Genomic DNA, 115,343 nt, shown 5'->3' with positions numbered 1-115,343 from the left:
ATTCGGCGTCTGCCGCGGGTTTCAGGAAATGAACGTCGCTTTTGGCGGCAGCCTGCACCAGAAGGTTCACGAGGCCGGGCCTTATGCTGATCACCGTGAGCGCGCCGAGGATCCAGTCGAGGTGCAGTACGGTCTAAGTCATCCGTTGCACGTCCAACCAGGTGGGTTGCTGCAGAGGCTCGGGTTACCCGCGCAGATTGAAGTCAATTCGGTGCACGGGCAGGGCGTCGAGCGGCTCGGCGAGGGCTTGCGCATCGAGGCGCTGGCACCCGATGGGCTGATCGAGGCGTTTTCCGTCGAGGGTGCGCGAAGCTTTGCCCTCGGCGTGCAGTGGCATCCGGAATGGAAGGTGCAAGAGCATCCTTATTACCTGGCGTTGTTCGAGGGCTTTGCCCGCGCCTGCCAGGAACGCGCAGGACGGCGCTGAGCGCGGGCCGGCCCGGCGCTCGTTTCATTTATTTCTGAGGTCGATATGTCCAGCAAGCTCGACCAGCTCACCGGCTGGCTGAAAGAACGCAAGATCACCGAGGTGGAGTGCCTGATCAGCGACCTAACGGGCATCGCCCGCGGCAAGATCTCACCCACCAACAAGTTCCTCGACGAAAAAGGCATGCGCCTGCCGGAAAGCGTATTGCTGCAGACCGTGACTGGCGATTATGTAGAGGACGATATCTATTACGAGCTGCTCGATCCCGCCGATATCGACATGTTCTGCCGGCCCGACCCGGACGCGGTGTTCCTGGTGCCCTGGGCCATCGAGCCCACCGCCCAGGTGATCCACGACACCTACGACAAGATGGGCAACCCCATCGAAATCTCGCCGCGCAATATCTTGAAGCGTGTGCTGAAGATGTACGCCGATAAAGGCTGGCAGCCCATCGTTGCACCGGAGATGGAGTTCTACCTGACCAAGCGCTGCGAAGACCCGGACCTGCCGTTCCAGCCGCCTATCGGCCGCTCGGGTCGGCAGGAGACGGGCCGGCAGTCGTTCTCCATCGACGCGGCCAACGAGTTCGACCCGCTGTTCGAGGACATGTACGACTGGTGCGAGGCCCAAGGGCTGGACCTGGATACCCTGATCCACGAGGAAGGCACCGCGCAGATGGAAATCAACTTCCGTCATGGCGAGGCGCTGCATCTGGCCGATCAGATTCTGGTGTTCAAACGCACCATGCGCGAGGCCGCGCTCAAGCACAACGTCGCCGCCACCTTCATGGCCAAGCCCATGACGGGCGAGCCGGGCAGTGCCATGCACCTGCACCAGAGCGTCGTGGACCTCGAAACCGGGCGCAACATCTTTTCTAACAGCGACGGCACCATGAGCCAGCTGTTCCTGTACCACGTCGGCGGCCTGCAGAAATACATTCCCGAACTGCTTCCGCTGTTCGCGCCGAACGTCAATTCGTTCCGCCGCTTCCTGCCCGACACCTCGGCACCGGTCAACGTCGAATGGGGCGAGGAGAACCGTACCGTCGGCCTGCGAGTGCCGGATTCCGATCCGCAGAACCGTCGCGTCGAGAACCGCCTGCCGGGCGCCGACGCCAACCCTTATCTGGCCATCGCCGCCAGCCTGCTGTGCGGCTACATCGGCATGGTCGAGGAGCTGCCGCCAAGCCAGCCCGTCAAGGGTCGCGGCTATGAGCGCCGCAATCTGCGCCTGCCGCTGACGCTGGAAGCGGCACTGGAACGAATGGAGAACTGCCGACCGCTGGAGAAGTACCTGAGCCCCAAGTTCATCACCGGCTACATCGCGGTCAAGCGCGCCGAGCAGGAAAACTACCACCGCGTCATCAGTTCCTGGGAGCGGGAATTCCTGATGCTCTCGGTGTAACGAACAGCCGTAGGGTGGATGACGCTCTGTTCATCCACCGGGCCAAGCAACCATTATCAAGAGGTGATTGATGAGCGATTCGCAAACCCTGCAATGGCAAGCCCTGAGCCGCGACCATCACCTTCCGCCGTTCACCGACTTCAAAGCGCTCAATGCCAAGGGCACGCGCATCATTACGCGGGGTGAGGGCGTCTACCTCTGGGACAGCGAAGGCCACAAGATCCTCGATGCCATGGCCGGGCTCTGGTGCGTCAACCTCGGCTACGGCCGCGAAGAATTGGTCGAAGCGGCCACTCGGCAGATGCGTGAGCTGCCGTACTACAACCTCTTTTTCCAGACTGCCCACCCGCCCGCGCTGGCCTTGGCCAAAGCCATCTCCGAGATCGCGCCGGAAGGCATGAACCATGTGTTCTTCACCGGCTCCGGCTCGGAAGCTAACGACACCGTGCTGCGCATGGTGCGCCACTATTGGGCGATCAAAGGGCAGCCGCAGAAGAAAGTGGTGATCGGCCGCTGGAACGGCTACCACGGATCAACCATTGCCGGCGCCAGCCTCGGCGGTATGAAGGCCATGCACGAGCAAGGCGATGGTCCGATCCCTGGTATCGAGCATATCGACCAACCCTACTGGTTTGGCGAAGGCGGCGACCTCGATCCGGAAGAGTTCGGCGTTCGCATGGCTGAGCAACTGGAACAGAAGATCCTCGAAGTTGGCGAAGACAAGGTGGCCGCCTTTATCGCCGAACCGATCCAGGGCGCCGGCGGGGTGATCATTCCGCCGGACAGCTACTGGCCGAAAATCCGCGAGATACTCGCCCGCTACGAGATCCTGTTTATTGCCGACGAAGTCATCTGCGGCTTCGGGCGAACCGGCGAGTGGTTCGGCAGCGACTACTACGGCAACGCGCCGGACCTGATGCCAATCGCCAAGGGCCTGACATCCGGCTATCTGCCCATGGGCGGCGTAGTGGTACGCGACGAAGTGGTGCACACCCTCAACGAAGGGGGCGAGTTCTATCACGGCTTCACCTATTCGGGACACCCGGTAGCGGCTGCGGTAGCGCTGGAGAACATCCGTATTCTGCGCGAGGAGAAGATCGTCGAGCGGGTCAAGAACAAGACGGCACCTTATTTGCAGTCTCGCTGGCATGAGTTGGTCGAGCACCCGCTGGTTGGTGAGGCCCGTGGTGTCGGCATGCTTGGCGCGCTGGAACTGGTGAAAAACAAGAAGACCCGTGAGCGCTTCGCTGACCCTGGCGTGGGCATGCTCTGTCGGGAGCATTGCTTCCGCAACGGTCTGGTGATGCGCGCAGTCGGTGACACCATGATCATTTCGCCACCGCTGGTGATCAACGAAGAGCAGATCGACGAGCTGATCGGCAAAGTTCGGCTGTGCCTGGACGCAACGCTGAAAGATGCGCGGGGTTGAGTGTACAGGGCGCCGGCGGGATGCTACCGGCACCAAGGATCGACTGGAAAAGTATGCAAGCGAAGCGCACGCAAGCGGTTGAAAAACAGCCATTGACCTTGCCAGACTGCGCGCGTGCTTTGGCCTGACTTACCGAGGGTGTGTCGATGCCGGCACAGCCATTAGCTGCACCAGGCACAACGGGGTAGGCGTCGCCGCCGCCCTGTGTGACCTGTCCACAGCCCAACATATGACTACAACAGGAGCTGCACGGATGAAACCCTTTGCCAAGACCCTACTTGCGATGACGTTGGCTGGCGCGGTCGCCGGCGCTGCGCAGGCCGAAGACAAGGTGCTGCACGTCTATAACTGGTCCGACTATATCGCCGAAGACACCTTGGAGAACTTCACTAAGGAAACCGGGATCAAGGTCGTCTACGACGTGTTCGACAGCAACGAAGTGCTGGAGGCCAAGCTGCTGGCGGGCAGCTCCGGCTATGACGTAGTCGTACCGTCCAACCCCTTCCTGGCCAAGCAGATCAAGGCGGGCGTGTTCCAGAAGCTCGACAAGAGCAAGCTGCCGAACTGGGAAAACCTCGACAAGGACCTGCTCAAGGCGTTGCAGCCGAGCGATCCGGGCAACCAGTACGCAGTGCCTTACATGTGGGGCACCATCGGCATCGGCTACAACCCGGAGAAGGTCAAGGCCGCGTTGGGCGAAGACGCACCGGTTGATTCCTGGGACCTGGTGTTCAAGCCGGAAAACATGGAAAAGCTGAAATCCTGCGGCGTTTCCTTCCTCGATTCTCCCACCGAAATCCTTCCCGCTGCGCTGCATTACCTGGGCTACAAGCCTGACACCACCAACAAGGACGAGCTGAAGAAGGCGGAAGAGCTGTTCATGCAGATCCGTCCGAACGTGGCCTATTTCCATTCCTCGAAGTACATCTCGGACTTGGCCAACGGCAACGTTTGCGTCGCCATCGGCTACTCCGGTGACATCTACCAGGCCAAGGCGCGTGCCGAAGAAGCCGGCAATACGGTCAAGGTCAACTACAACATTCCCAAGGAAGGCGCAGGCACTTTCTTCGACATGCTGGCGATTCCGGCTGATGCGAACAACGTCGACAACGCCCATGTCTTCCTCAATTACCTGATGAAGCCTGAGGTGATGGCCTCCATCACCAACTATGTGCAGTTCCCCAACGGCAACGCTGCTGCCACCCCGCTGGTGGATGAAGCAATTCGTACCGACCCGGGCGTCTACCCGAGCCAGGCCGTGCTGCAAAAGCTCTACACCTTCCCGGACCTTGATCCGAAGACCCAGCGCACCATGACCCGCAGCTGGACCAAGATCAAATCCGGTCGTTGATCCAGCCGCCTCGCCAGGTCTGCTTGCGGGCCTGCGCGAGGCACTCATCAGTGTCTCGAAAGGGCCAGTTCAGATTTGCAATTCTGGCTTGCGGTCTGGCTGTAGCGCACCCTTTGAGCCTGACCGTCTCGCCATTTACAACGCGCCAGTTGATTTTTAGAGGTTTTTCCAATAAATAGCCCGCCTTTCGCCACTGATCGCGCGGTCTGCACTAAGAGGACACTCTCATGCGCTCGACATTGAAGTCGCTTCTTATAGCCGCTGCGGTCAGCGGTGCTGCATCCGCTCAGGCTGCCACGGTGCATATCTACAACTGGTCCGATTACATCGGCGAAACAACGCTGGAAGAATTCGAAGAGAAGACCGGTATCAAGCCGGTCTATGACGTCTTCGATTCAAACGAAACCCTCGAAGGCAAACTGCTCGCTGGTCGTACCGGCTATGACGTGGTGGTGCCTTCCAACCATTTCCTCGGCAAACAGATTCGCGCTGGCGCTTTCCAGAAACTGGACAAGGGAAAGCTGCCCAACTGGGAACACCTGGATCCCGCACTGCTCAAGCAGCTCGAGAAGAACGATCCGGGCAATGCCTACGCCGCGCCCTATCTCTGGGGCACCAATGGCATCGGGTACAACGTTGAAAAGGTCACCGCTGCGCTGGGTATCGAGAAGGTAGATTCGTGGGCCGTTCTGTTCGAGCCGGAGAACGCCAAGAAGCTTGCCGGCTGCGGCATTGCCTTGCTCGACTCGCCTGATGAGATGATCCCGGCGATGCTCAACTACCTGGGCCTGGATCCCAACAGCACCGATCCGGACGACTACGCGAAAGCTGAGGCGAAGTTGCTCGAAATTCGCCCGTACGTCCGTTATTTCCATTCATCCAAATACATATCGGACTTGGCCAACGGCAACATCTGCATCGCCGCCGGGTTCTCAGGGGACATTTTCCAGGCGGCCGCGCGCGCCGACGAAGCCGGTAAAGGCATCGACATTGCCTACGCCATTCCCAAAGAAGGCGGCAATCTCTGGTTCGACATGCTGGCCATTCCGGCCGACGCACAGAATGTCGACGAAGCCCATGCCTTCATCAATTACCTGCTCGACCCCCAGGTGATCGCATCGGTCAGTGATTATGTTGGCTATGCCAATCCCAACATCAAGGCGGGTGAACTGATGGACCAGGAGGTGCGTAACGATCCGTCGGTCTATCCGCCGCAAGCTGTGCTGGATCGCCTGTACGTCTCCGCAGAGCTGCCGCAGAAGATCAACCGCCTGATGACCCGCACCTGGACCAAGGTGAAGTCCGGCCAATAGCAACACCGGGCAAGGCGGGAGCCATTGCTGGTCTTCCGTCTTGCATTACAGCGTGTCATTTCCCGGCGCCGTCCGGGTCCATTATTCCAATCGGGAGTTTGCGCATGGCCGTTGCCTCCAGCGCCTACAAAAAGGCCCTCACCGGTGAGAGCCAGAACAAGCAGGTGCTGCTGAAGATCGACCGCGTCACCAAGAAATTCGACGAAACGGTGGCGGTCGATGATGTCTCGTTGAGCATTCACCAAGGCGAAATCTTTGCCCTGCTTGGAGGATCGGGCTCGGGCAAGTCCACTTTGCTGCGCATGCTGGCAGGCTTCGAGCGGCCCACTGAAGGACGGATCTTTCTCGACGGCCAGGACATAACCGATATGCCGCCCTACGAGCGGCCCATCAACATGATGTTCCAGTCCTACGCATTGTTCCCGCACATGAGTGTCGAGCAGAACATCGCCTTCGGCCTGAAGCAGGATGGCCTGTCGAAAGATGAGGTAAAGACGCGCGTCGATGAAATGCTCAGTCTGGTGCAGATGAGCCAGTACGCCAAGCGCAAGCCGCATCAGCTCTCTGGCGGCCAGCGTCAGCGTGTTGCCTTGGCCCGATCCCTGGCCAAGCGACCCAAGCTGTTGCTGCTGGATGAACCGATGGGCGCGCTGGACAAGAAACTGCGCTCGCAGATGCAGCTGGAGCTGGTGCAGATCATCGAGCGCGTCGGCGTAACCTGCGTGATGGTCACCCACGACCAGGAAGAGGCCATGACCATGGCCGAGCGCATCGCCATCATGCACCTCGGCTGGATCGCTCAGGTCGGCAGCCCGATGGACATCTACGAGACCCCGGCGAGCCGCTTGGTCTGCGAGTTCATCGGCAACGTCAACCTCTTCGACGGCGAGTTGGTCGAGGACATGGAAGACCATGCCGTTATCGCCTGCCCTGGCCTGGAAAACCCGATCTACGTCGGTCACGGCATCAGCACTCGCGCCCAGGACAAGCAGATCACCTATGCAATTCGCCCCGAAAAGCTGCTGATCGGCACCGAACTGCCTGAGCTGCAACGGCCTGGCTATAACTGGTCCAAGGGTGTGGTCTATGACATCGCCTACCTGGGCGGTCATTCGGTCTATTACATCCAGATGCCATCCGGCGGCATCCTGCAGGCATTCATGGCCAACGCCGAGCGACACGTGAAGCTGCCGACCTGGGAGGAGGAAGTGTTTGTCTACTGGTGGGACGACAGCGGCGTGGTGTTGCAGGCATGAGCCGCTCCCGTCTGAACCCGGGGCGTCGACTGGTCATCGGCGTACCCTTCGTATGGCTGGCGCTGTTCTTCCTTCTGCCGTTCGTGATCGTACTGAAGATCAGCTTCGCCGAAGCCGATGTGGCGATTCCTCCCTATACCGAGGTTTTCGCCTACGCCGAACAGCAGCTGCAGGTCATCATCAACCTCGGCAACTACATCTTCCTCAGTGAAGACGACCTCTATTGGGCTGCTTACGCCGGCTCGTTGAAGATTGCCTTTTTCAGTACGCTGATCTGCCTGCTGGTCGGCTATCCCATGGCCTACGCCATCGCCCGGGCGCGCAAGGATCTACAGACCGTACTGCTGCTGTTGATCATGATGCCGACCTGGACTGCGATCCTGATCCGCGTCTACGCCTGGATGGGCATTCTCAGCAGCAACGGCATTCTGAACGGCCTTTTGCAGGGCCTGGGCCTGATCGACGAGCCGCTGCGTATCCTCAACACCGATCTCGCTGTCTACATCGGCGTGGTGTATTCCTACCTGCCGTTCATGATCCTGCCGCTCTACGCCAACCTGGTGAAGCATGACCTCAGCCTGCTGGAGGCTGCGTCCGACTTGGGCGCTCGCAATTTGACCAGTTTCTGGAAAATCACGGTGCCGCTGTCAAAGAACGGCATTATCGCCGGCTGCATGCTGGTATTCATTCCGGTGGTGGGCGAATTCGTGATTCCCGAACTGCTCGGCGGGCCAGAGACGCTGATGATTGGCAAGGTGCTGTGGCAGGAGTTCTTCAATAACCGCGACTGGCCGGTAGCGTCTGCACTGGCGGTGGTGATGTTGGCGATCCTGTTGGTACCGATCATTCTGTTCAACCGCAACCAAACCAAGGAACTGGAGGGCAAGCTATGAAGCGTTACAGCTTTTCCAACCTGATCCTGGTGCTCGGGCTGCTGTTCATCTACCTGCCGATGGTGCTGCTGGTCATCTACTCGTTCAACGCGTCCCGGCTGGTCACGGTGTGGGGCGGCTGGTCGCTGAAGTGGTACGCCGGGCTGCTGGACAATAGCCAGCTGATGGGCGCGGTCATGCGGTCGCTGGAAATTGCCTTTTACACTGCCATTGCTGCGGTTGCGCTGGGAACCATGGCCGCCTTCGTGCTGACGCGGATACCCAACTTTCGTGGGCGCGCCGTGTTTGGCGGTCTGGTCACGGCGCCGCTGGTGATGCCGGAAGTGATCACCGGCCTGTCGTTGCTGCTCTTGTTCGTGGCCATGGCGCAGCTGATCGGCTGGCCCGCCCAGCGCGGCATCGTCACCATCTGGATCGCCCATACCACCTTCTGCTCGGCCTATGTCGCCGTGGTCGTGATGGCGAGGTTGCGCGAACTTGACCAGTCCATCGAGGAAGCAGCGATGGACCTCGGGGCACGGCCCTGGAAGGTGTTTTTCCTGATCACCATGCCGATGATCGCGCCGTCACTGGCGGCCGGTGGCATGCTCTCGTTCGCCCTGTCGCTGGATGATCTGGTCCTGGCCAGCTTCGTCTCCGGTCCAGGCGCAACGACGCTGCCAATGGAGATTTTCTCGGCGGTGCGCCTCGGTGTGAAGCCTGAGATCAACGCAGTTGCCAGCTTGATCCTGCTGGTGGTGTCGCTGGCGACCTTCATTGCCTGGTACATCGGCCGTCGCGCCGAGAAGCGCCGTGTGCGGGCGATGCGCCAGGCGATGGATGACACCAATGCCAACCCGACCTGGCGTCAGGTGATCGACAGTCGCAAGGTAATGACGCCACCCTCGGCGCACAGCTGACCGGCGCTGCTGGCGGTCAGCGATTAGCCGCTGACCGCTGGTTCGCTGAGGACTCAGCGACCGGCGAAGGTGCCCAGTCACAGAAACAACCCACCGCGAGCGAGTGCGTCGCCTTGACCGGACGGCCAGCCAGCACCGCCTCGAGAATGGGCTCGATAAAGCTGTTGTCGGAGCTGCACACGGCCCCTTCGCTATAGGGGCCTATGTACACCAGTCGCCCATCCGGATCCCATATCCCAACCGCCGGGCTGGCAGGCAGGCTGCTTGCTCCCGGCAGATCAGCGAGCGGCTGCAGACCGGCCAGCTGTTCCGGCAAGCGGCCCTGGCTGCCCGGCTTTTGCAGCGCATAAAAGCTGACGCCCCGCCCACCGAAGCGTTGCATTAGTTCGGCCAGGTGCTGCTGGTTGCCTGCATTGCAGGGGCAGGCCGGATCCCAGAAGTGCACCACACGAACCGGCCCGGCGCCGCTCAGCGACTCGGGCAATGCCAGCTGATCGCCGGAGAACAGCTCGGCCCGCTCGTTCTCGAACGGTCGCAGGTAGCGCGCCTCGAACCACCAGAAGGCAGCCAGCATGGCGCCACCCCAGAGTAGGGCAACGAGCGCTGCGATCAGATACTTGTTGCGTACGGACATGATGGGACTCTTGGATGGGTGCGCCAGCTTGCCACGTCGCGCTGCAGAGCTGAATATCTCGCTTACTCCTAGCAAGAAAACCGCTCATGCCTTCGCGAATCGATCCCGACGCACTCCGCGCACAATTAAGCCCACTTCGCCACGCGGCCGAGCTTACCGCCGATGCACGCTTCTATCAGGCCTACTATGGGTTGGATCTGCCTCACCACGGCGGTATCCAGCGGCGCCTGGGGCGGTTTCAGGTACACGGTTATGAGGTGGTGGCACAAGTGTGGTGCCCGGAGCAGCCGGTCGCGACACTGCTGGTCCTGCACGGTTACTACGACCATATGGGCCTGTACCGGCACGTAGTGGATTGGGGGTTGCGCATGGGCTTCGCCGTGCTCGCCTGCGACCTGCCGGGGCATGGACTTTCCAGCGGGCCTCGCGCCAGCATCAATGAATTCGACGAATACCAGGCCGTGCTGCAGGGCCTGCTGCACGAAGCCGCTGCGATGAATCTGCCGCATCCTTGGCATTTGCTGGGGCAGAGCACTGGCGCCGCCATCGTGCTGGATTACCTGCTCTGTCAGCCGGTGCACCCAGCGCTGGGGCAGAGCATTCTGCTGGCGCCCTTGGTGCGGCCACGAGCCTGGGGATGGTCCCGCTTCAGTTATGAAGTGATGCGACGCTTCGTCCAGCAGATTCCCCGGCGCTTCAGTGAAAACTCAGGCGATCCGGCGTTTCTCCAGTTCATCCAATCCCACGATCCGCTGCAGCCCGATATCCTGCCGACCGCCTGGGTGGGCGCGCTGTCGCGCTGGATCCAGCGTATCGAAGGCGCGCCTGCCAGCCTGTACAGCCCGCTGATTGTTCAGGGAGAGGCCGACATGACGGTCGACTGGCAACACAACCTGCCGGTCTTGCAAGACAAGTTCGCTGCCCCTGAGATTCTTCGGCTACCCGCAGCGAGGCATCATCTGGTCAATGAGCAAGAAGCCCTACGCCGTGAATATTTCGAGTTTCTCAGCGAACGCTTGAAGTAGCTCGGCGCGTTGGCTGAGAGACCGCTTACGCCTGAGTCTCGTTGCCGCTCAATCCGACCGCAAGCCCGGCACGCAGGGCTTGCAGCGCTGCGCTGTAATAGCGCTGACCGGCCTCCGACTGGGCGAACTGGACAAACTCCTCCAGTTCGGCATCGGAGAGATCGCGATAGATATACAGCAGCGTGTTGTCCAGGTCGCTCTCGACCTGTTGCTGCAAACGCTCGCGTTGGCTGTCTAACAGGCCCTGCGCCTGGCCGCCGCCGAGCAAGCCCGGGATCATCTGGCTGAGGCTATCGGCTGCGACACCGGCCAACGCCAGGCTGACCTCAGCACCGGCTTCGGCAGCCGGCAGCGCCTGGGCCAGATGACGGATCAACAGCTGCCGGTTGCTGCCGACCTCCATTCGCGGAATGCCGTTTTCGTATCTGGCCAGCTGCTCGCGGCGTCCGGCCAACGTCTCGGCCGCGACCACCTTGTGGCCGAGCGGAGATTGGAAAAACTCCAGCGCTGGTTGCGGATTGGCGAGGCTCTCGCGCAGCGCCTGCTTGGCCCGCTGATCGATGGCGTTAACCGCGAAACGGCGATTGCTGTTGGTAACCAGCGCCTGGTAAACGGCGGGTGGCAGGGTGTTCTTGTAGCGCTGTTGAGCGGCGGTCAGGGCATCGCTGAAATTGGCGCGTTGTTCGGTCCAGCCAGCGGTCTCGTACAGCTCGTCGTAGGTATCGGCGAGGGTGTTGAAGCTGAAGGCAAGTAATACACAAGCGATTAAAGCGCGCATGGAAGCTCCTGTCTGGCGGGCAGTTTATTTTCAGCGCCCTGACGGCTGCTGTCGAGGCGCGAAAGCGCTGCTGCTAGACTCCACGCAGTCCTTTCGGAGTCTCTTCCTTGCAGTTCGATCCCATCATTGACGACCTCGCCGAGCATGGCTGGTCGCTACGTCATTCGTTCCTGTCAGATGATCTGACCCTCGGTTTGGCAGCGGAGTGCCGCAAGCGCGAGGCACAAGGTGCGCTGGCCCCGGCGGGTATCGGCCGCGGCGATGCGCTGACAATCCGCGAAGGAATACGTGGCGATCAGATTCAATGGCTTGAACCGGGCCAGTCGCCGTTGTGTGACCGCTATCTGGAGCTGATGGATGGACTTCGATTACGCATGAACCAGACGCTGTTCCTCGGTCTGGAAGAGTTCGAATGCCATTTCGCCCTCTATCCGCCGGGCGCTTTCTATCAGACGCATCTGGATCGCTTCCGAGACGACGACAGCCGCTGCGTTACCGCGGTGGTCTACCTCAATCCGGACTGGCAACCCGCTGATGGGGGAGAGTTGCGCATGCATTTCGCTGACGGCTCGCAGCGCGACATTCCGCCGCTTGCGGGTGATCTGCTGGTTTTCCTGTCGGGCGAGTTCCCTCACGAAGTGCTGGTCACCCATACCGACCGCCTCTCCCTGACGGGCTGGTTTCGCCGGCGTCCTGCAGATGTGCTTGCGCTGTAGCGCGGGCAAAAAAAGCCCGGCATAAGCCGGGCCAATAGGGAAGCGGTGCTACAAACGGCGTTACATGCCTAACAGATTCGGCAGCGCCAGCGAGATCGACGGCACGTAGGTGATGAGGACGAGGAAGGCCAGCATCATCGCCAGCCACGGCATGACCGCACGGATTACCTGAGTGACCGGCATGCCGGTCACGGCCGAGGCGACGAACAGGTTCAGGCCCACCGGAGGCGTGATCAGGCCGATTTCCATGTTCACCACCATGATGATGCCCAGGTGGATCGGATCGATGCCCAGTTCCATGGCGATCGGGAACAGGATCGGCGCCAGGATCAGGATGATGGCCGACGGCTCCATGAATGCACCGGCGATCAGCAGGACGATGTTCACCACCAGCAGGAACATCCAGGGTTGCAGGCCGGCCTCGAGGACCATGGCAGTGATCTGCTGCGGGATCTGTTCAGTCGTCAGCACATGCGCGAAGAGCATGGCGTTGGCGATGATGAACATCAGCATGATCGACAGCTTGCCCGACTCCAGCAGTACCTTCGGGCAATCACGTATCGTGATGTCCTTGTAGACGAACAGCGCGATGAAAGCTGAGTACACAGCCGCCACTGCAGCCGCTTCCGTGGGGGTGAACATGCCGGAGTAGATACCGCCGAGGATGATCACCATCAGCAGCAGACCCCAGACCGCCTTGCGTGCGGCAGAGAGCCACTCGCGGAAGGTGGCTCGCGGCAGCGCCGGCAGGTTCTTTTTCACCGCGATGATGTAGATGGCGGCCATCAGCGCGATACCCAGCAGCAGGCCCGGCACGACGCCGGCCATGAACAGCTTACCGACCGAGGTTTCAGTCGCGGCGGCGTAGACCACCATGACGATCGACGGTGGGATCAGGATGCCCAGCGTGCCGGCGTTACAGACGATGCCGGCACCGAACGCCTGCGGGTAACCGGAGCGGACCATGCCAGCAATCGCGATCGAGCCGACCGCGGCGACCGTTGCCGGCGAAGAACCGGACAACGCGGCGAACAGCATGCAGGCCAGCACCGCCGCGATGGCCAGGCCACCACGGATGTGCCCGACGCTGGCGTTGGCGAAGTCGATGAGTCGCTTGGCGACGCCGCCAGTGGTCATGAACGCGCCGGCCAACAGGAAGAACGGAATGGCCAGCAGCGTGTAGTGTTCGGACGTCTCGAACAGCTTGATCGCCAGCGAAGTGACCGAATCCGGGCTGAACAGCAGGATGGTCAGCGAACCGGCCAGGCCGAGGGAAACGGCCACCGGCACGCCGATGAACATCAGCGCGAAGAGCGCGACAAAGAGGAACAGGATGGTCATTTACTTCGGCTCCTCTGCGCCCAGTTTCGCGGCTTCGGCGGCTTCGTCTGCCAGGCCTAGGCCGGTTTGCTCGTTACGCAGGATGCGTACGAAGATTTCGGCGAAACGGAGGAAGACCATGGCGAAGCCAATCGGCACGATCATGCCGATGTGCCACTGCTTGATCCCGAAATGACCGAGGTCTTCCGCGCCGATGTCGGCGGTGAACAGCGCCGAAATCCAATTGAAACTGGCGAAGGCCAGCATGCCTGCATAACCGAGGCAGAACAGGCAGGCAACGAAGCCGATGTAGCGCTGGATGTGGCGCGGCGCCAGTTTGACCAGCGCGTCGATGCCGATATGGCCGGCGGTGCGCACACCGTATGCCAGGCCGGAGAAGATCAGCCAGGCGAATAGTGCCTTGGTCAGTGCCGTGCTCCAGGTCATCTCTTGCGCCAGGCCGATGGTGAAGTCACCCATGGCGAAGAACAGATCGCTGGCACCCTCGTAGCGATCGCCGAGGCTGTAGAACACGGTGTAGAGGTTATTCAAGACCACGTAAACGAAGGTCACCAAGGTCATGGCGGCCAGAAGGAAGGCGATAAACGCTTCTTCGAAGTGGTCCCAGACGCGCCAGAGGGCGTTCATGGATGACATCTCCTGATGGATTGCATTGTTTCGGTGGGCGTACAGAACGTGCGCCATGGGCCGGTGGGGTAACCGGGTGACAGAGCAATGAAAAACTCTTGTTGTACAGGCAGCTGGCTCGGGATCACCGCGCCGTAGGTATTGCCTGGCTGGGTTGTCTTTTCACTGGTCTGTCGATGTGGCTGGTATTGCTCTATTCGGAACGCGGAGGGCAGCTTGTGGCTGCCCTCCGGCAAGGCCTTACTGGGCCTTGTTGGCTTCTTCGGCGGCCTTGATCAGGTCGGTACCGATGTCGTTCTCGAACTTGCTCCAAACGGGCTTCATGGCTTCGCGCCACTTGGCACGCTCTTCCGGAGTCAGGACGAGGATTTCGGTGGTGCCAGCAGCCAGGATGTCCTGCTTGGCTTTCTGGTTCAGGTCATCGGCCTGCTTGTTCACCTCAACGGTGACTTCGTCGATGATCTGGTCCAGCTCGGTGCGAACGTCTTCCGGCAGACCGTCCCAGAACTTGGTGTTGGTGATCAGCATGTAGTCGAGCAGACCGTGGTCGGACTCGGTGATGTGCTTCTGCACTTCATGCATCTTCTGGGAGTAGATGTTCGAGTAAGGGTTCTCGGCACCGTTGACCACGCCAGTCTGCAGGCCTTGGTAGACCTCGGCGAAGCTCATCTTGCGCGGATTGGCGCGCAGGGCCTTGAACTGCTCGTCCAGCACGGCGGAGGCCTGTACACGGAACTTCAGACCACGGGCGTCTTTCGGCTCACGCAGTTCCTTGTTGGCGGACAGCTGCTTCATGCCGTTGTGCCAGTAGGCCAGGCCGGTGATGTTCTTGTCTTCCATCGAGCTCAGCAGCTTCTGGCCGGCATCGCTCTGCTGGAAGCGGTCAACCGCCTGGATGTTGTCGAACAGGAACGGCAGGTCGAACACCTGAACGCCCTTGGAGTAATGCTCGAACTTGGCCAGCGACGGAGCGATCAGCTGTACGTCGCCCAGCAGCAGCGCTTCCATTTCCTTGCCGTCGCCGAACAGGGAAGAGTTCGGGTAAACCTGGACTTCCACCTTGCCGGGCAGACGCTCTTCAACGAGCTTCTTGAACATGACGGCACCCTGACCTTTCGGGGTGTTTTCGGCAACTACGTGGGAGAACTTGATCAGGATCGGGTCGGCGGCCTGGGCCAGGCTTGCGATACCGAGGGACAGAGCACAGGCGAGCGCTGTGGCAGTCAGCTTGAACATTGTTGTGTTTCCTCTTGTTGTGGATGAGCCGCTGCAATCAGGCAGGAGCTCGGCTGTAACCAGCAAGACAAGTCTAGGCGCCATTGAATAAATCGCCGCGCCGGATTGCGGCTGGACTTGCCGGTTCATTGAGTTTGCGGGAGCAAGTGCTGTGCCAGATGCATGCAACTGGCGCCCGTGAGGCGGAAGTTTACTCGCATGATGGCTAAATACTGACGAATGTTTCTCAGCCTAATGCGTCTAGCTCGCAGGTTTCGTCAGGTTGCAATACCAGGGCAAGACGCCGCCATTCAGCCAGATAAAAATGTCCAAACCATGTCGGCTTGGCCATGGACACTATGATTTGATTGCAGTGTAGGAAGGCTTGGCGGAAATCCGCCAGCTATTCGTTATCCTCGGGCGGGGTTCCGCCAGCATCATTGAACACCAGGCCGTGCTTGCGCAGTTTGTCGTGCAGCGTCTTGCGCGGCAGACCCAGGGCCTCAGCAACGCTGCGCAGCGAGCTATGGGGCCGCGCGAGTTCGGCTGCGATCAGGGCGCGCTCGAACGCGTCTACTTGCTCGCCAAGCCCGTGGGCTGATTCGGTACCGCTGGCTTCAGCAGCATGAGTGGGATCATCGAGACCCAGTTCAAGCCCCAACGCGAAGCGTTCTGCGGTGTTCTGCAATTCACGCACATTGCCCGGCCAGGCATGCCGAAGCAGCTGTGCACGCTGCTCCGGACGCAGCTCACGGATCGGCAGGGCGTGGCGGCTCGCGGCGGTCTCGGCAAAATGCTGGAACAGGAACAGCAGGTCCTCGCTGCGTTCGCGCAGCGGCGGGATGCGCAGGGGGGCGACATTCAGGCGGTAATAGAGATCGGCGCGGAAGCGGCCTTGGTCTGCGGCCTGGCGCAGATCCTCCTTGGTCGCGGCGATCACCCGGATGTCCAGCGGGATCGACTGGTTGCCACCGAGTCGCTCGACGACCCGCTCCTGCAGCATGCGCAGCAGCTTTACCTGGACATCCAGGCTCATGCTCTCGATCTCGTCTAGGAACAGGGTGCCACCGTTGGCGAACTCGAACTTGCCGATACGGCGTTTTTGCGCGCCGGTAAAGGCTCCGGCTTCGTGCCCGAACAGCTCGCTCTCGACCACCGACTCGGCCAGCGCCCCGGCATTGATTGCCACGAACGGCCCGCTGCGACGGCTGGAAAGGTCGTGCAGCGCACGGGCTACGACCTCTTTGCCCGCGCCGGTTTCGCCAAGGATGAGTACGTCGGCCTGGGTCCCGGCAAGCGCGCCGATTTGCTCACGAAGGCGCTGCATGGCAGGTGATTGGCCGAGAAGCCGGGTCGACAACTGCTGACGGTCGGCCAGGGCCAGGCGTAGGCTGCGGTTGTCGAGCACCAGCTGGCGTAGGGCGAGGGCGCGCCGGACGCTGTCGAGCAGTGCCTCGCTGGGGAAGGGTTTCTCAAGAAAGTCATAGGCACCGGCGCGCATGGCTTGAACCGCCAGCTGGATATCACCATGGCCGGTAATCAGCAGAACCGGTAGCTCGCGGTCGATCGCATGTAGCTGTTGCTGCAGCTCCAGGCCGTCTATGCCGGGCATGCGGATGTCGCTGACCACTACTCCACCCCACTCCACTGGCAGCATGCCTGGAAGGCCGCGTGCATCGCTCAGGCTGAGCACCTTTAGCCCGGCGAGGTCGAGGGTCTGGCTCAGTGCCTTACGCAGATGGGGATCGTCATCGACCAGGATGACCTGAGTCTGCGGGTCGATCGGGTGGGTCATGCTAGTCCTCGCTTGGAAAGGCGACACCGGGGTCAGCGCAATGCAGGTAAAGACTGATCTGCGCGCCGCCCTCTGGATGGTTGGCCAGGATCAGTTCACCGTCCAGGGCTCGGGCCAGGGTATCGCAGATGGCCAGCCCCAGGCCCAACCCCTGAGCGCTGGTCTTGGTGGTGAAGAAGGGCTCGCGGGCCCGTTGCATCGCCTCGTCGGAAAAGCCCGGTCCGTTATCGCGCAAGGTCAGCAGCACACCCTCGCCCTGCCGCTCGGCGCGGAGCCAGATACGACGCACCGGCGGGCGCTCGACCAGCGCGTCCAAGGCGTTGCTCAACAGGTTGGAGATAATCTGCCGTAGTCGCGTCTCGCCGGCTTGAACCCAGAGTGTGGCGTCCGGTAGGTCACGAATCAGTTCTACGCCCATGGCCTGACGCCGCTTGGCCAGCAACGCCAGCGCGTCGTCCAGCGCCGGCTGCAGCGCAACTCGCTCCGGGGCATGGCGGTCGCGGCGGGCGAAGGCACGCAGATGAGCGATGATCGAAGCCATGCGCGCGGTCAGCTCGCTGATCAGCCGAAGGTTGTCGCGCGCCTCGTCGTTTCGCTGCTGGTCGAGCAGGACGCCGGCGTTGTCGGCATAGCTGCGAATCGCTCCAAGCGGCTGGTTGAGTTCATGGCTGATGCTCGCTGACATGGTGCCGAGCGCCGACAGCTTGCCGGCCTGCAGCAACTCGTCCTGGGCGCGGACCAGCTCCTGCTGAGCTTGCTCGCGTTCCAGCACCTCTTCCTTGAGTCGGCTGTTCAGGGCTTCCAGGTCGTAGGTCCGTTCCTGCACGCGGCGCTCGAGTTGTTGCCGCGCTTTGGCATCGAGGGCGATACGCTCGAGGTAATGGCGACGCCGCTGCATCAGCAGGCCAAGCAACAGCAAGAGCGCTGCGAGGGTCGCCGCACCGATCGCGACGACCGTCTGCACGGGTCGTTCGACCAGGCTGATCGGCGCCAGGATGCGCACCGTCCAACCGGTTTCCTTGAGTTCGCGGCTCTGAATCAGCCAGGTGTCGATATCGAGCGTCAGGTCACGGGGTTCTAGCGTTGGGTAGGGGCGTTCAGAGGCGATCTGCTCGCGCTCCTCAATATCCAGTGCACGGCTGGCGCGGAACCGCCATTCTGGTTTCGAGGTGAGGATCACCACGCCGAAACTGTCGGTCACCATCAGTTGCTCGGGCGTGCTGCCCCATAGCGTCTCGGTATGGTCCAGGTCCACCTTGACCACCAGCACGCCAAGGATCTCGTCGCCATCGCGGACAGCGGCCCCGAAGTAGTAGCCGCGCTTGCCCGAGGTGGTGCCGAGGCCGAAGAAGCGGCCAAGCTGGCCGGCCATGGCTTCTCGGAAATAGGGCCTGAAGGCGAAATTCCGACTGATGAAGCTGTCTTCCTCGTTCCAGTTCGACGCGGCCAGCGTGTCGCCGTCCGGCGCCATCAGATAGATCACATCGGCGCCGGTTTCCTTGCGCAGCTGATCCAACAGGCGGTTGGCCTGGTCCTTGGCGGCTGGGTTGTCGGGCTGACGCAGCGCCGTGCGCAGGGTCGGCAGGTCACCGAGGATGCGCGGCAGCACTTCGTAGCGGCGCAGCGAGCCGAGCAGGTTGGCGACGTAAAGATCGAGCGTCTGGCGGTTCTGCTCGATCAGCTCGTTGCTGTAATAACGGTTGGCCAGTTGCTGCAGCGGCCACAGCAGCGGCGCCAGTAACAATGCAACCACGGCCAGGTTGCGCCAGCGAGGGCGGCGGGGGGAATCGGGTGAAGTCATGCAGATGCGCCTGTGGTTCGGGCGCCATTATGCACGTCCGACCCGCTTTGGTGCTTGCGGCGGGGTGAGCGGCACAGTCGCCCGGGGCGGCGTCGGTACTATCAGACGCTTTGCGCAGCCGGTGCGCTGTGATCCGCTTGAGCATGGGGCATAGTGCCAAGGCACTGCTGCAGGGCGGTTTCCCAGTCTGGCAAGGTGATCTGCCAATCGCGCTGCAGGCGCGCGCAGCTGAGGCGGGAATTGAGCGGCCGCTGAGCAGCTGTGGGGTAATTGGCAGACAGGATCGGCTCGATCCTTGCGCGCAGCAGGCCCTGGCTCTGAAGATGTTGAGCGATGTGGCAGGCGAAGCCGTACCAAGACGTCTCCCCTCTGGCGGTCAGATGATAGAGCCCGCTGGGCCCACCTGCACCGCTGCGCCGTTTGCGTACCATCTCGGCGGTGACCGCTGCGATGGTGCCGGCCCAGGTTGGCGCGCCGATCTCATCGTCGACCACCGACAGCGAGTCGCGTTCCTGGAGCAGGCGTCGCATGGTTAGCAGAAAGTTGCGCCCGTGCAACGAGTAGACCCAGCTGGTGCGCAGGATCAGATGGTCGCCGCCGACGGCCTGAATTGCTTGTTCACCGGCCAGTTTGCTCGCTCCGTATACGCTCAGCGGGGCCGGCACATCTTCTTCACTGTAGGGCCCGTTCTTGCGGCCGTCGAAGACGTAGTCGGTGGAATAGTGGATCAGCGGTACACCCAGGGCTGCCGCTTCCTCTGCGAGCACGCCAGGGCCGATAGCGTTCACTGCAAAGGCTCGCTCACGGTCGTCTTGCGCGGGGTCAACCGCGGTGTAGGCGGCCGCGTTGATGATCAGGTCGGGACGCAAAAGGCGAACCTGTCGACGAATCTGTGCCGGCTCGGCCAGGTCCAGCAGCTTGTGACCCAGCGCGAGCACTTTTCCTTCACCGGCAAGCGCCAGTTGCAGCTCCCGAGACAGTTGCCCCGAACTACCGGTGACGAGGATTTTCATGCAAACAGCTCCGCTTCGCTGAGTACTTTGCCGTCGATGTCTTTCTTCGAAAGCTGGGGCGGCTCGGTGAATGGCCAGTCGATGCCGATCTGCGGATCATTCCAGAGCAACGAGCGCTCATGGGCTGGCGCGTAGTAGTCGGTGGTCTTGTAGAGGAATTCGGCGCTCTCGCTGAGCACCACAAAACCATGAGCAAAGCCTTCCGGGACCCACAGCTGGCGCTGGTTATCGGCACTCAGGCGGGTGCCGACCCAGCGACCGAACGTCGGCGAGCTGCGGCGCAGATCCACCGCGACATCGAATACTTCGCCGGCCACGACCCGCACCAACTTCCCCTGGGGCTGCTGAATTTGATAGTGCAGGCCGCGCAGCACGCCGCGCTGGGACTTGGAATGATTGTCCTGAACGAACTGGCGCTTGAGCCCCGTGGCCGCTTCGAAAGCGGCCGCGTTGAAGCTCTCGTAGAAGAAACCGCGTTCGTCGCCGAAGACCTTGGGCTCGATAATCAGCACATCGGGAATGTCGGTTTCGATGACCTTCATGCGTCTTCACCCGCCAGCTTGAACAGGTACTGGCCGTAGCCGGTCTTGCCCAGGGCATCGGCGCGCTGCAAGAGCTGTTCGCGGTCGATCCACTTGTGCTGATAGGCGATCTCTTCCAGACACGCGACCTTCAGACCCTGACGGTGCTCGATGGTCTGCACGTACTGCGAGGCTTCCAGCAGGCTGTCGTGGGTGCCGGTGTCGAGCCAGGCGAAGCCGCGGCCGAAGCGCTCGACATTCAGGTCGCCGCGCTTGAGATAGGCATTGTTGACGTCAGTGATTTCGAGCTCTCCGCGCGGCGAGGGCTTGATCGACTTGGCGATCTCAATGACGTCGTTGTCGTAGAAATACAGACCGGTCACGGCATAGCTGGACTTCGGCTTCGCCGGCTTTTCTTCGATGGACAGGGCTTTGCCGGTCTCGTCGAAATCGATCACGCCGAAGCGCTCCGGATCCTTGACCCAGTAGCCGAATACCGTGGCGCCTTTCTTCTGTGCCGAAGCACGCTGCAGCTTCTCGGTGAAGTGCTGACCATGGAAGATATTGTCGCCGAGGATCAGGCACACCGAGTCGTCGCCAATGAACTCTTCACCGATCAGGAAGGCCTGGGCCAGACCGTCCGGCGACGGCTGCTCGGCGTAGCTGATGTGCACGCCGAACTGGCTGCCATCACTCAGCAGGTTCTTGTACTGCGGCAGGTCCTGCGGCGTTGAAATCAGCAAGATGTCGCGAATCCCGGCGAGCATCAGCACCGATATTGGGTAATAGGCCATCGGCTTGTCGTAGATCGGCAGTAGCTGCTTGGATACGCCCAGGGTGATGGGGTGCAGACGGGTGCCGGAGCCTCCGGCTAGGATGATTCCTTTCATGCGCTTTGCTCCAAGGCGCCGAGGCGCTCACGTTGATAGCTGCCGTCCTGGACGCGACGGCACCATTCGAGGTTGTTCAAATACCACTGCACGGTCTTGCGCAGGCCGGTCTCGAAAGTCTCTTGCGGGACCCAACCGAGCTCGCGCTCGATCTTGCTGGCGTCAATGGCGTAGCGCAGGTCGTGACCGGGGCGGTCCTTGACGAAGGTGATCAGATCCTCGAAACGCTCAAGGCCTTCGGGCTTCTGCGGCGCCAGCTCTTCGAGCAAGGCGCAGATGCCGCGCACCACGTCGATGTTCTTTTGCTCGTTGTGACCGCCGATGTTGTAGGTCTCGCCGACCTGGCCTTCGCTGACCACCTTGAACAGGGCGCGCGCATGGTCCTCGACGAACAGCCAGTCACGTACCTGCGTACCGTTGCCATAGACCGGCAGCGGCTTGCCATCCAGCGCGTTGAGAATCACCAGCGGAATCAGCTTCTCGGGGAAGTGATACGGCCCGTAGTTGTTCGAGCAATTGGTGATCAGTACTGGCAGGCCATAGGTGCGCTGCCAGGCGCGAACCAGATGGTCCGACGAGGCCTTGCTGGCCGAATAGGGCGAGCTGGGCGCGTAGGGTGTGGTTTCGGTGAACAGATCGTCGACACCGTGCAGGTCGCCGTACACCTCGTCGGTGGAGATGTGGTGGAAGCGGAAGGCTTCGCGGCGCTCGGCTGGCAGCGACTGCCAATAGGCACGTGTTGCCTCGAGCAGCTGATACGTGCCGACGATGTTGGTCTGGATGAACTCGGCCGGGCCGTCAATCGAGCGATCGACATGGGATTCGGCGGCCAGGTGCATGATGGCGTCCGGCTGGAATTCCAGCAGCGCTTCACTGACGCGTTCGCGATCGGCGATATCGGCTTGAAGGAATTGGTAGCGGTCGCTGCTGTGGACTTCAGCCAGCGACTCGAGATTGCCGGCGTAGGTCAGCTTGTCTAGGTTAAGGACGCTGTGCCCGGTGTCTTTGATCAGATGGCGGATCAGAGCAGAGCCGATGAATCCGGCTCCGCCGGTTACGAGAATGCGCATGATTGAGTGGCTTCCTTGGCGCGCTACAGAGCTACAGGCTCTTGGCATGTCGGCAGGATAGACCCGCCGAAAATACAAAAATTCCCGCCCATGGCGCTGAGCTTCGAACGGGTATGAAGGTGAATGACTGCGTTGTTCCGGCAAACCGCTGGCCAGAGCCCTGGCAAGCCTGGCAAGCCTGGCAAGCCTGGCAGGTCGATTCGCCTGTTTTGTTCATGAGTTGCCGTGCATGACGCAAACGCGTCTGGACTCAACCCTGCCGTTAGGGTTATTCGACCAAAGAGGCGATGCAGTCAGGTGGCGAAAATGCAGTAACATCATGCTGATATCAACTGTTAGGTGGCAATGGAATGCACACTTGTAACGAGCAACTCGCCGAGTTTCTAAGCACGACAGCGCGCAGCCTGTCGCAACTGAGCGAGGCCGTGACCACCTTCTCGTTCGAGATGATGGCCAGCGAAGACCCTGCCGTGCGCATTGCTAGCCGCCGCATGGTGTCGCGGGTCTCGCAGATCCAGTCGACCTTTGAGCACCAGCTACGACTGTTCGGTGCGCTGACCGGCGTCGAACACGCTGCGTGCGGTTCAGTGTTCGAGGTCGAATTGCAGCCGTCGCCCGAGGTTGACCCGTCTACCGGCTACGACCGCTAACGCAACGACTGCCGCAGCCGCGACAGCGCGCCAAGGAAGAAAACCGCGCCGATCGCCAGCAGCGCCAGCAGTTGTGGCCAGATCACCGAGACGCCGGCGCCGCGGAAGAGAATGGCCTGCGCCAGTTCGACGAAATGGGTGGTCGGTGCCGCCAGCATGATGTGCTGGATCAGCGCAGGCATGCTCTCGCGCGGGGTCACGCCACCGGAGAGGATCTGCAGTGGGATCAACGTGAGGATTACCAGCAGACCCAGTTGCGGCATGGAGCGCGCCACCGTGCCGAAGAAGATGCCCATGGACGTCGCGGCAAACAGGTGCAGCGCGGCGCCACTGGCAAACAGCAGCAGCGAGCCCTGAATCGGAATGTCGAGCCAACCCTCGACCACGAAGCGCAGCGCGAACGCCGCGGCGGCCAACACCACCAATCCCATCGCCCAGACCTTACCGACCATGATCTCGAACGGCGTCACCGGCATCACCAGCAGATGCTCGATGGTGCCGTGTTCGCGCTCGCGGATCAGTGCGGCGCCAGTGAGGATGATCGCCAGCATGGTGATCTGGTTGATCACCTCGTTCACGGCACCGAACCAGGCCCGATTCAGGTTGGGGTTGAAGGCCGTGCGCACGACGGCCTCGACCGGCAGGGCATCAACGCTGCGGTAGCGGCGGACGAAGTCAGCGGTCTCGCTGGCGATGATCTGCTGGATCTGGCCGGCCCCGGTGAACGCCTGGCTGACCTGGGTGGCGTCGACATTGAGCTGGATTGTCGGCTGGCGACCGGCCAGTAAATCTGCCTGGAAGTTCGGCGGAATGTTCAGGGTGAAGGTGTAGAGGCCGGCATCCATGCCGCTGTCCATCTGCTGCAGGGTGATGGCCTTGGGCTCAATGAAGTACGGCAGCTGGAAGGCGTTGACGATGCGCAGCGAGGCCTGCGAGCGATCCTCGTCGACCACGGCGATGCTGGCGCGGTGCGGCGCCTCGGGCACGGCGGTGGCGCCTTCGTAGATGGCCAGGGTGAACGAATAGATGATCAGCACCAACATTGCCGGATCGCGGTAGAGGCTGCGCAGCTCTTTGAGGCCGAGCTGGATGATGTTGCTGAGCTTGCGCCGGACGTTGGCCATGCTATTTCTCCTGCTTGCGCAGGCCGGCGACGCTGAGCAGGGTCAGCAGCGGAATCGCCAGGAGCATCGGGATGAAATACGGGTACAGGTCGGCCAGGCCCAGCGCCTTGGAAAACACTCCGCGGCTGATGATCAGAAAATGGCTGGTGGGGTAGAGTTTGCCGATAAAGGCGCCGAACCCTTCCATTGCCGAGGTCGGGTGGATCAGCCCGGAAAATTGGATCGCCGGCAGCAGGGTGACGATGGTGGTGCCGAAAATGGCCGCGATCTGGCTGTTGAGGATCGACGACATCAACAGGCCCAGCCCGGTGGCGCAGGTCACGTAGAGCAGGGCGCCAAGGCAGAGGGTCAGGATGCTGCCCTTGATCGGAATGCCAAAGACAAACACCGCCAGCAACGCCAGGGTGGCGAAGTTGAACATGCCCAGGGCGATGTAGGGCAGCTGCTTGCCGAGCAGGAACTCCAGGCGGGTGGTCGGGGTGACGTAGAAGTTGGTGATCGAGCCCAACTCCTTCTCGCGCACGACACCCAAGGCGGTGAGCATCGCCGGAATCATCATCAAGAGCAGCGGAATCATCGCAGGCGCCATGGCTGGAAGGCTCTGTACATCGGGGTTGTAGCGGTAGCGGATGGCGACGTCGGCCGGCGCCAGCTGCCCGTCCACGCCGGCTTCGCGGGCCAGCTGCTGCAGGTAGGTCAGATGGATGCCCTGCACGTAGCCTTTGATGGTGTCGGCCCGCATAGGCATGGCGCCATCGATCCAGAACGCGACCTGAGGCACGGCCCCGCGTTTGAGATTGCGGCCGAAGTTGGGTGGGATTTCCACCGCCAGGCTGATGTCGCCGCTGCGCAGGCGTGCGTCCAGTTCGGCATGGCTGGCCAGCGCCGGCTTTTCCAAGAAGTAGCGCGAGCCGGCGATGTTCTGCAGGTAATGCTGGCTGGTGGTGGTCTGGTCACCGTCGAGCACGGCATAGGTCAGGTTTTCCACATCGAAACTGACCCCGTAACCCATGATGAACATCAGCAGCACGCTGCCGAGCATCGCCAGCGTTGCGCGGATCGGGTCGCGGCGCAGTTCCATGGCCTCGCGGCGGGTGTAGCTGAGCAGCCGCCGCAGGCTGAAACGAGCCTGGCGGGCGCTGTTGCTGGTCGCTTCGATCGGGCCGCGCGTAGCGGTTGGGGTGGCTGCCGGCTGTTCGCCGGCATGCGCCGCCGCGGCTTCCTCCAAGTAGGCGATGAAGGTCGCTTCGAGCGTCGGCAGCCCGCGCTTGGTCATCAGCGCCTGCGGCGTGTCGCTGTCGAGTACCCGGCCGGCATGCATCAACGAAATGCGGTCGCAGCGCAGTGCCTCGTTCATGAAATGGGTCGAGATGAAAATGGTCACGCCGTCTTCACGTGACAGCTGAACCAGCAGTTCCCAGAAGCCGTCGCGGGCAACCGGATCAACGCCGGAAGTGGGCTCATCGAGAATCAGGATTTCCGGATTGTGGATCACTGCCACCGCCAGCGACAGGCGCTGACGCACGCCTAGCGGCAAGCGGCTGGGCAGGCTGTCGGCATCGCCGGTGAGATCGAAGCGCGTGAGCATCTCCTGCACGCGCGGCCCGCGCCGTTCGGCCGGCAGGTGGAACAGCCGGGCGTGCAGGTCGAGGTTCTGCCGCACGGTCAGCTCGCTGTACAGCGAGAACGCCTGGGACATGTAGCCGACGCGTTGGCGGGTCTGCATGTCGTGCGGGTCCACCGGCTTGCCGAACAGCAGCGCCTCGCCCTCGCTGGCCGGCAGCAGGCCGGTGAGCATTTTCATGGTGGTGGTCTTGCCGCAGCCGTTGGAGCCGAGGAAACCGAAGATTTCGCCACGGGCGATGCGGAAATTGACCTGATCCACCGCGACGAAATCGCCGAAGCGCATGGTCAGACCGTGGGCCTCGATCGCAATGCTGTCGCTATGCGGCTGCGGCGGGATGACCAGTTCCCGATGCTGATTGCGTTTGGCGTCCGGCAGCAGGCGGATGAAGGCCTGCTCCAGCGAGTCGCTGGCGGTGCGCGCCAGCAACTCGGCTGGCGTGCCGGTGGCCAGCACGCGACCGGCGTCCATCGCCACCAGATGGTCGAAGCGCTGCGCCTCATCCATATAGGCGGTGGCCACCAGTACGCTCATCTGTGGGCGCTCGCGGCGGATGCGCTCGATCAGCTCCCAGAACTGTGCACGTGACAGCGGATCGACGCCGGTAGTGGGCTCGTCGAGGATCAACAGATCGGGGTCGTGGATCAGCGCGCAGCAGAGGCCGAGCTTCTGTTTCATGCCGCCGGAGAGTTTGCCCGCCGGCCGCTCGAGAAAGGACGCGAGGCCCGTGCTGCGGGTCAGTTCAGCAATGCGCCAGTGGCGCTCCTCGCCCGCCTGGCCGAACAAGCGGCCGAAGAATTCGAGATTCTCGAAAACGGTGAGTGTTGGATACAGATTCTTGCCTAGCCCCTGAGGCATGTAGGCGATGCGCGGACAGACCCTGCGCCGGTGGCCGGGATCGGCGATGTCGCCGCCGAGTACGCCTATCGTGCCCTGCTGCAGCTTTCGCGCCCCGGAGATCAACGCCAGCAGGCTGGACTTGCCCACCCCATCGGGGCCGATCAGGCCGACCATGCATCGCGCGGGCAAGGTCAGCGTCAGCTCATCCAGAGCACGCGTCTTGCCGTATTGCAGGCTGACCCCGGCAACCTGCACCACCGAATCGAGCGACTCGCTCATGGCGTTACATTGATCTGCAGATCGGCGGGCCACTCGCTTTCAGCATCGAGCTTCAGATAGGCCATGCCCGGCAGGCCGGTCTTGACCTGCTCCATGTGACGCTTGAGCAGTTCCGGATCGATGCGTGCCTTGACCCGGAACATCAGCTTTTCGCGCTCGCTTTCGGTTTCCACGGTCTTGGGTGTGAATTGCGCCACGCTGGCCACATAACTGACCTTGGCCGGAATCACGTACTGCGGGGCGGCGTCGATCACCAGCCGTACCTCGGCGCCGATCGCCACGCGTCCGGCCTGACGTTCGGGCAGGAAGAAGGTCATGTAGACGTCGGCCAGATCGACCAGATTGAGCAGCTTGCCCCCCGCGCCGAGGACTTCGCCGGGCTGCGCCACGCGGTATTGCACGCGAGCCACCCGGTCGCTCTTCAGTTCGCTGTCGCGAATGTCTGCCTGCAGTCGTTCAACGCCGGCTTGTGCCGCCTCGACAGCCGAGCGCGCCTCGATCACCTGGGATTTCGCTGCGGCAATGCCGGCGTCGGCAGACACCACTTGTGAGCGTGCGGCGGCGAGCGCCGCCTGGGCGCTTTGCATCGCGGCCAAGTCATCGTCGAGCTGCTGTCGCGCCATGGCGTTGCGCGCGACCAGGGTTTCGGTCCGTTGATGGCGCTTCTGGGCGGCGGTCAGTTCGGCTCGGCGCTGGGTGACGACGGCTTCGGCGGTGGCGCGCTCGCTTTCCCGCTGAGCGACCATGGCCTCTGCGGTGAGGATGGCATTCTCGCCCTGGCGGACCTGCGCACGCGCCTGGTTCAGTTGCGCCTGGAGCACATCGGTATCCATACGCGCCAGTACCTGGCCCGGCTGGACGAAATCACCCTCGTCCACGAGGATTTCAATCACCCGGCCCGGGCTCTTGGTGGCGACATCAATCTCGGTCGCTTCGATGCGACCATTACCGCTGGCGAACCCTTCGCCGAGACCGCTGGGGCGCAATTCGCTCCACAGCAGCGCCCCGATGACGGCAATCACGGCGGCGGCTGCGAGAACCTTGAGTGCGGCTCGGGTGCGTGACTGACTCATGACTCTGCTCCGGCTATTAAACGTCCGGAGTCATCTTAGGCGCTCTAATACGCTACTTGTGTGTATCTGGATCAATTCCGAGGCGATTAACGCCTACCGTACGGCAGTTGCTCAGGGCAGTTGCCGGGCATGGCTCAGCGTCCATTCGAGAATATCGGCACTGAGCCGGTCGCTGGCCTGGCCGAAGGCCTCGACCACACGTTCCACGCTGGGGTCGGCGCTCGGCTGACGGACCTCGAAGCGGCGGTTGGCCATGGTGCGCTGGTCGTTGCGATTGACCAGCCGCGCATCGAGGGTAATCACCACCACCGGCTTGCCGTCGATGTAAACGGTCTGGAAGGCGCGCAGATCGCTGTGCAGGCTGAGGTCTGCATAGAGATTGACGTCTTCATTGCTTACTGAAGGCATGCGTCCGTCGCGCTGGAAGGCTTCGATCAAGCGGTCGCGCAGCAGCACCGGCGCAGCGTCGCTCCAGCGTGCGCCGCCGTAGGCACTGATTTCGTTGCCCTGCGGCACGACGGCGATGCGCTGGCCGGAGAGAATGCGGCTGGCCTGCGGTGTGTTGATGCGCAGCGCCTGCTGGATGGTCGGCTCGCTGGCTTGCTGCGGCGTCGGTGTGGTCGGCAGCAAAAAGATCCGCAGGGTCTCGGACTCCGGCAGCACCGAACAGGCGGCGAGGGCCGAGAGCAGCCCGAGCAGCGCAAAGCGGGACAGGGATTGGCGAAGGCTCATGGGTTGAACTCCTGCAGTTTGTCGCGGCCGAGGAGGAAACCACTCGGGTTGTCTTCCAGGCGCTGGGTGACCCGGCGCAGCGCACCGAGGGTGCTGCGCAGTTCGTTGATCGCCGGGCCGAGTTCGTTAAAGCCCTGCATGCCATTGTTCAGCGCGCCCTGGTTTTCTTCGAGCAAGGTATCCAGGCGCGAGGTGGTGCGGTCCAGCGCGCTCATTGACTGCGCTGCGCTGTCCAGCACGCTGCGGCCCTGATCATCGAGCAGGTCGTTGGCGTTGCGTGTCAGGCTCGACAGCTCACCCATCACGGTATTGGCCTGTTGGCTCAGTTGGTTGAATTGCTGGAGCGTCTGGGACAGATCGCTGCGTTGCTCCGAGAGCACGCTGGTGGCCTGTTCCAGGTGCTCCAGCGTGCGGCTCAGGCGCGTGGTGTTCTCCTCGGAGAAGATCTGGTTGGCGCTGAGCAGCAGGTTGTTGATGTTGCTCATCAGGTCTTCGCCGTTTTCCAGCAGTGCGCTGAGTGAGGACGGGTCGGCAATGATCAGCGGTGGGTCTTCGCGGTCGCCTTCGAGCCGCGGGGCATCCGGGGTGCCGCCGTGCAGCTGGATGACCATGCTGCCTGTGATATTGGCCAGCGCCAGGCGCGCCTGGGTATCGGTTTTGATGGGCGTGCCGGCGTAGACGCGGATCCGCGCTCGAACCTTGCGCGGGTCGTCTGGCTGCAGCCACAGCTCGGTGACATCGCCGACCTTGATGCCGCTGTATTCCACCGAGCTGCCACTCGACAGTCCGCTGACGGCCTGGCTGAAGCCGATAACGTAATAGCTGTATTCCCGGTCCATGCTGGATTTGCCCAGCCACAGGGCGAAAAGCAGGGCGCAGCCGACGGCTGCCACGGTAAACAGTCCGATCAATACATGATGGGCGCGAGTTTCCATTATGGTTTCTCCAACCGTTGCGCGGCTTCGTGCGCGGCGCGGCCACGAGGGCCGTGAAAATATTCGCGAATCCATTCGTCGTCAGTGGCGGCGACCTTTTCCAGCGTGTCGACCACCAGTACGCGTTTTTGCGCCAGCACGGCAATGCGGTCGCATATGGTGTACAGCGTGTCTAAGTCGTGGGTGACCAGAAATACGCTGAAGCCCAGCGCATCGCGCAGGGTCAGGATCAACTGGTCGAAGGCCGCTGCGCCGATCGGGTCGAGGCCCGCAGTGGGTTCATCGAGAAACAGCACCTCCGGATCCAGCGCCAGCGCGCGAGCCAGGGCGGCGCGCTTGACCATACCGCCGGACAACTCGTCGGGATACTTGCAGGCGGCTTCCGGCGGCAGACCAGCCAGCGCCAGCTTCTGCCGTGCCAGATGTTCGGCATCGGCGCGTTTGAGGCCGATGTGCTCGATCAGCGGCAAGGCAACGTTTTCCTGGAGGTTGAGCGAGGTGAACAGGGCGCCGCGCTGGAACAGCACGCCGAAGCGCCGCTCGACTTCCGAGCGGCGCTGGGTTGAGAGCTTCAGCAGGTTCTCACCGAACACCTTCACGCTGCCGGCATTGGGCCGGCGCAGGCCGACGATGCTCCGCAGCAGCACCGACTTGCCAGTGCCGGAACCGCCGACCACGCCAAGAATCTCGCCGCGACGGATATCCAGGTCGAGATTGACGTGCACCGCCTGTTTGCCAAAGCGGTTGACCAGGCCCTGCACCTGAATCACGGGTTCGTCTGTTCTCACCAGCCCATCTCCATGAAGAACAGGGCGGCGACCGCATCCAGCAGGATCACCATGAAGATCGATTGCACCACGCTGGAGGTGGTGTGTTCGCCCACCGACTGCGCGCTGCCGCTGGCCTTGAAGCCCTCGAGACAGCCGATCACTGCGATCAGGAAGGCGAACACTGGCGCCTTGGCCATGCCGACCAGAAAGTGATTGAGCGGGATGTCGCGCTGCAAGATGGTGAAGAACATGGCGGGCGAGATGTCCAGTGCCAAGGAGCAGACCACCAGCCCGCCGACGATGCCGCTGAGAATGCCGATAAAGGTCAGGATCGGCAGCGTGATCAGCATCGCCAGCACCCGTGGCAGTACCAGCAGCTCGATGGGGCTCAAGCCAAGGGTGCGGATGGCGTCGATTTCCTCGTTGGATTTCATCGCCCCGATCTGTGCGGCAAAGGCGCTCGCGGTGCGCCCGGCTAGCAGGATCGCCGCCAGCAGCACGCCAAATTCCCGTAGAAACGAGAAGGCAACAAGGTTGACCGTATAAATGGTCGCGCCGAAGTCGGCCAGCACCGTGGCGCCTAGAAAGGCCACCACCGCACCGACCAGAAAGGTCAGCAGGGCGACGATGGGGATCGCGTCCAGCCCGGTTTGCTCGATGTGCGCTACCAGCGCGGTGACCCGCCAGCGCCGCGGGTTGGGGAGCACGGTGAACAGGGTCTGTAGGGTCAGGCCAATGAAGCCGAGCAGGGTGCGCTGTTGATTCCAGACCCCCGACACGGTACGTCCAACATGGGCCAGCACATCGGCAAAGCCATTGGTGGCCGGCGCCTGCTCGGCTTCTGGCTGGTCCAGCGCGGCGGCGACGGTTTTCAACAGGGCTTGGCGTTCCGCCGGCAGCTGCGGCGCCCAGTCGCTCAGGCGGGCCACCCGTGCGGGGCCGATCAGTTCGATCAGTAGCCCGGCGCCCGCGGTATCCAGCTCGCCAAGCGAATCGAGTTCGACCCGATCGGTGTCTGTGACCTGGCGGCGCGTGCGCTCTATCTCCCGCCGCAGCGTCGCGTAATGCTGCAGGGTCCAGTCGCCGCCAATGGTGAGTGTGGCGTGGGCGTCCTGTGTCGGCTGCCGCTGCAGACTGCCTGGCAGCGAAGTGGGGTGCGTCAAAGTGGTATCCCGTAGTGCTGGTAGCGGGGCGGCATACGCCGTTCCCCGTAGCATTGCCCAGATCCTAACAGTTCGGACCTCGATCACGAGGTTACGTTTAGGTCTCTGAGGCGTCGAATATGGGCAGTTGGTCGACAGCGGCGCAATTTGTTACAGGCCGGCACGAACTATCGACCGCTTCCGACCTCCATAGCGTGCACGCCGACGACCATGCTCGGTACGCGCTGCGTCGAGGGGCTGCTATCTTACGCCGCCTTTGTTGACGTCTTCATCACGCCCGCGATTCGGGCCCTGCCAACTTCACCTTTCCGTTCTCAGCAAGAGCTACCGATTGCCTATGAATTACTTGCGCGTCCTGCCGTTCCTCGCGGTGCTAGCGGTCATCCTCTTCAGCGGGTTGCGGCCGGAACCGGTTCCTCAGGTGTTCGACCAGCAGGACAAGCTGCACCACATGCTTGGCTTCGCCGCGCTGATGTTCTCGCTGCGCCTGGCCTTTCCGCAGTGGAGCGTGTTCTGGGCCGTGGCGGCAAGCCTGGCGGCGGCCACGCTGATCGAAGTCGGGCAGAGCCTGCTGCCCAATCGACAGGCGTCGCTGGGCGACATGCTCGCTAATACCCTTGGCGTTCTGCTTGGCTGGGGTTGCGCATACGTGGCTCACCAGTGGTACCTGCGCCGGATCGGCGTGACCACAGATCCCGAGCCATCCGAGTCGCCCGAGCGGCTGGGAGACACCGCCCGTCCGTGAGACCGGCGACAGTCGTCATTCGGCCGAGTCGCCATGCCGGCGCCGTGTTCGGCTGACGATTCCGGTAATGATCATGGCGATCAGCGCGCCGCCGGCCGCCAGGGCGATGTCCTTCTGTGGGTCCCAGCGATCATTCTGAGTGGCGAGAAAGGTGCGCCCCAGGCCGCCGTCTAAGACTTCCGCGCCTGCCCACTCGATCAGCTCGTAGATCGCCGAGGTCGACAGCACGATGTCTATCGGCAATACCAGGCTCCAGAATCCAGGGCGCAGGCCCGTGCGGACCAGCAGTTCACGCATTGGGTAGGCCAGCAGCAGCCCATAGCTGAAGTGCGCCAAACGGTCGAACTGATTGCGCTCCCAACCCAGCTGTTCATTCAAGCCTTCGCCGGTCAGCGCCTGCCACCAATCGTTGTAGGGCACGTTGGCGTAGGTGTAATGAGCGCCAAGTTGATGGATGCAGAGATAAAGGAAGATCAGCGTCGCGGCGCTGCGGGAGGGCAGGTAGTGCTTGTGCCCCAGCAACAAGGCCGCTGCCAACCCCACAACTAAGAGGTTCTCCAGCAGCCAGTCATGGCGGTTGAACGGATCGATCGCCAGCGCGCCCCAGATCAACAGGAACAGGCCGACCAAGGTCAAAAGGTAGCGTCGGTGCCGTCTGTCTGTGGCCATGCGTTCTCCAAAGTCGATTTCCTTGTTTTTTAGGACAAGCGCAACGACTTAAGGGTCCACCGCTTACAAATTCGACCGGTTATCCAACTTTTCCCGCCTGAGGAGTGTCACAAAACGTGACCCACAGCGAGGCGGACCATGCGGCTGACCCTAACAAACGACCTCACCACAGCCTGCTTGCAGCCGCGTGGCGTCTGCCTGTTGCTGTTGAGTGCGGTGCTGGTGGGGTGCGACGGACAGCAATCGGCGCTGAACCCCGCTGGTGCCGGCGCACAGAGCATCGCCACATTGTTCTGGTGGATGGCGGGCGGTGCGCTGGCCATCTGGCTGGTGGTGATGGGGATCGCCCTGTATGCCACCCAGGCACACCCGGAAGCTCACGGTATTCGCAGTGCCCGTTGGCTGATCATCGGTGGCGGGATCATTTTCCCCGTCGTGGTTCTGACCGGCCTGCTGATCTACGGGCTGATGCTGATGCCGCAGCTGCGCTCCTCCGAAAATGTCGCCCTGCGGGTGGATGTGTCGGGTGAGCAGTGGTGGTGGCGGGTGCGCTACCGGACCGATGCGGGGGAGCCCGTTGAACTGGCGAATGAAATAAGACTGCCGGTGGGTGAGCGGGTGGCCTTCAGCCTGACCAGCCCGGACGTGATCCACTCGTTCTGGATCCCATCGCTGGGCGGCAAGGTCGACATGATTCCCGGTCGGGTCAACGAGCTAGTGCTGGAGCCGACCGAAACCGGCACCTTCCGTGGCGCCTGCGCCGAATACTGCGGCACCTCCCATGCGCTGATGAATTTCGCCGTAGTAGTGATGACCCGTGAGGCCTTCGATCAATGGCTAGCCGAACAGGCCAAGCCCGCGCAGCAACCGGAAACGGAACTGCAGCAGGCGGGTCAGCAGGCCTTTCTCGCCAATGGCTGCGGTGCCTGTCATCAGGTGCGCGGCACTGCCGCCGACGGCACGGTCGGGCCCGACCTGACCCACGTCGGCAGCCGCCTGACCCTGGCAGCCGGCACGCTGCCGGCCGATGTCGACGCCTTCCGGCGCTGGATCGGCCACAGCAGCGCGATCAAGCCAGACGTGAAAATGCCCGCCTTCGGCATGCTGCCTGAGGCACAGCTGAGCGGCATGGCGCATTACCTGAAGGGCCTTGAATGAGCGAGCCGATTGCATACCGCGACCCGCAGGACGAAGCCCGCGCCAAAGGGCAGGCCGAACGCCTGGCGGCTGCCTGGAAGACACCCACCGGCTGGCGTTACTGGTCCGCGGTAAACAACACCGAGGTGGGGCTCTGGTACACCGGCGTGTCGTTCCTGTTCTTCCTCTTTGCCGGCGTGCTGGCGATGCTGATCCGAGCTCAGCTGGCGGTGCCGAACAACGATCTGCTGTCTGCCGAAACCTACAACCAGGTCTTCACCCTGCACGGCTCGGTGATGATGTTCCTGTTCGGCGTGCCGATTTTCGAAGCCTTTTCCATCCTCATCCTGCCGCAGATGCTGGGTGCGCGGGATCTGCCCTTTCCCCGGCTGTCCGCCTACGGCTTCTGGTGTTTCATCATTGGTGGCGTGTTCGTCTGCGGCTCGATCTTTTTCGGCGTGGCGCCCCAGGGCGGCTGGTTTATGTACCCGCCGCTCACCACCACCTATCAGGACGGCCTCGGTGCGGATATCTGGCTGCTCGGGCTGTCGTTCATCGAGGTGTCATCGATTGCGGCGGCGGTGGAGCTGATTGTCGGCGTGCTGAAAACACGGCCGCCGGGTATGCGCATCAACCTGATTCCGCTGTATTCCTGGTACATCCTGGTGGTCGCGGGAATGATCCTGTTCGCGTTTCCACCGCTGATCGCGGGCGACCTCTTGTTCGAGCTGGAGCGCGCTTTCGACTGGCCGTTCTTCGATGCCAGCCGTGGCGGTGATCCGCTGCTCTGGCAGCACCTGTTCTGGATCTTCGGCCACCCCGAGGTCTACATCATCTTCCTGCCCGCCGTGGCGCTGGTGGCGACCATCGTGCCCACCGCAGCCGGGCGGCCCATCGTTGGTTACAGCTTCATCGTGCTGGCAGCGGTCGGCACCGGGTTCATCAGTTTCGGGCTGTGGGTCCACCACATGTTCACCACCGGGATGCCGGGCATCTCGCTGGCCTTCTTCTCGGCGGCATCCGAAGCGGTGGCGATCCCCACCGGTGTGCAGATCTTCTGTTTCCTCGCGACAGCATTGGCGGGACGCTTCGTCAAATCGGTGCCGATGCTGTTCGTCGCCGGTGCGCTGGCGATCTTCGTGCTGGGCGGGCTGACCGGCGTGATGGTGGCGCTGGCGCCGTTCGACTTCCAGGCGCACGACACCTATTTCATCGTTGCGCACCTGCATTACGTGCTGATCGGCGGCATGCTGTTCCCGGTCATCGCTGGCCTCTACTACTTCTTCCCGCTGGCGCGCAGCAAGACGCTGTCGGACCGGCTCGGGCGGATCGCCTTCTGGCTGATGTTCATCGGCTTCAACATCGCCTTCCTGCCCATGCACTTCACCGGTCTGCTCGGGATGCCGCGGCGCGTCTACACCTACGCGCCGGGTATGGGCTTCGACGTGCTCAACATGGTGTCCACGGTGGGCGCCTTCATCCTCGCCGCCGGCGTCGCGGTGCTGGTCTGGGACGTCATGCGGCCCAAGGGCAAACAGCCCTACAGCAAGCGCAATCCGTGGAACGCCGGGACCCTCGAATGGCTGGCCGAAATGCCCGGCAGGGCCTGGGGCGCGCGTTCGATCCCGATCATCAAGAGCCGCTATCCGCTGTGGGACCAGCCAGACCTGATGCGGGACGTCGATGCTGGGCGCTTTTACCTGCCCGACGCCGAGGAGGGCAAACGCGAGACCCTGATCAGCAGCATCATCGATGCCGAGCCGATCCAGTGCCTGCGCGTGCCGGGCCCGACTTTCCTGAGCATGTGGGCGGCGATCTTCACTGGCGGCCTGTTCATCTTCGCCACCTACAGCTGGTACGTCGCGGCGCTGGTCAGCGGTGGCCTTGCGCTGATCACCATCCTCATCTGGCTGTGGACCGGCACGGCGGTGATCCCGGAGAAACCGAAAAAGGATATCGGCCTGGACGTGACGGTGCCGCTCTATGCCTCCGGCGCTAAGTCGGTGGGCTGGTGGGCCACCTTTATCACCATGATCGGCGACATGAGCGCCTTCGGCAGTCTGGTGTTTGGGTACTTCTTCTTCTGGACCGTGCACGAGAATTTTCCGCCCGCCGATGCCGCCGGCCCCGGCGTGTTCTGGCCGTTATTGGGGTTGGGGTTGATTGCCGCCTCCTGGGCGCTGACGCTGCTGGCGCGCCGCTGCAACTTTCGCGATCAGGCGGCGGGCTTCTACGGCTCGCTGGGGCTGGCGGCGATCTGCACCCTGGCGGGGGCATACTCCATGTGGGCCGGGCCGCATTTCAGTGGCCTCGATCCCACCAGCAATGTCTATCCCGCCACGGTGTGGGTGCTGGTGCTCTGGTGCCTGATACACCTGACCATCGGCCTGATCATGCAACTCTATTGCTTGGCGCGACGTGCGGCCGGCCGGATGACGGCGGTGCATGACATTGATATCCGCAATATCGCGTTGTACTGGCATTTCATGCTCATCACCGTCGGCGTGACCGTCGCGGTCATCGCCGGCGTTCCGGAGGTGCTATGAGTGAAAACCTGAGCGAACAGCAACGGAATGGCGATCAGCAAGCCCCTGAAGCACCTCCGCAAGAGCGCGACACCCTATGGCTGATCACCTTCAGCCCGACCATCTGGGCGGCGCATTTTCTACTGTCCTACCTGGCTGTGTCTGTGTGGTGCGCGAAAGTGGCGGGCCGCAGCGGCGAGCTGGGCGACATTCGCCTCGCCATCGGCGTGCTGACATTGATCGCGCTGGTCGGCATTGGATTGACCGGCTGGAAAGGCTGGCGTCACCACTCCTTTGGGCATGCAACGGCGCCGCATGATTTCGACACGCCGGGCGATCGTCATCGCTTCCTTGGCTTCTCGACGCTGCTGCTGAGTGGCCTGAGCTTCGTGGCGACGATTTTCGTCGCCTTGAGCGTGGTGTTCATCAGGAGCTGCGCATGATCTGGCGGCGTCTGTCGATCATGCTCGGCCTGACCACGCTGGGGGCAGTCTGGCTCGGCCCGCTGCCAGACATGGCCGATCGGCTGTTCGTCGGCCATATGCTGATGCACGTGATGGTGGTGGCGGTGGCGGCGCCGTTACTGGCGATCGGCCTTGCTGGCGGCCGGTTTGATTTCTCCAATCGCATCCCGTTTCTGTTCTCGCCGATCCTGGCTTCGGTGATCGAGTTGTTCGTGGTTTGGGCCTGGCACATGCCGGCGCTGCACCATGCGGCGCGCACCTCGCAATCGGCGGAGTTGTTGGAACAGGGCAGCTACCTGTTCGTTGGGCTGTTGGTCTGGCTCGCGGCATTTGGCGGCGTGCGTCATCAGCGCGCGCTGGCCGGCATTGCCGGCCTGCTGCTGACCTCGATGCACATGACGCTGCTCGGCGTGCTGCTGGCGATGTCGAGCCGACCGCTGTTCGAGCACACCGGCTCGGCACTCTCAGGCATGAGCCCGCTGGAAGATCAACAGATGGGCGGCGTAATCATGTTGGCTTTTGGCGGCAGCGCCTATCTCATCGGCGGGTTGTATCTGCTTTTCGGGCTTTTACAGGACAAGCGCAATGCCTTTTCAGTCAGCTAAACGCATGGTCCGGCGATGCTCGGCGCCCCTGCGGCGCTGGCTGTGCTGGCTGACCGGTGGCTCGTGGAAGCGCGTTGTGGCAGCCATCGCGCTGATGGCAGCGCTGGCGGGGACGGGTGCGTTCATGCTGGTTTCGCTGGGACTGGTCTCGATCAGTGCCAGCTCGGGTCACTGGAAGGCGACCGGCTGGATGCTGCACTACGCCATGCGTCGTGCGGTGAGCACGCAGTCGATGGGCATCAAGGTGCCGCCGCTGGACGATCCGGCGTTGGTGCTCAAGGGGGCTGGGCACTATCACACGGGCTGCCTGGCCTGCCATGGCGGCCCAGGCCAGGAACGTTCGCTGATCGTCCAGCAGATGACGCCCGAGCCGCCTTACTTGCCGCCGCGGATCGAGCACTGGGAGCCGCAGGAGCTGTTCTGGATTGTGAAGAATGGCGTGAAATTCACCGCCATGCCTGCCTGGCCCGCGCAGAAAAGGGACGATGAGGTCTGGGCCGTGGTGGCATTCCTCCAGGCGATGCCGAGCATGTCGCCCGAGCGCTATAAGCAGCTTGCGCTGGGCGGGCGCAGCGAAGAGACCGCCAAACCCGTCACGCCCGATCATCTGCGGCCGCTGAGGGATCCGCTAGGTCCGGTGTTGGCCAACTGCAACCGCTGTCATGCCGAAGACGGCGGCGGCCGGGGCGAGGGCGCGTTCCCCCGATTGGCCGGGCAGAGCGAGGCATATTTGCTTGGTGCGCTGCAGGCCTACGCAAGGGGCGAGCGGCATAGCGGCATCATGCAGCCGATCGCCGCAGGGCTGAAGCCGGCGGTGCTCAAAGCACTGGCGCAGCATTACGCCGAACTGCCGCCAGTCAGTCGCACAGACGCTCCAGAGCCGACACCGGACATCCTGGCCCAGGGCCTGTCGCTGGCGGAGCGCGGTGTGCGTGAACGCGGCATCCCGTCCTGCGTCCACTGCCACGGGCCCAAGGACGGTCCTCGCAATCCGATGTATCCAAACATCGCAGGGCAGTACGCTCGCTACCTGAAATTGCAGCTGGAGCTGTTCACGGCGGGTAAGCGTGGCGGTACGGAGTACGCCCATATCATGCACAGCGCCGCGCAGCGGCTCACGCCGGAGCAGGTTCAGGCACTGGCCGATTACTACGCGTCGTTGCCGGCGAAGGTGGCCGGGGCGCTCGATAAGGCCGCCCCAACCCTCACCGAGCCGGCCGCGCAGACCCCTTTACCGCAAAAGCAGAGGTAACCGATGTTCGACAAAATCGTGGAAATCGTTTCGGCATTGGGCTACGTCGGGGTTTTCCTGCTGATGTTGCTGGAGAACATCTTCCCGCCCATCCCGTCGGAGCTGATCATGCCACTGGCGGGCTTCGTCGCGGCACGGGGTGATCTCAACTTCATCGCGGTGATTCTGGTCGGCACTGCTGGCTCAGTGGTCGGTGCGCTGCCCTGGTACTACGCCGGCGCCAAACTCGGCCAGAAGCGGATGAAGCATTTTGCCGAACGCTGGGGGCACTGGTTGACCCTGTCGCCGGAGGACGTCGATAAGGCCAGCGACTGGTTCGATCGCCACGGCAAGGGCGCGGTGTTCTTTGGCCGCCTGATTCCGGCGGTGCGCACCCTGATTTCGGTGCCAGCGGGTATTGCCGGCATGTCGATGACCAAATTCCTGATCTATTCGACGCTGGGCTCGCTGATCTGGACGGCGCTGCTGGCCCTGGCCGGTTACCTGCTTGAGTCGCAGTACCAGAAGGTCTCGGAGTACCTCAATCCGGTCTCCACCGCGATTGTGGTGTTGATGGTGCTCTACTACCTGTACCGGCTGATTCGTCAGCGCTTCGCCAGCAAAAAACAGTAGACCGTGACGCCAGTTCGCGGCGCCACGGTGGTCACTCAGGCCGCGCCAGCGGTGTGGTGCTGCGTCTGGTGTGTACGCTGACACTGATCGATCACGGCGAAGACCTGCTGCCACATCTGCTCGGATTGTTGCTTGAGCTGAGCGGTACGGGTCTGGATCAACGCCTGGATCCTCGCGGCATCATCCGTCACCAGGTCGATCTTGCGCTTGATTTCCGCCTCGTCAGTGGTGACCTGTACCAGGCCTTCGGGGAAGCCGTAGTCTTCGAACAGCATCTGGTACTTGTGGCTCCAGCCCGTGGCCAAGGCTGGCACGCCTTGGGATAGCGCGCTGACCAGCCCGTGGAAACGACTGCCCAGGGTGCCGCTGCAGGCGCCGAGGATGCCTTTGATTTCCAGCGCGCCGCTTTCCTTGACGATCGGGATGCCGCCCACCGCCGCCGACAGTTCGTCAGCCAGGCGCTGATCGTCCTTGCCTTCATGCACCAGCACGAAAGGCTTGGCGCCCTTTTCCAGCAGGTAGCGCGTGCAGCTGATCAGGAACGGCAGGTAGGCATCGCGCGTCTTCTGGTCGGTCTTGTCCAGCATTCGGCAGTTGGGGACGATGCAGAAACGGTTCTGCTCGGTATCGAAGCCCTGCGGCAGCACACCGGTGATGAGGTTGGTGAAGTCCGGTGATTGCTTGATCTTCGCCTGCTCACCCACCAGCCCGGTGAGATGCTCGTAGGACACGCGCTCGCGCGGGAAAATCAGGTCGACGTTATCGACCACCGTTTTCATTGCTGCCCGGTTTTTCTCCGATTTGAACGGCCCAAGCGCTTGCGGCATCAGGATCACCCGGGTGCCGTTCTTGTGCCAGCGCCTGGTCGACTGCGCCAGCTCCGCACAGGGATCCTCGCCCCATTGATCGCTATAGGCGAAGCCCGCCGCATCGATGACCACGTCGACTTCCTTATCCAGCACCACGCCGTACATCTCGCGCAGCGGACGCGGGGCGAAGTTGGCCAGCGTGCCCCACTGAATGCCGTAGCGCCACAGCCAGGCCTTGGGATAGAACCCCAGCTGGACCAGCTTGCGGAACGGCTGCTCGGCTTTTTTCGGGGTCGGGGCCATGACGAAGGTAGCGTCCGGATACCGGGTCCTCAGTTTCTGCAACGCCGCGTGCAACATCAGCTCAGCGCCTTTATTGACGAAGCCTGCCTTTCTGATCTCGATAATCATCGCGTACCTCAGTTGAATACAATCAAGTCGTCTGCGGTCTTCTTGTCCGAATACGGAATCCCTCCCGTTGGATCGGCATAGCCCACCGCGAGGAGCATCACGGTACGCTCCTGGTAGGCCAAGCCCAGTATTTTCGCCAGTTGACGTTCTCTTTCTTCGACGTCAGGCCAGTTGATCGAGCAGCTCGACAAGCCCAGGCTTTCCAGTGCCAGCATCAGCTGCATGGCGGCCAGCGAGCCGTCGATATAGACCACGTGGCGGTCACGTGCCTCTGGATAGCAGCCCAGGTCGCCGACTACTGCGATCACGCAGGGCAAATTGTCGTGGAAACCTGCCGTGCCGCCGGCGCACTTGGCGACCTCGGCGGCCTTTTCCTTGCCGTTGCTGACATAGAAGCGAAACGGCTGGCGGTTGCAGGCCGACGGCGCTAGAGCCGCGGCGCTTACCGCCTGTTCGATCAGCTCATTGCTGACTGGCTTGTCCTGATACCAGCGAACCGAGCGGCGACGGCGGAACAGCACCATCAGCTCGTCATAGCTGACCGGGCAGTCCGGCAGTTGGCTGTGGGGGTAGGGCACGCAGCGGTTGGTTTCGTTGGGGTTCTCGGTGCTGGTGAAGGCGCGCTTGGCCGAGTCGATGCGCGGCGTGCTGCCAACGGCTGAGAAATAGTCAGTAAGTACATCGTTGGCCCAGCGCTGTTGGCCGTTGACGACGCCGGCCCGGGTCGCATCGGCATAGCAGCGAACCGTCGGGCCGATGTAATCCTCGGCAAAGGTGCTGCGTCGCGGACGCATGATCAGGCCCTTCTCCAGGCGATGCACGTTGCGCCGCAGGAAGGCATCGTTCTCGCCCTTGCCGCGCATCCGCTGAGCGAAATGCAGTCGGCCCAGCAGCACCGCACGGTGTTCCCGGTCGAACTCACGGCTGATCAGGCAGTAATAGACAGAAGACAGGAAGCCGCTGGAGGAAAACAGGCGGACCAGGGCCAGGCCAGTGTTATCCCGGGTTGCCTTGATGGCGTTCTTGACGGGATCAGGCAAGGCTCTGGCGAGCGACATGAGGCTCATCGGGTGGCTCCTACGGCGTTGAATGCGTAACGGACCGGGCTGAACATCGACTTGGTCATCATGTAGAACACCGGGCGGGTCTTCTTGTGCACCAGCAGTGCAGCGTACGAAGCAACCGCATAAGAAATGAGCGTGGCCATGGCGGCGCCTTCACCGCCGTACCGAGGGATCAGCAGCAGGTTGAGGCCGATATTGGCCAGCGCCCCGAGGCCCTGAGTGATCAGTGAAAACATCAGTGCGCCCTCAATCAGGATCCAGCGGCTGAACGCCGCGCGCATGAAGATGAACACGCCGGCCCAGATATGGATGGTGAGGATCGAGGCGGAGTTCTGGTACTCGTCGCCGAACAGCAGGGCGATCACAGGTTCGGCGACGAGCGACACCAGCACCGCCACGGCTATGGCGAGAATGAACAGGACGTCGAAGAGCTGCTGGAAGCGCTTGTTGAACAGCGCCAGGTCGGCCGCATGCAGCTTGATCAGCTTGGGGAAGAACGACGCGACGATGGCGATCGGCAGGAAGTACCAGGCCTCGGAGAGCTGTGCGGCCACGGCATAAACGCCCACCTCCTCGGCACCCACCATCCACTTGAGCATGACCTGATCGATCTTCATGTAGATCACTGCGAAGATCGATCCGAGGTAGAGAATCCAGCCCTGGCTGAGCAGCTCCTTGGCCTTGGCGAAGCTGGCCTTCCAGCTCATCAGCGAGACCGTGGTGGTGCTTTTGTAGAGCAGTGCGAGGATCACCGCGGCGATGATGAACTGCGCGGTATGCGCGAAGGCGAAGGCTACGACGCCGGCGCCGCTGACGACCATCAACAGCTTGAGGCCGGCCGAGAGCAGGATCGCACTGGACTTGGCGATGGCCGGGTAGCGGGCCTGCACCTGAGACTGGAACCAGTATTCCACCACGTCGAAGGTCTGGAAGAAGATCGCCGAGGCGACGATCAGCAGCATCCAGAACTCGGTGCCGCCAACTTCTTCGAACATCCACGCGTAAACGAATACCAGAATGAAACCGAGGGTCATGCCGGTCAGCTTAAGCATGAAGGTGGTGCCCAGCGTCTCCGGAACCTTGTCCGGCTGCTTTACCACCTCGCGCACCACCAGGCCTGCCAGTCCCATGTGACCGGCCGAGGCGAAGATCGCGGTCATGGAAATGGCGTAAGCGAGAATCCCGAACTGTTCCGGTCCCAGATAGCGGGCCAGCACAATCGCCATGAGGAAGCCCACGCCGATGTTCAGCAGCCGCTCCGCCATCATCCATGAAGCATTGAACAGGTACAGCTTGAGTTTGTGGAAGAGGGTGGTGATAGCGCTCATCGAGTGGCTCGGCTCCTCAAGGCTGGCTCCGTGGTGGCAAGCATTGCCTTCAGTTGCGCTGGAGTGGCGACGCACAGCAGACCGCGTTTTGTCTGGCATGTTCCGGACGCAGACATTTGGAAATGGATCGCGGTGCAATCCGCTGAAAGGCTGGCCAAGGGCCCCTAGAGCGAATCGGCTGCCGGAAAATGTCGGGCTGATTACAGGTGAGATGACTAGGCGGAAACCTGCCTCGCTGAATACAGCAGTCGGGGCTGATGGCCAATCGAAGGCATCGATTCGCCTCACTGTGATTAATCTGATGGCCTTTTCATTCTAAAAGTGGAACTTTTGCCATCACTGCCCCTCTTAACCCTGCTGCCGCTGCTAGCCGCTCCCTGACCCATTTCGGTGTGCCATGGAACGCCTAGCTCGGCGACCAGCGAAGTGACTTTTAGCTGGTGCATGGCTGCCGCGAAGGATCTCGCGAAGCGTCAGGACTGACGCAAGGAATCGCTGCTCGGAGCGGCCGAAGGGACAGGACTCAGCCCAAACAGAAGAGCCCCGCATCGTTTGATGCGGGGCTTTTTTGTTTCTGGCTTACCGGTGCGGGAGATACGTGCGGCTAAATTGCATGGCCGGTTGCTGTGTGCAGGCCGCTAGCGCTGGGCATCCGAACTCAGCTCGCTCCTGTGGTTACGCAGCCCTAGTACGCCCGGCTAGGCCGGGCATCGACAGAATGGGTCTAACGAGCCGACTCAGGCTGCTTTCGCTTGGCGCGTCGGGACAGTATGTTCAGCACCTCTATACCGGCCGAGAATGCCATTGCTGCATACACGTAGCCCTTCGGTACATGCGCGCCGAAGCCTTCGGCAATGAGCGTCATGCCGATCATGATCAGAAAGCCTAGGGCGAGCATCACAACCGTAGGGTTGTCGTTAATGAACTTGGCTAACGGATTGGCGGCAACGAGCATCACGGTCACTGCGACGACGACAGCGATCACCATGATCGAGACATGTTCGGTCATACCAACCGCAGTAATGATGCTGTCGATGGAAAACACGAGATCAAGTAGCAGTATCTGCGCGATGGCTGCACTGAAACCCATCGTGACCGCGTTCTCGAGCGGCTTGCCCTCAAACATGTCGCCGCCAGGGGTTGGGTCCATGGTGTGGTGAATTTCTTTCGTGGCCTTCCACAACAGAAACAAACCACCCGCAATCAGAATCATGTCCTTCCAGGACAAGGCGTTTCCGAACAGTTCGATTACCGGCTCGGTCAACTGAACAATCCAGGCTACGGTACCTAGCAGGCCCAGCCGCAGCACCAACGCCAAGCCGATACCGATGCGTCTGGCACGCTCGCGCTGATGCTCGGGAAGCTTGTTGGTCAGGATGGAGATGAAGATTAGGTTATCGATACCAAGTACCACCTCCATGGCAATCAACGTGGCCAGGGCCACCCAGGTGGTAGGTTCGGAAAAAAGCTGAATAAGCGATTCCATCAAGACTCTCAAGAAGGTTTGCGATCAGAACCCACGCCGGAATCGGATGGGAGCAAAATCATAGCCACAAACCATCCTGGCGAGGCCCGGGCACTCGGCCAGATTTGTATCAAGTCATTTGGTCGGCTGTTGTGTCGATACGTGTTCGCGCCGACGCAAGAAGCGGCAGTGACGTTAAGTCCTCAAAACCATACACACTTCAATCGCTACTCGACCTAGATCTAATGGATTGGCGGACGGAGCAGGTATTGCATAGAGGGGCGGCAGGTATTGGCGCACCTTCTCCACCATTCCTCGAGTTTTCGAAATGAACGCCTTTCAGATAGCGTTGTGTGCACTCCTCAGCCTCGGTGTACTGGGTACGGGCGCCTTGCTCGATTACCGGAACGCTGATCGAGACAGGGCGGCCAGGACCACCGATTACTCAAGCCCCAGTACTCTCCTAACAGGACGCACAAAGCAGAAAGAAGATGAGGCGAAGGACAAGCCCACCGCCTGAACTTTTGTTTAGCTTCTGGACCGATCTACCGGCTCGGCCTCGACAGAGGTCGAGCGCGGGAAATTGAATATCGATCGGCGTTACCGGGCTGGTTCTTACCAACTAACGGTCCCTGCTTTCCCCGTCGACCCTGCCAAGCGGCTGAACATGGCAGCTGCCCTCACGCCTAGGTTTATCAGAATGCCTGCGGCGCCGGCGCCTTAGCCTCACCCTTGTTGGCAACGCTAAAGCTCGCTCGTCCCTTACCGGCGCCTTTGGCGCGGTATAGCGCTTCGTCAGCCGACCGAAGTGCGTCGGCAAAGTCACCGCCTGACCAGAGCGCGCCGCCGACACTGCAACCGATGTTGATAGATTCGCCCGCCAGCGATACCGGCTCGGCAAGCCTGGCGATCATGCGATCGGCCGCGCGCTGCACATTGCGCACGGATTCGCCTTTGCGCAGGCGCAGAAGCAGGACGAACTCATCTCCACCGTGCCGCACCGCGATGTCTCCGTCGCGGATCGAAGCCGAAAGCCGCAACCCGACCTCATGCAGGAGCGCATCACCTACGGCATGGCCAAAGAGGTCATTGACCGGCTTGAAGCCATCGAGGTCCAGGCACAGAACGCCGAAGCTCGATTGCCGTTCTTCTTCGGTCCGTACAGCTTCTACGTATTTCTGCAGCGCTGCCCGGTTCGGCAGTCCGGTCACGGTATCGCGATAGGCAATCCCCTCGACCAACGCCAGCTGACTTCTTTTTCGGGTCAGGCTGTCCACCAGATGCCGTATCGCAACGCTGAGGGCTTCGACTTCCTGCGTGCTTTTCAGTAGCGGAATCCGGACTGCGGCCCCTTCCGAAATGCGGGCCGCTGCGTCAACGATCTCTCGTAGCGGCTGGGTAATCATTCCCGCGACAAACCAGCCGATGACGGCGAAGGCCAAGGACAGCATGGCGCCCCAGATGAAAATCTCATCGCGTAGCTGGCGTGCTTCGGCAAACGCGATCTTTGCGGGCTGGCGAGCAATGACGGTCCAACCCAATCCGGGGTAGTCCTCGAAGCCGACGCTTTCGGCAAATCCCGTCAGATATTCTGTGCCGTCTGGCCAATGCATAACGGACCAATTCTGCACGGGACGGTCCCCGAGCTTGATTCCGATAGGCTTACCGATCATTTCTCTCGGGCCGAGCAGCACCGTCCTGTCTTTGCTAACGACAAGAAACTCCAACCCAGGCAAACGCTTTTGCAGTGGTTCAAACAATGACCTGCCAACCTCATCTGCCCACTCCCAGGAGAGATGGGTGGCCAGCACCCCTGCCAGTGCCCCCGAGTCATCGCGTACGGGCATGCTGATGTCGACAAATTTCATCGCCTCGCCCGACGGGTTCGGCAGCAGTTTGGCCAGTAACACCGCCTCGTGTACGTCACCGATAAAGGTGTTTTCCACCCCGTTAAGGAATACGGGTCTGGCCGAGATGTCCACGCCCTCCAACAGGCTATCGGTGGAGGCAACCACCTTGCCGCTGGCGTTTGTGAGGCCGATCCAGGAGTAGCTGGGAAAGTGATCGCTCAGATGATTGAGAAGCGTGCGGGCTTCACCAACATTTTCTGGGTTGCGAAGCGCTTGGAGCTCACTGAGTACGGTCAGCTCTTTGGAGCGACCATTCATGTCGCGGTCAAGTCGATCAACCATCGAGAAAGCCGCTTCTCCGAGCTGTTGCCCCGTCCATTCCTTCAATCGCGAAATGGAAGACTCACCGATGGCGGTGCCGAAAATGCAGCTGAGCACGAATACGACCAGGGCGACGACGATGGCGAAACGCGCTCGCAAGCTGCGTAAAGGTGTGAGAAACATCAAGCGAAACCATAAGGGAGATATCAAAGCGCCAGACAAGCTGGCGTCATACGCCGCTATGTCGGCCGCAGGGCTGGATTCTCCAGCCCGATTCATCGCAACGAGGTATCTGGCCCTCTCACAAGGCGGCGCTGCGTCAGCGACGTGTGTCCGGCACCGGGAGCGCTGAACAGAAACAGAAAAGGCCCACCATGCGGTGAGCCTTTTCTGTTGTTTCGTATGGTGCCGGCACCAAGAGTCGAACTCGGGACCTACTGATTACAAGTCAGTTGCTCTACCAGCTGAGCTATACCGGCTAAAAGATGGGCGCCATTATAGCCATTGCTCGCGGCGAGTAAACTGTTTGTTGCCAGTTGTTTGCATGAGTTTATTCAAGTGCTTGCGAATCGCGCCTCAAGCTCGGCAATCAGCATCAGATTGCGAGGTGTCAGCTCGGCAGGGCAGAACGTTCCCAGGCGTACCGCATAGCCGTTTTCGGCCAGTAGCAGCGCGCGGTCGAGCAGCAGCCAGAGTTCCAGCGGCCGTCGGAACAGACCGCGCAGCAATTCCAGATTGCGTACTTCGGCCAGGCGTTGCCAGCCGCGCCGTTCGAGCGCGTCCCAGTTGTGCTCCGGCGGTTCGGGTAGTTGCTTTAGCGCCGCCAGGTCACGGCAGTACTGTGCGAAGCGCTTTTTCAGCCAGCTACTGGGAAGCGAGGGTGTGGGCAAATAATCGTTTTTGCCGCGCAGCTCACGTTGGAGCAGATCGAAACCCAGGCGCCAGGCCATCGACTGGTCGCGCTGACGGCGTTCGCGCGCGCCGGCAGTGACGGTTTCGCTGAGTGGCAGGCCGAGGTCGTCACGGGAGAGCTCAAGGCTTGATTGCCGCCCAAGCGTCGACAAGGGCCGGTAACGATCTGTCTGGATCCGGTTGTAGCAACAGGGGGCGATGGCCAGTTGCTGGCAGCGTTGCGCGATGCTCAGGTTGATCATACGAACGTGCAGATCGCCACAGGCATGCAGCGCTATCGGCGTTGTGGTGGGGCGGAGCTGTGCAGCCACGTCGTCGGCCATCACGTCCTGCTGTCGGTGGTTTGCGTCGATGCCCAGCTTCTGACTGAGGTGGGCGCCGGCTGTAACCAAAGCCTGATCCCACTCAAGGCACGTCAGCCCGCCCCCGCGCCTGACCAGCTGGCGCCCCAGATGACCTTTGCCCGCGCACCAGTCGACCCAGTGGTGCGGGACTTCACTGAACGTCAGGGCCGCGTCGAATGCCCGGATCTGCAGCCACTTGCGTCCGGGCACGTCGGCCAGCTGGCGCGCGTCAGTGTTTCGGATGGGTGAGGAGGGCAACTCGTCCATGCAGCTCAGGGCGATGGCCCGTGCAGCCAGCTGTGGAAACGGGGCGGGTGCGAGCAGCTGTGCGGGCTGGTTGTGCGCGGCTTCAGCGTCTTCGAGCGAGCGGCCGCGTAACCAAAGGGCCAGTTCAGCGTGTTCGGATTCCCAGCCGAGACGCATGTGCGTGAAGGGGCGCGGGCGCCACAACGGTTGGTGCTGCAACAGAAACTCGTCGAGCTGCTGAAAGCGTTCGGCCAGTTGTGCGTAGCTGAATGAGGCGGTGGGCATGGGGGCTCGGCGATGGCGGCTTCATGGTTATGATCGCGCCGAAAGCGGCTGCCGAAAAGCCAGACGCCCGTCGAAACGGGCGTCTGCGGGGACTATTTGCCGTAAATCTGCTCGGGTAGCCAGGTGACCAGCCCAGGGAACTGGTAGGCAATAACCAACAGCAGCAGCTGAATCAGGATGAACGGCACCACGCCTTTGTAGATCGTGCTGGTGGGCACTGATTTCGGTGTCACGCCGCGCAGGTAGAACAGCGCGAAGCCGAAAGGGGGCGTGAGGAACGAGGTCTGCAGGTTCAGCGCGATCATCACGCCAAGCCACACCGGGTCGAGCCCCATGGCCAGCAACACCGGGCCGACGATCGGGACGACCACAAAGGTGATCTCGATGAAGTCGAGGATGAAGCCCAGCAGGAAGATCACCAGCATGACCACGAAGAAGGCGCCGAGCACGCCGCCAGGTAGCTGAGCGAAGACATCCTCGATCAGCACTTCGCCACCGAAGCCGCGGAACACCAGCGAGAACAGCGAGGCGCCAATCAGGATCAGAAACACCATGGCGCTGATTTCGGTGGTGCCATAGGCCACTTCGCGCAGCTGGCCGAAGTTCAGTTTGCCCTTGTAGAGGGCCAGGACCATCGCACCGAGCGCACCCAGCGCCGCGGCCTCGGTTGGTGTTGCGTAGCCAGCGAGGATCGAGCCGAGCACCGCGCTGATCAGCAGCAGCGGCGGCACCAGCGCATTGATCAACTTGCCCCACTCAATCGGGCCGAGCTCTTCCTGCGGCAGGGCTGGCAGTTTCTTCGGCTGGAGGATGGCCACGCCGATGATGTAAAGGATATACATGCCGACCAGCAGCAGGCCGGGCAGTAAGGCCCCGACGAACAGGTCCCCGACCGAAACGGTCTTCGGTGAGAAGATACCCATCTTCAGCTGCGCCTGCTGGTAGGCGCTGGACATGACATCGCCCAGCAAGACCAGCACGATCGACGGCGGAATGATCTGGCCTAAGGTGCCCGTGGCGGCGAGGGTGCCGGTCGAAATCGCCGGATCATAGCCGCGGCGAAGCATGGTTGGCAGCGCCAGCAGGCCCATGGTCACCACGGTGGCGCCAACAATGCCGGTGCTGGCCGCGAGCAGCGCGCCCACCACACAGACGGAAATCGCCAGCCCGCCACGCAGGGTGCCGAACAGCCGCGACATGGATTCGAGCAGGTCTTCGGCAACCCGGCTCTTTTCCAGCATCACGCCCATGAACACGAATAGCGGCACCGCGAGCATCGTCTGGTTGTTCATGATGCCGAACAGACGATTCGGCAAGGCGCTCAGGTAACCGCCATCGAAGGTGCCGGTAACGATGCCGAGCCCGGCGAACAGGAGTGAAACACCGCCCAAGGTAAACGCGACCGGGTAGCCGGCCATCAAGGCCGCGCAGATGCTGATGAACAGCAGTATTGCCATCAACTCAGCCATGCTTCACCTCCTGCTCTGGCAGGCGGCCGGCCATGGTGTAGGCGGCTTTGATGATTTCGGAAACGCCCTGCAGGATGAGACAAACCACCAGGACGAGGATGATGCTTTTCTGCAGGTAAACGAACTTGAGACCGCCCGATTCGCTGGAGCCTTCCAGCGTCGCCCAGGAGTTGGCGACATAGTCCCAGCTTGCCCAGCCGAGAAACAGGCAGACAGGCAAGAGAAACAGCAGGGTGCCGAGCACTTCGACCAATGCCTGGTAGCGTGGGGCGAAACGCTGATAGAAGATGTCGACGCGGACATGGCCGTTGCGTTGCAGAACCCAGGCGGCGGCACCCATGAACACCAACGCGTGTGCGTAGAGGACGGCTTCCTGCAACGCAGTTGCGCCGATGCCGAACCCGTAGCGCAGCACCACGACGATGGCGGTTCCGATGACCAGAAACAGGGTCAGCCAGGCGCAGGCCTGTCCGAAGCGGGCGTTCACGGCGTCGATCACTCTGGCGAGACCGAGCAGTGGAGGGGCATGTTTCGACATGGCAGATCCTTTATTGTTATGGCCAGGCGGCCGGCGATTCTAGGCGGCTGTGCGAAGGTGTCGCAACCGGCAGTACTACGTACGTAGTGCTTGTACGTAGTCACGGCGCTTGAGTGAGAGATAGCCATATGATAGCTAGAACTACCTGATTTCGGGGTTCCGACATTCAGCATTACAACAACAAGGAGTGACTCATGAAACGTCGTCAAATTCTGGCCGCCGCTGGCGTTGGTCTGGCCGCAACCGCACTGGCCGGTTGCAATAAGGAAGCCGAAACCGCTGCCAAGCCCGAAGGCACCGCAAGCACCGAGAAATTCAACTGGAAGATGGTCACCTCCTGGCCGAAGAACTTCCCGGGTGTAGGCGTTGGCGCAGAAAACTTCGCCAAGCTGGTCAACGAAATGAGCGACGGCCGGCTCACGGTCAAGGTGTATGCCGCAGGAGAATTGGTCCCTGCACTGGAAGTGTTCGATGCGGTGTCCCGTGGTACGGCCGAGATGGGTCATGGTGCGCCCTATTATTGGAAAGGCAAGGTCCCGGCCGCTCAGTTCTTCTGCGCTTTGCCATTCGGCCCCAATGCTCAGGAAATGAACGCCTGGCTGCATCACGGCGGCGGCATGAAGCTATGGGAAGAGGTCTACAAACCATTCGGCGTACTGCCCATGGCCTGCGGTGCGACGGGCGTGCAGACCGCGGGCTGGTTCAACAAAGAAATCAACTCGGTTGATGACTTCCAAGGCCTGAAGATGCGTACCCCCGGCCTGGGTGGCGAAGTGCTGACCAAGATGGGCGGGACTGTGGTCAACATGCCGGCCGGTGAAATTTTCACGGCGCTGCAGACCGGTGCCATCGATGCCACCGAGTGGATTGGTCCGTACAACGATCTGGCGCTGGGGCTGCACAAGGCTGCCAAGTACTACTACACGCCAGGCTGGCAGGAGCCGAACGTCACCTTCGAACTGGACGTCAACCTGAAGGCTTGGGAAACCCTGCCAGACGATCTCAAGACCATCGTTCGTGCCGCGGCCCGTGCCGTCAACGGAGACATGCTCGACGACTACAACGCGAAGAACATGGAGGCTATGGAGCAGCTGCGCGCGCAGGGCGTTGAAGTTCGCCGCCTGCCGGACGAAGTATTGGCCCGTCTGCGGGAAGTGGCTGCCGAGGTGGTCGATGCTTCCGCCGCTGCCGATCCAGTCGCCAGCAAAGTCTGGGAACAGCAGAGTGCCTATCTCAATCGCTTGTACGATTACGCCGAGCTGAACGAGAAGGACATCTACAACATCCGCGGCTGATCCACCAACCGCATGAACGAAAACGCCGCCCGATGGGGCGGCGTTTTCGTTTGCGTGGACTTAGTTTTCCAAGGTCGCGTCCAGACTGATCTGTGCATTGAGCACGCGCGATACCGGGCAGCCTTCCTTCGCCTGGTTGGCGATCTGTTGGAACTGCTCGTTATCGGTGCCCGGCACCTTGGCTTTGAGCGTCAGGGCGATTGCGGTAATGGAGAAGCCTTTGTCATCCTTGTCCAGGGTGACTTCTGCGGTGGTGTTGATGCGCTCGGCAGTCAGTCCGGCTTGACCGAGCATCATCGACAGCGCCATAGAGAAACAGCCGGCGTGTGCTGCGCCAATCAATTCTTCCGGGTTGGTGCCAGGAGCGCCTTCGAAACGGGTATTGAAGCCGTATGGGTTGTCTTTCAGCGCGCCACTTTCGGTGCTGATGGTGCCTTTGCCGCTTTTCAAGTCACCTTGCCAGACGGCGGATGCGGTTTTCTTCATGGGATCTCCGAATGCTGCGGGTGGACGAATGGCGACGCGGTCTGCCGCTTGGCTGCATGCGGAGCGACATCACCGGCCGGCTGGCCGGCGTTGCGTCACCTAGTGTTGTTCGGCTGCGAGGATCGCACTCGCCAGCTGCATGTCGCTGGCCTGTAGTTGCGGTTGCTCGCTGCGCAGTTTCACCAGCATCGCTTCGAGATAGGGGCCTCGGATGGCGCCATCGCTGGCCACGAAGCTGCTGGCGTCTTCCCGTGCCGCGGCGACCAGCTTGTCGTCGCGGAACGTCATGTAAGTGGAAGCGGTGGTCGCGCCCGACGATAGAATCTGCCGGACAAACCCGTCGTCCGCCGTCGCCGCACCAAAAGGGATACAGCTCAGGGTCACGGCTGCCAGGAGTGTTTTGCGCATGATGGATGCCTCTGCTTGATCCTCCATTAGAGAGTGCGCAGCGATCAGCAGAGTTCCTTGGACGCTATCCGCTGCGTTCAATCAGTTGGCGAACCTTGGCGCCGAGCATGTCGATGCTGAAGGGTTTGGCCAGCATATCCATTCCGGGGCCGAGGAACTCGCCACGTACCTGTGCGTTCGGCGCATAACCGGTGATGAACAGCACGTGCAGGTCCGGTCGGTGCTGGCGCGCGATTTCTGCCAGCTGACGCCCGCTAATGCCGGGCAGTCCGATATCGCTGACCAGCAAGTCGATACGTTGTGTACCCGTCAGATGCGGCAGTGCGCTGTTACCGTCCACTGCTTCGAGGACCTGGTAGCCAAGCTCTTGCAGGACCTCGACCACCAGCATGCGCACCGCGGCTTCATCCTCGACCACCAGTACGGTTTCGTCGGCCTGCGCGCCGCTGACGGCCACCGGTTTGCTAGCTTGCTCTTCGATGTGCGCAGGCTGTGTCCGGTTGCGCGGCAGGAACAAGGTGATCAGCGTGCCTTGCCCGGGTGTACTGTCGATGCGTACATGGCCGCCAGTCTGCTTGACGAAGCCATAGACCATCGAAAGCCCGAGGCCGGTGCCCTGGCCGATCGGTTTGGTGGTGAAGAACGGGTCGAATGCCTTGGCAACCACTTCGGCTGGCATGCCCGAACCATTGTCGGCCACGCTGAGCGTGACGTATTCGCCGGGTTCGGGGCCGTCTGGCTGCGGTGTATTGATCTGTACCGAGCCGGTTTGAATGATCAGCCTGCCGCCTTCGCTCATGGCGTCGCGCGCGTTGATCACCAGGTTGAGCAGGGCGTTCTCGAGCTGGTGCGCATCGGTGTAGGCCAGCCAGGGGCTGTCCTGCAGGCGGGTATCGAACTCGATGTGCTCGGCCATGGTGCGGCGCAGCATGTCCTCCATCGACTCGACCAACAGGTTGACGTTCACCGGTTGCGGATCCAGCGACTGGCGCCGGGCGAAGGCCAGCAGGCGATGGGTCAATGCTGCAGCGCGGTTGGCCGAGCTGGCCGCCGCGTCCACATAGCGACCGAGATCGTTTACCTGACCGCTGGCGACCCGGCGCTGGATCAGGTCGAGGCCGCCCAGCACCCCGGTCAGCATGTTGTTGAAGTCGTGGGCGAGGCCGCCCGTCAGCTGGCCGATGGCTTCCATCTTCTGTGCATGGCGCAGGGTGTCCTCGGCGCGCTCGCGTTCACCCATTTCCAGATGCAGCAGATGGTTGATCTCGGCCAACTCGCGCGTGCGCTCGGCGACGCGCCGTTCCAGATTGTCATTCAGCTCGCGCAGCGCTTCTTCGGCGGTGACCTGTGCCGTGATGTCGGTGTTGGTGCCAAACCAGCGGGTCACCTGACCGAAGTCGTCGCGAATAGGTACAGCGCGCGCCAGGAACCAGCGGTACTGGCCGCTTTTGCCGCGTAGCGGGAAGGTTTCTTCCCAGATCGAGCCGATCGCCACGGCGCGTTTCATCGAAGCGCTGACCCGCTCGTGATGGTCGGGGTGATGGACCGAGCGCCAGCCCAGGGCTCGCATGGCCTCCAATGTGGTTCCGGTGTAGTCGTACCAGCGCTTGTTGTACCAGTAGATGTGGCCCGCCGGATCGGCCATCCAGGCGAACTGACTCATGTTGTCGGCGAGGGTGCGGAATTGCTCCTCGCTGGCGCGCAATGCAGTTTCGGCGCGCATGCGCTCGTCGGCCGTCCAGGCGCGGTCAGCGACTTCGCGAATAAAGGAAATGTCGTCCTCGGCCCATTGCCGCGGTCGGTCCTGCAGCAGGATCAAGGCGGCGCTGAGGGCGCCCTGCTCGTGCAGCGGCACGCAGACCAGGCTTTGAACGCGCCTCAGGCGCAGGCTTGCTGCCTGTGCGGCGGTGCGCGGGTCATGCAGCACGTCTTCGACCACCACCAGCTCGTCGTGCTGCAGGTCGTAGATGAAGTCACCGTAGTCTGCAAAGCACATGCGCTCGCTGTAGTCACCCAGAGCGCCGTCGCTCCAGTAGCGCTCGACGGTGGCGTATTGTCCGCCTGGGTCGATGGACAGAAAGGCCGCGCGGGTCACCTGCAGGGTGGTGCCCAGCGCACGCACGGCAGCCGTGACGATGGTGATGCTGTCCGGTTGTCCGCGCAGCAGATCGCCCAGCTCCATGAGCACCGATTGGCGCTGTTCGGCGATCTGGCGTTCCTGTATCTGCTCTTCGAGCAGCGCGTTCATGCGCAGCAGCTTCAACGCAGCGTTGCGCTCAGCGGTGATGTCCCGGGCGGTGCCCAGCAGGCGAACCTTTCCACCGCCGTCTACCAGTCGACGACCGCGATTGGTCTGCCAGCGGAACTGGTCGTTGCGCTCGTCATACACCCTGTACTCGAGATTCAGCTCGCCGCCACCGACGCCGTCGAGCGCGTTACGGAAGGCGTGCAGAAGTGCGTGGCGGTCGTCAGCGTGCACCCGCGCGAGGAATTGATCCACCGTCAGGGCCGGTTCGTTCGGTGCGATGCCCGCGAGTGCCTTGAGCTGGGCATCCCAGTGCAGGCAGTTGCCTTCAAAATCGTATTCCCAGACGCCAATCGCCGCGATCTCGTTGGCCAGGCTGACGCGCTGTTCGGCTTCCAACAAGGCCTCGCGAGCGCGCGCTCGGTCAGCGGCCGCGCGGATGCGTTCGGCCACTTCGCGCACCAGCGAAATATCCGCCTGGCTCCAGCGGCGTGGCTGTCGGCTGCCGAACAGCAGAAAGGCGCAGTCAGCGGATTGCTCCAGCAATGGCGCCAGCAACAGGCTGCGGTAACCAAGGTGTTCATGCAGGCCGCCGCAGTTGCCATGACAATCGGCTTCGTCGAGGAGGTCTTCGAACGGCACGATAAGGCCTTGCGATAAGCGCAGGCGTAACGTCCGTGCACAGCCTCCAAGCGTGTAGGAGGCGGACCGAGAGTTGCCGGGGCCCTGCGGCCAGTGCTGATCGATGATCAGGCCGTCGCGCTCATCCACATGTCCTTGATAGATGCAGTCCGTCCCCATCAGCTGGGCAAGTCGATCGGCCATCATGTCGGCCAGCTCGATACGACTGCCGCTGTCCTGCAGGCGGTCGCTCAACTCGAGCAGGTAGGATTGCTGGGCCTCGCCGCGGGTCCGCTCGCTGATGTCGGTGAAGGTGCAGATCGCGCCATGCAGCACCCTGTCCCGGTACAACGGGGCGACCCGGTATTCCACCGGCAGGCTGGTACCGTCCGCGCGATAGAACAGCTCGTACTCGACGTGTGCCGGTTCGCCGGTCGTGGCGGTGCGCAGAATCGGGCATTCCTCCAGCGGATAGGGTGAGCCGTCCGGATGGCTATGGTGAATAAGCGGATGCAGCTGCCGGCCAAGCACGTCTTCTTTGCTGGAAAATCCGAGTAGCTTGACGAATGCCTCGTTGCACAGGGTGACCAACCCCTTGGTGTCGATGGAATAGAAGCCTTCGCTTGCCGCGTCCAGCAAACTACGGGTGAATGCCTCGCTTTCCAGCCGTTTGATCTCGGCCAGGCGTCGCTCATGAATGTCCTGCGCGACCAATACCCAGTGCAGCAGCCGGCAGTCGCAGTCGTACACGGGCGCGCCGCTGCCCTGGAACCAGCGTTGGCTGCCGTCGGCTGCCAGCAGCGGGACTTCGAAGCTACCGGCCTGGCCGGATTTCAGGGCGCCTCGCCATTGCTTCAGTACGGCGTCGCGATGATCCGGCGCCACCGCTGAAAGCCAGCCCATGCCAGCCGAGGCTTCGGCGCTCAGGCCGGTAAAGTCACACCAGTAGCTGTTGCAAAAGATTAACTGCCCGTCAGCATCGCACTGCCAGATGACCTGAGGGCTCAGGTCGACCAGAGCCCGGTAGCGCTCTTCAGCTTGGCGAATGGCTGCCTGTTCATGCAGGCGTTCGGTCAGGTCGCGCAGGATATGGACGAAACCCAGGTGCTGACCGTGATCATCCTTGAGCGGCATTTGCACCCCGCTGGCCCAGAAGCGGCTGCCATCCTTGCGCACATGCCAGCGTTCGTTCATCGCCGAACCATCGCGTGCCGCGGTTGCCATTTCCTTGTCAAGCACGCCGCTGGCCGCGTCTTCTTCCACGTAGAATCGCGAGGCGTGGCTGCCGATCGCGGCGTGCGGTTGCCAGCCGAGGATGCGTTCGGCGCCCTGGTTCCAGCTGGTGATGAGGCCCTGGGCGTCGGTGGTGAGAATTGCGTAGTCGACTGCGCTGTCGATGATCTGCCGGTTGCGCTCGTTGGCTTCACGGCTGCGACGCAGCTCCAGCAGGGCCATGACTTGACGGCCCAATGCCTCCAGATGGGCGCGCTGGCGCTCCGACAGCTGCCGCGGCTGGCTGTCCAAAACACATAGTGTGCCGAGCGGCAGACCATCAGCGGTGCGCAGTACCGCTGCGGCATAGAAGCCCGTCATGCCGTTGGCCAGCGGCTCGTTGGTCAGGTCCTCGATCACCAGCGGTTCGCTGCAGCCGATGGCGCGGGCGCAGAGCGCCTCGTCTCGAGGGCGGTTGCCACCTTCGATGTTGACCGAGGCCTTTACCCATTGGCGGTCCTTGTCGACGAACACGATGGCGGCGCTGGGGGTGGTGCACAGCTCGGCGGCAAGCAGCACCAGATCATCGAATGCCGCCTCGGCGGGGGTGTCGAGAATGCGGTATCGGGCCAGGGCTGCCAGTCGGTCAGCTTCGTTCCATGTATTGCTTGTGTTTTTCTTCTTCAAAACGTTTGCTCGGCTATCCGTGGCGGCAACGATCTTGGTGTCCATGCGGCGGCGACCGAGCGCTTGCAATGGCTAGGCGGCGGCGCAGATGCAAGCGGTTGTGGCTATGCAAGATACCTGTACAGGTCCTAATGCCAAGTAGACCTCGGTCTACGGGCAATCTGCCAGAGCCGCCGGTCTGGTCTTGAGCGGTAGCTCCCAAGTCGTCGTGGCTGGGAGGCGTTAGTGCGGGTTGATCGCGGGCGGCACGAGGCCTCGGTCGGCCGCTTGCAATGCCGCCAGCAGCTTTTGGTCACGGCGGTAGACGTCGGGACGATAGCGCGGCAGCCCGTTGCTATCGGCTTCGGCTGTCCAGTAGGCCAGGAGTATCGGTGTGGGTTCTGTCGGGCGGTATTCGTAGGTCAGCCCAGTATCCAGCAATTGGGCAACGCGCTCGCGTTCGGCCTCGCTCAGCAACAAATCGACCAGTTGCATCACCGACTCTACCCTGACACAGCCCGAGCTGAACGCCCGCTGCGAACGTGCGAACAGGCCTTGGCTCGGCGTGTCGTGGAGGTAGATGGAATAGGGGTTGGCGAAACGGATGACCACCCGGCCGAGCGGGTTGTCGGGTCCGGCGGCCTGGCGCAGCAGGATCCGCCCTGGATTGCTCCAGTCGATCGTGGCCGGATCGAGTACACGGCCTTCGTAATCGAGCACCTGCATGTTGTGTTGCGCGAGGTAGCTCGGGTTTTGGCGGATCTGCGGTAGCTTGTCCTCACGCAGGATGGTCGGCGGTACGGTCCAGGTCGGGTTGAGCGTGATTCGCGTGACGATCGATTTGATCGACGGGGTCTGCCGAGTATCGCGGCCCACCTGGATACGTGCTTCCCATTGCGGGCTGCTGTCACGGAAGTAGATCACTCGCCCGCCAGCGATATCGACCAGCAGCGAGCGCGGCTCGATGTCAGCGGATAGCCAGCGGAACCGTTCCAGGTTTACCCGCAGCTGATTCAGCCGGTTGGCTGGCGTGGCGTTCAGTTCGGTCAGTGTGTCGGCGCCGAGGATGCCGTCGTCCTGCAGGGCATGGCGGCGCTGAAAGGCCTTGAGCGCGTCCACCAGCTGGTCGCTGTAGCGATCGTCGGCGCCCGGAGCACCGGCCGTTGCGAGCAGGTAGCCGTCTGCGCTTAAACGCTGCCGTAGCAGTGGCACACGTGGATCTGACATGCCTGGTCGCAAGGTCTGGCCGGCGGGAATCGGCTGCCATTCTGGCTCCGGTTGATCGCGCAGCCGCGCATAGGCCTTGCGCAAGTTGTTGTACTGCTCCAGCGACGGACGCGCCTTATTGAATGTGTGCTCCAAGTGCCCCAGTCCTTCGCTGGCGATGGACATCAGGTGCGCCTCGGCCTTCGGCGTCGCGGCTGCATCGGGGCTGTGCCAGACGGGCTCGATGCGGTCCTGGGGCAGGCGTCCCTGGGCAAGGTGACCTAGGGCCGACAGGTAGGCATGGCTGGCTAATACATCGCTGCACTCGCGGTGCAGCGGATCACGTGTGGCGGTTAGCATCGCCCGACGAATGGCTTCGGGATGGTAAGCCGCAGGTTCCAGTCCATCATCGACCAGCGCTTCGATCTGCACCAACAGCGCGTCAATCTGCGCATAGGAGGTCCACAACATATCGAATTGCTTGCGCCGATAGAGCTCAGAAAGCCGTTCCAGAGCGGTTGTATCGACATCTGCCAGGGGCTGCCCGCACGCACTTGGGAGGTTCTGCAGGACACCCTGAATTGAGCCGGCGGGCTCAGGTATCGGTTCCGCCGCCGCCAGCCATGGCGTCAGAAGCAATGTGAAAAGCAGACTTGATGTATGTTTTTTGTACAACGCTTCACTCCTGGCGGTCCCGCTGACTGCTAGACTCCGCCGCTGAACAAGCCACGGTGCCTGGAAAAACAAGGCCCGTTCAGGCTACTAGAACTTGTTGTATCAGACGACGTGGGAGCACTGCAGGTCCCGTCTGATTTAATTTCGCTACTTCAATTCGTGTTTGGGCCTGGTAGCGAGCAGTGAGGCGTCGGTCGGCAGGGAAGATCGGCATTGGCGCCCGACGAGGTTACTGTACAAATGATGGTTTCGCTTCGCCGCCTCTGTTTGGCCGTCGGCTTGCTCATGTCTATGCCGCTGCTGGCCGCCTCACCTGCTTATCAGCCGCTGGTGGACGATCTTGCCCGCGTGGCTCCGACCCTCGATCCGGTTGTGTTGACTCATGCTGTCGCGGCCATGCAGTGCGCCGTGAACCATGGCGCGACGCCGGCTAAACGGTTGGCCGTCATCGATTTTTCGCTGCCTTCTTCAGAGCGCCGGCTGTGGATTTTCGACCTGCAGCGCGGGCGGCTCTTGCTCAAGGATTTCGTCGCGCATGGCAACGGGTCGGGTGAAAATCTAGCCACGCGTTTCTCCAACGTCGAAGGTAGCCACCAGTCGAGCATCGGTCTGTTCCGCACGGCAGAAAGCTACAGCGGCAAGCACGGCTACTCGCTGCGTATGGACGGGCTCGAGCCCGGAGTGAACGACTTGGCGCGCGAGCGGGCGATCGTTATCCATCCGGCCGATTACGTGAATCCGGCCTGGATTGCGACGCAGGGGCGTATCGGTCGCAGCCAGGGCTGCCCAGCGGTACGCCCGGAAGTAGCGCGTATGGTGGTCGATAGCCTGAAGGGCGGGCAGTTCATGTTTTCCTGGTATCCGGATCAGGAATGGCTGCAGTCGTCTGCCTACCTCAATTGCGAGCCGAGTCAGGTGGCCACGCTGCTGGCATCCAAGTCTGGCGGCTAGAAGGATTTGTTTCCGGCCGGTTGAGGCGATGGGCCGCCGATGGTTCGGCACTGCACGGTTTGCGCGGATCCGATCCATCTTGTCTTTGCTGGCAGCGAGGTGGATTTAAAAAGCGACATCCACCCTACGCCAGGCTTTAGCTACTTCTGCTCGCTCTGCGGCGTGACCCGGAGCACTTCTTCCAATGTGGTCAAACCTGCCGCGATTTTCTGCGCGCCGGACAGGCGCAGGCTATGCATGCCGTCCTTGAAGGCTTGACGGCGCAGGGCGATGAGATCGGTGTCGGCGGTGATCAGTGGTTTGATCGCGTCGTTGAGCAGCATGATCTCGTAGACCCCGGCGCGGCCGCGATAGCCGGTGTCGCGGCATTCGATGCAGCCCACCGCCTGATGGGCGTTGCCCGGCAGTGGGGCATTCCAGGGTTTGGTCAGGGCCTGCCAGTCATCGGCGTCGAGCTTTATGGGCGTCTTGCAGTGTGGACAAAGTGTGCGCACGAGACGCTGGGCCATCACCCCGAGCAGTGTTGCGCGGAGCAGGTAATGCGGAACGCCAAGCTCCAACAAGCGTGTGATGGCGCTTGGCGCGTCGTTGGTATGCAGCGTCGAGAGCACCAAGTGGCCGGTGAGTGCCGCCTGGATCGCCATTTCCGCCGTTTCCAGGTCGCGAATCTCGCCGACCATGATGATATCCGGGTCCTGACGCATTAGCGCGCGCACGCCGCTGGCGAAGGTCAGGTCGATGTTGTGCTGCACCTGCATCTGGTTGAAGGCGCCCTCGATCATCTCGATTGGGTCTTCAATGGTGCAGACGTTGACCTCGGGCGTCGCCAGCTGCTTGAGGGTGGTGTACAGCGTGGTGGTCTTGCCCGAGCCGGTAGGGCCGGTGACGAGAATGATGCCGTTGGGTTGGCCGGTCATGCTCTGCCAGCGGCGCAGATCTTCGGCGGAAAAGCCCAGCTGATCAAAGCCCTTGAGCAGCACTTCCGGATCGAAGATCCGCATCACCATCTTTTCGCCAAACGCCGTCGGTAGGGTGGAGAGGCGCAACTCGACCTCACCGCCATCCGGCGTCTTGGTCTTGACTCGCCCGTCCTGCGGTTTGCGCTTCTCGGCGACATTCATTCGCCCTAGCGATTTGAGACGGCTGACCACTGCCATCGCTACCTGCGGCGGGAATTGGTAGACGTTATGCAGGACGCCGTCGATGCGAAAGCGCACTGTGCCCTGTTCGCGCCGCGGTTCGATGTGGATGTCGCTGGCACGCTGGTCGAAGGCGTACTGGAACAGCCAGTCGACAATGTTCACCACGTGCGCGTCGTTGGCATCCGGCTCCTGATCGCTGGCGCCGAGGTTGAGCAGCTGCTCGAAGTTGCCGGTGCCGCTGATCTTCTGGTCGGTCGCGGTGGCGCCGCTGACCGATTTGGCCAGCCGATAGAACTCGACGGTGAAGCGCTGCAGGTCGACGGGGTTGGCCACCACACGCTTGATGGGCCGCTGGAGCACATGGGTGAGGTTGGCTTCCCAACTCTTTACGAAGGGTTGGCTGCTGGCGATGGTCACCGCCGAGCTGTCGACCGCCACCGCGAGGATCTTGTGCCGCTGGGCGAAGGCATAGGACATCAGTGGGGTGACCGCCGCGACGTTGATCTTCAACGGGTCGATGCGCAGGTACGGCTGCCCGGCCTGTTCGGCGAGCCAGACGGTGAGGCTTTCCAGATCGAGTTTCTTGCCGGGACGCGCCAGGTCGTCCAACTGCTGCGCGCCGAGGAACTCCAGGGGGTGCTGCTGGCTGTTCGCCGAACTGCGCCGCAGGGTCATGCATTGCTCAGCAGTTTCCTGCAGTAACCGTCCTTGGGCGACCAGATCTCGTAGCAGATCATTGAGGTCGAGGAAGCGGTCCTGGGTGGGCGAATTCAACACGGACATGGGGCCCTTCGGTCATGGCGGAGACGAGGGCCAAGCTTGCCGATAAATCAGCGCGCTGTCTGCCTGAGCGGTTCAACTTTGCGGGACCGTCCGTAACTGTCGAAGGGTGGCGGCACGCCCGCCGTTACAGCCGCTTGATAGCCAGCTTCGGTAGCGTGGGCTTCAGCCCACAAGACTCGAGGGACGGGCACAGGTCAGGCGCTAGTAAGGGGCTTTGCGATAGCGGTGGGCTAAAGCGGAGCGCCGCCCGGCCCACCCTACGCTTAGTACGAGCCTCGAGCCTATTTTTTTGTCAGCAGCTTCCAGGGCTTGAGCGTCCAGACCGCGCGCGCCTGATCTATCCGTGCATCGAGCAGCTCGTCGTTTAACGGCTGTCCGGCCAGCTCGTAGAGTTTGGCCAGTTCGCCATAGAGACGGTCGGCTTCCGGCAGCTCCAGCGTGGCCCGAGCCAGGTGCAGCCAGACCAGCAGCCGCTCCATGCGCGGGCGCTGCTCCGCGAGGTCTTCAGGCTGTTGCTGATAGCGCAGCAACTGCAGTGCCTGGGCTTCCTCCCCGAGCAGGCGTGGCAGCCAGTTGCCCAGCTCGGCGGCGCCCTGACGGTTGCCACGATTGTTGCGCCCGGCGGTCCAGCCGCGCTGCAGCAGCCAGAGCGAGGCTTTCAGCGAGAACAATCCCCAGCGCGGCTGCGCCAGCTCGGCGGCAAAGGCCTCGGGTGCGCTTTTGCGTGCGCTTTCGTCGTCCTGTCCGGCTTCGACCCTGGGCCGCCATTCCTGGATCAGCGCGTCGAGTTGTTCACGCAGTTCGCGGCTGGTCGCACGCGGGGCTGCCTGGCCGAGACTGCCCAGCAGGGCGCGCAGCTCGACCAGTTGCTGCAGCCAGTCGCCGAGCAGTTTCCAGTGGCCGTTGAAGCGGTACTGTTCGGCCAACCGCTGGCTATTGCCCAGCAGCTGCCAGGCCAGCGCGGCAAAGGCCTCGTCCAGCGGCATGCTCGCCTCTAGCTGCGGTGCTGGCACGTTCAGCGAGTAGCTGTCGGCGTCATACAGACGATAGCCGCGCTCGGCTTTGCTGATGTCACACGGCATCAGCGCAAGGTCGGCGGCCAGTTCTGCGGCCAGCTCCAGCAGCGCTTCGGGCTCGCCTTGGCGCAGCTCAAGTTCCAGCTCGCAGATCTCTTCGCTCTGCTTGCCTACGACCACCTTGCCCAGGTCGAGAGCCGCTTCGATGACCACCTTGGCCTTGCCACGGCCCCAGGCAATCTCGGCCTTTTCGCGGACGAAGTCGGTGGTGAAGATCGGCTTCAGTGTCTTCTTGTCCAGCCCGGCCAGGCTCGCCGGCCAGCAATCATCCGCGAGCTTTTTTACGTCCAGTTTGGCCTTGTCCAGGTACCAGTCCCACTCGTTGCGCTCGGACAGCCCAGCCACGCTCTGGCCGCGGCTTTTCAGCGTCTGGATGAACTGCTCGCCGTCGCGACGCAGGCGCAGCGCGACCTTTGCCTGAGCCAGATCGCGCGCGGGCGTGTCGAAGTACTGGTTGAGCAATTCGTGCCGCTGCCAGCCGCTCTTGTTGCGTTTCTTCAGCAGCGGATGCTCACGCAGGGCCGCCAGGGTTTCGCGACTGACGCGCAGTTTGATTTCGGTTTCTTTCTGCATGGTGCCGAGATGATGCCTATGTTTGAGTGTGACCTACGTCACTTGGTAGCGGCCCTTTGAGGTCATCCGTATACTTGCCGCCTTCTGAAGCCGGGGTGCTCCCTATGCCAATCAATCCTTTCGTCAGCCTGTTCGGACGTTCGCCCATCGGGCCGATGCAGCAGCACATGGCTAAATCTCACGAATGTGCCGCCAACCTGGTACCGCTGTTCCAGGCGATCACAGCCGAAGATTGGGAACGGGTCGAACAGATCCAGAAAGAGATGGCCCGACTGGAAAACGAGGCCGACAAGCTCAAGAAGAGCGTCCGTCAACATCTGCCCAAGAGCCTGTTTCTGCCGGTTCCGCGCTCGGATCTGCTGGAGCTGCTGAGTGTACAGGACAAAATTGCCAACCGTGCCAAGGACATCGCCGGTCTGATGCTGGGCCGTTGCATGACCATTCCGCCGGCCCTGCAGCCGGAAATGATGGCCTTCGTGCAGCGCAGTGTAGACGCCAGCTGCCAGGCGCTGAAAGCGCTGAAGGAGCTGGACTCGTTGCTGGAAACCGGCTTTGCCGGCCGTGAGGCCACGCTGGTCGAGAAAATGGTCGAGGAGCTCGAGGAAATCGAGCGCGAAACCGACCGCATGCAGATCACGGTTCGCCGTGCCCTGTTCAAGCTGGAAAAGGAATTGCCTCCAGTCGACGTAATGTTCCTCTACAAAATCATCGAATGGATCGGTGACGTAGCTGACCGTGCCGAGCGAGTCGGCAACCGTCTGGAACAATTGCTGGCGCGCTGAGGCGCCAGCGTCTTTTCTGGTTCAACAGGTAATTCCTTATGTCCTTTATCGCGGAATACGGCTTCGTACTTCTCGTGCTCGCCTGTGCTTTCGGTTTCTTCATGGCCTGGGGCGTAGGCGCCAATGACGTGGCCAACGCCATGGGCACCTCGGTGGGTTCCCGGGCGCTGACGATCAAGCAAGCCATCATCGTCGCGATGATCTTCGAGTTCTGCGGTGCCTACCTGGCGGGCGGCGAGGTCACCGAGACCATCAAGAACGGCATCGTCGATGCGGAAGTCATATCGCCGGATCTGATGGTGCTGGGCATGATGTCGGCGCTATTGGCAGCCGGCACCTGGCTCTTGATCGCCACCATGAAAGGCTGGCCCGTTTCCACCACGCACTCGATTATCGGCGCGGTGATCGGCTTTGCCGCGGTGGGTGTGTCCACTGATGCCGTGCATTGGGACGCTATTGGCCCCATCGTGGCGAGCTGGGTGGTGACACCGTTGCTGTCCGGCATCGTCGCCTTTGGCCTGTTCATGAGCGTACAGAAACTGATCATCAATACCGATGATCCGTTTCTCAACGCCAAGCGCTTCGTGCCGCTGTACATGTTCCTGACCGGTTTCATGGTGGCGTTGATGACCGTTACCAAGGGCCTCAAGCATGTCGGCCTGACGCTGAGCGGCGGCCAGGGCATCCTTCTGGCGTTCGCTATCGGCGTGCTGGTGATGCTGGTGGGGATTGCGCTGCTGTCGCGGATCAAGCTTGATGTCGAAGCTGATCGGACCTTTCACTACGCCAGCGTGGAAAAGGTCTTCGCCGTTCTGATGATTTTTACCGCGTGCTCCATGGCTTTCGCCCATGGCGCCAACGACGTGGCCAACGCGGTAGGCCCGCTGGCGGCTGTGGTCGGCGTCATCCAATCGGGCGGTGCCGCGGAAATCGCTGCCAAGTCTGCGGTGCCGGGCTGGGTGCTGCTGCTGGGCGCCGTGGGCATCGTCATCGGTCTGGCCACCTACGGCTACAAGGTAATCGCCACGATCGGCAAGGAAATCACTGAGCTGACGCCAAGCCGCGGTTTCGCTGCCGAACTTGCGACCGCAACTACCGTTGTCGGTGCCTCCGCCATCGGCCTGCCGGTATCCACCACCCATACGCTGGTCGGCGCGGTCCTGGGCATCGGTATCGCACGGGGTATTGGAGCGCTGAACCTCGGTGTGGTCGGGTCGATCTTCATGTCCTGGTTGATCACGCTGCCGGCCGGGGCCTTCCTGTCGATCGTGTTCTTCACCATCCTCAAGGCGATCTTCGTCTGATCGGACGCGTTGCCGCTGCTTTTTCCCCTCGGGGGCGCGGCGGCAACGCGTTTCATGTTTCACTGGGCGCCTTCGTCTTTGTCTCCAAGGAGGTCGTCGGTGCCCATCCCCTCGCTCAAAGACCAGTTTGCCGCGCTGATTGCCGCGCCGTCGGTGAGCTGTACTCAAGCCCATTGGGACCAGACCAACCGCCCGGTCATTGACCTGCTTGCGGGCTGGCTGGGCGACCTTGGTTTCAGCTGTGAGGTGCAGGAAGTCACCCCTGGCAAGTTCAACCTGCTCGCCAGCTACGGCAGCGGGCCTGGCGGGCTGGTGTTGGCCGGGCACAGCGATACCGTGCCCTTCGATGCCGAATTGTGGACAGCCGAACCACTCCAACTGCGCGAAGCCGATGACCGCTGGTATGGCCTTGGCGTTTGCGACATGAAAGGCTTCTTCGCGCTGATCATCGAGGCGGTACTGCCACTGCTCGATCAGCCGTTCCGCCAGCCGCTGCTGATCCTGGCCACCTGCGATGAAGAAAGCTCAATGTCCGGCGCCCGCGCGCTGGCCGATGCCGGACGGCCGCTGGGGCGCGCCGCGGTGATTGGCGAGCCGACCGGGCTGCGGCCGGTGCGCCTGCACAAGGGCATCATGATGGAAGGCATCGAAATCCAAGGTCAGAGCGGGCATTCGTCCAATCCCGCTTATGGTCATAGCGCCCTGGAAGCCATGCATGACGTCATGAGCGAGCTGATGACGCTGCGCCGCGAATGGCAGGATCACTACAACAATCCGCTGTTCGACGTACCGCAGCCGACACTCAACCTCGGTTGCATCCACGGCGGTGACAACCCCAATCGCATCTGCGGCCAGTGCTCGCTGGAGTACGATCTGCGGCCGCTGCCGGGGATGGAGCCTGATCAGTTACGCGACGCAATTGCCGGGCGCCTGCGTCCAGTCGCTGACAAGCATCAGGTGAGGATCGACCTGGCGCCATTGTTCCCCAGCGTACCGGCCTTCGATCAGGGCGCTGATGGCGAGCTGGTTAAACTGGCCGAGCGGCTCACCGGACATGCCGCCCAGGCAGTGGCCTTCGCCACCGAAGCGCCTTATCTTCAGCAGCTTGGCTGCGAGACGCTGGTGCTAGGCCCGGGTGATATCGCCTGCGCCCATCAGCCGGATGAGTACCTGGATCTCGACAGGATCGAACCTACCGTGAAGTTGTTGCGTGGAATGATCGAACACTACTGCTTGCAACCAGGCCGAGGATAGGGGCAGGTCGGGCGATCTGATCGCGGCCTGCTCCCTGCATCCATACACGAACCGGCTTCCGGACTAGACAAGCTGTTATCTAAGGCTTCTGCAATGCACAACTACGTCACCTGGCTTCGCGATTCATCCCCTTACATCAACTCGCACCGTGACCGCACTTTCGTGGTCATGCTGCCCGGCGATGGCCTGGAACATCCCAACTTCGCCAACATTGTCCACGACCTGGTGCTGTTGCACAGCCTAGGCGTGCGCCTGGTGCTGGCGTTCGGCTCACGTCCGCAGATCGAGGCGCGACTGGCCGCTCGGGGCATTGAGCCGCGCTTTCACCGCGACTTGCGCATCACCGACTCGGCGACCCTTGAGTGCGTAATTGATGCCGTCGGGCATATGCGCATTGCGCTTGAAGCGCGTCTTTCAATGGATATGGCCGCCTCGCCGATGCAGGGCGCCCGGCTGCGCGTAGCCAGCGGCAATTTCATCACAGCGCGGCCGATCGGTGTTCACGATGGCGTCGATTACCAGCACACCGGCGAAGTGCGTCGCGTTGATCGCAAGGGCATCGGCCGGCTGCTGGATGAGCGCACCATCGTGCTGCTCTCGCCGCTGGGGTATTCCCCGACCGGTGAAATCTTCAACATCGCCTGCGAAGACATCGCTACCCGCGCCGCCATCGATTTGGAAGCCGACAAGCTGGTGCTGTACGGGTCCGAGCGCGGCCTGCGCGATGAAAGTGGCAAGCTGGTGCGCGAGCTGCGCCCGCCACAAATTCCGGCCTATGTCGAACGCCTCGTCGGCACCTATCAGGCCGAGCTGCTGGATGCCGCCGCGCAAGCCTGCAAGGGCGGTGTGCGCCGCAGCCACGTGATCAGCTATGCCGAGGACGGTTCGTTGCTCAATGAGCTGTTCACCCGCGACGGCGGCGATGGCACGCTGGTGACCCAGGAGCAGTTCGAGCAGCTGCGCGAGGCGACCATCGAGGACGTCGGCGGGTTGATTGATCTGATCACCCCGCTGGAAGAGCAGGGCATTCTGGTGCGGCGCTCGCGAGAGGTGCTCGAGCGCGAGGTGGAGCAGTTCAGCATCGTCGAGCGCGATGGGCTGATTATCGCCTGCGCGGCGCTCTACCCGATCGCCGATTCCAACTCGGGCGAGCTGGCTTGCCTGGCGGTCAATCCGGAATATCGCCATGGCGGACGCGGTGACGAGTTGCTCGAGCGTATCGAGGCGCGGGCGCGCAAGTTGGGCCTGAAAACCCTGTTCGTGCTCACCACACGCACGGCGCACTGGTTCCGCGAACGCGGTTTCGAGCCTAGCGGCGTCGAGCGTCTTCCGGCCGCACGGGCCTCGCTCTATAACTTCCAGCGCAATTCGAAGATCTTCGAAAAGGCGCTGTGATCGACGAGGCGGTCGTGCGCCGCCTCGATTTAGTCCGGCGTCGCGTAGGGGCTCGCTGAGCGAGCCTCGACCGCATCTGCGGAAAAGTGAATCGCGGGGTCTGGGATAAGTCCGTCGATCTGCAGAATCAGGCCGATCAGCAAGGCAATGGTGATTGCGGTGGTCAGGCTGCCCTTGCGAGCGGACACCAACAGGTCAAATAGCGACATGAATGTACCTCTCTTCTTCTTGTTCTTGAGGCTTCGGCGCGCTGCATCGGCGCGACGAAGACACACATTGGAACCCTGAGAAGAGGGGAAAAGTTCATATCTTCCAGCAGCGTCTCCCGCGGACCGCCGTAGCCTGCGGTCTAGAGCGGTCATGCTGCTTGATCAGTGGTGCTTATGGTGCGCTGAGGTTGGTCAGGCTGCGCTGATAGTCCTCGACGAAGCTGTCGAAGTCCTGAGTGTCCGCGGCTTCAACCTGCGCCTGCTGTGCCAGCGAGCTGCGTGCGGCTTCGTCGAACCAGGCCATGTCGGCATCTGACAGCGCTCGACTACGGAAATCGTCGGCGTGTTGACGGGTCTGCCGCAGCGCGAACTGGCTGAAGCTCTCGCCGTTGCGCTGCAGCTCGTCGAGCACGCGGGCCGAAGGTGTCAGGCTGCTGTCTGCAACCTTGGCCTGTTGCGCGGCGACGGCGCGAGCATGCTCATCACCACCGTGACTGCGGTCCAGCAGTTCGGCGACCTGGCCGATCTGCGCAATCAGCTCGTTCGCCCATGTCTGCAGGCTGACGCCTTCACCACAGCGACGCAGTTCAAGCCCGGGTTTGCGGCCTTCCTTGACCACGCTGAGGAAGTTATCGCTGCTGGCCCGGCATTCGCCTTCTACCAGGCAAGGGCTCTGCTGCAAGGTGCAGAACAGCAGGAAGGCATCAAGAAAACGCGCTTCGGTGACGTCGATGCCCAGCGGCAGGAAAGGATTGATGTCTAGGCAGCGCACCTCGATGTACTGGATGCCGCGCGCTCGCAGCGCATGCAGTGGGCGCTCGCCAGTATCGGTGACGCGCTTGGGGCGGATGTTCGAGTAGTACTCGTTCTCGATCTGCAAGACGTTAGTGTTGAGTTGTTGCCAGTTGCCCTCTGCGTCCTTGGTGCCCAGCGCCGCGTAGTCGGGGTAAGGCGTGGACACCGCCTTGTGCAGGCTGCTGGTATAACTCGGCAGATCGTCATAGCAGGGCGTCAAGCCGGCCTGGGCATTGCTCTGATAACCCAGATCGCTCATGCGCAGGCTGGTGGCGTAGGGCAGATACAGCGTGTCTTCGTCGAGCTGCTGGAGCTGGTGCGGGCGGCCACGCATGAAGCTGACGTCCAGCGCGGGCGAGGCGCCGAACAGGTACATCAGCAGCCAGCTGTAGCGGCGGAAGTTACGGATCAGTGCGATATAGCGCCAGGACTGGTAGTCCTGCTGCGAGCGGTCATCGCCCTCATCTGCTTGCAAAGCAGCCCACAGCGCCTCGGGCAGGGAGAAGTTGTAATGGATACCGGCGATGCACTGCATAGTCTTGCCGTAACGCAGCGCCAGGCCTTGGCGATAGACGTATTTCAGTCGCCCGATGTTCGAACTGCCGTACTCGGCGATGGGAATCTGCGGCTCGTCCGGCAGGTGACCGGGCATCGAGGGACTCCAGAGCAGCTCGTCGCCGAGCTTGCTGTAGGTGTAGCGATGGATCGCGTCCAGCTCGGTCAGCGTCTTTTGCGGATCGGTTTCGGTGCCGGTGATGAACTCCAGCAGCGCTTCTGAATAGTCCGTGGTGATCTTCGGATGAGTCAACGCCGAGCCCAGTGCTCGCGGATGCGGCGTCAGTGCCAGCTGGCCATCGGTGTCGACACGCAGGCATTCACGCTCGATCCCATGCAGGCATTGCGAGAGCAGCGACAGGTTGTGGTGCTCGGCCAGCAGCGCCAGGCGGTGGGAGAGAAGATCGCTCAATTGGGAATTCCTTCACGCGTCAGTCGGCACAATATGGGGGTGGATTGCACGCTCTACAAGAGGCCTTCAGCGTTGGACCATGCACCGCTCCAGGGCGTTTCCAGCGAACCGTGGGCGGCGGGTCCGATGACTCAGGTAACCGAGAAGGTCGCCTGCGCCTTGGCCACCAGCTTTTCACCCTGATGGACTTCGGCTTCGAGTACCTGAGTGCGCCGCCCGCCGTGCACCACCCAGGCGCGGCAGGTCAGTTCACCTTCGCTCACCGGGCGGATGTAATTGACCTTGCATTCCAGGGTGACGCTGTTAGGTTCGCCTCCGTTGAGGCTGTGGCTGGCCTGGCCCATGGCGGTGTCGATCAGCGAGAACAGCGCGCCGCCGTGCAGCTTGCCGTGCAGGTTGCGCAAGCCGTCGTGCATTGCCAGACGCAGCAGTGCCTCGCCATTGTCGGCCTTGATGATTTCCAGGCCCAACAGGCGCCCGAAGGCGCTGCTGCTGCCCACTGCCTCGACTTCGCGCACCTTATTTCCTCAGATTCTTCGCATTGGCGAACAACGCGGCCATGGCGTTATTGGCCGGTGCCGGCTTGGTTTCCGGCTTGGTCTCCGGCTTAGCCGTCTTGCGCTCGCCACGCGCCTGGCCGCCACGGTTGTTACCCCCGCCGCGCATGTTGTCCGCCTTTTCGCCAGGGGTATCGCTCATCCGCATGGACAGCCCGACGCGTTGGCGCGGGATGTCCACTTCCATGACCTTGACCTTGACGATGTCGCCGGCTTTGACCACTTCGTAGGGATCCTTGACGAACTTCTCCGACAGCGCGGAAATGTGCACCAGACCATCCTGATGCACGCCGATGTCGACGAAGGCACCGAAGTTGGTCACGTTGGTCACCACGCCTTCGAGCACCATGCCCGCGGTCAGGTCGCTGAGCTTCTCCACGCCGTCCTGGAACTCGGCAGTCTTGAACTCGGGGCGTGGGTCGCGGCCGGGTTTTTCCAGTTCCTGAAGGATGTCGCTGACGGTGACCAGGCCAAAGCTTTCGTCGGTGAACTGCTTCGGGTCGAGGCGCTTGAGAAAACTGGAGTCACCGATCAGCGAGCGGATGTCGCGGCCGGTATCGGTGGCGATGCGTTTGACCAACGGATAGGTTTCCGGATGCACGGCCGAAGCGTCCAGCGGGTTGCTGCCATTCATCACGCGGAGGAAGCCGGCGGCCTGCTCGAAGGTCTTGTCGCCCAGACGCGGCACCTTTTTCAGCTCGCTGCGGGCTTTGAACGCACCGTTGCTATCGCGGTAGGCGACGATATTCTGTGCCAGCGTGGTGTTCAGGCCGGAGATACGCGCGAGCAACGCCACCGAGGCGGTGTTGACGTCGACGCCGACGGCGTTCACGCAGTCTTCCACCACCGCATCCAGCGAGCGCGCCAGCTTGAGCTGGGAGACGTCGTGCTGGTACTGGCCCACGCCGATGGCTTTGGGCTCGATTTTCACCAGTTCGGCCAGTGGATCCTGCAGGCGGCGCGCGATGGATACGGCGCCGCGGATCGAGACGTCCAGATCGGGGAATTCCTTGGCCGCCAGTTCGGAGGCGGAATACACCGAGGCACCGGCTTCGGACACCATCACTTTGGTCAGCTTGAGGCCGGGCACCTGCTTGATCAGATCGGCGGCGAGCCGGTCGCTTTCACGACTGGCGGTGCCATTGCCAATGGCTATGAGGTCGACGCTGTGCTTGGCGCAGAGTTTGGCCAACACGGCCAGGGTGCCGTCCCAATCGTTGCGCGGGGCGTGCGGGTAGACGGTGGCGGTATCGAGCAATTTGCCGGTGGCATCGACCACCGCCACCTTGCAGCCGGTGCGCAAGCCCGGATCGAGGCCCAGCGTGGCGCGCGGGCCGGCCGGTGCGGCCAGCAGCAGGTCATGCATGTTGCGCGCAAAGACGCCGATGGCGTCGTCCTCGGCCTTGTCGCGCAATTCGCCGAGCAGGTCGGTTTCCAGATGGGTGTAGAGCTTGACCTTCCAAGTCCAGCGCACCACTTCGCCGAGCCACTTGTCTGCGGCCCGCCCACGGTTCGAGATGCCGAAGCGCTCGCCGATCATCACTTCGCCCGGATGCATGGTGCCGGGCGCTTCGTCGCCGACCTTCAGGCTGACGCTGAGCGCGCCTTCGTTGCGCCCGCGGAAGATCGCCAGTGCGCGGTGTGACGGTGTGCTCTTGAGCGGCTCGTCATGCTCGAAATAGTCGCTGAACTTGGCGCCTTCGTTCTCTTTACCCGGTACCAGCCGCGCACTCAGGGTGGCGTTGTGGGTGAGGAAGTCGCGCAGCTTGGCCAGCAGGTTGGCATCTTCGGCGAAGCGCTCCATGAGGATGTACTTGGCGCCTTCGAGCACCGCTTTAGTATCGGCGAAGCCCTTGTCGGCATCGACGAAGCGTGCCGCCTCGGCTTCTGGATTGAGCTCAGGGTCGGCGAAGATCGCGTCGGCCAGCTCGCCAAGGCCGGCTTCCAAGGCAATCTGGCCTTTGGTGCGGCGCTTCTGCTTATAGGGCAGATAGAGGTCTTCGAGTCGCGTCTTGGTATCGGCAAGGTCGATCTCGCGCTTCAGCTCAGGCGTGAGCTTGCCCTGTTCCTCGATGCTGGAAAGGATCGACGCGCGGCGGTCATCCAGTTCGCGCATGTAGCGCAAACGTTCTTCCAGCAGGCGCAGCTGGGTATCGTCCAGGCTGCCGGTGACTTCCTTGCGGTAACGGGCAATGAAGGGAACGGTGGAGCCTTCATCGAGCAGCGCCACGGTGGCGGCAACCTGTTGCGGGCGCACGCCCAGTTCGGCGGCAATGCGGGAGTTGATGCTGTCCATGAACCTACCTGGGTCAGTCAAACCATGCAGGCCGTGCCTGCGCGAAAGGGCGCGATTATAAGGGCAGCAGAGCATTTGGGGCCGCAAGCCGGACGAAAAACCCGAGCCAGGCGCACCGACTCATTCTTTCGGCCCTCGGCCAGGCACCGCAAAATCTGCTAACAATGGCTGTCAGTTGCGTTTACTTCACTGCGCGCATAATGCGCCGTCGATCATTCCGGGAGTTCTCATGAGCAGCACCGCACCTGCCAACGAAGGCGAAAAGATCCTGATTGTTGACGATGACGCCCGTCTGCGGCGCTTGCTCGAGCGCTTTCTCGATGAGCAGGGTTACCGAGTCCGGACGGTGGAAAGTGCCGAGCAGATGGACCGTCTGCTCAGCCGCGAGCTGTTTCATCTCGTAGTGCTGGACCTGATGATGCCGGGCGAAGACGGCCTGTCGGCCTGTAACCGGCTGCGTACCGGTGGCAACCAGATCCCGATCATCATGCTGACGGCCAAGGGTGACGAGGCCAGTCGCATTCAGGGGTTGGAGCAGGGCGCGGACGATTATCTGGCCAAGCCGTTCAATCCCCGTGAGCTGTTGGCGCGGATCCGCGCGGTGCTCCGCCGCCAGGCACCGCAGGTGCCAGGTGCGCCGGGCAGCGAAGATGAAACGGTGACCTTCGGTGATTACGAGCTGTTCCTCGGCACCCGTGAGCTGAAGAAGGGCGATCAGGTGCATATGCTCACCACCGGTGAATTCGCCGTGCTCAAGGCGCTGGTACAGCACGCTCGCGAGCCGCTAACCCGAGACAAGCTGATGAACCTGGCCCGCGGTCGCGAGTGGGATGCGCTCGAACGTTCCATCGATGTGCAGATTTCCCGCCTGCGCCGGCTGATCGAGCCGGACCCATCCAAGCCGCGTTATATCCAGACCGTCTGGGGCGTCGGCTATGTGTTCGTGCCTGATGGCAACAAATAGCAGCCGCCTGCTGCTCGCGGCGCTGAGCCAAATTGGGGTGCAGTGCTTTTCTCAGGCTGCATCATTGGATGGCTTACGGATCACGAAGTGAGCCATCAGCCTCGTAGGGTGGGCTTTAGCCCACCACCCTTGTTCGACTCGGTTGGCTAAAGCGGAGCAGCTTACGACCCAGTCTTCACTGTGAAATCCCACATCGCTGGCCTCTTGGTTCAGCCTCCCGCGGTCAAAATCGGCTTGTCTATGAAAACCCCGCTCTGGTTCCCGCAAAGCTTCTTCGCCCGCACCCTGTGGATGGTGCTGATCGTGGTCCTGTTCTCCAAGGTATTGATGCTGGTGTACCTGATGATGAACGAGGACGTCATGGTCGATCGTCAATACAGCCATGGTGCGGCGCTGACCTTGCGTGCCTACTGGGCAGCTGACGAGGAAAACCGCGAACGCATCGCAGAGGCGGCCGGCTTGCAGCGGGTTACGATGGACGATGTGCCGCCCAGTGAATATCACTGGCCTTACACGGAAATCTTCCAGCGGCAGATGCAGGCCGAACTCGGTGTCGAAACCGATGTGCGGGTGCGTATTCAGCCTGACACAGCCATCTGGGTCCGCGCGCCTAGCCTAGGGCCGGACTGGTTGCGGGTGCCGTTGTACGCATACCCGTTGCGCGGTCAGCGGATCTGGAGCGTGCTCGGCTGGTTTCTCGGTATTGGGCTGCTGTCCACGGCCGCCGCGTGGATCTTTGTCAGCCAGCTCAACCTGCCGCTCAAACGCTTGGTTTATGCGGCCCGGCAAATCGGTAAGGGGCGTAGCGTGCGGTTGCCCATCAGCGACACGCCGAGCGAGATGACTGAGGTTTATCGCGCGTTCAACCAGATGGCAGAGGATGTCGAACAGGCTGGCCGCGAGCGGGAGCTGATGCTCGCTGGCGTATCGCATGACTTGCGCACGCCGCTGACGCGCTTGCGGTTGTCCCTCGAACTGATGTCCAGTGACGCCGAGCTGACCGAAGACATGGTTCGCGATATCGAGGACATGAACGCGATTCTCGACCAGTTCCTCGCCTTCGTTCGCGATGGCAGCGACGAGCCGGTGGAAAGCGTCGACCTGGGCGAGCTGGTGCGTGAAGTAGTGGCGCCCTACAACCAGTACGGAGAAACCGTTCGCCTCTGTGTCGAGCCGATGCCGCAATTGGCGTTACGACGAGTTTCGATCAAACGACTGCTGGTGAACCTGATCGAAAATGCGCTGCGTTATGGCGGCCATGGCGTCGAAGTGGCCGCCCATGTTTCGGGCGACAGCAATGCACCCTATGTCGTCCTCAGCGTGCTTGACCGGGGCACGGGCATCGATCCCCGGGAGCTCGGCGAAATATTCAACCCGTTCATCCGCGGCGACAAGGCACGTGGCGGGCAGGGTGCCGGGCTGGGGCTGGCGATCGTCAAGCGGATCGCATCGCAACATGGTGGTGTGATTGAGTTACGCAACCGCGAAGGCGGCGGGCTCGAGGCGCGGGTGAGCCTGCCGTTGGGGTTGTTGCTGCCGAGGGATGCGGTGAAGCAGTAGGTAGCCGTAGGCTTCGGTTCCCTACTGTCGAGCCGGCTCTTGCTGGCCGCGTAAGTCTCTCGATTACGGAATCCGTGGAAGCTGCGATTCCCGGTTTCCAGCGCTCGCTTAGCCCTTTCCCTTCGTCCTCGTCAGATGCGGGCCGGCGTTCTTTTCCAGGTACTGGATGATCAGCCCGGCGACATCCTTGCCAGTGGTTTCCTCGATCCCTGCCAGGCCTGGGGAGGAGTTCACTTCCATCACCAGAGGGCCATGGTTGGAGCGCAGGATATCGACGCCCGCCACGCTGAGGCCCATGACCTTGGCCGCGCGGATCGCGGTCATCCGCTCTTCCGGCGTGATCTTGATCAGGCTGGCGGTGCCGCCACGGTGCAGATTGGAGCGGAATTCGCCAGGCTTGGCCTGACGCTTCATCGCGGCGATGACCTTGTCGCCAACCACGAAGCAGCGGATATCCGCGCCGCCGGCCTCCTTGATGTATTCCTGCACCATGATGTCCTGCTTGAGGCCCATGAAGGCCTCGATCACGGACTCGGCGGCGGTGGCGGTTTCGCACATGACCACGCCGATACCCTGGGTGCCTTCGAGCACCTTGATCACCAGCGGCGCGCCGTTGACCATTTGAATAAGGTCGGCAATATCGTCTGGCGAGTGGGCAAAGCCGGTCACTGGCAGGCCGATACCCCGGCGCGACAGCAACTGCAGCGAGCGCAGCTTGTCCCTCGAGCGGGCAATGGCTACCGATTCATTCAGCGGAAACACGCCCTGCATTTCGAACTGGCGCAGCACCGCGCAGCCATAAAAGGTAACCGAGGCGCCGATCCGCGGGATCACCGCATCGAAGCCTTCCAGTGGGCGGCCGCGATAATGAATCTGTGGTTTGTGGCTGGCGATGTTCATGTACGCGCGCAGGGTGTCGATGACGACCACCTCATGGCCACGTTGCTGGCCGGCCTCCACCAGACGGCGGGTCGAATACAGGCGTGGGTTGCGCGACAGCACGGCGATTTTCATGGGGCACCGGAAAGAGTGAGAGTCTGGGGTTTTTCCTGCACGTAGGTGCGGGCAGGGTCGACCAGCCATTTGCCGTCCATCAGGGCTTTTGACCCCAGCAGTAAGCGATAGCGCATGGTCTTGCGACAGGTAAGGGTGAATTCGACGGGCCACAGGTGGTCGCCCAGCGCCAATAGCGTACGCACCACGTAGCGGGTCTGTACGTGTCCGTTGGAGCTTTTGATGATCTTGCGCGCCACCAGCGGCGCTTCGCAGCGGTGGCGACTCTGCACCAGCGTCCCCAGGTGCGCCGTAAAACGGACCCAGCGTTCACCATTGCGCTTGAATTCGCTGATGTCGGTCGCATGTAAGGCGGAGGTGCTAGCGCCGGTATCGATCTTCGCGCGCAGGCCGACCACACCGAGTTCGGGCAAGGCGATCCATTCGCGCAAACCGATGATTGTCTGGAGGTCGGGACTGTTCAAAAGCGTATCCAGTAAATTTCCGCGCATTCTAGACAGGCTGCATGACAACCGCATCTCCCTGTTCCAACCTATGACAACGAGACGCTAGGCAGAGTTGAGCGATGAGTGAGAAAGACGACGGCAAAGTCCGTCTGGATAAATGGCTGTGGGCGGCACGGTTCTTCAAGACGCGGGCCTTGGCGAAAGCGGCCATCGAGGGCGGCAAGGTGCATTGTCGCGGCGAGCGGTGCAAGCCGAGCAAGGAACCTAAACTCGGCGAGGAGCTGGTGATTCGGGCCGGCTATGATGAGCGCACCGTGGTGATCAGGGCGTTGGCGGCCGTGCGCAAGGGCGCCCCGGAGGCTCAGCTACTGTATGAGGAGACCGCCGAAAGCCTAGTTCGCCGGGAGAACGCTGCGGCCATGCGCAAGGCGGGCAGCCTAGGGGTGGAAACCGATGGCAAGCCAAGCAAAAAACAACGTCGCGCGTTGCAGCGGTTTCATTCGGACGCGGGTTGAGTGCCGCTGGTTGGATGGTCGCCACTTTCGACCTAGAATGCGGTCCCTTCTTCTTAGGTGCCGCACCATCGCCGAGACGTGCCACGTCCCGCCATTTATGACGGCCCCGAACGCCCACCTGCTCTGGTCATGCCCATGCTCGATTCCGATTACACCCAACGCTTTCTTTTCGATGACACCGACGTACGCGGCGAATGGGTCGGGCTCGAGCGCAGCTATGCGGAGGTCCTGGCCAAGCATGCTTATCCTGAACAGGTTGCGCAGTTGCTCGGCGAACTGCTCGCGGCGGCGGCGCTGTTGGTCGGCACGCTGAAATTCGATGGGTTGATGGTGTTGCAGGCACGCTCGTCCGGTGCGGTGCCGTTGTTGATGGTCGAGTGCTCCAGCGATCGAGAAGTGCGCGGCATTGCTCGCTATGACGAGGCGCTGCTGACCCCCGGCGCGACCCTGTCGGAACTGATGCCCGATGGCGTTATGGCGATGACCATCGACCCTGCCAACGGGCAGCGTTATCAGGGCATTGTTGCGCTGGACGGCGTGACCTTGGCGGACAGCCTGTCGAACTATTTCGCCTCCTCCGAGCAACTGCCGACGCGCTTCTGGCTAGCCGCTGATGGCCGCCGTGCTTGCGGGATGTTGTTGCAGCAGCTGCCAGCTGCTCGCATCCGTGACGGCGAAGAGCGCGAAGCCAGCTGGCAGCACCTTCGCACCCTGGCCGATACCCTGTCGACCGAAGAGTTGCTGGGGCTCGATACCCAGACCATCCTGCATCGTCTTTATCATGAAGAGCAGGTTCGGCTGTTCGACCCACGGCCGATCGTGTTCCGTTGCAGCTGCTCGCGTGAACGCTCGGCCAATGCAGTCGTCAGTCTCGGCCAGCACGACGCCGAACTGCTGCTGACGGAGCAGGGCGGGGCCATCACCATCGATTGCCAATTCTGCAATCATAGCTACCGCTTCGACGCGGCCGACATCGCCCAGCTTTTTGCCGGTGCGGGAACGGAAGGTCCATCCGGCACGCGGCATTAGAGGCTTTCCGGGCCTAGGAACCTTTTCGCCATCACGCCCTCATACCCAGCGCAGCGTCATTTCTGTCATAATCGCTCGCACTTTTTTCGGTGTAGTCCACTACTCTGTGGGCTACAAAGCATGGAGGAATCGGCCCAGGGCCGACGGGAAACTCATGACGCAAGCCACTAACGCCGTATACATCGACATCAGCACCGCTCAACTGGTCGAAGAAGCCATCAAGCGCGGTGAAGGTGAATTGGCCGCCACTGGCGCGCTCGTCGTGAAAACCGGCCACCGGACCGGTCGTTCGCCAGCTGACCGCTATATAGTCGAGGAGCCCAGCACCCGGGCCTCCATTGCCTGGGGGCCGATCAACCGTCCGTTCCCGGCCGACAAGTTCGACGCGCTGTGGGATCGCGTCGAGGCGTTCAACCGCGACCAGGATTTCTTCGTTTCTCACGTGCATGTTGGCTCCGCCGAGGATCACTACCTGCCGGTCAAGATGACCACCGCCACCGCTTGGCAGAACCTGTTCGGTCGCCAACTGTTCATCAACCCGGAAACCTACAACCCGGCCGGCAAGGAGGAGTGGAAGGTACTCAACGTGGCGAACTTCGAGTGCGTGCCCGAACGTGACGGCACCAATTCCGATGGCTGCGTAATCATCAACTTCGCTGCCAAGAAAGTGCTGATCGCCGGCATGCGCTACGCCGGTGAGATGAAGAAGGCCATGTTCTCGGTGCAGAACTTCCTGCTGCCGGAAAAAGACGTACTGCCGATGCACTGCGCCGCCAACATTGGCGACGATGGCGACGTGACGCTGTTCTTCGGTCTCTCCGGCACTGGCAAGACCACCTTGTCGGCAGACGAATCGCGTCATCTGATCGGCGACGACGAGCACGGCTGGGGCACCGGCGTCGTGTTCAACATCGAAGGCGGCTGCTACGCCAAATGCATCGACCTCTCCGAGAAGAACGAGCCGGTGATCTGGAAAGCCATCCAGTTCGGCACCGTGCTGGAAAACGTTGTACTGAACGGCGAGCGCGCCGCCGACTACACCGATGACAGCCTGACCCAGAACAGCCGCGCCGCCTACCCGCTGGAATACGTCGAGAAGCGTTCCGAGAAGAACCTGGGCGGCGAGCCGAACGCAGTAATCTTCCTGACTTGCGACCTGACCGGTGTTCTGCCTCCGGTTTCGATCCTCAATGAAGAGCAGGCGGCTTACCACTTCCTGTCCGGCTACACCGCCCTGGTGGGCTCCACCGAAATGGGTTCGGGCAGCGGCATCAAGTCGACCTTCTCCACCTGCTTCGGCGCGCCGTTCTTCCCGCGTCCGGCCGGCGTGTATGCCGAGCTGCTGATCAAGCGCATCCAGGCGTTCGGCTCCAAGGTCTATCTGGTCAACACCGGCTGGACTGGTGGTGGCTACGGCGTCGGCAAGCGTTTCAACATTCCGACCACTCGTGCTGTGATCGCTGCGATCCAGAGCGGTGCGTTGGTCGGTGCCGAAACCGAGCATCTGCCGATCATCAACCTCGACGTGCCGAAGGCCGTCACTGGCGTCGACACCCAGCTGCTTAACCCACGCAACACCTGGTCCGATGTCAATGCCTACGACGAGGCCGCGAAGGAGCTGGCGAACAAGTTCGTCGAGAACTTCAAGAAGTTCGACGTCTCCGACGCCATCAAGGCCGCTGGCCCGCAGCTCTAAGCTGTAGCGCCGAGCCATGGAAAAAGCCGCCTTCGGGCGGCTTTTTCGTGGGCGTCTTTCTGCCAGTTCGGTATGGCCGATGGGCGTCAGTGCCCTTGGCGGGTTGGCTGCGAACGCGGCGGTCCCTAGCCGCGAGGCATTACCCGAACCCTTCATCGGTTCGGTTGATAACTTCCATCAACCAACATGGATGGATTCGATGCATGTTGGCGCATAGCATTACGGCCACGTTTAAACCCTGTTGGAGCCACATCATGCAGATCGAAGAAGCCATCCAGACCCGCCGCGCCGTCAAGGCCTATGACGCCAGCTTTGAGCTCAGCCATGAAGAAAAGGACGAGCTCCTGCAACTGGCACTCCTAGCCCCGTCCGCCTTCAACCTGCAGCACGTGCGCTTCGTTGAGGTGAGTGACCCGCAACTGCGCGCGCAGATTCGCGAGGTGGGCTGGAACCAGGCGCAGATGACCGATGCCTCGATGCTGGTGGTGGTCTGCGCTCAGGTCGATAGCTGGGAAAAAAATGTCCGTCGCGTCTGGGACGGTGCTCCGGCCGAAGTGCAGGACTACATGGCAGGCGCCATCGACAACTACTACCGCGACAGGCCCCAAGTACAGCGTGACGAAGCCATGCGCAGCTGCGGCCTGATGGCCCAAACGCTGATGCTTGCTGCACGTGGAAAAGGCCTGGATTCCTGTCCGATGGATGGCTTCGACTTCGACGCCGTGGCTAAGCTGATCAACCTGCCGGACAACCATGTGATCGCGATGATGGTCGCGGTGGGCAAGCGGACTGCCGATCCTAAGCCACGTATTGGCAAGCTGCCGCTTGAAGAAGTGGTCATCCGCGATCGTTTCTGATCGTCTCGGATAAGCTTGCGCCGGTTGCGAAGCGCGCCGATCGGCCTGAAGGCGGATCGGCGTCTGCCAGTTCGGAACTGTAGCTGGTCAGTTCTGGTTCTTGCAGCTGTCGGCAAGCGTTCGGTAGGCGAGCCTACGGACTTCTCCGGCAGAATCCCGATAAGTCATGACGGCATCTGTCACCTCGCAATAGGGTGTCGGCTCGATCTTGATGGAAAGCACCGAGGCAATATCGAGCCGGGAGCCGTAGGTGTAAGGTTCGGAATCGGCGCTGTCGGCATGGACAAACGAGGCGGCTGAGAGGAGTAGGGCAGCAGTAGCAAGGGTAACGCGCATGGCAGGAAATCCTGTATCTGGTTCGTAGGTCCGTTCCTGTTCGCGGGCGGGATCACCTGATCCGGCGGCGCTTATGCTTGTTTTTCAGGAGCCCGGCTATCGTAAATTTGCTAGCTTGCTAACGATAATTGCCGATTCCAATCCAGGCGATTGACCGAATAACCTGGCCGTTTCGCTTGTTGTCTGTTCTGCCCTCCTCTTAGGGCCGGCTCGATGCGCTTTCCAGACGGCTGACCGTTACCCTCCCGTCGCTTTGCAGTACCGTCTCCCTCCTTTTGCTACCCTCCGGCCTCCAGTCAAAGGAGTGACTCAGCATGATCGAACAGACGCTTAAACAGACATTCGGCTATGACGGCTTCCGTCCCGGCCAGGAGCAGGCCATTCGCGCCGTGGTGGCCGGGCGCTCGGCGGCGGCGATCTTTCCCACCGGGTCGGGCAAGTCCTTGTGTTATCAGCTACCGGCGCTGCTGTTGCCGCATCTCACTTTGGTCGTCTCGCCGCTGCTGGCGTTGATGCAGGATCAACTGGCGTTTCTGCATCGGCACGGCATCGCTGCGGCCAGCATCGATTCGGCGCAAAGCCGCGAGCAGGCCAGCGAAACCATGACGCGGGCCAAGTCTGGCGAACTGAAGATCCTGATGATTTCGGTGGAGCGGTTGAAAAACGAGCGTTTCCGTAACTTCATCAGCCAGGTGCCGATCTCGCTGCTGGTCGTCGATGAAGCGCACTGCATTTCCGAGTGGGGGCACAACTTCCGTCCGGATTACCTCAAGCTTCCCGACTATCAGCGCCAGTTCAATATTCCCCAGGTGCTGCTGCTGACCGCGACGGCGACGCCGCCGGTGATCGCCGACATGCAGGCCAAATTCGCGATTGCCGCGGACGACGTGGTGACGACCGGTTTCTACCGGCCCAATCTCAATCTGCTGGTCGAACCGGTCAGCGGCTTCAACAAGCAGCGCCGGCTGGTGGAATGGCTAGAGGACAAGGCTGGGCAGCCCACCATCGTCTACGTTACCCAGCAGAAGACCGCCGAGCAGGTCGCCGAGCATCTGGCGCAGCGAGGCTTTCCGGCCAGCGCTTATCACGCCGGCATGGCGCACGACGCACGCGAGTCGATCCAGCGTCGCTTTATGGCTGGCGAGTTGAATTGCATCGTCGCCACCATTGCCTTCGGCATGGGCATCGACAAGGCGGACATCCGCAACGTGGTGCACTACGACCTGCCCAAGTCGGTGGAGAACTACAGCCAGGAGATCGGCCGTGCCGGCCGCGATGGCAAGCCATCGGACTGCCTGGTGCTGGCAAATCGCGACAGCCTCAGCGTGCTGCAGAACTTCGTCTATGGCGACACGCCGGAACGCGAGGGCATCCGCTGCGTACTCGACGAGCTGCTACAGGCGGCTGCTCCTGATCAAAAGGGCAGCGGACAGTGGGAGCTGATGCTCAACCAGCTATCGGACCAGAGCAACATCCGCCAGTTGCCGCTTAAAACCCTGTTGGTGCAGCTGGAGCTGCGCGGCATCATCGCGCCACGCTTCGCTTATTTCGCCGAGTACCGCTTCAAGTACCTGCTCGAACCTGAGGTGCTGGTGGCGAGATTCGAAGGCGAGCGGCGCCAGTTCGTCGAGGCCATCGTGCACACCTCGGCGCGGGCAAGGACCTGGTGCACGCTGGATTTCGACGCGCTCTATCAGCAACACGGCGCCGACCGTGGCCGGGTCGTCAAGGCGCTGGAGTACTTCCAGGAGAAGGGCTGGATCGAGCTGGAGAGCAAGCAGATGACCGACGTCTATGCGCTGCTCGATCCAGACTTCGACGCAGAGAGCTTGAGCATCGAACTGCATGAATACTTCAAGCAGCACGAAGCGAGCGAGATCACCCGCATCGACAACATGCTGGCACTGTTCGAATCCAGCGAATGCCTGAGTCAGCGGTTGGCGGCCTATTTCGGCGATCAGCAGGCGCCGCAAAAGTGTGACCATTGCTCGGTCTGTCGCGGGCAGGTTGCGCAACTACCGGAACCGCCGCCATTGGCGCCGCTGGGCGAGATGGATGTCGATGCCCGCTGCGCCGAATTCAGTCAGCGCTACACGCCGCTCAAGGGCCACGAGCCCAGCGCTGAATGCCTGACGCGCTTTCTCTGCGGCATCAGCGTGCCGGTGTTCACCAAGCTCAAGGCGCGGCAGATCCCCGGTTTCGCCTCGCTGGACGCCTATCCCTACGCCGAGGTGCGTGCGCGCCTGACGCGCTAGTCGTCGGCGAAGAGCCTCAGCGCGCGGTCAGGCCAATCAGCCGGTCGGCGACGCCCTTGGTCTGGCGTGAGGTGCCGGCGGTGAGGTTGCTCGAATTTTCCAGCGCATCGAGCAGCCCGGTGAGCGAGCCGACACCGGCCGACTGGGTCTCGATGTGCTGCGCCACCGCGCGAATCTCGCTGGCCAGGCGGTCGATGTCGGTGCCGATTTCCTCGGCGTTCTTGCCGGTGATCTCGGCCAGCTTGCGCACTTCGTCGGCCACCACCGCGAACCCGCGGCCTTGCTCGCCGGCGCGCGCTGCTTCGATCGCCGCGTTGAGCGCCAGCAGGTTGGTCTGCCCGGCGATTTGCTGAATGGTCTGCACCACCGACTGGATGCGCTGACTCGACTGCGCCAGATCGCGGGCGCTGCTGACTACCTCGTCGGCCTGGTGGACCATCTGCTTGACCGAGCTGCCAGCCTGTTCGATGACCGTGCCCTGCTGGTTGATGTTCAGCGTCAGGTCGTCCATCGAGCCGTGCAGCTCGTTGGCGCACTGGCTCAGCTGCTCGGACATGGACTGCCGCTCATGATCAGCCTGGGACAGCACCTGGCCAAGGTCGGCCAGGCCGCGGAACACCGGGCGGATGTGTTCGTCGAGGCCGTTGATGTCGACCGCGCTGCTGTAGTCCTGGCGCTTGAACTGTTCGATCTGCTTGACCACCACCTGGCTCAGGCCGGTCAGCTTCTTGATCTGCCGGCGCAGGAAGAACGCCTTGAACTCGCCGTGGTAGGCGATGAAGTTGTCGGTGTACTCGTCGTGGAACTCATCCTTGCCGTTGGTGCGGAAGAAGAACACCGCGGTCAGGGTCTGGTTGAGGTTGAGCCCGAGGATCTCGCCGAAGGTCGAGTAGCCGGCCACCGGCACGTCATCGAACACCGGGTCCATGCCGCCCAGTGCCTGCTCGTTGTTCAGCCGGCGCAGGATGCAGTCGTTGAGGATGCCCACCAACGGTTTGCCGGGTTTGTTCTGCATGAATCGTTGATAGTCACGGCGGGTGGTTTCGGCCAGCGGTGTGCGTTTGACCATGATCAGCTCCTCGCCCGGCGCGACGTCGCAGAACAGGTGCACCCGCTCGTTGGCGAAGTCGATCTGCGAGATCGAGCGGACGAACACTTCCTCGCCGACGCGGATGGCGAAGGAGTAGTCAGACAGTCGCTGCTCGAGCTCCTGCGGCGCACACTTGAGCGCCTCGCACAGCGCCTGGACCATGGTGCGGATGTTGCCGCGTGAGTCGACCACCTGGCTGATGTAGCGATCCTCCAGGGAGGCGCTGAGTACGCTCAGGCTGAGCGGCGTCGGCTCGAAATTCTGGCTCTTGAACACGCCGAAGCGCACGTCCGGCGCGCATTTGAGGAAGACGATCAGCGCATGGTTCTGGTAGCTGCGCTTGCCGTCATGCAGTTGAGTCTTCTGAAAATCCAGCTTGCCACCGGCCGAGCCGCCGACGAACAGGCAGGGAAAACGCCCGGACTCGTACAGCGCTTCCATGAAGAAGGATTCAGACGCGGAGAGACCATCGAAGAAAATGTTTGCCAAGGTGTCGCGGTAATCGATCTTCATCGACACCTGCACACGCTTGATCGACGCCGTGAGGCGCGCGATGCGTTCGCCCATCGACAGCCGCTGGCCCCCGCCGCGGATGTCCTCGCACTCCAGCGGCACGCGGACGATCTCGGCCGCGGCGATCACGCTGGCGTCGAACAGCTGCAGCACTACCCGATCCCACTGTGCGCCGGTCGCACAGTAGAGCCGCTGGCCCTCGCTGGACAGCTCGCCCGCCGTGGTACACAGGCTGATCGTTGCGTTCGGAAAGCGCTGCGATACCTGCCGAGCCACCTCATCGAGATTTACATGCGGCGAGACGAAGCCGGCAATGTAGGTCGGGTTGAAGCGCAGGGCGGCGAGCTGCTGTGAGAGCTGCTGAGCCGAGCAGAGCAAGCTTGCCGTGCCGTTGGTTTGCGTGTGGCCTGGCTTGAATCGGGAGAGCGTAAACATGGGCATTACTCGCGCTTGGTAGGACGAAGCGGAACATCGGCCCGCTCCCGCACCGGTCGAAACGCTGATCGGCTGTCTTGGTTATCGGCTTCGGCAGGGTCGCCTGCAGACGGCTAGGCGGTATCTCCGTCCGACACGTTATCGGTCGCCGGCGGAAAGATCGCCATGCAACCTTGGCATTCATCCGAAAGTACCGGTGGGTGCCAGTGGCACGCCTCCGGCAATGCCGGGCCGCCTGTCTCGCGGGTTGACCTGCCTCAACGGAACGTTGCGGTTGCTGTGCAATGGTCGACGGGTGACCTGTTGCCGCAGCCATTGCGGCCGATAGCCATGGATAAGCCTGCCAAGGAGCACTGTCATGCCCCGCCTTTTCGTCGATCTCGGATTCCGCTGGAAAATCACCCTGCCCATCGCGGCGCTCGCCATCCTGCTTGTGCTGATGGGAGTCTTTGGCATACGCGGCATCGAGCGCGTCGCCGATTCCAGCGAGCGGCTCGCGTCGCGGCATCTGCCTGCCATCAGCCTGCTGCTCAATGCCGACCGCGACCTCTATCAAGCCTTCGTCGCTGAGCGCAGCCTGCTCGACAGCGATGCGGGGGATCACCTCGATGCACTCAAGGCCAGCCACGCGGAAAATCTTCAGCAGGCCTACGACCGGGTGCAGAAATATGCGGCGATGCAGCCGGGGCCTGAGGCCATGGCGCTGGTCGAGCAATTCAACCGCGGGTTCGCCCAATGGTCGGCGGTGTCGCAGCGGGTCATCGAGCAGATCGACCTTGACCCGCAGGCGGCCAGCACGTTGAGCTTCGGCGACAGCGAGGCACGCTTCGACAGCATGCGTGACGCCATCGATCAGCTCGGCAATCTGGAGGATGAAGCTGCCCACGAGATCGGCGCGGCGGCGATCGCCGAGGGCGCGAGCACCGAGACGCAACAGGGCACGCTGCTGGTGATCGGCTTGCTGGGCTGCGTGCTGCTGGTGCTCGGCCTGCCGCTGGTGGTGCTCAAGCCGCTGCGCCGGCTGCTCGACCGTGTGCAGCAGATCGCTGAGGGCGACGGCGATCTGCGCGCCCGCCTGGACGTTCGCTCGGCTGACGAGCTGGGCCAGCTCGGCAATGCGTTCAATCGCTTTCTCGACAAGCTGCAACCACTGATCGCCGAAGTCGGTCGGGTGACGGCGGAAGTCGATACGGCTGCACGTGACATGGCGCGGATGGCGGCGACCAATGATCAATTGATCAACAGCGAGCACGCCGCAGTGGACCAGGTCAGCACGGCTGCCACGGAAATGAGCGCTGCGGTACACGAGGTCGCGCTGAATGCACAGAACGCCTCGGATGCGGCACGCGATGCGCAACAACAATCAAGCCAGGGCGCTGCCGTGGTCAGCAGTACCGTCCAGTCGATCCGTCAGCTGGCTCAGGAAGTGGAAAGCACCTCGAAAACTATTGAGGCACTGGCTGAGGAGACCGCCAGCATCGGTGCGGTGCTTGAAGTGATTCGCGGTATTGCCGAGCAGACCAACCTGCTGGCGCTGAATGCCGCCATCGAGGCCGCCCGTGCCGGCGAGCAGGGTCGTGGTTTCGCCGTGGTGGCGGACGAGGTGCGAGCGTTGGCGGGCCGTACTCAGGATTCGACTAAGGACATTCAGCTACGCATCGAGCGGTTGCAGGGGGGCGTCGCCAAGGCCGTGCAGGCGATGCATGCCGGCAGTAGCAAGGCGCGCGACAGCGTAGAACGGGCTGCTGGGGTCGATCAGGTGCTGGCGGATACGACGCAGTCGGTTCAGCGCATCAATGACATGGCGGCGCAGATTGCTACGGCCTGTGAGGAGCAGAGCAGCGTCACCGAGGAGATTGCCCGCAACATCAGCGATATCCGAGATCTCTCCGATGATGCGGCCGCCAATTCATCGAAAAGCATGCAGGCCAGTCAGCAATTGTCGGGGCTGTCCCAGAGTCTGGCTGCCCTGGTGGGACGTTTCCAGGTCTGACCGCTCCCGTGGTTCGTGGCGATCGGCTAGCCGGGGCCGCGTGCGCCCCAGAGTAGCTTGCCCAGCCCGGCGTCGTCCGGTAACAGCAACAGACTGAGCAGAAACACCAGCAGCAGCCCCAGGGCATAGGCCAGGCTGATCAGGCGCTGTCTCCTGCGGCGCTGTTTCAGTGGCGCTGCGTTGGTCGGTTGCCCGCTGGGGCGTGAAGGGGTTGGGTGCATCGGTCTCTCGATAGGAAGCAAGCCGCAGCTATGGGTCGAGCTGAGCCGGTGCTTGCCAGTTTGGCGCGGCGAAGTAGAACTTAAATGAAAGCATAATGCCACCACTGCGCGGCCGAGCCGATGGGCTGCCTGTTCTTGCAAGCTGCGCATCTTGGGCGGTCTGCTCTCACTGCGCTGTCACATACAGAAAAGCTCTGGTCATCGGATCTACCGGTGCGTCGTGCGGCGTCGACCATACTCAACGTCGCCGCCACCGCCCGACCCGGAGACCCGCTCATGCAGACTCGCCGTCAGCTGCTCTATCGTTCCGCCCTGTTAGCCACTGTTGCCACCCTCGGGCCGCTGTTGCCATTGCTGGGAAGAGCCGCCGAAGCGTTGCGAGTGCGACCGATCCCTGCCTCCGGCGAATTGCTTCCGGTGATCGGGCTGGGCACCTCGCGTACGCATGACATCCGTGTCGACGACCCTGACATGCAGGCCTTGCTGGATGTGCTGCGAGTCTTCGTCGAAGGCGGCGCAAAGGTGATCGATACCGCGCCGAGCTACGGCAATGCCGATCGCGTGGTGGGGGAGCTGATCCAGCGTCGTGACGTGCGTGATCAGGTTTTCCTCGCGACCAAGGTCTCCGCCACTGGCCGTGAGCGTGGTCTGGCACAGATCGAGAAGAGTTTCGAGACGCTGCAGACCGACATGATCGACCTGATTCAAGTGCACAACCTGCAGGACACGCGTACCCAACTGGGCCTGTTGCGCGAGCTCAAGGAACAGGGGCGCATCCGTTATATCGGCGTGACGCACTATGTCGAATCCGCCCATGATCGGTTGCTCGAGGTGCTCAAGCAGGAGCCGGTCGACTTCGTTCAGTTCAACTATTCGGTCAGCGAGCGCAACGCCGAAAAACGATTGCTGCCGTATTGCGCTGATAACGGCATTGCCACGCTAATCAACCGGCCTTTTACCCGCGGCAACCTGCTCTCGCGGGTCAAGGGCAAGCCACTGCCGACTTGGGCGTCGGATGTCGATGCCAGTTCCTGGGCACAGCTGTTGCTCAAGTTCATTCTCGCTGAGCCGGCGGTGACCACGGTGATTCCCGCCACCTCCAATCCGCGTTACATGGCCGACAACATCATGGCCGGGCAGGGCCGTTTGCCGGACGCGCGCCAGCGAGAAATGATCGTCGAAGCCTTTCAATGAAGCCGGTTGGAGAGGCTTCAGCGGAGGCTGATTAATGAAGCCGCTCGCTGCGCGCGCAGCAGTTACGATCAATGCCCGTCCCGGTGAGCTGAGTGCGGCACTGGCTGGGTTCGGCCTTTTCTTCTGCCTGTTCTCCGGCTACTTCATGCTGCGACCGATTCGTGAGTCCATGGGGATTCAGGGGGGCGTCGACAACCTGCAATGGCTGTTCACCGCGACTTTTTTTTCCATGCTGTTCGCCGTGCCGCTGTTCGCCTGGATCAACTCGCGGGTGGCGCGCATCCATTACATCGACTGGGTGTACGGCTTCTTCTGCAGCAACCTGTTGCTGTTCGCCACGCTGTTCTTCCTGCTCGACGACAGCGTCTGGCTGGCACGGGTGTTCTATGTGTGGATCTCGGTCTACAACCTGTTCGTGGTGTCGGTGGCGTGGAGTCTGATGGCCGATGTGTTCGACGCGCCTCAGGCGCGGCGCCTGTTTGCCTTCATCGCCGCTGGTGCCAGTGTCGGCGGGCTGGTCGGGCCTGCCATGAGCGCCTTGCTGGTGGGCGTGCTTGGCCAGTTTGGGCTGATGTTGTTGGCAGCGCTGCTGCTGGCGGCTGCGGTGGTGATCAAGCATTACCTGATGGATTGGCGCGAGGTGTTGGGCGCGGGCAGGCCCGGCGCGGAGCATGCCGAAAGTCCAAAACGGCCGGTGGCGGGCAATCCGTTCAGTGGCCTGACAAGGGTGCTCGGTTCGGGCTACCTGCTGGGCATTGCAGCTTTCGTGCTGCTGCTGACCACCGCCAGTACCTTCCTCTATTTCGAGCAGGCGCGGTTGGTAGCCGAGCTGTTTCCCGACCGCGCCGAGCAGGTGCGAGTCTTCGGGGCAATCGACTTCGTGGTCCAGGCTGGCGCGTTGCTGTCGCAGCTGTTCATTACCGGGCGCATCGCCCAGCGTCTAGGGGTCAGAGTGCTGCTCACTGCGGTACCGGCGCTGGTGTGCCTGGGTTTCATCGGACTGGCGCTGGCGCCGAGCTTTGCTGCGCTGGCGGCGGTGATGATCGTGCGCCGCGTCGGCGAGTATGCCTTTGTCCGCCCGGGTCGGGAGATGCTTTTCGCTCCCCTGGATGCCGAGAGCAAATACAAGGCGAAGAATTTCATCGATACGGTCGTTTATCGCGGTGGTGATGCTCTGAGCGGCTGGGCCAAAGCTCTTCTCGACAGCCTCGGCCACGGTGTCTGGCTGGTTGCCCTGGTCGGCGCGGTGAGTGCGGCGGTATGGGGTGCGGTGGGATGGCGGCTCGGTGCGCAGGCCGATCAGGCGAATAGGCGAACCGGGGACGAATAACATCGGTTAAAGAGGCGTAGCGGCTGATGATCAGGCACGCGAGACGACGCCTGTGCCCGGCGCGCCGCTTCACTGACCTGCGTCAGGCGAGGCCAATCAACGTCTGGCGACAATTCATACAGACGAAGCCGCTGAACCTCGGCGGTACAGACGCCTCGAACCCTAGTAGGTACGTCATCAATCAGGAGTAGTCGTATGCATGTCCAAGTCAACAGCCACCACATCCCCGGCAGCGTCGAGCTGCATGAATGGGTCGGTTCGACCGTAGAGGAGCGGCTGGAGCGCTTCGACGATTTCCTCACTCGCATCGAAGTGCATGTCAGCGACGAGAATGCACAAAAGGCTGGCGCTGATGACAAGCGCTGCCAGATAGAAGCGCGCCCTAAGGGGCATCAAGCCGTGTCGGTCACCCACAAAGCCGAGTCGTTGCAGCTTGCGGTCGATGGGGCTGTCGAGAAGATGCGTCATGCGCTTGAACACCTGATGGGCAAGCTGGATACCAAGGTGCTCTCAGGGGGTGAGATCAATGATCCGCTGCTTGATGAACAACCGCAGGCAGTCAAGGATGCGATGCTCGAAGAAGATTTCCTGGAAAAACAGGAAGCCCTCGATAAGTAAGCCGTCCGGCCCTGGTCTTGTACCAGGGCCTTCCCACCCGTATCCGCATCGGTCCCGTTATCTTTTGAACAGCCCGGAACCGGCTTTGCCGTTACGTTTCGAATAAGTATCGTCCCGTCTGGTAGCCCCGTCATGCAGATCATCCTGGTGCGTCATGGGCGGCCTGACCACAGTGCCGACCCGTGGAGCACGCCGGCCGGCATGAAGGATTGGGTCGAGCGTTACAACGCCGCCAGTGTCGTCGCTGGTGAGCGGCCCGAATCCCTGCGGCGACTCGCCGATGCAGCCGGCACCGTGGTTTGCAGCTCGCTGATGCGCTGCGTGGAGTCGCGCGAGCACCTGAACTGCCAATGCCTGCACCAGCCCGATCCGTTGTTCGCCGAGGCGCACCTGCCTTATCCCGACTGGACGTATCCGTTGATGCCTTCGCGTGTCTGGCGCATCACTTTCCGAACAGCCTGGTTTCTCGGTTTCGCGCGTCACACTGAACCAGTCAGCGAGTCAAAGCGACGGGCCAGTGCGGCTGCAGACAAGCTCGTCGAACTGGCAGAAACCCATGGCAGCGTGTTGTTGATGGGGCACAAGATCATGAATGCGCTAATCGCCACGCAGCTGCGACGCCGCGGTTGGCACGGACCGCCGCTACCACTGCTGTCGGGCTACTGGCATCCGAGTCGATACCGCAAGCAGGCCTTGAGCTGCGAAACCGAAAGCCGACAGGAGTAATTCTGACAAAACGTAGGGCTATAGGGCGGTTCTCGAAGCGACTCTTTGCTTACAGGTAGAACACAGCTAAATCAGCGTGTTGATCGATGCGTTAAGCTGAGAGATAGCTGCTATTCAGCGCTTTTTGCTGGTATTAGCCGCGACAATTAGCGCAGTTTTCGGAACTGGCCTGGCTGCTCCGCAATGGCTTCGGTGTCCGATCGTTTACGCACCAATAGCGAAAGGCTTACAACAACCTGCGCAGATCGCCGCTTCAGCTTCGGGGCTGAAGTAATTAATCTATGCCCACTCTGAAGCGCAGGATGCGCTCAGGATCAGGACGATCGACCATGGCCAGGAAGGCGCTCGAACGGATTCGGAAAGGTCAGAAAAAACCCGCTTCGGCGGGTTTTTGCTTTTCTGCACCCCGCCCAGGGGGCGCCGGCTCGCTTGATCAGGGGGCGGTTTCGATGGAGCAAGCGGCAAGCCCATCGCGTAACCCGTATCCGACCGATACGCCGCATGCAGCGAGGCCACGCTAGCTGGTTAAAGCTACGACCAATAGGCTGTGCCGAGGCATGCATTCGAGGCCTGCCTATCGGTCCGGTGCTCGATATTAGCGAGCACTGATGCCATGCATAGGCTCCGGCGCGACAATTCTTAGGCTGACCTGCGCGCCGTTCGGGCTAAACGACTCGCTTGGCGCGCGATCCGCCCGGTCGTCGAACGCGCCTACAGCGCAACGGTAGGGGTGGCGTGGATTTCGACGAATCTGAAGGCTCTTTTTAGCGCGCGGCTCTGGTCATGTCTCAAGCTGATCTAGGGTCACGGCTTACATCGGGCGCAGGGATATCGCTATTCAGGAACTGCTTCGTCCCCGGTTATTCTGGCCTCACTCTGAAGCGCAGGACGCGCTCAGGATCAGGATGATCGGCCCCCGCCCTGGATGGCGTTCGCAAGGATTCGGACAGGCCAGAAAAAACCCGCTTCGGCGGGTTTTTGATTTTTCAGCGCGGAGCTTTCACCGTCCCGGCCCGGCCCGATGACCGATTGCCTCATGGTTTGTCTGCCAGGAGATGCCAATGCGTGATCGAACGAATATCTGGTCGACTAGCTTCTATGCGTGAATTAAATAATTCGGACGAAAAAAAGCCCCGCCGAAGCGGGGCTTTTTTTAATCAGGCGTCTTAGGAGACTTGAACCTGATCAGCCTGCATTCCTTTCTGGCCTTTAGTAGCCATGAAAGAAACAGCTTGGCCTTCGCTCAGGCTTTTGAAACCTGCGCTTTCGATCGAACGATAATGAACGAACAGGTCTTCGCTGCCGTCGGTCGGCGTAATGAAGCCGAAACCTTTTTCATCGTTGAACCATTTAACTGTGCCATTTTGACGAGTAGACATGAGTATCTCCCAGGTGTTTTAAGGCTGCAGCGCTGAACCGTTCGGCGCCGAGACTGAGAAGCGAGAAGCAAAACGAACCGAGGAGATGAAACAGAGAAACATCATGCCGGGTGTCGAAGTGTTAATTGCGAAGCAGTGGTCACGAATATACGCAGATAAAAAAATAAGTACAGCTTTTGTTTATTTAGATTGATATTCAACTGATTAACTGAAGTGAATAGTCGGTGCAATTTACTCATTTCCAATTAAATTATTTGACCTAGCTGCTTGATAAATAAGCCTGACATTAATCACTCGATCTTTAGTTTTTCGGTGCACATATATGCACCGGGCTCCGTCTGGTTTTCGCATTATCGAGTGATCTACCAAGACCGCATCATGAGCAGCGATCAGTCCTGCCTCGGGCGTTCTGCCAGTGTTGTTAAGGAGGCTATAGAGAGGTCGCACCGTAGCGCGATCGTCCCCTTGCCCACCTAGCAGGCCTCTGCAAGCGTCCCCTGCGGTCTTCACAGACTCTATCTCTCGTATTAGACGATCTGCATCATTTCAAAGACTTTTTGAACCCATTCGGTTTCAGCAGATGGGCAACATAGCTTCATCGGCCGGCACACATCGCCGGACGGGCAAGCCTTTAACCTATCGAGGAAATGATCATGAGCACACTGAACCGCGCACTGACTCTCGCCGCCCTTACGCTGGCCACCGCTGTCACAGCACAAGCTGCTCAAGCTGGCGATACCCGCTCAGCTGCAACGCTGGGCAGCGAACGCTCCGAAAGCTATGTCACCACGAAAGACGGTGTAAGCCTCTACTACAAGGACTGGGGCCCGCGTGACGGGCAGGTCGTTACCTTCAGCCACGGCTGGCCGCTGAACTCGGACAGCTGGGAGTCGCAGATGATGTTCCTGGCGTCGAAGGGCTATCGCGTCGTCGCTCATGACCGCCGCGGACACGGCCGCTCCAGCCAGCCCTGGGACGGCAACGACATGGACCATTACGCGGATGATTTCGCGGCAGTTCTCGAAGCGCTGGATCTGAAGGACGCGACGCTGATCGGCTTTTCAACAGGAGGCGGTGAAGTGGCCCGCTACATTGGTCGCCACGGCACGGCTCGGGTAAAGAAAGCGGTGCTGGTCGCCTCGGTGCCGCCGTTGATGCTCAAGACCGAGAGCAACCCCGATGGGGTGCCGCTGGAGGTGTTCGACGGGCTTCGCCAGGCTTCGCTGGACAATCGCTCCCAGCTTTATCTGGATATCGCCTCCGGCCCGTTCTTTGGCTACAACCGGCCAGATGCGACGCCTTCTCAAGGTCTTATCCAGTCGTTCTGGGTGCAGGGCATGCAGGCCGGGCACAAGAACACTTACGATTCCATCGCAGCCTTCTCGGCCACCGATTTCCGCGAAGACTTGCGCAAATTTGACGTCCCTACGCTGGTGATTCACGGCGGCGATGATCAGATCGTGCCGATCGATACCTCAGCACGCGCCTCGGCGAGCATCGTCAAGGATGCCGAGCTGATCATCTATCCAGGCGCACCGCATGGCCTGACCGACACGCACAAGGAGCGACTGAATCAGGATCTGCTGGCCTTCCTACGGAAGTAATCGGCCCGCCGAGCACCCATGACACGGGGCCGCTCGGCGTCCCGGTCCGACAAAAGCCACTTTGCGTAATTGCGTTTGCATCCGCCAATGTGGCAGTCGAGGGAAAGGCGACAAACTCAAACAGGCGATACCTCGAAACGATGCGTTTGTTCCCGAATGGCGAAATGCTTACAAGGATCCCAGCCTTTGGCTCTTTAGCTGATTCAGTCGAATGACTAATCTATGCCCAGCTCTGAAGCGCAGGACGCGCTCAGGATCAAGGAAGATCGACCATCGCCAGGACGGCAACCGGAAGGATTCGGATGGTCAGGAAAAACCCGCTTCGGCGGGTTTTTTGTTGCCTATGAAAACTGCTGGGCATTTCTACGGAGACCCGTCGAGGCTGTCAGTGACCCCGGTTCCAATCAGCGCTGAACGGCCTTAGCGCTGCAGGCTGTGATTTTCACCGACCGCTACGATCTGCTCGATCAGCCATTGCAAAGCTGCATCCCGTTCACGCTGGGCGACGCTGACGATATCCAACCGAAAGCTGCCGAGATCGAAGGGAAGGTCGAGTAGCTGCAGCGGGAGCAGCTCCGCGAAATAGCGAGCCAGCTGTGTTGGCAGTACGGCGGCCAGATCACTGCTGGCGACAATATGCGCAGCTTGAAGGTAGTTCGGGGTGGTATACACAACGTCCCGGCTCAACCCTTGTTCTTCCAGCCATTGATCGACCATTCCGCGCGTTTGCCCGCCGTGCACCCAGAGGTGGCGAAGGCGCAGAAAACCATCGAGGTTGAGCGTCTCGCTAACCAGCGGATGGCCCTTGCGTATGGCGACCTGCAGGGTCTCGCTGGCCCAACGACGCGTGTGAAAGCGCGTCGGCACCTCAACGAAACGACCCAGTACCAGATCCAGTTCGCCATTATCCAACGCTTCGGCAGGCAGGCTCGGGGTCAGGTGTCGGATTGCGAGCTGCACGCCCGGTGCGACCCGGGTCAGGTGCGCCATCAGCGCGGGCATGCAGATCAGCTCGACGTAATCGGTCACGGCGATCACGAAGCGCTGGCGGCTTCTGGCAGGGTCGAAGCAGTCACCGGCATTGAGCGTGTGTTCGATCTGCTGCAACGCATCGCGAATCGGCGCTTCCAGGCTCAGCGCGCGCGGCGTGGGCTGCATGGCGCGGCCGACACGCACCAGCAGCGGGTCATCGAGCAATTCGCGAAGACGATTGAGCGCATTGCTGACGGCCGGTTGGCTGAGCGACAGCCGCTCGGCGGCACGCGAGACGTTGCGTTCGCGCAGCAAGGCGTCTAGCACGCGGAGTAGATTGAGGTCGAAGTTGTAGATATTCATCTGATGAATCTGAAACATCACAAGACTAAATTTCAAAAATAGTAGCGTCTTCGTCTATGGTTGGTCTCCAGTTTTTTCCGCCGTGCGACGAGGACAGCTGCAATGAGCCAAACCCGCTTCGATATCCAGACCGCCGCCGTAATCGGCGCGGGCACCATGGGCCGCGGTATTGTCATGAGCCTGGCCAACGCCGGCGTGCAGGTGCGCTGGCTGGACAACAACCCCGAGATGCTGGAGCAGGCGCTGGGCGTGGTGGCTGACACCTACGCGCACAACGTGCGGCAGGGTCGCATCGACGAGACTCAAGCGGCTGCGCGACGCGCCTGCATCAGCAAGGCGGCGGATTACCAGGCGCTGGCCGATGTCGATCTGGTGATCGAAGCGGTTTACGAAAACCTCGAACTCAAGCAGAACATTTTCCGCGAGCTAGACGGCATCGTGAAGCCGAGCGGCATCCTGGCCAGCAACACCTCGGCGCTGGACATCGACGCCATCGCCGTTGTCACGGGGCGTCCGGAGCAGGTTGTGGGTCTGCACTTCTTCAGCCCTGCGCACATCATGAAGCTGCTGGAGATCGTCCGCGGCGCGAAGACTTCGAAGGAAGTGCTCGACGCGTCCACCGCGCTCGGCCAGCGCATGGGCAAAGTCAGCGTGATTGCCGGCAACTGCCCGGGCTTCATCGGCAACCGCATGCTCGCCACCTACGTGCGCGAGGCACGCACCATGCTGCTCGAAGGCGCCTACCCGCATCAGGTGGACGCCGCGCTGCAGGGCTTCGGATTCGCCATGGGGCCGTTCCGCATGTACGACGTGGTCGGCATCGACCTGGAATGGCGCGCCCGCGAGCTGGCCGGCAAGGGCCAGGACGAACCCGAAGTGCAAATTGACAACCGTCTCTGCGAGCTGGGCCGCTTCGGCCAGAAGTCGCGCATGGGCTACTACCGCTACGCCGAGGGTAGCCGCCAGGCCGAACATGACCCGGAAGTGGATGCGCTGGTGCAGCGTGAGTCCGAGCGATTGGGCTATCAGCGTCGTGAGATCGGCAGCGAAGAAATCCTCGAGCGCTGCCTGCTGGCGCTGGTCAACGAAGGCGCGCAAATCCTCGAGGAAGGCATGGCCGAGTCGAGTGCCGATATCGATACCGTCTACCTCAACGGTTACGGCTTCCCCGCCGAAGTCGGCGGGCCGATGACCTGGGCGGATCGCGAGGGGCTGATCGCCATTCGGGATCGCCTGAACGCCCTGGCCGAGCGCCACGGCGAACATTGGCAGCCTGCCGAGCTGATCGACAGCCTGGCCACGCTTAGCAGTCGTTTCGCCGACTACAAGAAGGAAGCCTGAGCATGGAATACAAGGCCCCGCTGCGCGATATGCGCTTCGTGTTGCACGAGCTGTTCGATGCCACTACCCATTGCGCGCTGCTCGGTAACGGGCTGGACCGTGAGCTGATCGATGGCGTGCTGGAAGAAGCGGCTCGCTACACCGGCGGCGAGATCGCGCCACTCAATCGCAACAGCGACGAAGAGGGCGTGACCCTCGAGAACGGCGAGGTGCGGACGCCGCAAGGCTTCGTCGAGGCCTACAAACAGTACGTCGACAACGGTTGGGCGAGCATGACTGGCCCAACCGAGTACGGCGGCCAGGGCTTCCCTCAGCTGGTGGCCTGTAACTTTCACGAAATGCTGATGGGCGCCTCGCTGTCCTTTCGCATCTACTCCGGCCTGACCGAGGGCGCGGTGCTGGCGCTGCACAAGCACGGCAGCGACGAACTGAAAAACGCCTATTTGGAGAAGCTGGTCAGCGGTAGCTGGAGCGGCACCATGTGCCTGACCGAGCCGCAGGCCGGCACCGATCTCGCGTTGCTGCGCACCAAGGCCGAACCCCAGGCGGACGGCAGCTACCGGGTCAGTGGCAGCAAGATCTTTATCTCCGGCGGCGAGCACGATATGAGCGAGAACATCGTCCATCTGGTGCTGGCGCGCCTGCCGGATGCGCCGGCCGGGGTCAAAGGCATCAGTCTGCTGCTGGTGCCCAAGTTCATCGCCAATGCCGATGGCACCCCGGGCGAGCGCAACGCGCTGAGTTGCGGTGCCATCGAACACAAGATGGGCATCAAGGGCGCGGCGACCTGCGTGATGAACTTCGACGGCGCCACCGGCTGGGTCGTCGGTGAGCCGAACCAGGGCCTGGCCTGCATGTTCACCATGATGAACGACGCGCGCTTTCAGGTCGGCTTGCAGGGCCTGGGTATCGCTGAACAGGCTTATCAGGGCTCGCTGGCCTATGCCCGTGAGCGCTTGCAATCACGTGGCTTGGCCGGTGCGCAGCATCCCGACAAGGTCGCCGACCCGATCATCGTCCACCCGGACGTGCGGCGCATGCTGCTGACGCAGAAAACCCTGGTCGAGGGCAGCCGCATGCTGGCCGCCTATTGCGCCCGGCAGCTGGACCTCGAACACGGCCATCCCGAGCCGAGCTACCGCAAGGCGGCGAGCAAGCGTGCGGCATTGCTGATCCCGATCGTCAAAGCGTTCTTCACTGACATGGGCCAGGAGGTCGCGAGCCTAGGGGTGCAGGTCTATGGCGGTCATGGCTACATTCGCGAGTGGGGCATGGAGCAATTGATGCGCGACAGCCGCATCACCCAGCTCTACGAGGGCACCAACGGCATCCAGGCGCTGGATTACATCCGCCGTAAGCTGCTCGGCGATGGTGGCACTGAGCTGTCCGCGCTGCAGGCCGAGTTCAGCGAGATTTGCGACCAGCAGGTTGACCGGCCAGCACTGCATGACATGGCCAGCAAGGTGCAAGCGCGGATCGGCGAGTGGCGTGAGCTGAGCGCCGAGATCATCGCCGCGACCGGCCGTGACCCGCAGGAAATCGGCGCGGTGTCGGTGGATTTCCTGCAGTACTCGGCTTATGTGCTGTTGGCCGGGCTTTGGTTGCAGGCGGCGGCTCGCGCGCAGGATGCACTGGAGCAGGGGGCGGGGGAGGAGGCGTTCTATCAGGCCAAGCTGGCCAGTGCGGACTTCTATCTGCGCCGTGTGTTGCCACGGGCCAGTGCGCATCGGGAAGCGATCCAGGGCGGCGCCGCGTGTTTGATGGCGTTGCCGGACAGCGATTTCGCGTTTTGAGCTAATCGATCACAGGAGGCACCGATGCATCCGTTCAGCTTTGCCACAACCGCTCAATTGATCTGCGAGCCTGGCTCGTCGCGCCGGCTGGCCAGCCTCTGCAAGGAGCGCGGGGCGCGCTCGGTGCTGGTGGTGACCGACCCCGGCATCACTCGCTTCGGTCTGCTCAACGACGTGCTGCCGGGCTTCGAGACCGAAGGGCTGCAAGTTGCCGTCTACGATCAAGTGGTCGCCGATCCGCCGGAAAATATCGTGATGGCTGCGGTGGACCAGGCCAAGGCAACCCAGGCGGATCTCGTCATCGGCTTCGGTGGCGGCAGCTCGATGGACGTCGCCAAGCTGGTCGCATTGCTGGCGCATCCGACCTGTGCGCAATCGCTGCAGGACATCTACGGTGTGGGCAACGCCAAGGGCCAGCGCCTGCCGCTGATCCAGGTACCGACCACTGCAGGCACCGGTTCCGAGGTGACGCAGATCGCGATCATCACCACTGGTGAGACGACCAAAATGGGCGTGGTCTCGCCGTTGCTGCTGCCTGATCTGGCGCTGCTCGACGCCGACCTCACCCTCGGCTTGCCTCCTGCGGTGACCGCGGCCACCGGCATAGACGCCATGGTGCACGCCATCGAGGCCTATACCAGTGCATTGAAAAAGAATCCGATGTCAGACCTGCTGGCCCGTGAGGCGCTGCGTCTATTGGCGGCCAACCTCGACGAGGCGGTGCACAACGGCAGCAACCGCGAGGCGCGCCAGGCCATGCTGCTCGGCGCCTGCCTGGCCGGTCAGGCGTTTGCCAATGCGCCGGTGGCGGCGGTGCACGCATTGGCCTATCCGCTGGGCGGCAACTTCCACATCCCGCACGGGCTGTCGAACGCGCTGGTGCTGCCCCAAGTGCTGCGCTTCAACGTCAGCGCCGCCACCACGCACTACGGTGAGCTGGCGCCGATCATCCTTGGGGATCGTTTGCGCAAAGATGATCCCTCTACCTACGCCGAGCAGCTGATCGAGGAATTCGAGCAGATGAGCGCCCGCGTCGGTCTGCCAACCCGCCTGCGCGACGCCGGTGTGCCGGAAGACATGCTGCCGCAACTGGCCAAGGAGGCGATGCTCCAGCAGCGCCTCTTGGTCAACAACCCGCGCGAAGTGACCGAAGCCGACGCCCTGGCGATCTACCGCGCGGCTTACTAAGCCAAGCGTTGCGTCGCGTTCGTGCGGCGCAGCGCTCTGCCAAACCAAGGATTTTTCGAATGGCTGAACAACCGCAGCACCTGCGCGCCGACTACCGTCACTTCCAGCCCATCACCACGCGCTGGCATGACAACGATATTTACGGTCACGTGAACAACGTCGTCTATTACAGCTATTTCGACAGCGCGGTGAATGCCTACCTGATCGAACGTGGTGGCTTGGATATTCACGAAGGCGAGGTGGTGGGCTTTGTGGTCAGTTCGTCCTGCGACTACTTCGCCTCGATCGCCTTTCCGGATTTGCTGGAGGTAGGGTTGCGTGTCGGCAAGCTCGGCAACAGTTCGGTGCAGTACGAGCTGGCGATCTTCAAGGCAGGCGAGGCGCAGGCCTGTGCGGCTGGGCGCTTCGTGCACGTGTTCGTGGACCGCGCCAGCAACCGACCGACCCCGATTCCGAGTGGTTTGCGTCAGGCACTGGAAGCTTTGGTGGTCGTGGCTGAATGACTCCGCTTCTACAGGTATTCCGGATGTTTCCGTAGGGCCGAGCTGTGGCGGTCAGGAGATCTGACCCGCTCGGCGATACGGAGCGGCTGCTTAGTCGTGATGTTTGTGTTTGTGTTTCCAGTGACCCTTGGCCTTGCCAGGGTGGCCGTAATAACGGCGGTCGTCCCGGTAGCGGCGGTCGTCTCGATAGTCGTCATCGTCGCCGTAGGCATTGCCGATAGCTCCACCTGCGCCACCACCCACGGCTGCGCCAATCAGGCCACCGGTACTGCCACCGACACGCTGACCGATGACGTTACCGCCCGCTGCGCCCAGGCCGCCGCCGATGGCCGCTTCGGTACGGCTGCGCTTGTCGGCGCCGACCATGCCGCCCGCGGCACCACCGACACCCGCACCGATCGTGGCGCCCGTCGAACCGCCGAGGTGCTCACCGACGACCGAGCCGAGCGCACCACCCAGTGCACCGCCGACAGCGGCTTCGGTGTTGCTCGCCATGGCAGAACCGCCGCTGGCCAGGCCGAGGGAGAGGAGGAGCAACTGCAGAGACTTCATAGACACCTCGAGGACAGAGCCGCCTTACGGCGAGAATTGCGCCATAGACTGAAAGAGCCGCTGCAAGTTCCCGCTTCGCTTGTTCCGTCCGCCCAGAATTGGAAAGCGGCTCACGATTTCTCCACAACTTCTGAACGACTCAGAGCAGGCTTTCGCTGCTCCATTGCTCCACTGCCTGGGTAAAAGGCAGCACGTCGCCGGGACGGCTCAGGGCATAGCCCGGCAGACGGCTGATGCGTTCCTGGAATTCCGGGTCCTGTAGTACGCGCAGCAGCGCGGCCATCGCCGGAAGCTCAAGACTGTCCTCGCGGCACAGGAGACAGTAGTGTTCGCGGGCCATGGGAATGAACGTAAGGCCGAACTGGCGCGCCGCAGCCTCGACGCCAAAGCCGACGTCAGCCATGCCGCTGGCGACGTAGGCGGCGACGGCCGCGTGGGTAAACTCCTCGCTGTGAAAGCCTTTGATCGCTGTGCTATCCAGACCATCGCGGCGCAGCAGGTCTTCGAGCAGCAGACGTGTACCGGAGCCCGGCTCGCGGTTGACGAAGCGCAGCTCGGCGCGCGCCAGGTCTGCCAGCGCCTTGATGCCGAGTGGGTTGCCGGGGGCGAGCATCAGACCTTGGGTACGCACGACAAAGGTGATCACCCGCTGGTCGGGGCGCAGCCAGGGCTGGATGCGGTTGATGCTCAATGCGCCGAGCGGCCCGGCCGGTACGTGCAGGCCGGCCACCTCGCAGTCGTGGCGCTGCAAGGCGATCATCGCCTCGCTGCCACTGCGAAACTGCACCTCCCACTGCCAGCTGGGGTCGCGTTCCAGCCACTCGCGCAGCGCCGCCACGGCGAAACCGTGACTGGCGTGGATGCGCAGGCCGGGTTTGCTGGCCTGCAAAACCCGGTTCAGTTCCAGTTCCAGCTCACCGGCCAGGTTGTCCAGCTGCGGCGACAGTCGCGCGCGGATGCGCTGGTCGGCCCACAGCAGTTTCTCCCCCAGCGGCGCCAGGCGTGCGCCCTTGCCGCGCTTTAGTTCGATCAGTGGGCTGCCGAAGAATGCCTGCCATTTGCCCAGCAGATTCCAGGCATGACGGTAGGAATAGCCTACCCGGGCGGCTGCTTCAGTCAGCTTGCCGGTATCGTGCACCGCCTGCAGCAGCGCGAGCCCTTGAGGGTCAAGGCTGCTGCCGTCGCTCTGGTGAAACCGCCAGCGCGGCTGGATCTCGATTCGAATCATATGATGTGTGCTTCATATTTGTTCATGAAAATGGCCATGCTAACTTGCATTACCCGGGCGATAGGTACCGGATAATAAGAACTTCATTTCATATCTGGCGAGCGCTTTTGTGCCGCCAGGGATAAGCACCCATCAGCCGTGACTGTGGCGCTTATCTCGGACAGTACCGGTTATAGCCGCCGGCTGGAGCTTCGAATATGGCCATTCTTCCCCAGCGCTTCGCTCCCGATCAGTGTCAGGCCGTTGCCCGTGAGGTACTCGCCGCCCGCCGCGGCCAGCCTAGCGCCTTGCTGCCCATTCTTCACGATATTCAGGATCGCCTTGGTGCGGTTCCGCCGGACCTGTTGCCGATGATCGCCGAGGAGCTTTGCCTGTCGCGCGCCGAGGTGCATGGGGTGGTCAGTTTCTATCACGATTTTCGCGCCAGCCCACCGGGTCGGCATGTGCTCAAGCTGTGCCAGGCAGAGGCGTGCCAGTCGATGGGCGTGAAAGCACTCACCGCCGAGCTGGAACAAAGGCTGGGCTTGCCGCTTGGCGAGACCCTCGCGGATGGCAGCCTGAGCTTCGAAGCGGTGTATTGCCTGGGTAACTGCGCCTGCGCGCCCAGCGCCATGCTCAATGGCGAGCTGCACGGTCGGGTCGATGCCGAAGAGCTGATGGCACTGCTGGCCGAACAGGAGACCCTCGCATGAATCCGTCCATCACTGTCTATGTGCCGCGCGACGTTACTGCCCTGAGCCTTGGCGCCGATAAGGTGGCCAAGGCGCTCGTGACCGAGGCTGCTGCACGCGGAATCGAACTGAATCTGGTGCGCAACGGATCTCGCGGGCTGTTCTGGCTCGAGCCTTTGGTCGAGGTGGCGACCAGCGCAGGGCGAGTCGCCTACGGCCCGGTCAAGGCCAAGGACGTTGCCGGTTTGTTCGAGGCCGGTTTTCTCGAAGGCGGGGCACATCCGCTGGGCCATGGCCTGACCGAGGAGATCGAATACCTCAAGCGCCAGGAACGCCTGACCTTTGCCCGTGCCGGCATCACCGACCCGCTGTCGCTGGACGACTACATCGCCCACGACGGTTATCGCGGCCTCAGGCGCGCCCTGGGCATGACGCCCGAGGCGATTGTCGCCGAGGTCACCGAGTCCGGCCTGCGCGGGCGCGGCGGTGCAGCGTTTCCAACGGGCATCAAATGGCGCACCGTGCTCGGCTGCGAGTCCGCGCAGAAGTACATCGTCTGCAATGCTGACGAAGGCGACTCAGGCACTTTCTCCGACCGCATGGTGATGGAAGACGACCCTTTCGTGCTGATCGAGGGTATGACCATCGCCGGCCTGGCCGTCGGCGCGACCATGGGCTACATCTACCTGCGCTCCGAATACCCGCACGCCGAGGCAACGCTCAAGGCGACGATCGCCAGCGCCTATGCCGCTGGCTACCTGGGTGACGACGTGCTCGGCAGCGGCAAGGCCTTCCACCTCGAGCTGCGCCGCGGAGCAGGCGCCTATATCTGCGGCGAGGAAACCGCGCTGCTGGAGAGCGTCGAAGGCAAGCGTGGCACCGTGCGCCCGAAGCCACCGCTGCCGGCCATCGAGGGGCTGTTCGGCATGCCGACGGTGATCAACAACGTCATCTCGCTGGCCTCGGTGCCCATCATCCTCGATAAGGGCGGTGCTTATTACCGTGACTTCGGTATGGGCCGATCGCTCGGCACCTTGCCCATTCAGCTGACCGGCAACATTGCCCGTGGCGGTCTTGTCGAGAAGGCTTTCGGCATCACGCTGCGCGAACTGCTCTATGAATACGGCGGCGGTTCGGCCAGTGGCCGACCGATCCGTGCAGTGCAGGTCGGCGGCCCCCTCGGCGCCTATCTGCCGGAGTCCCAGTTCGACACTCCGCTGGATTACGAGGCCTTCGCCGCGCTTGGTGCGGTGCTTGGTCACGGTGGCATCGTGGTCTTCGACGACACCGTGGATATGGCCGATATGGCGCGCTACGCCATGGAGTTCTGCGCAGTGGAGTCCTGCGGCAAATGCACACCCTGCCGGATCGGCTCGACCCGTGGCGAGGAGCTGCTCGACCAGATCATCGTCGCACGCTCCGAAGGGCCGCAGCCGGGCCAAATCGAACTGCTCAAGAGTCTGTGCGACACCATGCTCGGTGCCTCGCTGTGCGCCCTCGGCGGCATGACACCCTACCCGGTGTTGAGCGCACTCAATCATTTCCCTGAGGATTTCGGCGACACCGCCGAAGTCCGCTGATCCGGAGGCATAAACGTGGCCCTGTATCGTGAGCTCGACTATGGCACCCCTGCCCGCACCGGCGCCCCGGTAACCGTGGAAATCGACGGCAACGCCATCACCGTGCCGGCTGGCACCTCGGTGATGCGCGCCGCGCAAGAAGCGGGCATCTCGGTGCCGAAATTGTGCGCCAGCGACAGCCTCGAGCCGTTCGGCTCGTGCCGCCTGTGTACCGTGGAAATCGAAGGCCGCCGTGGCTACCCGGCGTCCTGCACCACCCCGGTGGAGCCGGGCATGAAGGTGCGCACCCAAAGCCCCAAACTCGCCGAACTGCGCCGGGGCACGATGGAGCTGTACATTTCCGACCACCCGCTCGATTGCCTGACCTGCTCAGCCAATGGCAACTGCGAGTTGCAGGACATGGCGGGAGTGGTCGGCCTGCGCGAGGTGCGCTACGACCCGGTGAAGACCCATCTGGCCGAGGCCAAGGATGAATCCAACCCCTATTTCACCTACGACCCGGCCAAGTGCATCGTCTGCAACCGTTGCGTGCGCGCCTGTGAAGAAGTGCAGGGCACCTTTGCCCTGACTATCGATGGCCGTGGCTTCGACTCGCGGGTGGCAGCCAGCCAGGCCGAGGATTTCCTCGACTCCGAGTGTGTGTCATGCGGCGCCTGCGTGAACGCTTGCCCGACCGCCACCCTGACCGAAAAGTCGCTGATTGAGATGGGCCAGGCCGAACGCAGCGTCACCACCACCTGTGCCTACTGCGGCGTCGGCTGCTCGTTCAAGGCCGAGGTCAAAGGTAACGAAGTGGTGCGCATGGTGCCGAACAAGAACGGTCATGCTAACCACGGCCATGCATGCGTAAAGGGCCGCTTCGCCTGGGGTTACGCCACTCACCCGGACCGCATCAAGACGCCGATGATCCGCGACAGTATCAGCGAGCCCTGGCGGCCGGTGAGCTGGGACGAGGCGATTGGCTATGCCGCCCGGCGCTTCAAGGAGATCCAGGCGCAGTACGGCCAGAATTCGGTTGGCGGGCTGACGTCCTCGCGTTGCACCAACGAAGAAACCTACCTGGTGCAGAAGCTGGTGCGCGCTGCCTTCGGCAACAACAACGTCGATACCTGCGCGCGGGTCTGCCATTCGCCCACCGGTTACGGCCTCAAGGTCACCCTCGGTGAATCCGCCGGCACCCAGGATTTCGATTCGGTGCTGTCCGCCGACGTGGTGCTGGTGATTGGCGCCAACCCCACCGACGGGCACCCGGTATTCGGTTCACAGCTCAAGCGCCGACTGCGCGAGGGCGCCCGGCTGATCGTCGCCGACCCGCGTGGCATCGACCTGGTGCGCAGCCCGCACATCAAAGCCGAGCACCATTTGCAGCTGCGTCCGGGCAGCAACGTTGCCCTGCTCAACAGCCTGGCCCACGTGATCGTCACGGAGAACCTTGTCAACGAAGCCTTCGTTGCCGAGCGCTGCGAGGCCGAGCCGTTCGAGCAGTGGCGCGCCTTCGTCAGCGAGCAGCGCAACAGCCCGGAGGCTATGCAGGAGTTGACCGGCGTGCCAGCTGCAGAAGTGCGCGCCGCCGCGCGTTTGTATGCCACTGGCGGCAATGCGGCGATCTACTACGGTCTGGGGGTTACCGAGCACAGCCAGGGCTCTTCCACCGTGATGGCGATCGCCAACCTGGCCATGGCCACCGGCAATATCGGCCGGCCGGGCGTGGGCGTGAACCCGCTGCGTGGCCAGAACAACGTGCAGGGCTCCTGCGACATGGGCTCCTTCCCCCATGAGCTGCCGGGCTACCGTCACGTTTCCGATCCAGTGGCGCGCCCGCAGTTCGAGCAAGCCTGGGGCGTCACGCTGCTCGATGAGCCAGGCCTGCGCATTCCGAACATGCTGGCGGCGGCGCATGCCGGTACTTTCAAGGGGTTGTACATCCAGGGTGAGGACCCGGCACAGTCGGACCCCGATACCCAACACGTCACCGGTGCCCTCATGGCCATGGAGTGCGTGGTGGTGCAGGATCTGTTCCTCAACGAAACCGCCAAGTTCGCTCACGTGTTCCTGCCCGGTGCTTCCTTCCTGGAGAAGAACGGCACCTTCACCAATGCCGAGCGGCGCATTTCGCCGGTGCGCAAGGTGATGCCGGCGCTGGCTGGCAAGGAAGACTGGGAGGTGACGGTGGCGCTGTCCAACGCCCTAGGCTATCCGATGAACTACACGCATCCGTCGCAGATCATGGACGAGATCGCCCGCCTGACGCCGACCTTCACCGGAGTCAGCTACGCCAAGCTCGATCGCATGGGCAGCATTCAATGGCCATGCAACGACGAGGCGCCGGAAGGCACGCCGATCATGCATGAGGATGCGTTCGTGCGCGGCAAGGGCCGCTTCATGATCACCGAGTTCATCGCCACCGACGAGCGCACCTCGCGCAAGCGTCCGCTGGTGCTGACTACTGGCCGGATCCTTTCGCAGTACAACGTGGGCGCACAGACCCGACGTACCGCCAACAAGGCCTGGCACGCCGAGGATATTCTCGAGCTGCACCCAGTGGACGCCGAGGACCGTGGCATTGAGGATGGAGACTGGGTCGGCATCAACAGCCGTGCGGGCGAGACGGTGATGCGCGCCAAGGTCACCCAGCGCATGCAGCCCGGCGTGGTGTACACCACCTTCCACCACCCGGAGTCCGGTGCCAACGTGATCACGACCGACAACTCGGACTGGGCCACCAATTGCCCCGAATACAAGGTCACCGCGGTGCAGGTGCGCAAGGTGGAGGTGCCCTCGAAGTGGCAGCAGGAGTTCGACGCCTTCACCCGTGAGCAGGTGAACCTGCTGCCGGTGGTGCAGCTGTGAATCGCTGCGCAGCGATAGTCATCGGTGGGGTGCGCGCTGCGCACCCGTACTGCGCGGGTCAGCCGGCCGGCGCGGTTTCCTGGTCGAACAGCGGAGTACGTCCATGGGCATGAATGCCACGCAACTGATCAAGATGGCCAACCAGATCGGTGCCTTTTTCGCGTCCCAGCCCGACGCCGAGCAGGCGCGCACGGACTTCGCACAGCACCTCAAGCGCCAATGGGACCCGCAGATGCGCATGGCGCTATACGCGCACCTGGATGCTACTGCCGGGGAAGGGCTGAATCCATTCGTGCTGGAGGTGCTGAGCGGGCTGCGTGAGCAGATCGAACCGCAGGTACACGCCTGAGTCGAATATCCTTACAGCTCGACTGCAAGGAATACCCTCATGCCTCGTCCTGCGCCCCTTAGTACCACCATGCCCGTCATTAGCTCCGCGCCGGACGCTTATACCTATGTCGAGCTGGATGACGCGGCAGGTTCGGGCCGCGCGGTATTGGCGGAAGAGTGCGCGCTGGCCATCGCTTATAACGGCATCAGCCATGCGGTGATGATGGTCTCGCCCAGTGCGCTGGAAGACTTCGTGGTTGGCTTCAGTCTGAGCGGTGAAGTGGTTGGCGGTATCGACGACATACATGACATCCAGCTCAATCGTCGCGGTGACGCATTCAGCGCCGATGTGCAGATCGGCAATAGGGCGTTCTGGGCGCTCAAGGAGCAGCGGCGCAATCTGGCCGGGACCAGCGGCTGCGGGCTCTGCGGTGTGGAGGCCATCGAACAGGCGCTGCCGAAACTGACCGCGCTGGCGCCCAGCCCGCTGCCTCCGGCCGCGCATCTGCACGAGCTGCGCGATCGCATCAACGACGCGCAGCGCCTGGCGCGCCAGAGCGGTGCACTGCATGCCGCGCTGTTTGTCGACGAGCAGGGCGAGATCGTGCTGTGCCGTGAAGACATCGGCCGCCACAATGCGCTGGACAAGCTGATTGGCGCGCTGCGACGGGAGGGCCGTGACGGCCGTCAGGGCTTCGCTGTGGTCACCAGCCGCTGCAGTCTCGAGTTGATTCACAAGGCCGTGCGTGCGGGTCTGTCGACACTGGTCAGCCTCTCAGCACCGACCGACCTTTGCGTGCGCTGGGCGCGTCAGCACCACCTCAATCTGATCCACCTGCCGCACCACAACGCACCGCGGGTCTACAGCCCTCTGTAACAGAACCTGGCCGGGCACTGCTTGCTAGTAGCTGCGGCAAATCCCGCAGCTTGGCCGGCGCAGGTCAGGGTAGCTTCAGCGACCGTCTATGCTCAGGTCGTCGCTCTGTAAAACCGCCGGGCGCTTTCCCGTTAATGTTGCGCATATGGACCTGACCGCACGCGCCCTCTAGGGCATGTCCACGAGCATGGTGCGTACCCGCGCCGCCAATTGATCGATGGTAAACGGTTTGCTAATCAGGTCCATGCCGGCATCGAGAAAGCCGCTGCTGATCGCCTGCTCCGCGTAGCCGGTCATGAACAGCACACGCAGCCCAGGGCGGTGCTCGCGGGCGACATCCGCCAGCTGTCGGCCGTTCATTCCCGGCAGCCCGACATCGGATACCAGCAAGTCGATACGCTCGTCGCTCTGCAGCAGCTTGACCGCCGCGTTGGCCTCGGCCGCCTCCAGCGCGCAATAGCCGAGCATGCCCAGCACGTCGAGCACCAGCAGACGTACGGCAGGATCATCCTCGACCACCAGCACGGCTTCGCCTCGCGCCGCTTGTGTGGTCTGTGCAAGCGGCGGGACCGCTACCTCGGTCGCCAGCAATGAATGGTGTGCCGGTAGATAGAGGATGACTTCGGTACCGTTGCCCGGTTCGCTACGCAGCTGGACGTGGCCACCGGCCTGCCGCGCGAAGCCATAGATCATCGACAATCCCAGCCCGGTGCCCTGGCCGATGGGTTTGGTTGTGAAAAAGGGCTCGAAGGCCGCAGCCAGTACCTTGGGTGTCATGCCACAGCCGCTGTCGATGACGCTGAGACTGACATAACGTCCGGCTGGCAGCTCGCCCACCTCGCCCTGCTGCAGGGTCACATTGGCCGTCGCGATATAGAGGCTGCCGCCGTCGGGCATGGCGTCGCGTGCATTGATCACCAGATTGAGCAGGGCACTTTCCAGCTGGTTCTCATCGCTGTTGGCCGGCCACAGGTCCGGCTGCAACAGCGCGTCGACCAGAATATGGCTGCCCAGCGTCCGTACGATCAGATCGCGCATCGAATCGACCAGCTCGTTGAGGTCGACTCGCTTGAGATTCAGCGGCTGTCGCCGCGCGAAGGCCAGCAGGCGATGGGTCAGCGCCGCGGCACGGTTGGCTGAGGTGACGGCGGCATCGATGAAGCGCTGGGTCTCGCCATGACGGCCTGACTGGTTGTAACGCTGGATGAGGTCCAGCCCACCTATGATGCCGGTAAGCATGTTGTTGAAATCGTGCGCGATGCCACCGGTGAGCTGGCCGACAGTTTCCATCTTCTGTGCCTGACGTAACGCCTCCTGGGCCTGTTCCCGGCTGGCCATTTCGGTCAGCAGACGTTCGTAGACTTCGGCTAGCGCAGTGGTGCGCTCCTGAATGCGGCTTTCAAGGGTATCGTTGAGCTCGCGCAGCGCCTGCTCAGCCTCCCAGCGTTCGCTGACGTCCTGAGCCAGCACCACGAAACCCTGCACGTCACCGTTGGCGTCGCGACGCGGCAAGTAATGTATGAGTGATTGCCGCTGACTGCCATCCTGGTGCGGCATGAAGGCCTCGAAGATCACATCTTCGCCCGCGAGAGCCTTGGCGATCTCACATGAGCGCGCGTTGAAGGCGCGCTCGCCAACAACATCCACCAGATGTTTGCCATACAGCCAGGCGGGGGAATGGCCGAACCACTCTTCGTAATGGCGATTGTTGTAGCGGTAACGCAGGTCTTTATCGACGAAGCCGATAAGCACCGGCAGCGCGTCGGTGATCATGTTCATTTCGACTTCGCGGCGTCGAAGTGCTTCGTCTTCGCTGGGCCGCAAACACAACAACTGGCCAGCGACGCAACTGCCGTTGCGGATGGGGCTGATCGACAGGTCGAACCACTGACCTGTCCCGTGCTGGCCAGGTCCCGGAAGATACTGATGGCGAAGCAGGCAGGCTTCGTCGCGAACGAGTTTCTGGTAGGCCTCCAGCATTGCCGGCCACGCCTCACGCGCAGTGTGCTGTAGCGGCATGCCTAACGCGCCCGGATGATGATTTCCGATGGCAGCGGCATGGGCATCGTTGTACAGCTGCAGGCCGGCTTCGCCCCACAGGATGCACATCGGCAGTGGCGCGTCGAGCACGGTGTCGAGCAACACACACAGGGTCGTCGGCCAGTGCTCGATCGCGCCCAGCACCGTTGCGCTCCAATCGCGCCGGCGGATCTGCCGGCCCATTTCGCTGCGTTCGGAAGGCCAGAATCCTGCGTCTACAGCCATAGTTCATCCATTTGAGCGAGCCGGGTGGGCCACAGTTTTGCACTTAAGTAGCGTTCGTTTGCAAGGTGCACATCGGTCACCCGGATAGCCCTTTTTACCATCCGCTCACCATCTCTCTAAGGCGGAAACACATGGGCCTGAGTTAAGCACGCCAGCCACTTTCGGTCAGGACGAGAAACCCTGCAGGCTGCGAATCAGCTCGAGGTAATCGTCGACAGCTGTGAATTCTTCGGTTTGCTTCTTGCCGCGGCGGCTGTCCGGTTCGCTGATAGCCAGCAGGTGAGCGACGCCGTAAGCCCGCGCGCTGCGCAGGACGGGCAGGCTGTCGTCGATGAACAGGGCGGTTGCCGGATCGAAATCGAGGTCCGTTTTCAGTGCGTGCCAGAACTGGGCCTGCTCTTTGGGAAAGCCGTAGTCATGAGAACTGATCAGGCGATCGAACCAGGGGGCCAGCTCGATGCGTTCGAGCTTCAGCGATAGCGAATCGCGATGGGCATTGGTGATCAACACCACGCGCTTGCCGGCGTCGCGCAGGGCTGCGAGAAACTCGTCTGCAGCGGGCCGCAGCGCGATCAAATGAGCAATTTCGCGCTTCATTTCGCGAATCGGCAGGTTCAGCTCGCGGGTCCAGAAATCCAGGCAGTACCAGGTGAGCTTGCCCTCGTGTTCGTTGAACAGGGGGGCCAGCTCCAGCTCGGCCATGGCGCGGCTGATGCCGTGCAGCTCGGCGTAGCGCTGCGGCAGGAAGTCGAGCCAGAAATGGTTGTCGAAATGCAAATCCAGCAAGGTGCCGTCCATGTCCAGCAGGACGGTGTCGATATCGGACCAGGGCAGTGAAGCGATCATGGCAGACTCTTGTTCGGCGGTTGGCACAATGGTGCGACAGCGGTCGGCTCGATGCAAAGCGTTCGCGGCGATCACAAAAAGCCGGGTTATGATTGGCCTTCGCGTTTCAAGGATATCCCCATGCGCCAGAAACCTACCGTACTTGCCCGTGAGATCGTCGCCAGCAGCCGCCTGTTCCGTGTCGAGGAACTGCAGCTGCGGTTTTCCAATGGCGTGGAGCGTACCTATGAACGGCTGGTGGGCAAGGGGACCGGTTATGGCGCGGTGATGATCGTCGCGCTGGAAGCCGACGGCCGGGCGTTATTGGTCGAGGAATACTGCGGCGGTACCGATACCTACGAACTGTCGCTGCCCAAAGGGTTGATCGAGCCGGGCGAAGACGTGCTCGACGCGGCCAACCGGGAATTGAAGGAGGAGGCCGGTTTCGGCGCGCGCAGTCTGGAGCTGCTCACCGAGCTTTCGCTGTCGCCGGGCTACATGAGCCAGAAGATTCAGGTGGTGTTGGCGCGCGATCTCTATCCCGAGCAGCTGCCGGGGGACGAGCCGGAGCCGATGCGCGTCGATCGGGTGGATTTGCGCGAACTGTCCAGCCTGATCCAGAACCCGCAGTTCAGCGAAGGACGCGCCCTCGCAGCGCTGTACCTGGTGCGTGACCTGCTCAGCCAACGGGGCGAATTCGATCAATGAGCCATCCCTATCTGGCGCCCGTCATCGATCTGGTCCGCGCCGCGGGCGAGGCGATCCTTCCGCACTGGCGCAACGATGTGCAGGTGCATGAGAAGGCCGATGCCTCGCCCGTTACCGCCGCTGACATGGCGGCCCATCACCTATTGGCCGATGGTCTCCGCGCGCTGGATGCGGCCATTCCGGTTTTGTCCGAGGAAGACTGCGCGCTGGGCCTCGCCGAGCGTGCCGGTTGGACGCGCTGGTGGTTGGTCGATCCGCTGGACGGCACCAAGGAGTTCATCGCCGGAAGCGAAGAATTCACCGTCAATGTCGCGTTGATCGAGCACGGGCAGGTGTTGTTCGGTGTGGTCGGGGTTCCGGCAAACGGCCGCTGCTATTACGGAGGGGCCGGGTTCGGTGCCTGGCGTGCCGAAGCCGATGGTGCGGCGCAGCCCCTGCGGGTACGGCATCAGGCAGCGGGCGGTTTTACCGTCGTTGCGAGCCGTCGCCACTCGAGCCCGGCGCAGGAGCGCTTGCTCGATGGCTTGCGGCAGCGTTTTGGCGAGCTCGCGTTGGCCAGTGTCGGCAGCTCCCTGAAGTTCTGCCTGTTGGCCGAGGGGGCCGCCGACTGTTACCCGCGGTTGGCGCCGACTTCTCAATGGGACACGGCGGCTGCCCAGGGGGTATTGGAAGGCGCAGGTGGCGAGGTGCTGGATATCGCCGGTGCAGCGCTGACCTACGAAGCACGCGAGAACTTCCTCAATCCCTCGTTCCTGGCATTACCTCGTGATGCCGAATGGCGGGCCGAACTGATCGAACTGGCGAGGCGTTGACTAAAGGGCGCTCTAAAGGCCGGTTATTCGCGCGGACCTCCGGGTAAATCGGCCGCGCTCACGGCCATGCTAGGATTCGGGGCGTGAGCAAGCCAAGCGCTTGAATCGGAACGCTGGAGCCGCGCTGTGTCGAGAAACTCAACTGGGATACGCCGATGGATCTGGCGTGCCTTCGTTCAGACAACGCTGATCCCACTGGTGCTGGTCGAGGTGGTGCTGATCGCGGCCTACCTGCTGACCAACAGTGCCATCCGCGATGCGCAAATCGAGCACCTGCGCGAAACGGCGCTGTCCGAGGTGCAGACAGCGGTCGCTCGTGAATCTCGGGTAATCAGCCAGCAGCTGCAGGAAGTGGCGAACGCGGCCACCCTGTTTCGTAACCTCACCGTTCGTGCGTTGGAAGACGACAGCCCGGTAGCGCCAGTGCCGCTTGAACTCAACGCCGATGGGGTTCGCTATAGCCCCCGCGACTCGGGCGGCGCCGCCAGCTTCTACTCGGGGCTGACACCACCGGAGCGCCACGATCTGCAGAAGGTTGCCAAGCTTCATCGGCTCGACCCGCTGATGAAGGAACTCCACGCCAGCAACCCGCTGATCGCCAGCCTCTATTTCAACAGTTGGGACAGCTACAACCATATCTATCCCTGGTTCGACACGGCCCGGCAGTACGCGCCGGATGTGAACATTCCCAGCTACAACTTCTATTACCTGGCAAATGCCTGGCACAACCCGGCGCGCAGGGTGGTATGGACCGACGTCTACCTCGATCCGGCCGGGCAGGGCTGGATGATGTCGGCCGTGGCGCCGGTTTATCGGGGTGACATGCTGGAAGGTGTCAACGGTATCGATATCACTGTTAGCGGCATCCTGAATCAGATCAGCGGTCTGCGTGTGCCCTGGGATGGCTATGCAATGTTGGTCAGCCGCGACCTGAGCATCATGGCTTTGCCGGAGTCGGGTGAACGGGAATTCGGGCTCAACGAGCTGACCGAGCACTACTACGACGACGCCGTGCGCCAGGAAACCCTCAAGCCTGAAGATTTCCGGCTCGATCGTCGCGGCCAGACACGCGAGCTGGCAAAGGCGCTCGCTACCCAGAGCGAAGGGGTCATGAGCCTGGCGCTCAAAGGCAAACAGCGGCTTGTGGCCTGGACAACGGTGCCGCAAACCGGC

98 protein-coding genes and 1 tRNA gene (2 of these 99 running past the window's edge) are annotated in these 115,343 nt (G+C 62.1%); 50 read left to right on the top strand and 49 right to left on the bottom strand.

Features of this window, described 5'->3' with window-relative positions:
- The 8 genes from C1896_21570 to C1896_21535 all read left to right on the top strand — a co-directional run.
- On the top strand, positions 1-427 hold the 3' portion of the coding sequence (locus C1896_21570) for a gamma-glutamyl-gamma-aminobutyrate hydrolase (GenBank protein ID AZZ47294.1). It extends 320 nt beyond the left edge of the window; 427 of the gene's 747 nt are visible here — the last part of the coding sequence; its start codon lies beyond the left edge, outside the window; its stop codon occupies positions 425-427.
- 45 nt (positions 428-472) lie between these two features.
- Complete coding sequence (locus C1896_21565) at positions 473-1,831, top strand: glutamine synthetase (GenBank protein AZZ47293.1); 1,359 nt, start codon at positions 473-475, stop codon at positions 1,829-1,831.
- Positions 1,832-1,901: 70 nt separating this feature from the next.
- Entirely contained in the window at positions 1,902-3,260 is a 1,359-nt protein-coding gene (locus tag C1896_21560) for an aspartate aminotransferase family protein (protein ID AZZ47292.1), read from the top strand.
- 253 nt (positions 3,261-3,513) lie between these two features.
- Positions 3,514-4,611: a polyamine ABC transporter substrate-binding protein gene (locus tag C1896_21555; GenBank protein ID AZZ47291.1), complete on the top strand. Its 1,098-nt coding sequence runs from the start codon at positions 3,514-3,516 to the stop codon at positions 4,609-4,611.
- A gap of 227 nt (positions 4,612-4,838) precedes the next feature.
- On the top strand, positions 4,839-5,924 hold the full coding sequence (locus C1896_21550) for a spermidine/putrescine ABC transporter substrate-binding protein PotF (GenBank protein ID AZZ47290.1): 1,086 nt from the start codon (positions 4,839-4,841) through the stop codon (positions 5,922-5,924).
- Positions 5,925-6,028: 104 nt separating this feature from the next.
- Positions 6,029-7,180 (top strand): polyamine ABC transporter ATP-binding protein, encoded by a 1,152-nt coding sequence (locus C1896_21545; GenBank protein ID AZZ47289.1) that lies wholly within the window; start codon positions 6,029-6,031, stop codon positions 7,178-7,180.
- On the top strand, positions 7,177-8,073 hold the full coding sequence (locus tag C1896_21540) for a putrescine ABC transporter permease PotH (protein ID AZZ47288.1): 897 nt from the start codon (positions 7,177-7,179) through the stop codon (positions 8,071-8,073). The genes C1896_21545 and C1896_21540 overlap by 4 nt, the downstream gene beginning before the upstream one ends.
- A complete protein-coding gene (locus tag C1896_21535; protein ID AZZ47287.1) occupies positions 8,070-8,972 on the top strand; it encodes a putrescine ABC transporter permease PotI in 903 nt (300 codons plus the stop codon). Before C1896_21540 ends, C1896_21535 begins: the two co-directional genes overlap by 4 nt.
- 16 nt (positions 8,973-8,988) lie before the next feature.
- On the opposite strand, the gene C1896_21530 is transcribed toward C1896_21535, so the two are convergent.
- On the bottom strand, positions 8,989-9,606 hold the full coding sequence (locus C1896_21530; GenBank protein AZZ47286.1) for a thiol-disulfide isomerase: 618 nt from the start codon (positions 9,604-9,606) through the stop codon (positions 8,989-8,991).
- A gap of 86 nt (positions 9,607-9,692) precedes the next feature.
- Here C1896_21530 and C1896_21525 point away from each other — a divergent pair, with 86 nt between their 5' ends.
- Positions 9,693-10,631, top strand: a complete 939-nt coding sequence (locus C1896_21525; protein AZZ47285.1) for an alpha/beta hydrolase — start codon at positions 9,693-9,695, stop codon at positions 10,629-10,631.
- Positions 10,632-10,656: 25 nt separating this feature from the next.
- On the opposite strand, the gene C1896_21520 is transcribed toward C1896_21525, so the two are convergent.
- Positions 10,657-11,409, bottom strand: coding sequence for a hypothetical protein (locus tag C1896_21520; GenBank protein ID AZZ47284.1), 753 nt, complete (start codon positions 11,407-11,409; stop codon positions 10,657-10,659).
- Positions 11,410-11,516: 107 nt separating this feature from the next.
- Between C1896_21520 and C1896_21515 the strand changes: the two genes are divergently transcribed.
- Positions 11,517-12,125, top strand: a complete 609-nt coding sequence (locus C1896_21515) for a 2OG-Fe(II) oxygenase (GenBank protein AZZ47283.1) — start codon at positions 11,517-11,519, stop codon at positions 12,123-12,125.
- 60 nt (positions 12,126-12,185) lie between these two features.
- Here C1896_21515 and C1896_21510 read toward each other — a convergent pair whose 3' ends face one another.
- The 9 genes from C1896_21510 to rfbB form a co-directional block, all read right to left on the bottom strand.
- Positions 12,186-13,466, bottom strand: coding sequence for a C4-dicarboxylate ABC transporter permease (locus C1896_21510; protein ID AZZ47282.1), 1,281 nt, complete (start codon positions 13,464-13,466; stop codon positions 12,186-12,188).
- Positions 13,467-14,093: a TRAP transporter small permease gene (locus C1896_21505; protein AZZ47281.1), complete on the bottom strand. Its 627-nt coding sequence runs from the start codon at positions 14,091-14,093 to the stop codon at positions 13,467-13,469.
- 240 nt (positions 14,094-14,333) lie between these two features.
- On the bottom strand, positions 14,334-15,329 hold the full coding sequence (locus C1896_21500; protein AZZ47280.1) for a C4-dicarboxylate ABC transporter: 996 nt from the start codon (positions 15,327-15,329) through the stop codon (positions 14,334-14,336).
- Positions 15,330-15,711: 382 nt separating this feature from the next.
- Positions 15,712-17,103 carry a Fis family transcriptional regulator gene (locus tag C1896_21495; protein ID AZZ47279.1) on the bottom strand — a complete coding sequence of 464 codons (1,392 nt, stop codon included), beginning with the start codon at positions 17,101-17,103 and terminating at the stop codon, positions 15,712-15,714.
- Between the two features lies 1 nt (position 17,104).
- Entirely contained in the window at positions 17,105-18,904 is a 1,800-nt protein-coding gene (locus C1896_21490) for a sensor histidine kinase (protein ID AZZ47278.1), read from the bottom strand.
- Positions 18,905-19,005: 101 nt separating this feature from the next.
- Positions 19,006-19,917: a dTDP-4-dehydrorhamnose reductase gene (gene rfbD, locus C1896_21485; protein ID AZZ47277.1), complete on the bottom strand. Its 912-nt coding sequence runs from the start codon at positions 19,915-19,917 to the stop codon at positions 19,006-19,008.
- Entirely contained in the window at positions 19,914-20,459 is a 546-nt protein-coding gene (rfbC, locus tag C1896_21480) for a dTDP-4-dehydrorhamnose 3,5-epimerase (GenBank protein AZZ47276.1), read from the bottom strand. Before rfbC ends, rfbD begins: the two co-directional genes overlap by 4 nt.
- The gene (rfbA, locus tag C1896_21475; protein AZZ47275.1) at positions 20,456-21,328 is read right to left on the bottom strand and encodes a glucose-1-phosphate thymidylyltransferase; all 873 of its coding nucleotides are present in this window, start codon (positions 21,326-21,328) and stop codon (positions 20,456-20,458) included. Before rfbA ends, rfbC begins: the two co-directional genes overlap by 4 nt.
- A complete protein-coding gene (rfbB, locus tag C1896_21470; protein AZZ47274.1) occupies positions 21,325-22,398 on the bottom strand; it encodes a dTDP-glucose 4,6-dehydratase in 1,074 nt (357 codons plus the stop codon). The genes rfbA and rfbB overlap by 4 nt, the downstream gene beginning before the upstream one ends.
- 350 nt (positions 22,399-22,748) lie before the next feature.
- Here rfbB and C1896_21465 point away from each other — a divergent pair, with 350 nt between their 5' ends.
- Positions 22,749-23,048 (top strand): hypothetical protein, encoded by a 300-nt coding sequence (locus C1896_21465; protein AZZ47273.1) that lies wholly within the window; start codon positions 22,749-22,751, stop codon positions 23,046-23,048.
- Here the strand turns inward: C1896_21465 and C1896_21460 are convergent.
- The 7 genes from C1896_21460 to C1896_21430 form a co-directional block, all read right to left on the bottom strand.
- On the bottom strand, positions 23,045-24,172 hold the full coding sequence (locus C1896_21460; protein ID AZZ47272.1) for an ABC transporter permease: 1,128 nt from the start codon (positions 24,170-24,172) through the stop codon (positions 23,045-23,047). The genes C1896_21465 and C1896_21460 overlap by 4 nt on opposite strands.
- Position 24,173: 1 nt before the next feature.
- Positions 24,174-26,915: a multidrug ABC transporter ATP-binding protein gene (locus C1896_21455; protein ID AZZ47271.1), complete on the bottom strand. Its 2,742-nt coding sequence runs from the start codon at positions 26,913-26,915 to the stop codon at positions 24,174-24,176.
- Positions 26,912-27,988, bottom strand: coding sequence for a glycoside hydrolase family 43 (locus C1896_21450; protein AZZ47270.1), 1,077 nt, complete (start codon positions 27,986-27,988; stop codon positions 26,912-26,914). The genes C1896_21455 and C1896_21450 overlap by 4 nt, the downstream gene beginning before the upstream one ends.
- A 111-nt stretch (positions 27,989-28,099) precedes the next feature.
- Positions 28,100-28,720 (bottom strand): hypothetical protein, encoded by a 621-nt coding sequence (locus tag C1896_21445; protein ID AZZ47269.1) that lies wholly within the window; start codon positions 28,718-28,720, stop codon positions 28,100-28,102.
- Positions 28,717-29,655: an MCE family protein gene (locus tag C1896_21440; GenBank protein ID AZZ47268.1), complete on the bottom strand. Its 939-nt coding sequence runs from the start codon at positions 29,653-29,655 to the stop codon at positions 28,717-28,719. The genes C1896_21445 and C1896_21440 overlap by 4 nt, the downstream gene beginning before the upstream one ends.
- A complete protein-coding gene (locus C1896_21435; protein ID AZZ47267.1) occupies positions 29,655-30,443 on the bottom strand; it encodes an ABC transporter ATP-binding protein in 789 nt (262 codons plus the stop codon). Before C1896_21435 ends, C1896_21440 begins: the two co-directional genes overlap by 1 nt.
- The gene (locus C1896_21430; protein ID AZZ47266.1) at positions 30,440-31,642 is read right to left on the bottom strand and encodes an ABC transporter permease; all 1,203 of its coding nucleotides are present in this window, start codon (positions 31,640-31,642) and stop codon (positions 30,440-30,442) included. Before C1896_21430 ends, C1896_21435 begins: the two co-directional genes overlap by 4 nt.
- A gap of 283 nt (positions 31,643-31,925) precedes the next feature.
- Here C1896_21430 and C1896_21425 point away from each other — a divergent pair, with 283 nt between their 5' ends.
- Positions 31,926-32,333 (top strand): VanZ family protein, encoded by a 408-nt coding sequence (locus C1896_21425; protein ID AZZ47265.1) that lies wholly within the window; start codon positions 31,926-31,928, stop codon positions 32,331-32,333.
- 15 nt (positions 32,334-32,348) lie between these two features.
- Here C1896_21425 and C1896_21420 read toward each other — a convergent pair whose 3' ends face one another.
- Positions 32,349-33,002: a DUF2238 domain-containing protein gene (locus C1896_21420; GenBank protein ID AZZ47264.1), complete on the bottom strand. Its 654-nt coding sequence runs from the start codon at positions 33,000-33,002 to the stop codon at positions 32,349-32,351.
- A 138-nt stretch (positions 33,003-33,140) separates the two neighbouring features.
- On the opposite strand from C1896_21420, the gene coxB reads away from it, so the two are divergent.
- The 6 genes from coxB to C1896_21390 all read left to right on the top strand — a co-directional run bounded on the left by coxB (position 33,141) and on the right by C1896_21390 (position 39,597).
- Positions 33,141-34,160 carry a cytochrome c oxidase subunit II gene (gene coxB / locus C1896_21415; GenBank protein ID AZZ47263.1) on the top strand — a complete coding sequence of 340 codons (1,020 nt, stop codon included), beginning with the start codon at positions 33,141-33,143 and terminating at the stop codon, positions 34,158-34,160.
- Complete coding sequence (ctaD, locus tag C1896_21410; GenBank protein ID AZZ47262.1) at positions 34,157-36,685, top strand: cytochrome c oxidase subunit I; 2,529 nt, start codon at positions 34,157-34,159, stop codon at positions 36,683-36,685. Before coxB ends, ctaD begins: the two co-directional genes overlap by 4 nt.
- Positions 36,682-37,107 carry a hypothetical protein gene (locus tag C1896_21405; protein ID AZZ47261.1) on the top strand — a complete coding sequence of 142 codons (426 nt, stop codon included), beginning with the start codon at positions 36,682-36,684 and terminating at the stop codon, positions 37,105-37,107. The genes ctaD and C1896_21405 overlap by 4 nt, the downstream gene beginning before the upstream one ends.
- Positions 37,104-37,733, top strand: a complete 630-nt coding sequence (locus C1896_21400) for a hypothetical protein (GenBank protein AZZ47260.1) — start codon at positions 37,104-37,106, stop codon at positions 37,731-37,733. The genes C1896_21405 and C1896_21400 overlap by 4 nt, the downstream gene beginning before the upstream one ends.
- A gap of 94 nt (positions 37,734-37,827) precedes the next feature.
- A complete protein-coding gene (locus tag C1896_21395; GenBank protein AZZ47772.1) occupies positions 37,828-38,985 on the top strand; it encodes a cytochrome C in 1,158 nt (385 codons plus the stop codon).
- 3 nt (positions 38,986-38,988) lie between these two features.
- Positions 38,989-39,597, top strand: coding sequence for a DedA family protein (locus C1896_21390; GenBank protein AZZ47259.1), 609 nt, complete (start codon positions 38,989-38,991; stop codon positions 39,595-39,597).
- A gap of 35 nt (positions 39,598-39,632) precedes the next feature.
- Here the strand turns inward: C1896_21390 and C1896_21385 are convergent, their stop codons facing one another.
- The 4 genes from C1896_21385 to C1896_21370 all read right to left on the bottom strand — a co-directional run bounded on the left by C1896_21385 (position 39,633) and on the right by C1896_21370 (position 44,695).
- A complete protein-coding gene (locus C1896_21385; protein ID AZZ47258.1) occupies positions 39,633-40,817 on the bottom strand; it encodes a hypothetical protein in 1,185 nt (394 codons plus the stop codon).
- Between the two features lie 8 nt (positions 40,818-40,825).
- Complete coding sequence (locus C1896_21380) at positions 40,826-41,884, bottom strand: nitroreductase-like protein (GenBank protein ID AZZ47257.1); 1,059 nt, start codon at positions 41,882-41,884, stop codon at positions 40,826-40,828.
- Positions 41,881-43,209, bottom strand: a complete 1,329-nt coding sequence (locus C1896_21375; GenBank protein AZZ47256.1) for a flippase — start codon at positions 43,207-43,209, stop codon at positions 41,881-41,883. The genes C1896_21380 and C1896_21375 overlap by 4 nt, the downstream gene beginning before the upstream one ends.
- Positions 43,210-43,933: 724 nt before the next feature.
- On the bottom strand, positions 43,934-44,695 hold the full coding sequence (locus C1896_21370; GenBank protein ID AZZ47255.1) for a TerC family protein: 762 nt from the start codon (positions 44,693-44,695) through the stop codon (positions 43,934-43,936).
- Positions 44,696-45,002: 307 nt separating this feature from the next.
- Here C1896_21370 and C1896_21365 point away from each other — a divergent pair, with 307 nt between their 5' ends.
- Entirely contained in the window at positions 45,003-45,194 is a 192-nt protein-coding gene (locus C1896_21365; GenBank protein AZZ47254.1) for a hypothetical protein, read from the top strand.
- A 175-nt stretch (positions 45,195-45,369) separates the two neighbouring features.
- Here C1896_21365 and C1896_21360 read toward each other — a convergent pair whose 3' ends face one another.
- From C1896_21360 to C1896_21340, 5 genes are all read right to left on the bottom strand, one after another.
- Positions 45,370-47,031 (bottom strand): GGDEF domain-containing protein, encoded by a 1,662-nt coding sequence (locus C1896_21360; protein AZZ47253.1) that lies wholly within the window; start codon positions 47,029-47,031, stop codon positions 45,370-45,372.
- Positions 47,032-47,248: 217 nt separating this feature from the next.
- Positions 47,249-47,324, bottom strand: a tRNA-Thr gene (locus C1896_21355).
- A gap of 75 nt (positions 47,325-47,399) precedes the next feature.
- Entirely contained in the window at positions 47,400-48,632 is a 1,233-nt protein-coding gene (locus C1896_21350; GenBank protein AZZ47252.1) for an SAM-dependent methyltransferase, read from the bottom strand.
- 92 nt (positions 48,633-48,724) lie between these two features.
- Entirely contained in the window at positions 48,725-50,101 is a 1,377-nt protein-coding gene (locus tag C1896_21345) for a C4-dicarboxylate ABC transporter (protein ID AZZ47251.1), read from the bottom strand.
- Positions 50,094-50,639: a permease gene (locus tag C1896_21340; GenBank protein ID AZZ47250.1), complete on the bottom strand. Its 546-nt coding sequence runs from the start codon at positions 50,637-50,639 to the stop codon at positions 50,094-50,096. Before C1896_21340 ends, C1896_21345 begins: the two co-directional genes overlap by 8 nt.
- A gap of 194 nt (positions 50,640-50,833) precedes the next feature.
- Here C1896_21340 and C1896_21335 point away from each other — a divergent pair, with 194 nt between their 5' ends.
- Positions 50,834-51,934 (top strand): ABC transporter substrate-binding protein, encoded by a 1,101-nt coding sequence (locus C1896_21335; protein ID AZZ47249.1) that lies wholly within the window; start codon positions 50,834-50,836, stop codon positions 51,932-51,934.
- 60 nt (positions 51,935-51,994) lie between these two features.
- On the opposite strand, the gene C1896_21330 is transcribed toward C1896_21335, so the two are convergent.
- From C1896_21330 to C1896_21315, 4 genes are all read right to left on the bottom strand, one after another.
- Positions 51,995-52,420 (bottom strand): OsmC family peroxiredoxin, encoded by a 426-nt coding sequence (locus tag C1896_21330; GenBank protein ID AZZ47248.1) that lies wholly within the window; start codon positions 52,418-52,420, stop codon positions 51,995-51,997.
- Positions 52,421-52,519: 99 nt separating this feature from the next.
- Positions 52,520-52,828 (bottom strand): DUF2388 domain-containing protein, encoded by a 309-nt coding sequence (locus C1896_21325; protein ID AZZ47771.1) that lies wholly within the window; start codon positions 52,826-52,828, stop codon positions 52,520-52,522.
- A 64-nt stretch (positions 52,829-52,892) separates the two neighbouring features.
- A complete protein-coding gene (locus tag C1896_21320; protein AZZ47247.1) occupies positions 52,893-57,638 on the bottom strand; it encodes a PAS domain-containing protein in 4,746 nt (1,581 codons plus the stop codon).
- A gap of 177 nt (positions 57,639-57,815) precedes the next feature.
- Positions 57,816-59,453 (bottom strand): murein L,D-transpeptidase, encoded by a 1,638-nt coding sequence (locus C1896_21315; GenBank protein ID AZZ47246.1) that lies wholly within the window; start codon positions 59,451-59,453, stop codon positions 57,816-57,818.
- A gap of 240 nt (positions 59,454-59,693) precedes the next feature.
- Here C1896_21315 and C1896_21310 point away from each other — a divergent pair, with 240 nt between their 5' ends.
- Entirely contained in the window at positions 59,694-60,404 is a 711-nt protein-coding gene (locus tag C1896_21310) for a hypothetical protein (GenBank protein ID AZZ47245.1), read from the top strand.
- A gap of 140 nt (positions 60,405-60,544) precedes the next feature.
- Here the strand turns inward: C1896_21310 and C1896_21305 are convergent, their stop codons facing one another.
- Both C1896_21305 and C1896_21300 read right to left on the bottom strand, forming a co-directional pair.
- Complete coding sequence (locus tag C1896_21305) at positions 60,545-62,329, bottom strand: type II secretion system protein E (protein ID AZZ47244.1); 1,785 nt, start codon at positions 62,327-62,329, stop codon at positions 60,545-60,547.
- A 281-nt stretch (positions 62,330-62,610) separates the two neighbouring features.
- The gene (locus C1896_21300) at positions 62,611-63,978 is read right to left on the bottom strand and encodes an inorganic triphosphatase (GenBank protein AZZ47243.1); all 1,368 of its coding nucleotides are present in this window, start codon (positions 63,976-63,978) and stop codon (positions 62,611-62,613) included.
- A 104-nt stretch (positions 63,979-64,082) separates the two neighbouring features.
- Here C1896_21300 and C1896_21295 point away from each other — a divergent pair, with 104 nt between their 5' ends.
- The 4 genes from C1896_21295 to argA all read left to right on the top strand — a co-directional run bounded on the left by C1896_21295 (position 64,083) and on the right by argA (position 68,713).
- The gene (locus C1896_21295) at positions 64,083-64,760 is read left to right on the top strand and encodes a TIGR00153 family protein (protein ID AZZ47242.1); all 678 of its coding nucleotides are present in this window, start codon (positions 64,083-64,085) and stop codon (positions 64,758-64,760) included.
- Between the two features lie 38 nt (positions 64,761-64,798).
- Entirely contained in the window at positions 64,799-66,064 is a 1,266-nt protein-coding gene (locus C1896_21290) for an inorganic phosphate transporter (GenBank protein ID AZZ47241.1), read from the top strand.
- 99 nt (positions 66,065-66,163) lie between these two features.
- The gene (locus C1896_21285; GenBank protein ID AZZ47240.1) at positions 66,164-67,318 is read left to right on the top strand and encodes an acetylornithine deacetylase; all 1,155 of its coding nucleotides are present in this window, start codon (positions 66,164-66,166) and stop codon (positions 67,316-67,318) included.
- Positions 67,319-67,411: 93 nt separating this feature from the next.
- Positions 67,412-68,713 carry an amino-acid N-acetyltransferase gene (argA, locus tag C1896_21280; GenBank protein ID AZZ47239.1) on the top strand — a complete coding sequence of 434 codons (1,302 nt, stop codon included), beginning with the start codon at positions 67,412-67,414 and terminating at the stop codon, positions 68,711-68,713.
- Between the two features lie 29 nt (positions 68,714-68,742).
- Here argA and C1896_21275 read toward each other — a convergent pair whose 3' ends face one another.
- The 4 genes from C1896_21275 to C1896_21260 all read right to left on the bottom strand — a co-directional run bounded on the left by C1896_21275 (position 68,743) and on the right by C1896_21260 (position 73,537).
- Entirely contained in the window at positions 68,743-68,922 is a 180-nt protein-coding gene (locus C1896_21275) for a hypothetical protein (protein ID AZZ47238.1), read from the bottom strand.
- Positions 68,923-69,094: 172 nt separating this feature from the next.
- Positions 69,095-70,684 carry a glutamate--cysteine ligase gene (locus tag C1896_21270; GenBank protein AZZ47237.1) on the bottom strand — a complete coding sequence of 530 codons (1,590 nt, stop codon included), beginning with the start codon at positions 70,682-70,684 and terminating at the stop codon, positions 69,095-69,097.
- A gap of 131 nt (positions 70,685-70,815) precedes the next feature.
- The gene (locus tag C1896_21265) at positions 70,816-71,202 is read right to left on the bottom strand and encodes a thioesterase (protein AZZ47236.1); all 387 of its coding nucleotides are present in this window, start codon (positions 71,200-71,202) and stop codon (positions 70,816-70,818) included.
- Position 71,203: 1 nt separating this feature from the next.
- Entirely contained in the window at positions 71,204-73,537 is a 2,334-nt protein-coding gene (locus tag C1896_21260) for an RNA-binding transcriptional accessory protein (GenBank protein AZZ47235.1), read from the bottom strand.
- Positions 73,538-73,766: 229 nt separating this feature from the next.
- On the opposite strand from C1896_21260, the gene C1896_21255 reads away from it, so the two are divergent.
- Together C1896_21255 and C1896_21250 are read left to right on the top strand one after the other, a co-directional pair.
- Entirely contained in the window at positions 73,767-74,501 is a 735-nt protein-coding gene (locus C1896_21255) for a two-component system response regulator OmpR (protein AZZ47234.1), read from the top strand.
- A 240-nt stretch (positions 74,502-74,741) separates the two neighbouring features.
- A complete protein-coding gene (locus C1896_21250; protein ID AZZ47770.1) occupies positions 74,742-76,061 on the top strand; it encodes a two-component sensor histidine kinase in 1,320 nt (439 codons plus the stop codon).
- 108 nt (positions 76,062-76,169) lie between these two features.
- Here C1896_21250 and C1896_21245 read toward each other — a convergent pair whose 3' ends face one another.
- Together C1896_21245 and C1896_21240 are read right to left on the bottom strand one after the other, a co-directional pair.
- Positions 76,170-77,075, bottom strand: coding sequence for a 30S ribosomal protein S6--L-glutamate ligase (locus C1896_21245; GenBank protein ID AZZ47233.1), 906 nt, complete (start codon positions 77,073-77,075; stop codon positions 76,170-76,172).
- Complete coding sequence (locus C1896_21240) at positions 77,072-77,566, bottom strand: ATP-dependent zinc protease (GenBank protein ID AZZ47232.1); 495 nt, start codon at positions 77,564-77,566, stop codon at positions 77,072-77,074. The genes C1896_21245 and C1896_21240 overlap by 4 nt, the downstream gene beginning before the upstream one ends.
- A gap of 74 nt (positions 77,567-77,640) precedes the next feature.
- Here C1896_21240 and C1896_21235 point away from each other — a divergent pair, with 74 nt between their 5' ends.
- The 4 genes from C1896_21235 (at position 77,641) to C1896_21220 (ending at position 81,618) form a co-directional block, all read left to right on the top strand.
- The gene (locus C1896_21235) at positions 77,641-78,036 is read left to right on the top strand and encodes an RNA-binding protein (protein ID AZZ47231.1); all 396 of its coding nucleotides are present in this window, start codon (positions 77,641-77,643) and stop codon (positions 78,034-78,036) included.
- Positions 78,037-78,165: 129 nt separating this feature from the next.
- A complete protein-coding gene (locus C1896_21230) occupies positions 78,166-79,065 on the top strand; it encodes an Hsp33 family molecular chaperone HslO (protein ID AZZ47230.1) in 900 nt (299 codons plus the stop codon).
- Positions 79,066-79,219: 154 nt separating this feature from the next.
- Positions 79,220-80,761: a phosphoenolpyruvate carboxykinase (ATP) gene (locus tag C1896_21225; GenBank protein ID AZZ47229.1), complete on the top strand. Its 1,542-nt coding sequence runs from the start codon at positions 79,220-79,222 to the stop codon at positions 80,759-80,761.
- Between the two features lie 254 nt (positions 80,762-81,015).
- Entirely contained in the window at positions 81,016-81,618 is a 603-nt protein-coding gene (locus C1896_21220) for a nitroreductase family protein (protein ID AZZ47228.1), read from the top strand.
- Between the two features lie 87 nt (positions 81,619-81,705).
- Here C1896_21220 and C1896_21215 read toward each other — a convergent pair whose 3' ends face one another.
- The gene (locus C1896_21215; GenBank protein ID AZZ47227.1) at positions 81,706-81,954 is read right to left on the bottom strand and encodes a hypothetical protein; all 249 of its coding nucleotides are present in this window, start codon (positions 81,952-81,954) and stop codon (positions 81,706-81,708) included.
- Positions 81,955-82,268: 314 nt separating this feature from the next.
- On the opposite strand from C1896_21215, the gene C1896_21210 reads away from it, so the two are divergent.
- Positions 82,269-84,209, top strand: coding sequence for a recombinase RecQ (locus C1896_21210; GenBank protein ID AZZ47226.1), 1,941 nt, complete (start codon positions 82,269-82,271; stop codon positions 84,207-84,209).
- Positions 84,210-84,225: 16 nt separating this feature from the next.
- Here C1896_21210 and C1896_21205 read toward each other — a convergent pair whose 3' ends face one another.
- On the bottom strand, positions 84,226-86,247 hold the full coding sequence (locus C1896_21205; protein AZZ47769.1) for a chemotaxis protein: 2,022 nt from the start codon (positions 86,245-86,247) through the stop codon (positions 84,226-84,228).
- Positions 86,248-86,605: 358 nt separating this feature from the next.
- Here C1896_21205 and C1896_21200 point away from each other — a divergent pair, with 358 nt between their 5' ends.
- Positions 86,606-88,240 (top strand): methyl-accepting chemotaxis protein, encoded by a 1,635-nt coding sequence (locus tag C1896_21200; protein AZZ47225.1) that lies wholly within the window; start codon positions 86,606-86,608, stop codon positions 88,238-88,240.
- Positions 88,241-88,266: 26 nt separating this feature from the next.
- Here C1896_21200 and C1896_21195 read toward each other — a convergent pair whose 3' ends face one another.
- Positions 88,267-88,461: a hypothetical protein gene (locus C1896_21195; GenBank protein ID AZZ47224.1), complete on the bottom strand. Its 195-nt coding sequence runs from the start codon at positions 88,459-88,461 to the stop codon at positions 88,267-88,269.
- Positions 88,462-88,737: 276 nt separating this feature from the next.
- On the opposite strand from C1896_21195, the gene C1896_21190 reads away from it, so the two are divergent.
- From C1896_21190 to C1896_21175, 4 genes are all read left to right on the top strand, one after another.
- Positions 88,738-89,655 carry an aldo/keto reductase gene (locus C1896_21190; GenBank protein ID AZZ47223.1) on the top strand — a complete coding sequence of 306 codons (918 nt, stop codon included), beginning with the start codon at positions 88,738-88,740 and terminating at the stop codon, positions 89,653-89,655.
- 34 nt (positions 89,656-89,689) lie between these two features.
- A complete protein-coding gene (locus tag C1896_21185) occupies positions 89,690-90,985 on the top strand; it encodes an MFS transporter (protein AZZ47222.1) in 1,296 nt (431 codons plus the stop codon).
- A 195-nt stretch (positions 90,986-91,180) separates the two neighbouring features.
- The gene (locus tag C1896_21180) at positions 91,181-91,603 is read left to right on the top strand and encodes a ribosomal subunit interface protein (protein AZZ47221.1); all 423 of its coding nucleotides are present in this window, start codon (positions 91,181-91,183) and stop codon (positions 91,601-91,603) included.
- Positions 91,604-91,735: 132 nt separating this feature from the next.
- Positions 91,736-92,329 carry a fructose-2,6-bisphosphatase gene (locus C1896_21175; GenBank protein AZZ47220.1) on the top strand — a complete coding sequence of 198 codons (594 nt, stop codon included), beginning with the start codon at positions 91,736-91,738 and terminating at the stop codon, positions 92,327-92,329.
- Positions 92,330-93,495: 1,166 nt separating this feature from the next.
- On the opposite strand, the gene C1896_21170 is transcribed toward C1896_21175, so the two are convergent.
- Positions 93,496-93,708, bottom strand: a complete 213-nt coding sequence (locus tag C1896_21170; protein AZZ47219.1) for a cold-shock protein — start codon at positions 93,706-93,708, stop codon at positions 93,496-93,498.
- Positions 93,709-94,361: 653 nt separating this feature from the next.
- Here C1896_21170 and C1896_21165 point away from each other — a divergent pair.
- Positions 94,362-95,312, top strand: coding sequence for an alpha/beta hydrolase (locus tag C1896_21165; protein AZZ47218.1), 951 nt, complete (start codon positions 94,362-94,364; stop codon positions 95,310-95,312).
- 420 nt (positions 95,313-95,732) lie between these two features.
- Here C1896_21165 and C1896_21160 read toward each other — a convergent pair whose 3' ends face one another.
- The gene (locus tag C1896_21160) at positions 95,733-96,647 is read right to left on the bottom strand and encodes a LysR family transcriptional regulator (protein AZZ47768.1); all 915 of its coding nucleotides are present in this window, start codon (positions 96,645-96,647) and stop codon (positions 95,733-95,735) included.
- Between the two features lie 102 nt (positions 96,648-96,749).
- Between C1896_21160 and C1896_21155 the strand changes: the two genes are divergently transcribed.
- From C1896_21155 to C1896_21140, 4 genes are read left to right on the top strand one after another with little or no spacing between them, the layout of a single operon-like run.
- Entirely contained in the window at positions 96,750-97,988 is a 1,239-nt protein-coding gene (locus C1896_21155; GenBank protein AZZ47217.1) for a 3-hydroxyacyl-CoA dehydrogenase, read from the top strand.
- A gap of 2 nt (positions 97,989-97,990) precedes the next feature.
- Positions 97,991-99,781, top strand: coding sequence for an acyl-CoA dehydrogenase (locus C1896_21150; protein AZZ47216.1), 1,791 nt, complete (start codon positions 97,991-97,993; stop codon positions 99,779-99,781).
- 24 nt (positions 99,782-99,805) lie between these two features.
- A complete protein-coding gene (locus tag C1896_21145; GenBank protein ID AZZ47215.1) occupies positions 99,806-100,969 on the top strand; it encodes an alcohol dehydrogenase in 1,164 nt (387 codons plus the stop codon).
- Positions 100,970-101,028: 59 nt separating this feature from the next.
- Positions 101,029-101,472 (top strand): acyl-CoA thioesterase, encoded by a 444-nt coding sequence (locus tag C1896_21140; protein AZZ47214.1) that lies wholly within the window; start codon positions 101,029-101,031, stop codon positions 101,470-101,472.
- 90 nt (positions 101,473-101,562) lie between these two features.
- Here C1896_21140 and C1896_21135 read toward each other — a convergent pair whose 3' ends face one another.
- The gene (locus C1896_21135; GenBank protein ID AZZ47213.1) at positions 101,563-102,024 is read right to left on the bottom strand and encodes a hypothetical protein; all 462 of its coding nucleotides are present in this window, start codon (positions 102,022-102,024) and stop codon (positions 101,563-101,565) included.
- Positions 102,025-102,163: 139 nt separating this feature from the next.
- Complete coding sequence (locus C1896_21130; GenBank protein AZZ47212.1) at positions 102,164-103,252, bottom strand: MolR family transcriptional regulator; 1,089 nt, start codon at positions 103,250-103,252, stop codon at positions 102,164-102,166.
- 197 nt (positions 103,253-103,449) lie between these two features.
- Between C1896_21130 and C1896_21125 the strand changes: the two genes are divergently transcribed.
- The 5 genes from C1896_21125 (at position 103,450) to C1896_21105 (ending at position 109,560) form a co-directional block, all read left to right on the top strand.
- A complete protein-coding gene (locus C1896_21125; protein AZZ47211.1) occupies positions 103,450-103,944 on the top strand; it encodes a formate dehydrogenase subunit gamma in 495 nt (164 codons plus the stop codon).
- A complete protein-coding gene (locus tag C1896_21120) occupies positions 103,941-105,503 on the top strand; it encodes a formate dehydrogenase (GenBank protein AZZ47210.1) in 1,563 nt (520 codons plus the stop codon). The genes C1896_21125 and C1896_21120 overlap by 4 nt, the downstream gene beginning before the upstream one ends.
- Positions 105,504-105,518: 15 nt before the next feature.
- Positions 105,519-108,353, top strand: coding sequence for a formate dehydrogenase subunit alpha (locus C1896_21115; protein AZZ47209.1), 2,835 nt, complete (start codon positions 105,519-105,521; stop codon positions 108,351-108,353).
- A gap of 103 nt (positions 108,354-108,456) precedes the next feature.
- Positions 108,457-108,702, top strand: coding sequence for a formate dehydrogenase (locus C1896_21110; protein AZZ47208.1), 246 nt, complete (start codon positions 108,457-108,459; stop codon positions 108,700-108,702).
- Positions 108,703-108,741: 39 nt separating this feature from the next.
- A complete protein-coding gene (locus C1896_21105) occupies positions 108,742-109,560 on the top strand; it encodes a sulfurtransferase FdhD (protein AZZ47207.1) in 819 nt (272 codons plus the stop codon).
- A 168-nt stretch (positions 109,561-109,728) separates the two neighbouring features.
- On the opposite strand, the gene C1896_21100 is transcribed toward C1896_21105, so the two are convergent.
- Complete coding sequence (locus C1896_21100; protein ID AZZ47206.1) at positions 109,729-111,825, bottom strand: hybrid sensor histidine kinase/response regulator; 2,097 nt, start codon at positions 111,823-111,825, stop codon at positions 109,729-109,731.
- Between the two features lie 165 nt (positions 111,826-111,990).
- Entirely contained in the window at positions 111,991-112,671 is a 681-nt protein-coding gene (locus C1896_21095) for a GMP/IMP nucleotidase (GenBank protein AZZ47205.1), read from the bottom strand.
- A gap of 120 nt (positions 112,672-112,791) precedes the next feature.
- Here C1896_21095 and C1896_21090 point away from each other — a divergent pair, with 120 nt between their 5' ends.
- The 3 genes from C1896_21090 to C1896_21080 all read left to right on the top strand — a co-directional run.
- A complete protein-coding gene (locus C1896_21090) occupies positions 112,792-113,358 on the top strand; it encodes an ADP compounds hydrolase NudE (protein AZZ47767.1) in 567 nt (188 codons plus the stop codon).
- Positions 113,355-114,170 (top strand): 3'(2'),5'-bisphosphate nucleotidase, encoded by an 816-nt coding sequence (gene cysQ / locus C1896_21085; GenBank protein ID AZZ47204.1) that lies wholly within the window; start codon positions 113,355-113,357, stop codon positions 114,168-114,170. The genes C1896_21090 and cysQ overlap by 4 nt, the downstream gene beginning before the upstream one ends.
- A gap of 126 nt (positions 114,171-114,296) precedes the next feature.
- Positions 114,297-115,343: the 5' portion of a histidine kinase gene (locus C1896_21080; protein ID AZZ47203.1), read on the top strand. It continues 1,818 nt past the right edge of the window; the window shows 1,047 of its 2,865 coding nt (coding positions 1-1,047); the start codon lies at positions 114,297-114,299; the stop codon falls past the right edge of the window.

The sequence above is a fragment of the Pseudomonadaceae bacterium SI-3 genome (genome assembly GCA_004010935.1).
GTDB lineage: Bacteria > Pseudomonadota > Gammaproteobacteria > Pseudomonadales > Pseudomonadaceae > Stutzerimonas.
Note: the sequence above shows the minus strand (reverse complement) of the source record. Positions and strands in the feature narration are given on the sequence as shown.

What these genes read in the sequence shown, in the direction of transcription:
- C1896_21565 (AZZ47293.1), top strand. Translation starts at nt 473, where the DNA reads ATGTCCAGCAAGCTCGACCAGCTCACCGGCTGGCTGAAAGAACGCAAG.
- C1896_21560 (AZZ47292.1), top strand. Translation starts at nt 1,902, where the DNA reads ATGAGCGATTCGCAAACCCTGCAATGGCAAGCCCTGAGCCGCGACCAT.
- C1896_21555 (AZZ47291.1), top strand. Translation starts at nt 3,514, where the DNA reads ATGAAACCCTTTGCCAAGACCCTACTTGCGATGACGTTGGCTGGCGCG.
- C1896_21550 (AZZ47290.1), top strand. Translation starts at nt 4,839, where the DNA reads ATGCGCTCGACATTGAAGTCGCTTCTTATAGCCGCTGCGGTCAGCGGT.
- C1896_21545 (AZZ47289.1), top strand. Translation starts at nt 6,029, where the DNA reads ATGGCCGTTGCCTCCAGCGCCTACAAAAAGGCCCTCACCGGTGAGAGC.
- C1896_21540 (AZZ47288.1), top strand. Translation starts at nt 7,177, where the DNA reads ATGAGCCGCTCCCGTCTGAACCCGGGGCGTCGACTGGTCATCGGCGTA.
- C1896_21535 (AZZ47287.1), top strand. Translation starts at nt 8,070, where the DNA reads ATGAAGCGTTACAGCTTTTCCAACCTGATCCTGGTGCTCGGGCTGCTG.
- C1896_21530 (AZZ47286.1), bottom strand. Translation starts at nt 9,606, where the DNA reads ATGTCCGTACGCAACAAGTATCTGATCGCAGCGCTCGTTGCCCTACTC.
- C1896_21525 (AZZ47285.1), top strand. Translation starts at nt 9,693, where the DNA reads ATGCCTTCGCGAATCGATCCCGACGCACTCCGCGCACAATTAAGCCCA.
- C1896_21520 (AZZ47284.1), bottom strand. Translation starts at nt 11,409, where the DNA reads ATGCGCGCTTTAATCGCTTGTGTATTACTTGCCTTCAGCTTCAACACC.
- C1896_21510 (AZZ47282.1), bottom strand. Translation starts at nt 13,466, where the DNA reads ATGACCATCCTGTTCCTCTTTGTCGCGCTCTTCGCGCTGATGTTCATC.
- C1896_21505 (AZZ47281.1), bottom strand. Translation starts at nt 14,093, where the DNA reads ATGAACGCCCTCTGGCGCGTCTGGGACCACTTCGAAGAAGCGTTTATC.
- C1896_21500 (AZZ47280.1), bottom strand. Translation starts at nt 15,329, where the DNA reads ATGTTCAAGCTGACTGCCACAGCGCTCGCCTGTGCTCTGTCCCTCGGT.
- C1896_21495 (AZZ47279.1), bottom strand. Translation starts at nt 17,103, where the DNA reads ATGACCCACCCGATCGACCCGCAGACTCAGGTCATCCTGGTCGATGAC.
- C1896_21490 (AZZ47278.1), bottom strand. Translation starts at nt 18,904, where the DNA reads ATGACTTCACCCGATTCCCCCCGCCGCCCTCGCTGGCGCAACCTGGCC.
- rfbD (AZZ47277.1), bottom strand. Translation starts at nt 19,917, where the DNA reads ATGAAAATCCTCGTCACCGGTAGTTCGGGGCAACTGTCTCGGGAGCTG.
- rfbC (AZZ47276.1), bottom strand. Translation starts at nt 20,459, where the DNA reads ATGAAGGTCATCGAAACCGACATTCCCGATGTGCTGATTATCGAGCCC.
- rfbA (AZZ47275.1), bottom strand. Translation starts at nt 21,328, where the DNA reads ATGAAAGGAATCATCCTAGCCGGAGGCTCCGGCACCCGTCTGCACCCC.
- rfbB (AZZ47274.1), bottom strand. Translation starts at nt 22,398, where the DNA reads ATGCGCATTCTCGTAACCGGCGGAGCCGGATTCATCGGCTCTGCTCTG.
- C1896_21465 (AZZ47273.1), top strand. Translation starts at nt 22,749, where the DNA reads ATGCACACTTGTAACGAGCAACTCGCCGAGTTTCTAAGCACGACAGCG.
- C1896_21460 (AZZ47272.1), bottom strand. Translation starts at nt 24,172, where the DNA reads ATGGCCAACGTCCGGCGCAAGCTCAGCAACATCATCCAGCTCGGCCTC.
- C1896_21455 (AZZ47271.1), bottom strand. Translation starts at nt 26,915, where the DNA reads ATGAGCGAGTCGCTCGATTCGGTGGTGCAGGTTGCCGGGGTCAGCCTG.
- C1896_21450 (AZZ47270.1), bottom strand. Translation starts at nt 27,988, where the DNA reads ATGAGTCAGTCACGCACCCGAGCCGCACTCAAGGTTCTCGCAGCCGCC.
- C1896_21445 (AZZ47269.1), bottom strand. Translation starts at nt 28,720, where the DNA reads ATGAGCCTTCGCCAATCCCTGTCCCGCTTTGCGCTGCTCGGGCTGCTC.
- C1896_21440 (AZZ47268.1), bottom strand. Translation starts at nt 29,655, where the DNA reads ATGGAAACTCGCGCCCATCATGTATTGATCGGACTGTTTACCGTGGCA.
- C1896_21430 (AZZ47266.1), bottom strand. Translation starts at nt 31,642, where the DNA reads ATGCTACGGGGAACGGCGTATGCCGCCCCGCTACCAGCACTACGGGAT.
- C1896_21425 (AZZ47265.1), top strand. Translation starts at nt 31,926, where the DNA reads ATGAATTACTTGCGCGTCCTGCCGTTCCTCGCGGTGCTAGCGGTCATC.
- C1896_21420 (AZZ47264.1), bottom strand. Translation starts at nt 33,002, where the DNA reads ATGGCCACAGACAGACGGCACCGACGCTACCTTTTGACCTTGGTCGGC.
- coxB (AZZ47263.1), top strand. Translation starts at nt 33,141, where the DNA reads ATGCGGCTGACCCTAACAAACGACCTCACCACAGCCTGCTTGCAGCCG.
- ctaD (AZZ47262.1), top strand. Translation starts at nt 34,157, where the DNA reads ATGAGCGAGCCGATTGCATACCGCGACCCGCAGGACGAAGCCCGCGCC.
- C1896_21405 (AZZ47261.1), top strand. Translation starts at nt 36,682, where the DNA reads ATGAGTGAAAACCTGAGCGAACAGCAACGGAATGGCGATCAGCAAGCC.
- C1896_21400 (AZZ47260.1), top strand. Translation starts at nt 37,104, where the DNA reads ATGATCTGGCGGCGTCTGTCGATCATGCTCGGCCTGACCACGCTGGGG.
- C1896_21395 (AZZ47772.1), top strand. Translation starts at nt 37,828, where the DNA reads ATGGCAGCGCTGGCGGGGACGGGTGCGTTCATGCTGGTTTCGCTGGGA.
- C1896_21390 (AZZ47259.1), top strand. Translation starts at nt 38,989, where the DNA reads ATGTTCGACAAAATCGTGGAAATCGTTTCGGCATTGGGCTACGTCGGG.
- C1896_21385 (AZZ47258.1), bottom strand. Translation starts at nt 40,817, where the DNA reads ATGATTATCGAGATCAGAAAGGCAGGCTTCGTCAATAAAGGCGCTGAG.
- C1896_21380 (AZZ47257.1), bottom strand. Translation starts at nt 41,884, where the DNA reads ATGAGCCTCATGTCGCTCGCCAGAGCCTTGCCTGATCCCGTCAAGAAC.
- C1896_21375 (AZZ47256.1), bottom strand. Translation starts at nt 43,209, where the DNA reads ATGAGCGCTATCACCACCCTCTTCCACAAACTCAAGCTGTACCTGTTC.
- C1896_21370 (AZZ47255.1), bottom strand. Translation starts at nt 44,695, where the DNA reads ATGGAATCGCTTATTCAGCTTTTTTCCGAACCTACCACCTGGGTGGCC.
- C1896_21365 (AZZ47254.1), top strand. Translation starts at nt 45,003, where the DNA reads ATGAACGCCTTTCAGATAGCGTTGTGTGCACTCCTCAGCCTCGGTGTA.
- C1896_21350 (AZZ47252.1), bottom strand. Translation starts at nt 48,632, where the DNA reads ATGCCCACCGCCTCATTCAGCTACGCACAACTGGCCGAACGCTTTCAG.
- C1896_21345 (AZZ47251.1), bottom strand. Translation starts at nt 50,101, where the DNA reads ATGGCTGAGTTGATGGCAATACTGCTGTTCATCAGCATCTGCGCGGCC.
- C1896_21340 (AZZ47250.1), bottom strand. Translation starts at nt 50,639, where the DNA reads ATGTCGAAACATGCCCCTCCACTGCTCGGTCTCGCCAGAGTGATCGAC.
- C1896_21335 (AZZ47249.1), top strand. Translation starts at nt 50,834, where the DNA reads ATGAAACGTCGTCAAATTCTGGCCGCCGCTGGCGTTGGTCTGGCCGCA.
- C1896_21330 (AZZ47248.1), bottom strand. Translation starts at nt 52,420, where the DNA reads ATGAAGAAAACCGCATCCGCCGTCTGGCAAGGTGACTTGAAAAGCGGC.
- C1896_21325 (AZZ47771.1), bottom strand. Translation starts at nt 52,828, where the DNA reads ATGCGCAAAACACTCCTGGCAGCCGTGACCCTGAGCTGTATCCCTTTT.
- C1896_21320 (AZZ47247.1), bottom strand. Translation starts at nt 57,638, where the DNA reads ATGGACACCAAGATCGTTGCCGCCACGGATAGCCGAGCAAACGTTTTG.
- C1896_21310 (AZZ47245.1), top strand. Translation starts at nt 59,694, where the DNA reads ATGATGGTTTCGCTTCGCCGCCTCTGTTTGGCCGTCGGCTTGCTCATG.
- C1896_21305 (AZZ47244.1), bottom strand. Translation starts at nt 62,329, where the DNA reads ATGTCCGTGTTGAATTCGCCCACCCAGGACCGCTTCCTCGACCTCAAT.
- C1896_21300 (AZZ47243.1), bottom strand. Translation starts at nt 63,978, where the DNA reads ATGCAGAAAGAAACCGAAATCAAACTGCGCGTCAGTCGCGAAACCCTG.
- C1896_21295 (AZZ47242.1), top strand. Translation starts at nt 64,083, where the DNA reads ATGCCAATCAATCCTTTCGTCAGCCTGTTCGGACGTTCGCCCATCGGG.
- C1896_21290 (AZZ47241.1), top strand. Translation starts at nt 64,799, where the DNA reads ATGTCCTTTATCGCGGAATACGGCTTCGTACTTCTCGTGCTCGCCTGT.
- argA (AZZ47239.1), top strand. Translation starts at nt 67,412, where the DNA reads ATGCACAACTACGTCACCTGGCTTCGCGATTCATCCCCTTACATCAAC.
- C1896_21275 (AZZ47238.1), bottom strand. Translation starts at nt 68,922, where the DNA reads ATGTCGCTATTTGACCTGTTGGTGTCCGCTCGCAAGGGCAGCCTGACC.
- C1896_21260 (AZZ47235.1), bottom strand. Translation starts at nt 73,537, where the DNA reads ATGGACAGCATCAACTCCCGCATTGCCGCCGAACTGGGCGTGCGCCCG.
- C1896_21255 (AZZ47234.1), top strand. Translation starts at nt 73,767, where the DNA reads ATGAGCAGCACCGCACCTGCCAACGAAGGCGAAAAGATCCTGATTGTT.
- C1896_21250 (AZZ47770.1), top strand. Translation starts at nt 74,742, where the DNA reads ATGAAAACCCCGCTCTGGTTCCCGCAAAGCTTCTTCGCCCGCACCCTG.
- C1896_21245 (AZZ47233.1), bottom strand. Translation starts at nt 77,075, where the DNA reads ATGAAAATCGCCGTGCTGTCGCGCAACCCACGCCTGTATTCGACCCGC.
- C1896_21240 (AZZ47232.1), bottom strand. Translation starts at nt 77,566, where the DNA reads ATGCGCGGAAATTTACTGGATACGCTTTTGAACAGTCCCGACCTCCAG.
- C1896_21235 (AZZ47231.1), top strand. Translation starts at nt 77,641, where the DNA reads ATGAGTGAGAAAGACGACGGCAAAGTCCGTCTGGATAAATGGCTGTGG.
- C1896_21230 (AZZ47230.1), top strand. Translation starts at nt 78,166, where the DNA reads ATGCCCATGCTCGATTCCGATTACACCCAACGCTTTCTTTTCGATGAC.
- C1896_21225 (AZZ47229.1), top strand. Translation starts at nt 79,220, where the DNA reads ATGACGCAAGCCACTAACGCCGTATACATCGACATCAGCACCGCTCAA.
- C1896_21220 (AZZ47228.1), top strand. Translation starts at nt 81,016, where the DNA reads ATGCAGATCGAAGAAGCCATCCAGACCCGCCGCGCCGTCAAGGCCTAT.
- C1896_21215 (AZZ47227.1), bottom strand. Translation starts at nt 81,954, where the DNA reads ATGCGCGTTACCCTTGCTACTGCTGCCCTACTCCTCTCAGCCGCCTCG.
- C1896_21210 (AZZ47226.1), top strand. Translation starts at nt 82,269, where the DNA reads ATGATCGAACAGACGCTTAAACAGACATTCGGCTATGACGGCTTCCGT.
- C1896_21205 (AZZ47769.1), bottom strand. Translation starts at nt 86,247, where the DNA reads ATGTTTACGCTCTCCCGATTCAAGCCAGGCCACACGCAAACCAACGGC.
- C1896_21200 (AZZ47225.1), top strand. Translation starts at nt 86,606, where the DNA reads ATGCCCCGCCTTTTCGTCGATCTCGGATTCCGCTGGAAAATCACCCTG.
- C1896_21195 (AZZ47224.1), bottom strand. Translation starts at nt 88,461, where the DNA reads ATGCACCCAACCCCTTCACGCCCCAGCGGGCAACCGACCAACGCAGCG.
- C1896_21190 (AZZ47223.1), top strand. Translation starts at nt 88,738, where the DNA reads ATGCAGACTCGCCGTCAGCTGCTCTATCGTTCCGCCCTGTTAGCCACT.
- C1896_21185 (AZZ47222.1), top strand. Translation starts at nt 89,690, where the DNA reads ATGAAGCCGCTCGCTGCGCGCGCAGCAGTTACGATCAATGCCCGTCCC.
- C1896_21180 (AZZ47221.1), top strand. Translation starts at nt 91,181, where the DNA reads ATGCATGTCCAAGTCAACAGCCACCACATCCCCGGCAGCGTCGAGCTG.
- C1896_21175 (AZZ47220.1), top strand. Translation starts at nt 91,736, where the DNA reads ATGCAGATCATCCTGGTGCGTCATGGGCGGCCTGACCACAGTGCCGAC.
- C1896_21170 (AZZ47219.1), bottom strand. Translation starts at nt 93,708, where the DNA reads ATGTCTACTCGTCAAAATGGCACAGTTAAATGGTTCAACGATGAAAAA.
- C1896_21165 (AZZ47218.1), top strand. Translation starts at nt 94,362, where the DNA reads ATGAGCACACTGAACCGCGCACTGACTCTCGCCGCCCTTACGCTGGCC.
- C1896_21160 (AZZ47768.1), bottom strand. Translation starts at nt 96,647, where the DNA reads ATGAATATCTACAACTTCGACCTCAATCTACTCCGCGTGCTAGACGCC.
- C1896_21155 (AZZ47217.1), top strand. Translation starts at nt 96,750, where the DNA reads ATGAGCCAAACCCGCTTCGATATCCAGACCGCCGCCGTAATCGGCGCG.
- C1896_21150 (AZZ47216.1), top strand. Translation starts at nt 97,991, where the DNA reads ATGGAATACAAGGCCCCGCTGCGCGATATGCGCTTCGTGTTGCACGAG.
- C1896_21145 (AZZ47215.1), top strand. Translation starts at nt 99,806, where the DNA reads ATGCATCCGTTCAGCTTTGCCACAACCGCTCAATTGATCTGCGAGCCT.
- C1896_21140 (AZZ47214.1), top strand. Translation starts at nt 101,029, where the DNA reads ATGGCTGAACAACCGCAGCACCTGCGCGCCGACTACCGTCACTTCCAG.
- C1896_21135 (AZZ47213.1), bottom strand. Translation starts at nt 102,024, where the DNA reads ATGAAGTCTCTGCAGTTGCTCCTCCTCTCCCTCGGCCTGGCCAGCGGC.
- C1896_21130 (AZZ47212.1), bottom strand. Translation starts at nt 103,252, where the DNA reads ATGATTCGAATCGAGATCCAGCCGCGCTGGCGGTTTCACCAGAGCGAC.
- C1896_21125 (AZZ47211.1), top strand. Translation starts at nt 103,450, where the DNA reads ATGGCCATTCTTCCCCAGCGCTTCGCTCCCGATCAGTGTCAGGCCGTT.
- C1896_21120 (AZZ47210.1), top strand. Translation starts at nt 103,941, where the DNA reads ATGAATCCGTCCATCACTGTCTATGTGCCGCGCGACGTTACTGCCCTG.
- C1896_21110 (AZZ47208.1), top strand. Translation starts at nt 108,457, where the DNA reads ATGGGCATGAATGCCACGCAACTGATCAAGATGGCCAACCAGATCGGT.
- C1896_21105 (AZZ47207.1), top strand. Translation starts at nt 108,742, where the DNA reads ATGCCTCGTCCTGCGCCCCTTAGTACCACCATGCCCGTCATTAGCTCC.
- C1896_21100 (AZZ47206.1), bottom strand. Translation starts at nt 111,825, where the DNA reads ATGGCTGTAGACGCAGGATTCTGGCCTTCCGAACGCAGCGAAATGGGC.
- C1896_21095 (AZZ47205.1), bottom strand. Translation starts at nt 112,671, where the DNA reads ATGATCGCTTCACTGCCCTGGTCCGATATCGACACCGTCCTGCTGGAC.
- C1896_21090 (AZZ47767.1), top strand. Translation starts at nt 112,792, where the DNA reads ATGCGCCAGAAACCTACCGTACTTGCCCGTGAGATCGTCGCCAGCAGC.
- cysQ (AZZ47204.1), top strand. Translation starts at nt 113,355, where the DNA reads ATGAGCCATCCCTATCTGGCGCCCGTCATCGATCTGGTCCGCGCCGCG.